Annotated in this window: 112 protein-coding genes, 2 tRNA genes and 2 other RNA genes (2 of these 116 cut by a window edge); 56 read left to right on the forward strand and 60 right to left on the reverse strand. The window is 57.8% G+C overall.

All coding sequences use genetic code 11. The features are described from left to right. Positions 1-396 carry the 3' portion of a histone-like nucleoid-structuring protein H-NS gene (gene hns, locus C9411_RS01835; protein ID WP_004932170.1) on the forward strand. The gene continues 12 nt to the left of window position 1, outside the view, so only the last 396 of its 408 coding nucleotides appear in the window; its start codon lies beyond the left edge, outside the window; the stop codon is at positions 394-396. A gap of 183 nt (positions 397-579) precedes the next feature. On the opposite strand, the gene C9411_RS01840 is transcribed toward hns, so the two are convergent. From C9411_RS01840 to rssA, 5 genes are all read right to left on the reverse strand, one after another. Continuing rightward, the gene (locus C9411_RS01840) at positions 580-1,590 is read right to left on the reverse strand and encodes an NAD-dependent epimerase (RefSeq protein ID WP_107226313.1); all 1,011 of its coding nucleotides are present in this window, start codon (positions 1,588-1,590) and stop codon (positions 580-582) included. 9 nt (positions 1,591-1,599) lie between these two features. After that, on the reverse strand, positions 1,600-2,943 hold the full coding sequence (locus C9411_RS01845) for a UDP-glucose/GDP-mannose dehydrogenase family protein (RefSeq protein WP_107226314.1): 1,344 nt from the start codon (positions 2,941-2,943) through the stop codon (positions 1,600-1,602). 40 nt (positions 2,944-2,983) lie between these two features. Then, positions 2,984-3,901, reverse strand: coding sequence for a UTP--glucose-1-phosphate uridylyltransferase GalU (galU, locus tag C9411_RS01850; protein WP_107226315.1), 918 nt, complete (start codon positions 3,899-3,901; stop codon positions 2,984-2,986). A 212-nt stretch (positions 3,902-4,113) separates the two neighbouring features. Further along, a complete protein-coding gene (gene rssB, locus C9411_RS01855; RefSeq protein ID WP_063990113.1) occupies positions 4,114-5,127 on the reverse strand; it encodes a two-component system response regulator RssB in 1,014 nt (337 codons plus the stop codon). Positions 5,128-5,230: 103 nt separating this feature from the next. Beyond that, positions 5,231-6,133: a patatin-like phospholipase RssA gene (rssA, locus tag C9411_RS01860; RefSeq protein WP_063990114.1), complete on the reverse strand. Its 903-nt coding sequence runs from the start codon at positions 6,131-6,133 to the stop codon at positions 5,231-5,233. Positions 6,134-6,251: 118 nt separating this feature from the next. Between rssA and C9411_RS01865 the strand changes: the two genes are divergently transcribed. From C9411_RS01865 to C9411_RS01905, 9 genes are all read left to right on the forward strand, one after another. Further along, positions 6,252-6,716, forward strand: a complete 465-nt coding sequence (locus C9411_RS01865; protein ID WP_063990115.1) for a YchJ family protein — start codon at positions 6,252-6,254, stop codon at positions 6,714-6,716. 68 nt (positions 6,717-6,784) lie between these two features. Next, a complete protein-coding gene (purU, locus tag C9411_RS01870; RefSeq protein ID WP_016927485.1) occupies positions 6,785-7,633 on the forward strand; it encodes a formyltetrahydrofolate deformylase in 849 nt (282 codons plus the stop codon). A 175-nt stretch (positions 7,634-7,808) separates the two neighbouring features. After that, positions 7,809-7,893: transfer RNA gene (locus C9411_RS01875), tRNA-Tyr, on the forward strand. A 188-nt stretch (positions 7,894-8,081) separates the two neighbouring features. Continuing rightward, positions 8,082-8,166: transfer RNA gene (locus C9411_RS01880), tRNA-Tyr, on the forward strand. A gap of 46 nt (positions 8,167-8,212) precedes the next feature. Next, a non-coding RNA gene (locus C9411_RS01885) (RtT sRNA) lies at positions 8,213-8,339 on the forward strand. A gap of 47 nt (positions 8,340-8,386) precedes the next feature. After that, positions 8,387-8,514: non-coding RNA, RtT sRNA (locus C9411_RS01890), on the forward strand. A gap of 210 nt (positions 8,515-8,724) precedes the next feature. Further along, positions 8,725-9,297, forward strand: coding sequence for a TIGR00730 family Rossman fold protein (locus C9411_RS01895; RefSeq protein ID WP_063990116.1), 573 nt, complete (start codon positions 8,725-8,727; stop codon positions 9,295-9,297). 101 nt (positions 9,298-9,398) lie between these two features. Further along, positions 9,399-10,205 carry an exodeoxyribonuclease III gene (xthA, locus tag C9411_RS01900; RefSeq protein ID WP_063990117.1) on the forward strand — a complete coding sequence of 269 codons (807 nt, stop codon included), beginning with the start codon at positions 9,399-9,401 and terminating at the stop codon, positions 10,203-10,205. Positions 10,206-10,249: 44 nt separating this feature from the next. Next, positions 10,250-10,651, forward strand: coding sequence for a pyrimidine (deoxy)nucleoside triphosphate diphosphatase (locus C9411_RS01905; protein ID WP_063990118.1), 402 nt, complete (start codon positions 10,250-10,252; stop codon positions 10,649-10,651). A gap of 21 nt (positions 10,652-10,672) precedes the next feature. Here C9411_RS01905 and C9411_RS01910 read toward each other — a convergent pair whose 3' ends face one another. The 5 genes from C9411_RS01910 to C9411_RS01930 form a co-directional block, all read right to left on the reverse strand. Then, positions 10,673-10,969: a YnjH family protein gene (locus tag C9411_RS01910; protein ID WP_107226316.1), complete on the reverse strand. Its 297-nt coding sequence runs from the start codon at positions 10,967-10,969 to the stop codon at positions 10,673-10,675. Next, on the reverse strand, positions 10,966-12,888 hold the full coding sequence (locus tag C9411_RS01915; protein WP_107226317.1) for a DNA topoisomerase III: 1,923 nt from the start codon (positions 12,886-12,888) through the stop codon (positions 10,966-10,968). Before C9411_RS01915 ends, C9411_RS01910 begins: the two co-directional genes overlap by 4 nt. Then, entirely contained in the window at positions 12,888-13,997 is a 1,110-nt protein-coding gene (gene mnmH / locus C9411_RS01920) for a tRNA 2-selenouridine(34) synthase MnmH (RefSeq protein ID WP_107226318.1), read from the reverse strand. Before mnmH ends, C9411_RS01915 begins: the two co-directional genes overlap by 1 nt. Before the next feature lie 8 nt (positions 13,998-14,005). After that, a complete protein-coding gene (gene selD, locus C9411_RS01925; protein WP_107226319.1) occupies positions 14,006-15,049 on the reverse strand; it encodes a selenide, water dikinase SelD in 1,044 nt (347 codons plus the stop codon). Positions 15,050-15,206: 157 nt separating this feature from the next. Beyond that, positions 15,207-15,758: an NAD(P)H nitroreductase gene (locus C9411_RS01930; RefSeq protein WP_004932204.1), complete on the reverse strand. Its 552-nt coding sequence runs from the start codon at positions 15,756-15,758 to the stop codon at positions 15,207-15,209. A gap of 160 nt (positions 15,759-15,918) precedes the next feature. Between C9411_RS01930 and sppA the strand changes: the two genes are divergently transcribed. From sppA to C9411_RS01950, 4 genes are all read left to right on the forward strand, one after another. After that, the gene (gene sppA / locus C9411_RS01935) at positions 15,919-17,775 is read left to right on the forward strand and encodes a signal peptide peptidase SppA (protein WP_107226320.1); all 1,857 of its coding nucleotides are present in this window, start codon (positions 15,919-15,921) and stop codon (positions 17,773-17,775) included. Positions 17,776-17,868: 93 nt separating this feature from the next. Then, positions 17,869-18,885 carry an asparaginase gene (gene ansA, locus C9411_RS01940; RefSeq protein ID WP_107226582.1) on the forward strand — a complete coding sequence of 339 codons (1,017 nt, stop codon included), beginning with the start codon at positions 17,869-17,871 and terminating at the stop codon, positions 18,883-18,885. 22 nt (positions 18,886-18,907) lie between these two features. After that, entirely contained in the window at positions 18,908-19,540 is a 633-nt protein-coding gene (gene pncA, locus C9411_RS01945; RefSeq protein WP_107226321.1) for a bifunctional nicotinamidase/pyrazinamidase, read from the forward strand. Positions 19,541-19,772: 232 nt separating this feature from the next. After that, positions 19,773-21,050: a glycoside hydrolase family 18 protein gene (locus tag C9411_RS01950; RefSeq protein ID WP_107226322.1), complete on the forward strand. Its 1,278-nt coding sequence runs from the start codon at positions 19,773-19,775 to the stop codon at positions 21,048-21,050. A gap of 42 nt (positions 21,051-21,092) precedes the next feature. On the opposite strand, the gene C9411_RS01955 is transcribed toward C9411_RS01950, so the two are convergent. Both C9411_RS01955 and msrB read right to left on the reverse strand, forming a co-directional pair. Then, on the reverse strand, positions 21,093-21,365 hold the full coding sequence (locus tag C9411_RS01955; RefSeq protein ID WP_033634809.1) for a YeaC family protein: 273 nt from the start codon (positions 21,363-21,365) through the stop codon (positions 21,093-21,095). 63 nt (positions 21,366-21,428) lie between these two features. Beyond that, positions 21,429-21,842, reverse strand: a complete 414-nt coding sequence (gene msrB / locus C9411_RS01960; protein WP_063990126.1) for a peptide-methionine (R)-S-oxide reductase MsrB — start codon at positions 21,840-21,842, stop codon at positions 21,429-21,431. Between the two features lie 348 nt (positions 21,843-22,190). On the opposite strand from msrB, the gene gapA reads away from it, so the two are divergent. Beyond that, a complete protein-coding gene (gene gapA, locus C9411_RS01970; RefSeq protein ID WP_004932222.1) occupies positions 22,191-23,186 on the forward strand; it encodes a glyceraldehyde-3-phosphate dehydrogenase in 996 nt (331 codons plus the stop codon). 83 nt (positions 23,187-23,269) lie between these two features. Beyond that, on the forward strand, positions 23,270-24,145 hold the full coding sequence (locus tag C9411_RS01975) for a D-hexose-6-phosphate mutarotase (RefSeq protein WP_107226323.1): 876 nt from the start codon (positions 23,270-23,272) through the stop codon (positions 24,143-24,145). 94 nt (positions 24,146-24,239) lie between these two features. On the opposite strand, the gene C9411_RS01980 is transcribed toward C9411_RS01975, so the two are convergent. Then, complete coding sequence (locus tag C9411_RS01980; RefSeq protein ID WP_063990128.1) at positions 24,240-25,004, reverse strand: MipA/OmpV family protein; 765 nt, start codon at positions 25,002-25,004, stop codon at positions 24,240-24,242. A gap of 426 nt (positions 25,005-25,430) precedes the next feature. On the opposite strand from C9411_RS01980, the gene yeaG reads away from it, so the two are divergent. The 3 genes from yeaG to C9411_RS02000 all read left to right on the forward strand — a co-directional run bounded on the left by yeaG (position 25,431) and on the right by C9411_RS02000 (position 29,334). Further along, positions 25,431-27,365, forward strand: coding sequence for a protein kinase YeaG (gene yeaG / locus C9411_RS01990; protein ID WP_025303096.1), 1,935 nt, complete (start codon positions 25,431-25,433; stop codon positions 27,363-27,365). Between the two features lie 132 nt (positions 27,366-27,497). Beyond that, complete coding sequence (locus C9411_RS01995; protein WP_004932234.1) at positions 27,498-28,766, forward strand: YeaH/YhbH family protein; 1,269 nt, start codon at positions 27,498-27,500, stop codon at positions 28,764-28,766. Between the two features lie 337 nt (positions 28,767-29,103). Beyond that, entirely contained in the window at positions 29,104-29,334 is a 231-nt protein-coding gene (locus tag C9411_RS02000; protein WP_004932237.1) for a hypothetical protein, read from the forward strand. Between the two features lie 211 nt (positions 29,335-29,545). Here the strand turns inward: C9411_RS02000 and C9411_RS02005 are convergent, their stop codons facing one another. Together C9411_RS02005 and C9411_RS25465 are read right to left on the reverse strand one after the other, a co-directional pair. After that, on the reverse strand, positions 29,546-30,235 hold the full coding sequence (locus C9411_RS02005; protein WP_033634814.1) for an alpha/beta hydrolase: 690 nt from the start codon (positions 30,233-30,235) through the stop codon (positions 29,546-29,548). A gap of 141 nt (positions 30,236-30,376) precedes the next feature. Continuing rightward, the gene (locus tag C9411_RS25465) at positions 30,377-30,763 is read right to left on the reverse strand and encodes a hypothetical protein (protein ID WP_130018094.1); all 387 of its coding nucleotides are present in this window, start codon (positions 30,761-30,763) and stop codon (positions 30,377-30,379) included. 302 nt (positions 30,764-31,065) lie between these two features. Here C9411_RS25465 and C9411_RS02010 point away from each other — a divergent pair, with 302 nt between their 5' ends. Next, positions 31,066-31,242: a GhoT/OrtT family toxin gene (locus C9411_RS02010; protein ID WP_025159799.1), complete on the forward strand. Its 177-nt coding sequence runs from the start codon at positions 31,066-31,068 to the stop codon at positions 31,240-31,242. Positions 31,243-31,516: 274 nt separating this feature from the next. Here the strand turns inward: C9411_RS02010 and C9411_RS02015 are convergent, their stop codons facing one another. After that, entirely contained in the window at positions 31,517-31,810 is a 294-nt protein-coding gene (locus C9411_RS02015) for a hypothetical protein (RefSeq protein WP_107226324.1), read from the reverse strand. Positions 31,811-32,035: 225 nt separating this feature from the next. On the opposite strand from C9411_RS02015, the gene C9411_RS02020 reads away from it, so the two are divergent. From C9411_RS02020 to C9411_RS02035, 3 genes are all read left to right on the forward strand, one after another. Next, positions 32,036-32,518 carry a hypothetical protein gene (locus C9411_RS02020; RefSeq protein ID WP_063990130.1) on the forward strand — a complete coding sequence of 161 codons (483 nt, stop codon included), beginning with the start codon at positions 32,036-32,038 and terminating at the stop codon, positions 32,516-32,518. Between the two features lie 306 nt (positions 32,519-32,824). Further along, a complete protein-coding gene (locus C9411_RS02030; protein ID WP_107226325.1) occupies positions 32,825-33,385 on the forward strand; it encodes a 3'-5' exonuclease in 561 nt (186 codons plus the stop codon). A 77-nt stretch (positions 33,386-33,462) separates the two neighbouring features. Continuing rightward, a complete protein-coding gene (locus tag C9411_RS02035; RefSeq protein ID WP_107226326.1) occupies positions 33,463-34,656 on the forward strand; it encodes a multidrug effflux MFS transporter in 1,194 nt (397 codons plus the stop codon). Between the two features lie 8 nt (positions 34,657-34,664). On the opposite strand, the gene dadX is transcribed toward C9411_RS02035, so the two are convergent. From dadX to C9411_RS25470, 3 genes are all read right to left on the reverse strand, one after another. Next, complete coding sequence (gene dadX / locus C9411_RS02040) at positions 34,665-35,738, reverse strand: catabolic alanine racemase DadX (RefSeq protein WP_063990134.1); 1,074 nt, start codon at positions 35,736-35,738, stop codon at positions 34,665-34,667. A gap of 76 nt (positions 35,739-35,814) precedes the next feature. Next, complete coding sequence (locus C9411_RS02045; protein WP_107226327.1) at positions 35,815-37,119, reverse strand: D-amino acid dehydrogenase; 1,305 nt, start codon at positions 37,117-37,119, stop codon at positions 35,815-35,817. A 193-nt stretch (positions 37,120-37,312) separates the two neighbouring features. Continuing rightward, positions 37,313-37,633 carry a hypothetical protein gene (locus C9411_RS25470; RefSeq protein ID WP_146158849.1) on the reverse strand — a complete coding sequence of 107 codons (321 nt, stop codon included), beginning with the start codon at positions 37,631-37,633 and terminating at the stop codon, positions 37,313-37,315. Between the two features lie 26 nt (positions 37,634-37,659). Between C9411_RS25470 and C9411_RS02050 the strand changes: the two genes are divergently transcribed. Beyond that, a complete protein-coding gene (locus C9411_RS02050) occupies positions 37,660-37,977 on the forward strand; it encodes an antibiotic biosynthesis monooxygenase (RefSeq protein WP_063990136.1) in 318 nt (105 codons plus the stop codon). Between the two features lie 47 nt (positions 37,978-38,024). Here the strand turns inward: C9411_RS02050 and zinT are convergent, their stop codons facing one another. After that, on the reverse strand, positions 38,025-38,675 hold the full coding sequence (gene zinT / locus C9411_RS02055; protein ID WP_063990137.1) for a metal-binding protein ZinT: 651 nt from the start codon (positions 38,673-38,675) through the stop codon (positions 38,025-38,027). Between the two features lie 296 nt (positions 38,676-38,971). Here zinT and C9411_RS02060 point away from each other — a divergent pair, with 296 nt between their 5' ends. Further along, positions 38,972-40,507: a SpoVR family protein gene (locus C9411_RS02060; protein ID WP_063990138.1), complete on the forward strand. Its 1,536-nt coding sequence runs from the start codon at positions 38,972-38,974 to the stop codon at positions 40,505-40,507. Between the two features lie 56 nt (positions 40,508-40,563). Here the strand turns inward: C9411_RS02060 and fadR are convergent, their stop codons facing one another. Continuing rightward, positions 40,564-41,283 (reverse strand): fatty acid metabolism transcriptional regulator FadR, encoded by a 720-nt coding sequence (fadR, locus tag C9411_RS02065; protein WP_025303107.1) that lies wholly within the window; start codon positions 41,281-41,283, stop codon positions 40,564-40,566. 243 nt (positions 41,284-41,526) lie between these two features. Here fadR and nhaB point away from each other — a divergent pair, with 243 nt between their 5' ends. Both nhaB and dsbB read left to right on the forward strand, forming a co-directional pair. Then, on the forward strand, positions 41,527-43,092 hold the full coding sequence (nhaB, locus tag C9411_RS02070) for a sodium/proton antiporter NhaB (protein WP_107226328.1): 1,566 nt from the start codon (positions 41,527-41,529) through the stop codon (positions 43,090-43,092). Between the two features lie 120 nt (positions 43,093-43,212). Continuing rightward, entirely contained in the window at positions 43,213-43,743 is a 531-nt protein-coding gene (dsbB, locus tag C9411_RS02075; protein WP_033643335.1) for a disulfide bond formation protein DsbB, read from the forward strand. 675 nt (positions 43,744-44,418) lie between these two features. On the opposite strand, the gene C9411_RS02080 is transcribed toward dsbB, so the two are convergent. The 4 genes from C9411_RS02080 to C9411_RS02095 all read right to left on the reverse strand — a co-directional run bounded on the left by C9411_RS02080 (position 44,419) and on the right by C9411_RS02095 (position 47,025). Then, positions 44,419-44,865: a YcgN family cysteine cluster protein gene (locus C9411_RS02080; protein WP_025159803.1), complete on the reverse strand. Its 447-nt coding sequence runs from the start codon at positions 44,863-44,865 to the stop codon at positions 44,419-44,421. Between the two features lie 121 nt (positions 44,866-44,986). Beyond that, complete coding sequence (locus C9411_RS02085) at positions 44,987-45,643, reverse strand: fumarylacetoacetate hydrolase family protein (RefSeq protein WP_063990140.1); 657 nt, start codon at positions 45,641-45,643, stop codon at positions 44,987-44,989. A 58-nt stretch (positions 45,644-45,701) separates the two neighbouring features. Beyond that, positions 45,702-46,724: a lytic transglycosylase domain-containing protein gene (locus C9411_RS02090; protein WP_107226329.1), complete on the reverse strand. Its 1,023-nt coding sequence runs from the start codon at positions 46,722-46,724 to the stop codon at positions 45,702-45,704. A gap of 28 nt (positions 46,725-46,752) precedes the next feature. Continuing rightward, complete coding sequence (locus tag C9411_RS02095) at positions 46,753-47,025, reverse strand: YcgL domain-containing protein (protein ID WP_033643340.1); 273 nt, start codon at positions 47,023-47,025, stop codon at positions 46,753-46,755. A 136-nt stretch (positions 47,026-47,161) separates the two neighbouring features. Here C9411_RS02095 and minC point away from each other — a divergent pair, with 136 nt between their 5' ends. From minC to minE, 3 genes are read left to right on the forward strand one after another with little or no spacing between them, the layout of a single operon-like run. After that, entirely contained in the window at positions 47,162-47,857 is a 696-nt protein-coding gene (gene minC / locus C9411_RS02100) for a septum site-determining protein MinC (protein WP_025303113.1), read from the forward strand. A gap of 25 nt (positions 47,858-47,882) precedes the next feature. Next, positions 47,883-48,695 (forward strand): septum site-determining protein MinD, encoded by an 813-nt coding sequence (gene minD / locus C9411_RS02105; RefSeq protein WP_016927452.1) that lies wholly within the window; start codon positions 47,883-47,885, stop codon positions 48,693-48,695. A gap of 3 nt (positions 48,696-48,698) precedes the next feature. Continuing rightward, positions 48,699-48,968: a cell division topological specificity factor MinE gene (minE, locus tag C9411_RS02110; protein WP_004932303.1), complete on the forward strand. Its 270-nt coding sequence runs from the start codon at positions 48,699-48,701 to the stop codon at positions 48,966-48,968. Between the two features lie 237 nt (positions 48,969-49,205). Here minE and rnd read toward each other — a convergent pair whose 3' ends face one another. The 5 genes from rnd to C9411_RS02135 form a co-directional block, all read right to left on the reverse strand. Beyond that, positions 49,206-50,327 carry a ribonuclease D gene (gene rnd / locus C9411_RS02115; RefSeq protein WP_063990142.1) on the reverse strand — a complete coding sequence of 374 codons (1,122 nt, stop codon included), beginning with the start codon at positions 50,325-50,327 and terminating at the stop codon, positions 49,206-49,208. A gap of 81 nt (positions 50,328-50,408) precedes the next feature. Then, entirely contained in the window at positions 50,409-52,097 is a 1,689-nt protein-coding gene (gene fadD / locus C9411_RS02120) for a long-chain-fatty-acid--CoA ligase FadD (RefSeq protein WP_063990143.1), read from the reverse strand. 209 nt (positions 52,098-52,306) lie between these two features. Beyond that, a complete protein-coding gene (locus C9411_RS02125) occupies positions 52,307-52,897 on the reverse strand; it encodes a Slp family lipoprotein (protein ID WP_063990358.1) in 591 nt (196 codons plus the stop codon). A gap of 100 nt (positions 52,898-52,997) precedes the next feature. After that, positions 52,998-53,699: a tRNA (adenosine(37)-N6)-threonylcarbamoyltransferase complex dimerization subunit type 1 TsaB gene (gene tsaB, locus C9411_RS02130; protein ID WP_063990144.1), complete on the reverse strand. Its 702-nt coding sequence runs from the start codon at positions 53,697-53,699 to the stop codon at positions 52,998-53,000. 79 nt (positions 53,700-53,778) lie between these two features. Next, entirely contained in the window at positions 53,779-55,695 is a 1,917-nt protein-coding gene (locus tag C9411_RS02135; RefSeq protein WP_063990145.1) for an ATP-dependent DNA helicase, read from the reverse strand. 133 nt (positions 55,696-55,828) lie between these two features. Here C9411_RS02135 and C9411_RS02140 point away from each other — a divergent pair, with 133 nt between their 5' ends. Then, positions 55,829-56,173 carry a RidA family protein gene (locus C9411_RS02140; RefSeq protein ID WP_033634838.1) on the forward strand — a complete coding sequence of 115 codons (345 nt, stop codon included), beginning with the start codon at positions 55,829-55,831 and terminating at the stop codon, positions 56,171-56,173. A gap of 62 nt (positions 56,174-56,235) precedes the next feature. On the opposite strand, the gene mdtI is transcribed toward C9411_RS02140, so the two are convergent. From mdtI to zwf, 4 genes are all read right to left on the reverse strand, one after another. Further along, a complete protein-coding gene (gene mdtI / locus C9411_RS02145) occupies positions 56,236-56,565 on the reverse strand; it encodes a multidrug/spermidine efflux SMR transporter subunit MdtI (RefSeq protein WP_046687242.1) in 330 nt (109 codons plus the stop codon). Next, positions 56,552-56,920 carry a multidrug/spermidine efflux SMR transporter subunit MdtJ gene (mdtJ, locus tag C9411_RS02150; RefSeq protein WP_004932327.1) on the reverse strand — a complete coding sequence of 123 codons (369 nt, stop codon included), beginning with the start codon at positions 56,918-56,920 and terminating at the stop codon, positions 56,552-56,554. The genes mdtI and mdtJ overlap by 14 nt, the downstream gene beginning before the upstream one ends. A 551-nt stretch (positions 56,921-57,471) precedes the next feature. Continuing rightward, the gene (locus C9411_RS02155; protein WP_063990146.1) at positions 57,472-58,113 is read right to left on the reverse strand and encodes a bifunctional 4-hydroxy-2-oxoglutarate aldolase/2-dehydro-3-deoxy-phosphogluconate aldolase; all 642 of its coding nucleotides are present in this window, start codon (positions 58,111-58,113) and stop codon (positions 57,472-57,474) included. A 154-nt stretch (positions 58,114-58,267) separates the two neighbouring features. Then, a complete protein-coding gene (zwf, locus tag C9411_RS02160) occupies positions 58,268-59,743 on the reverse strand; it encodes a glucose-6-phosphate dehydrogenase (RefSeq protein ID WP_063990147.1) in 1,476 nt (491 codons plus the stop codon). Between the two features lie 446 nt (positions 59,744-60,189). Between zwf and C9411_RS02165 the strand changes: the two genes are divergently transcribed. From C9411_RS02165 to C9411_RS02175, 3 genes are all read left to right on the forward strand, one after another. Continuing rightward, positions 60,190-61,062, forward strand: coding sequence for a MurR/RpiR family transcriptional regulator (locus C9411_RS02165; protein ID WP_016927443.1), 873 nt, complete (start codon positions 60,190-60,192; stop codon positions 61,060-61,062). Between the two features lie 190 nt (positions 61,063-61,252). Further along, positions 61,253-62,695, forward strand: a complete 1,443-nt coding sequence (gene pyk / locus C9411_RS02170; RefSeq protein ID WP_019452801.1) for a pyruvate kinase — start codon at positions 61,253-61,255, stop codon at positions 62,693-62,695. Positions 62,696-62,780: 85 nt separating this feature from the next. Next, on the forward strand, positions 62,781-63,662 hold the full coding sequence (locus C9411_RS02175) for a leucine-rich repeat domain-containing protein (protein WP_107226330.1): 882 nt from the start codon (positions 62,781-62,783) through the stop codon (positions 63,660-63,662). 49 nt (positions 63,663-63,711) lie between these two features. Here C9411_RS02175 and lpxM read toward each other — a convergent pair whose 3' ends face one another. The 3 genes from lpxM to znuA form a co-directional block, all read right to left on the reverse strand. Further along, positions 63,712-64,680, reverse strand: a complete 969-nt coding sequence (gene lpxM, locus C9411_RS02180) for a lauroyl-Kdo(2)-lipid IV(A) myristoyltransferase (RefSeq protein ID WP_015378127.1) — start codon at positions 64,678-64,680, stop codon at positions 63,712-63,714. Positions 64,681-64,830: 150 nt separating this feature from the next. Further along, positions 64,831-66,153 (reverse strand): murein DD-endopeptidase MepM, encoded by a 1,323-nt coding sequence (mepM, locus tag C9411_RS02185; RefSeq protein ID WP_028127477.1) that lies wholly within the window; start codon positions 66,151-66,153, stop codon positions 64,831-64,833. A gap of 21 nt (positions 66,154-66,174) precedes the next feature. Next, complete coding sequence (gene znuA, locus C9411_RS02190) at positions 66,175-67,119, reverse strand: zinc ABC transporter substrate-binding protein ZnuA (RefSeq protein WP_107226583.1); 945 nt, start codon at positions 67,117-67,119, stop codon at positions 66,175-66,177. Positions 67,120-67,197: 78 nt separating this feature from the next. On the opposite strand from znuA, the gene znuC reads away from it, so the two are divergent. Together znuC and znuB are read left to right on the forward strand one after the other, a co-directional pair. Further along, entirely contained in the window at positions 67,198-67,956 is a 759-nt protein-coding gene (gene znuC, locus C9411_RS02195; RefSeq protein WP_063990150.1) for a zinc ABC transporter ATP-binding protein ZnuC, read from the forward strand. Continuing rightward, on the forward strand, positions 67,953-68,738 hold the full coding sequence (znuB, locus tag C9411_RS02200) for a zinc ABC transporter permease subunit ZnuB (protein WP_063990151.1): 786 nt from the start codon (positions 67,953-67,955) through the stop codon (positions 68,736-68,738). The genes znuC and znuB overlap by 4 nt, the downstream gene beginning before the upstream one ends. A 59-nt stretch (positions 68,739-68,797) precedes the next feature. Here znuB and ruvB read toward each other — a convergent pair whose 3' ends face one another. From ruvB to C9411_RS02235, 7 genes are all read right to left on the reverse strand, one after another. After that, positions 68,798-69,802 carry a Holliday junction branch migration DNA helicase RuvB gene (gene ruvB / locus C9411_RS02205; RefSeq protein WP_063990152.1) on the reverse strand — a complete coding sequence of 335 codons (1,005 nt, stop codon included), beginning with the start codon at positions 69,800-69,802 and terminating at the stop codon, positions 68,798-68,800. Positions 69,803-69,821: 19 nt separating this feature from the next. After that, on the reverse strand, positions 69,822-70,436 hold the full coding sequence (ruvA, locus tag C9411_RS02210; protein ID WP_063990153.1) for a Holliday junction branch migration protein RuvA: 615 nt from the start codon (positions 70,434-70,436) through the stop codon (positions 69,822-69,824). Between the two features lie 112 nt (positions 70,437-70,548). Further along, positions 70,549-71,070, reverse strand: a complete 522-nt coding sequence (gene ruvC, locus C9411_RS02215; protein WP_004932367.1) for a crossover junction endodeoxyribonuclease RuvC — start codon at positions 71,068-71,070, stop codon at positions 70,549-70,551. A 57-nt stretch (positions 71,071-71,127) separates the two neighbouring features. After that, a complete protein-coding gene (locus C9411_RS02220; protein ID WP_033647638.1) occupies positions 71,128-71,871 on the reverse strand; it encodes a YebC/PmpR family DNA-binding transcriptional regulator in 744 nt (247 codons plus the stop codon). Positions 71,872-71,891: 20 nt separating this feature from the next. Next, on the reverse strand, positions 71,892-72,338 hold the full coding sequence (gene nudB, locus C9411_RS02225; RefSeq protein ID WP_019452808.1) for a dihydroneopterin triphosphate diphosphatase: 447 nt from the start codon (positions 72,336-72,338) through the stop codon (positions 71,892-71,894). Then, a complete protein-coding gene (gene aspS, locus C9411_RS02230) occupies positions 72,338-74,122 on the reverse strand; it encodes an aspartate--tRNA ligase (protein ID WP_063990154.1) in 1,785 nt (594 codons plus the stop codon). The genes nudB and aspS overlap by 1 nt, the downstream gene beginning before the upstream one ends. 74 nt (positions 74,123-74,196) lie before the next feature. After that, positions 74,197-74,427, reverse strand: coding sequence for a zinc ribbon domain-containing protein (locus C9411_RS02235; RefSeq protein WP_320204121.1), 231 nt, complete (start codon positions 74,425-74,427; stop codon positions 74,197-74,199). Between the two features lie 215 nt (positions 74,428-74,642). Here C9411_RS02235 and C9411_RS02240 point away from each other — a divergent pair, with 215 nt between their 5' ends. The 5 genes from C9411_RS02240 (at position 74,643) to cmoB (ending at position 78,403) form a co-directional block, all read left to right on the forward strand. Continuing rightward, positions 74,643-75,221, forward strand: a complete 579-nt coding sequence (locus C9411_RS02240) for a hydrolase (RefSeq protein WP_063990359.1) — start codon at positions 74,643-74,645, stop codon at positions 75,219-75,221. A gap of 53 nt (positions 75,222-75,274) precedes the next feature. Then, positions 75,275-76,090, forward strand: a complete 816-nt coding sequence (locus C9411_RS02245; RefSeq protein ID WP_107226584.1) for a DUF72 domain-containing protein — start codon at positions 75,275-75,277, stop codon at positions 76,088-76,090. A gap of 102 nt (positions 76,091-76,192) precedes the next feature. Further along, positions 76,193-76,588, forward strand: coding sequence for an MAPEG family protein (locus C9411_RS02250; RefSeq protein ID WP_004932387.1), 396 nt, complete (start codon positions 76,193-76,195; stop codon positions 76,586-76,588). A gap of 103 nt (positions 76,589-76,691) precedes the next feature. Continuing rightward, entirely contained in the window at positions 76,692-77,435 is a 744-nt protein-coding gene (gene cmoA, locus C9411_RS02255) for a carboxy-S-adenosyl-L-methionine synthase CmoA (RefSeq protein WP_063990156.1), read from the forward strand. Then, positions 77,432-78,403 (forward strand): tRNA 5-methoxyuridine(34)/uridine 5-oxyacetic acid(34) synthase CmoB, encoded by a 972-nt coding sequence (gene cmoB / locus C9411_RS02260; RefSeq protein ID WP_063990157.1) that lies wholly within the window; start codon positions 77,432-77,434, stop codon positions 78,401-78,403. The genes cmoA and cmoB overlap by 4 nt, the downstream gene beginning before the upstream one ends. A 37-nt stretch (positions 78,404-78,440) precedes the next feature. On the opposite strand, the gene C9411_RS02265 is transcribed toward cmoB, so the two are convergent. Together C9411_RS02265 and C9411_RS02270 are read right to left on the reverse strand one after the other, a co-directional pair. After that, complete coding sequence (locus tag C9411_RS02265; protein WP_233221860.1) at positions 78,441-80,543, reverse strand: FKBP-type peptidyl-prolyl cis-trans isomerase N-terminal domain-containing protein; 2,103 nt, start codon at positions 80,541-80,543, stop codon at positions 78,441-78,443. Next, a complete protein-coding gene (locus C9411_RS02270) occupies positions 80,540-80,944 on the reverse strand; it encodes a hypothetical protein (protein WP_063990159.1) in 405 nt (134 codons plus the stop codon). Before C9411_RS02270 ends, C9411_RS02265 begins: the two co-directional genes overlap by 4 nt. Before the next feature lie 436 nt (positions 80,945-81,380). Here C9411_RS02270 and C9411_RS02275 point away from each other — a divergent pair, with 436 nt between their 5' ends. Further along, positions 81,381-83,201, forward strand: a complete 1,821-nt coding sequence (locus C9411_RS02275; RefSeq protein WP_107226332.1) for an exopolysaccharide biosynthesis protein — start codon at positions 81,381-81,383, stop codon at positions 83,199-83,201. Between the two features lie 131 nt (positions 83,202-83,332). On the opposite strand, the gene cutC is transcribed toward C9411_RS02275, so the two are convergent. After that, a complete protein-coding gene (cutC, locus tag C9411_RS02280) occupies positions 83,333-84,091 on the reverse strand; it encodes a copper homeostasis protein CutC (RefSeq protein ID WP_063990161.1) in 759 nt (252 codons plus the stop codon). 101 nt (positions 84,092-84,192) lie between these two features. Between cutC and C9411_RS02285 the strand changes: the two genes are divergently transcribed. Next, positions 84,193-85,341 carry a MalY/PatB family protein gene (locus C9411_RS02285; RefSeq protein ID WP_107226333.1) on the forward strand — a complete coding sequence of 383 codons (1,149 nt, stop codon included), beginning with the start codon at positions 84,193-84,195 and terminating at the stop codon, positions 85,339-85,341. Here C9411_RS02285 and C9411_RS02290 read toward each other — a convergent pair. After that, entirely contained in the window at positions 85,338-85,904 is a 567-nt protein-coding gene (locus tag C9411_RS02290) for a VOC family protein (RefSeq protein ID WP_063990163.1), read from the reverse strand. The two genes, C9411_RS02285 and C9411_RS02290, sit on opposite strands and share 4 nt — an antisense overlap. A gap of 828 nt (positions 85,905-86,732) precedes the next feature. Between C9411_RS02290 and argS the strand changes: the two genes are divergently transcribed. After that, positions 86,733-88,463, forward strand: a complete 1,731-nt coding sequence (gene argS, locus C9411_RS02295) for an arginine--tRNA ligase (RefSeq protein WP_107226334.1) — start codon at positions 86,733-86,735, stop codon at positions 88,461-88,463. A 62-nt stretch (positions 88,464-88,525) separates the two neighbouring features. Here the strand turns inward: argS and murJ are convergent, their stop codons facing one another. From murJ to rimJ, 4 genes are all read right to left on the reverse strand, one after another. Further along, positions 88,526-90,061, reverse strand: a complete 1,536-nt coding sequence (gene murJ / locus C9411_RS02300; protein WP_063990165.1) for a murein biosynthesis integral membrane protein MurJ — start codon at positions 90,059-90,061, stop codon at positions 88,526-88,528. Between the two features lie 106 nt (positions 90,062-90,167). Next, entirely contained in the window at positions 90,168-91,088 is a 921-nt protein-coding gene (locus tag C9411_RS02305; protein WP_107226335.1) for a Gfo/Idh/MocA family protein, read from the reverse strand. Then, entirely contained in the window at positions 91,081-91,728 is a 648-nt protein-coding gene (locus C9411_RS02310) for a YceH family protein (protein ID WP_107226336.1), read from the reverse strand. The genes C9411_RS02305 and C9411_RS02310 overlap by 8 nt, the downstream gene beginning before the upstream one ends. Before the next feature lie 9 nt (positions 91,729-91,737). After that, positions 91,738-92,322, reverse strand: a complete 585-nt coding sequence (gene rimJ / locus C9411_RS02315; protein ID WP_107226585.1) for a ribosomal protein S5-alanine N-acetyltransferase — start codon at positions 92,320-92,322, stop codon at positions 91,738-91,740. A 345-nt stretch (positions 92,323-92,667) separates the two neighbouring features. On the opposite strand from rimJ, the gene mdtH reads away from it, so the two are divergent. The 5 genes from mdtH (at position 92,668) to C9411_RS02340 (ending at position 97,362) form a co-directional block, all read left to right on the forward strand. After that, positions 92,668-93,873: a multidrug efflux MFS transporter MdtH gene (gene mdtH, locus C9411_RS02320; protein ID WP_038877106.1), complete on the forward strand. Its 1,206-nt coding sequence runs from the start codon at positions 92,668-92,670 to the stop codon at positions 93,871-93,873. Positions 93,874-93,946: 73 nt separating this feature from the next. Further along, on the forward strand, positions 93,947-94,195 hold the full coding sequence (locus tag C9411_RS02325; protein WP_063990169.1) for a hypothetical protein: 249 nt from the start codon (positions 93,947-93,949) through the stop codon (positions 94,193-94,195). A gap of 127 nt (positions 94,196-94,322) precedes the next feature. Continuing rightward, positions 94,323-94,970, forward strand: a complete 648-nt coding sequence (grxB, locus tag C9411_RS02330; protein ID WP_063990170.1) for a glutaredoxin 2 — start codon at positions 94,323-94,325, stop codon at positions 94,968-94,970. Positions 94,971-95,005: 35 nt separating this feature from the next. Continuing rightward, the gene (locus C9411_RS02335; protein WP_063990171.1) at positions 95,006-96,646 is read left to right on the forward strand and encodes an AarF/ABC1/UbiB kinase family protein; all 1,641 of its coding nucleotides are present in this window, start codon (positions 95,006-95,008) and stop codon (positions 96,644-96,646) included. A 152-nt stretch (positions 96,647-96,798) separates the two neighbouring features. Beyond that, positions 96,799-97,362, forward strand: coding sequence for a lipoprotein (locus C9411_RS02340; protein ID WP_004927555.1), 564 nt, complete (start codon positions 96,799-96,801; stop codon positions 97,360-97,362). A gap of 56 nt (positions 97,363-97,418) precedes the next feature. Here the strand turns inward: C9411_RS02340 and yebF are convergent, their stop codons facing one another. From yebF to cspC, 5 genes are all read right to left on the reverse strand, one after another. Then, positions 97,419-97,778 carry a protein YebF gene (yebF, locus tag C9411_RS02345; protein ID WP_063990172.1) on the reverse strand — a complete coding sequence of 120 codons (360 nt, stop codon included), beginning with the start codon at positions 97,776-97,778 and terminating at the stop codon, positions 97,419-97,421. A 71-nt stretch (positions 97,779-97,849) separates the two neighbouring features. Next, on the reverse strand, positions 97,850-98,158 hold the full coding sequence (gene yqfB, locus C9411_RS02350; protein WP_004927562.1) for a N(4)-acetylcytidine aminohydrolase: 309 nt from the start codon (positions 98,156-98,158) through the stop codon (positions 97,850-97,852). A 39-nt stretch (positions 98,159-98,197) separates the two neighbouring features. Further along, on the reverse strand, positions 98,198-98,521 hold the full coding sequence (locus C9411_RS02355) for a YebG family protein (RefSeq protein WP_063990173.1): 324 nt from the start codon (positions 98,519-98,521) through the stop codon (positions 98,198-98,200). Between the two features lie 88 nt (positions 98,522-98,609). Next, positions 98,610-99,992, reverse strand: coding sequence for an ATP-dependent RNA helicase DbpA (dbpA, locus tag C9411_RS02360; RefSeq protein ID WP_107226337.1), 1,383 nt, complete (start codon positions 99,990-99,992; stop codon positions 98,610-98,612). 147 nt (positions 99,993-100,139) lie between these two features. After that, positions 100,140-100,349, reverse strand: a complete 210-nt coding sequence (gene cspC, locus C9411_RS02365) for a cold shock-like protein CspC (protein ID WP_004927572.1) — start codon at positions 100,347-100,349, stop codon at positions 100,140-100,142. A 246-nt stretch (positions 100,350-100,595) separates the two neighbouring features. Between cspC and purT the strand changes: the two genes are divergently transcribed. After that, positions 100,596-101,774: a formate-dependent phosphoribosylglycinamide formyltransferase gene (gene purT / locus C9411_RS02370; RefSeq protein WP_063990175.1), complete on the forward strand. Its 1,179-nt coding sequence runs from the start codon at positions 100,596-100,598 to the stop codon at positions 101,772-101,774. A gap of 34 nt (positions 101,775-101,808) precedes the next feature. On the opposite strand, the gene C9411_RS02375 is transcribed toward purT, so the two are convergent. Next, complete coding sequence (locus C9411_RS02375; RefSeq protein ID WP_063990176.1) at positions 101,809-102,054, reverse strand: YoaH family protein; 246 nt, start codon at positions 102,052-102,054, stop codon at positions 101,809-101,811. A 70-nt stretch (positions 102,055-102,124) separates the two neighbouring features. Next, positions 102,125-103,126 (reverse strand): glycosyltransferase, encoded by a 1,002-nt coding sequence (locus C9411_RS02380; protein ID WP_107226338.1) that lies wholly within the window; start codon positions 103,124-103,126, stop codon positions 102,125-102,127. Between the two features lie 525 nt (positions 103,127-103,651). On the opposite strand from C9411_RS02380, the gene pabB reads away from it, so the two are divergent. The 4 genes from pabB to C9411_RS02400 all read left to right on the forward strand — a co-directional run bounded on the left by pabB (position 103,652) and on the right by C9411_RS02400 (position 109,266). Beyond that, positions 103,652-105,025 (forward strand): aminodeoxychorismate synthase component 1, encoded by a 1,374-nt coding sequence (pabB, locus tag C9411_RS02385; protein ID WP_107226586.1) that lies wholly within the window; start codon positions 103,652-103,654, stop codon positions 105,023-105,025. Continuing rightward, positions 105,022-105,600, forward strand: a complete 579-nt coding sequence (locus tag C9411_RS02390; protein WP_063990178.1) for a CoA pyrophosphatase — start codon at positions 105,022-105,024, stop codon at positions 105,598-105,600. The genes pabB and C9411_RS02390 overlap by 4 nt, the downstream gene beginning before the upstream one ends. A 446-nt stretch (positions 105,601-106,046) precedes the next feature. Beyond that, positions 106,047-107,411: an L-serine ammonia-lyase gene (gene sdaA / locus C9411_RS02395; RefSeq protein WP_063990179.1), complete on the forward strand. Its 1,365-nt coding sequence runs from the start codon at positions 106,047-106,049 to the stop codon at positions 107,409-107,411. Between the two features lie 268 nt (positions 107,412-107,679). Beyond that, positions 107,680-109,266 carry an EAL domain-containing protein gene (locus tag C9411_RS02400; RefSeq protein WP_063990180.1) on the forward strand — a complete coding sequence of 529 codons (1,587 nt, stop codon included), beginning with the start codon at positions 107,680-107,682 and terminating at the stop codon, positions 109,264-109,266. 16 nt (positions 109,267-109,282) lie between these two features. On the opposite strand, the gene C9411_RS02405 is transcribed toward C9411_RS02400, so the two are convergent. Continuing rightward, complete coding sequence (locus C9411_RS02405) at positions 109,283-110,827, reverse strand: TerC family protein (RefSeq protein WP_063990181.1); 1,545 nt, start codon at positions 110,825-110,827, stop codon at positions 109,283-109,285. A gap of 562 nt (positions 110,828-111,389) precedes the next feature. Between C9411_RS02405 and manX the strand changes: the two genes are divergently transcribed. Both manX and C9411_RS02415 read left to right on the forward strand, forming a co-directional pair. Next, positions 111,390-112,349, forward strand: coding sequence for a PTS mannose transporter subunit IIAB (manX, locus tag C9411_RS02410; protein ID WP_107226339.1), 960 nt, complete (start codon positions 111,390-111,392; stop codon positions 112,347-112,349). Positions 112,350-112,405: 56 nt separating this feature from the next. Continuing rightward, positions 112,406-112,901, forward strand: the 5' portion of a protein-coding gene (locus C9411_RS02415; protein ID WP_033634888.1) for a PTS mannose/fructose/sorbose transporter subunit IIC. The gene runs 305 nt beyond the window's last position; only the first 496 of its 801 coding nucleotides appear in the window; the start codon lies at positions 112,406-112,408; the stop codon falls past the right edge of the window.

Raw genomic sequence — 112,901 nt, forward strand, 5'->3', positions numbered from 1 at the left:
TTAAAGATTTTGAACAACATCCGTACTCTGCGCGCCCAGGCAAGAGAATGCACACTGGAAACGCTGGAAGAAATGCTCGAGAAACTGGAAGTTGTTGTGAACGAACGTCGCGAAGAAGACAGCCAGGCTCAAGCAGAAATCGAAGAACGCACCCGTAAACTGCAGCAATACCGCGAAATGCTGATTGCTGACGGTATCGATCCGAATGAACTGCTGCAAACCATGGCTGCCAACAAGGCTGCCGGTAAAGCAAAACGTGCAGCACGTCCTGCTAAATACCAATATAAAGACGAAAACGGCGAGCTGAAAACCTGGACCGGCCAAGGCCGTACTCCTGCGGTGATTAAGAAAGCTATCGAAGAGCAAGGTAAATCTCTGGATGATTTCCTGCTGTAATAGCGATTCAGCCCGTATCTGAAAGGCTCCCTGCGGGGGGCCTTTTCATTTTAAAGCTTATAGCCGTGCTCCGCCTCATCCCTTTCCTTTTAGTAAATATCCTAATTCGCATTTTCCTCCTTGCATGAAGTTCCAGCGAAAAAAAGGGCCCTAAGGCCCCTTTATCGCATATACCTCGTTCAATTATTGAACCCGGTAGAATGCTTTATACCAATCAACAAAGCGCTTCACACCCTCTTCAACGCTGGTTTCCGGCTTAAAACCAATGTCACGATAAAGCTCTGCGGTATCCGCGCTGGTATCCATCACGTCGCCAGGTTGCATCGGCAGCATATTCTTGCGGGCAGTTACCCCCAAAGCCTGCTCCAACGCCGTGATATATTCCATCAGTTTAACGGGAGCGCTATTGCCGATATTATAAACATGATACGGCGCGGAACTGGTCGCCGGCGATCCCTGTTCAACGGTCCATGACGGATCTGCCTGCGGAATAACCGCCTGCAGCCGCACAATCGCCTCGGCGATATCATCGATGTAAGTAAAGTCACGGTGCATTTCACCGTGGTTATATACATCGATACTCTCCCCCGCCAATATGGCCTTGGTAAACTTGAACAGCGCCATATCCGGACGCCCCCAAGGACCATATACGGTAAAGAAGCGTAGCCCCGTCGTCGGGAGACCGTATAAATGCGAGTAGCTGTGTGACATCAATTCATTGGCTTTTTTGGTGGCCGCATACAGTGACACAGGGTGATCGACAGAATCTTCGGTAGCAAACGGCAGCTTGCGATTGAGGCCATAAACAGAGCTGGAGGAAGCGTAAAGTAAATGCTCGACCTTATTATGACGGCAGCCTTCCAGAACGTTCAAATGGCCGATCAGGTTGGCATCCGCATAAGCCAACGGGTTAACCAGCGAATAACGCACGCCAGCTTGAGCACCCAAATGAATGACTCGCTGGAACTGCTGCTCGGCAAACAATGCCGCCATACCTTCACGGTCAGCCAAATCCAGCTTGATAAAGCGGAATCCCGGCTTATCCGTCAGTCTGTCCAGACGGGCCATTTTCAGGCCCACGTCATAATAATCATTCAGGTTATCGATGCCGACAACCTGATGCCCGGCAGCCAATAAACGCTCTGCAACGTGATAACCAATAAACCCTGCGGCGCCTGTAACCAGGAATTTCATACCCACTCCTTAAATAACCGGTTTAATCGAGGCTCCGCGGCCAATCGCGTAGTAGGTAAAGCCGCGATTTTCCAAACGCTCAGGATCGTACAGGTTACGCCCATCAAAGATCACCGGCTGCTTCAACGCACTCTTGATCACGTCGAAGTCCGGCGCGCGGAAGTTCTGCCATTCGGTGCAGATCACCAGAGCATCGGCGCCATGCAGCGCAGCCTCTTTGGTCCCCATCAGCTTCAGATCGTCACGCTGGCCATAGATGCGCTGAACTTCGTTCATCGCTTCCGGATCGTAGGCTTGAACGGTGGCGCCGGCAGCCCACAGATGCTCCATCAGCACGCGGCTGGACGCTTCACGCATGTCATCGGTATTCGGCTTGAACGCCAGCCCCCACAGTGCGAAGGTTTTGCCCTTCAAATCGCTGCCGAAATAGTCTTTGATAAAGCTGTTCAGCTTGTCTTTCTGTTGATAGTTGACCTGCTCTACCGCCTGCAACAGCTTCGGTTGATAACCGATCTGCTCGGCCGTGCGGATCAAGGCCTGGACATCTTTCGGGAAGCAAGAACCACCGTAGCCGCAGCCAGGGTAGATGAAGTGATAACCGATGCGTGAATCGGAACCGATGCCCTGGCGCACTTTCTCGATGTCCGCGCCCAGCATTTCCGCCAGGTTGGACATTTCGTTCATAAAGCTGATTTTGGTCGCCAGCATGCAGTTGGCGGCATATTTGGTCAGCTCCGCGCTGCGGATATCCATCATGATCATACGATCGTGATTGCGGTTAAACGGCTCGTACAGTTCGCGAATCGGTTCGATCACCTCTTTATTATCGGTACCGATCACGATGCGCTCGGGGCGCATGCAGTCAGCCACCGCAGCGCCCTCCTTCAGGAATTCAGGGTTGGACACCACATCGAACGCCACGTTGCTGCCACGTTTCGCCAGCGTTTCCGCCATCACCTGACGCACCTTGTCAGCCGTACCGACCGGCACAGTAGATTTGTCGATCACCACTTTGCGATCGGTCATGTGCTCGGCGATGGTGCGCGCCACGGCGGTGACGTATTTCAGATCGGCGGAACCGTCCTCATCCGGTGGCGTGCCGACGGCGATAAACTGGATATTCCCGTGCGCCACGCCCGCTTTGGCATCGGTGGTGAAATGCAGGCGCCCAGCCTCATAGTTTTGCTGTACCAGCGGCGTCAGGCCCGGTTCAAAAATCGGGATATTGCCTTTTTTCAGGTTTTCGACTTTTCGCTCATCAACATCGATGCACATAACGTCATGGCCAACTTCAGCCAGCACGGCGGCCTGTACCAGCCCCACATAACCAATACCAAAAACTGTTACTTTCATGTGAAAATCCTAGTTTTTCAAATTAAGACGAAAGATCAAATTACTTTTTGTCAGCGGCAACAACCTGTTGCAGCCACTGAGAAAATTCTTTGCCCAAGCTGGCATGACGCATGCCGTACTCCACAAAAGCCTGCATGTACCCCAGTTTGTTACCGCAGTCATGGCTCACGCCTTTCAGGTGATACGCTTCCACCGTTTCCTGCTGCATCAACATTTCGATGCTGTCAGTCAGCTGAATTTCATCGCCGGCGCCAGGGGGCGTTTTGGCCAACAGCGGCCAAATATCGGCGGACAACACGTAACGACCGACAATCGCCAGGTTGGAAGGGGCTTTATCCGGCGACGGTTTCTCAACCACGCTGACCATCGGCGCGCTTTCGCCGGGTTGCAAAGCAACGCCCTTACAGTCGGCTACGCCGTAGTTTCCGACATCTTTATGTGGCACGGGTTCAACCATGATCTGACTGACGCCGGTGGCTTCGAAGCGCTGCAACATGTCGTGGAGGTTGTCTTTTTTCGGATCGGCGCTGTATTCGTCGAGGATCACGTCAGGAAGCACCACCGCGACCGGCTCATCACCCACAATTGGGTAGGCACACATGATAGCGTGCCCCAGGCCTTTGGCATTACCCTGGCGGACTTGCATCACGGTAACGCCTTTCGGGCAGATCGACTGCACTTCATCCAGCAATTGGCGCTTGACGCGTTTTTCCAGCATCGCTTCGAGTTCGAAACTGGTATCAAAATGGTTTTCGATCGAGTTCTTGGAGGAGTGGGTGACCAGCACAATCTCGTTAATCCCCGCCGCAATGCACTCATTAACGACGTATTGGATCAGCGGTTTATCAACCAGCGGCAGCATTTCTTTCGGAATGGCTTTGGTGGCCGGCAACATCCGCGTACCCAAGCCTGCAACCGGGATCACGGCTTTTCTGACTTTGCGATTTACAGCAGGCATTATTTCCTCTCTTGAAGCTAAAGCGCTCATTTTATGAGCTTGGGCTCAATATAAAAAACCTTCGGAGTATACCAGCTTATACGCGCCGAGCATTAGCCGGAACACAAATAGAAAACATTTAGGACTATTACCCGTTCGGATAATCCGGAGAATAAATAAACGGTTTAATTGCAGATAAGTGAATAGCTTAAGATCTCGCCGATCGCTGCCTGTTATTCAGCGCTGAGCATCAGTCGCAAGCGGCCACCGCTACCCCATACCTGACACTGCCAAGCGGTACAGCGCTGGCTGATCTGATTCATGTAGGTAGCCCCCAGCGTCCCCAGTGGTACGCCGTTGCTCAGCTGGATTTGATTGTCACCGGTATTGACGTTGGCATGCAGCCCGGCGGAAACCAGAATCAGGTTCTTATTTTCGGCATGATAATATCCCAACAGCAGCGGGAATTGGCCGTCTAATTTCCCCTGCCGCAATAATTGATTAACCTGCTTTAACAATGCCGACATTTGCGGCAGGCGATGCTGTTGATTAGCCAGATGGTCTTGCAGCAAGCCATTAAATAATGCGCGCAACAGCAATGCCGCCAATACGCCATTATCGCCGGCGCGCGTGACGTCCAGGCAATAGAATGCCAGGTCTTTTTCTGACAACGCGGCAATATCCAGCACCAGGCCGGGATTTTCACCGGTGGTTAACTGCCGATAGTTGATCCGGCAATGCGCAATGGTCTGCTGTACCGGCGGTTGCAGTTGTTTAAGCAGTTTGACGGCTTCGGAAGGGTTTTTGCTCAGCGCATCCCAATCCTGAAACAGCTCAACCTCTTCAATCGCCTGGGAGGTGAACATATTGGGGTATAAGCACGCCAGCACCGCTTCACGCAGGCGATTGAGATCGGTCAGCGGCTTGAGCAGCACATCCTGCACGCCCAAGCGCAACACCTTGGCGATGTCAGCCATTTTGTCGGTGGCCGAGATCACCAGCACCGGGATCTGTATCCCCTGCAAACGCAGGTGTTCAACGAATTCGATACCGCCCATTTCCGGCATCGCGAGATCGCACAGGATGAGATCCGGCTTGAAGTCGTCGACGGCACTCAACGCCTGTAAACCGTTGGTCGCCTCGCCGGTTTCAGCACCCAGCGAGGCCAAATAACCGACCAGCACTGAACGAAAAACCTGTTCGTCCTCAACGATCAAGATGCGCTTGTGAGTAAGTGGTAATGCCATCAGCCGAGCCTCGTCCCTTTCCATAGTGTAATAGTGGCTCAAAAAGGTCACTTATGCTCGTCTGAAACAGACTGACCACGCATTGCCAACCGAGAACCGAGAATTATCTATTTTTTATCAACGGCAACAACCGATCCAGTTGTTTTTCCACCGCCAGTAACCCTGCCTCGATCGCTTCATCGGCACGGTGGAAATCCAGCGTCGAGATTTGCGGGCAAAAAGGTTGGATCAACACATCCGGCGGATCGCTCGCCATGCGGTTGCGCTTCAGGCGATTTTCCAGCATTTGAATCGAGGTACCCATGATCTCCATCGCCGTCGGCGCCGTCGCCGGTTTGCGCTGCCGCATTCTGCCGATGCGCTCCCGCAAACGCCCGCGCCAGGTGGCGGCAGGCGCATCGTCCGGGTTTTCTTCCTCAATGCGTATCGAGAACAGATCCTGCTGCATCAGGTGCGCGTCATGCTGCAGATCGACCGCGATGACGATATCGGCGCCCATAGCGCGGCAGAGCGACACCGGCACCGGATTGACCACCGCGCCATCCACCAGCCAATAGCCGTCGGCCCATACCGGCGCCAACAGGCCAGGCATGCTGCAGGAAGCGCGTATCGCCTGATGAATATCGCCTTCGGTCAGCCACAGCTCGCGCCCGGTGCTGAGATTGGTCGTCACGGCGCCGAACTTCAACGCGCACTCGGCGATATCATTGATCTTCAACAGCTGTCCGACAGCGTTAAACACCCGTTCTCCGCGCAACAGGCCACCGCGCTGCCAGGAAAAATCCATCAGACGAATCACGTCCCAATAGCTGAACGACCGCACCCACTGCTCCATCGCCGGCAGGCGATGGCTGGCGAACGCCGCGCCCACCAACGCGCCGACAGAGCAGCCAGCAACGATATCGACCTCAATTCCCAGTTTCTTTAACGCATTGATCACGCCGATGTGCGCCCAGCCTTTGGCCGATCCCGCCCCCAGCGCCAGTCCGATCTTGATTTGCCGCATAGCGCCATCCTCTCGGTGAAAGGTATTCACTGCTTTCAGGGTAGATTGTCACTGACGAATATTGTTAGGTAACATATGCGCTAAATTCATTTTCTGCCTCGTGTTCTCAGGAGTTATTTTGCCCGAATCATGCCCATGCGGCAGCGGACTGGCGTATAACGCGTGCTGCGCCCCCTTTATCAGCGGCAATCAGCCGGCGCCGACGCCCGGCCAGCTGATGCGTTCACGCTTCACCGCCTACGTAAATCATAACGTCGACTATCTGATCGCCACCTGGCACCCCGACTGCGGCGCCGAAGCGTGGCGCAATGCAATCGTCGACAGCTTTAAAAATACCGAATGGCTGGGCCTGACGATCGTGGAAGAGAAAGCCGGTCATGAGCCGGATGAAGGCTTCGTCGAATTCATCGCCCGCTTTATCGATGGCGAAAGCGGCGAACCGCAGGCGATGCATGAGCGCTCGCGCTTCCTTCGTCGCGATCAACGTTGGTATTATATCGACGGCACCAAACCCCAGCCCGGCAGAAATGCGATTTGTCCCTGTGGCTCAGGGAAAAAATACAAGAAGTGCTGCGGGCGCTAGCCGGCCGGCGCTTCACGTTTACGCCTGCGAAGACAGGCCGTTCAGTATCAGACAGGATCCTCAAACCCATGCCACACCAAAATGTACAACGAAAAGTGTTACGCACCATCTGCCCGGACGCCAAAGGGCTGATCGCCAAGATCACCAACATCTGTTACAAGCACGAACTCAATATCGTTCAGAATAATGAGTTCGTCGATCACCGCACCGGGCGTTTCTTCATGCGCACCGAGCTGGAAGGCATTTTCAACGACAACACGCTGCTGGCCGATCTGGACAGCGCGCTGCCGGAAGGTTCGTTGCGTGAGCTGCACAGCACCGGGCGCCGTCGCATCGTGGTGCTGGTCACCAAAGAGGCCCACTGCCTGGGCGATCTGTTGATGAAAAGCGCCTATGGCGGCCTCGACGTTGAAATCGCCGCCGTGATCGGCAACCACGACACGCTGCAATCGCTGGTGGAGCGTTTCGATATTCCTTTCCATCTGGTGAGCCACGAAGGCTTGACGCGTGAACAGCATGACCGCGAAATGACGGCCAAGATCGATCAATATCAGCCGGATTACGTAGTGCTGGCCAAATATATGCGCGTGCTGACCCCGGCCTTCGTGCAACATTATCCGAATCAGGTGATCAACATTCACCATTCGTTCCTGCCGGCGTTTATCGGCGCGCGCCCTTATCACCAGGCCTACGAGCGCGGGGTAAAAATCATCGGCGCCACCGCCCACTACGTTAACGACAATCTCGACGAAGGCCCGATCATCATGCAGGACGTGATCCATGTCGATCACACCTATTCCGCCGAGGATATGATGCGCGCCGGCCGCGACGTGGAGAAAAATGTGCTCAGCCGCGCGCTGTATCAGGTGCTGGCGCAGCGCGTCTTCGTCTACGGCAACCGCACCGTTATTCTGTAATCGCTCAATAAATCGGTGCATTTCGTTCAGGGATGCACCGCCAAGAATAAAAAAACGGCAAACGATTCATTTTCTTCATTTCAATGCTTTACACATCCGCTTCATTTGGTATGATGCGCCCCGCTTACCGAGACAGCGCTCTCGCAAGCTAGGCCAGTTAAATAGCCATGTATATGGTGGGGTTCCCGAGCGGCCAAAGGGAGCAGACTGTAAATCTGCCGTCACTGACTTCGAAGGTTCGAATCCTTCCCCCACCACCATCTTCTCTTTGTTGATGAACTTGAAGCGAAAGCTGAAATATCATTTAACGCCGAGGGGAGGATGAGAAGCTTTGACAAAGTTCGAGCCGAGCGCAGCGAGACAACGCGCTTTAGCGCGGTAATCCTTAGAAGCACACAACTGGAATTTAGCCCATTCCTTAAAAAATCAGTAAATCCATGAATACCATGGTGGGGTTCCCGAGCGGCCAAAGGGAGCAGACTGTAAATCTGCCGTCACAGACTTCGAAGGTTCGAATCCTTCCCCCACCACCATCTCTTTATAGAAAATCCCAAACCGACTTAAAGCACATCGCATCCATATTGCTCCGCACTGGGGAGGATGAGAAGCTTCGACAAGGTTCGAGTCTCACGCAGTGAGACAACGCGCTTCAGCGCGGCCCGCAGGGTGAGTCGCACAGCGACGAATCATCCTTCCCCCACCACCCTCTCTTTATAGAAAATCCCAAACCGACTTAAAGTACATCGCATCCATAATGCTCCGTACCGGGGAAGGATGAGAAGCTTCGACCAAGGTTCGAGTCTCACGCAGTGAGACAACGCGCTTTAGCGCGGCCCGCAGGGTGAGTCGCACAGCGACGAATCATCCTTCCCCTACCACCCTCTCTTTATAGAAAATCCCAAACCGACTTAAAGTACATCCTTAAAACACATCGCATCCCTAATGCTCTCGTATCAATAAAACTCAATGTATCTCCCCTTATTCCCCGCTTTCACCTCGATGTTTTATTTCCTCACTCCCAGCCGTAACTTGAACTCCGGCCGACAATTCGCTATACCACTGGCTTCTTTAGTGCAGTAAGGAACAGGTGGATGCGAAACAATATTTGCGTTTTTTGTGGCGCCAGCGAAGGCGTCAATCCCGCTTATGCCGAGCAGGCTCGTCAACTGGGGCAGCTGCTGGCCGCACAGGGGCGCCGTTTAATCTACGGCGGCGGCAAAAAAGGATTGATGGGGATCGTGGCGGACGCGGTGTTGGCAGCGGGCGGTGAAGCTGTCGGCATTATCCCCGAGCGCCTGGTTGAAGCGGAAACGGCGCATCGCGGCCTGACTGAATTGGAAGTGGTGCCAGACATGCATACGCGTAAAGCCCGTATGGCGACGCTGGCGGACAGTTTTATCGCCCTGCCCGGCGGCATCGGCACGCTGGAAGAGCTGTTTGAAATCTGGACCTGGGGGCAGATCGGCTATCACAACAAACCGGTCGGCCTGCTGAACGTCAACGGATTCTACCGCCCGCTGAGCCAGTTCCTCGAGCACGTCGCCGATCAGGGCTTTATGCGCCACGACTATCTCGGTACCCTGCACATCAGTGAATCGGCACAAACGCTGCTGCAACAGTTTGACGACTATCAACCTAAAAGTTACGACCGCTGGGCGAAATAAACCCGCTGCGCAGTCAGCGGTCCCTCCGCTGTCTGCGTTACATTCCCCGCCAAACTCTGCTACTATCACAGCACATTTTTCTCGTGAAAACGGCACCGCTCATGAAGTTTGTCTCTTTTAATATCAATGGACTGCGCGCGCGTCCGCATCAGCTGGCGGCAATTATCGAACAGCACCAGCCCGACGTGATCGGTCTGCAGGAAACTAAAGTTCACGACGACATGTTCCCGCTGGAAGAAGTCAGCCAGCACGGCTATCACGTGTTCTATCACGGGCAAAAAGGCCATTACGGCGTTGCGCTGCTGACCAAAGCGGAGCCTCTGGCCGTGCGCCGCGGTTTCCCGACCGATGAAGAAGACGCGCAGCGTCGCATCATCATGGCCGATCTGGCTACGCCACAGGGCACGCTGACGGTGATCAACGGCTACTTCCCACAAGGTGAAAGCCGCGACCATCCGATCAAATTCCCGGCTAAAACGCGCTTTTATCAGGATCTGCAAAACTACCTGGAGCAACAACTGTCGGCAGAATCCCCAGTGTTGATCATGGGGGATATGAACATCAGCCCGAGCGATTATGACATTGGCATCGGCGAAGACAGCCGTAAACGCTGGCTGCGCACCGGCAAGTGTTCCTTCCTGCCGGAAGAGCGCGAATGGATGGACCGCCTGCTGAACTGGGGCCTGGTGGACACCTATCGCCACGCCAACCCGGGGCGCAACGACGAATTCTCGTGGTTCGACTACCGTTCCAAAGGGTTCGACGACAACCGCGGCCTGCGTATCGATCTGCTGCTGGCCAGCACCCCGCTGGCTTCGCGCTGCGTCGCCACCGGCATCGATTACCAAACCCGCGGTATGGAGAAACCTTCCGACCATGCGCCGGTCTGGGCGGAATTTACGCTGTAACCCCATCACCCCGGCGCTCGCCGGGGTTTTACTCTGTGAAGCCAATGAAAATTATCGACGTGGTAGCCGCTATTCTGGAACAAAATGGCCGCATTTTGCTGGCTCAGCGCGGCGCAGGCAGCGATCAAGCCGGTCTGTGGGAGTTTCCCGGCGGCAAAGTTGAAGCCGGCGAAAGCCAGCCAGAAGCGCTGGCGCGCGAGTTGGATGAGGAGTTGGGGATCTGCGTCCGTATCGGCGACTATGTGGGCAGCAATCAGTGGCAGCAAGGCGAACGCATCATCCGGCTGCACGCCTGGCGAGTCGCGGAGTTCTCCGGTGAATTGCAGCTGCATTGTCACTCGGCCCTGGTCTGGGTCACGCCGCAACAGGCGCAGGAATACGCCCTGGCGCCCGCCGACGTTCCACTGCTGGCGGACTATATCGCCGCGCAAGGCGATGCGCGCTAAGCGCGGCGATAGGTTACATCGTCACTTCTTCAATCGCACCCAAATCAAGGGGTTGGTGCCGATGGTGTTAGGCTCACGCACGCACTGCAGCACTTCCCCTTCCACTTTAAGCACCGCGCCCTCGGAATAGTTTTGATTCTGGTAGACGCAACAGCGGTTGCAGGGCTGCGCCGGCGGCGGGTTGACGCCGCTTTTGGCCGTGCCCCAAATCTCCGGCGAAACCGGTAACACCACGTCCACATCGCCGCGATTGGCGGCTGCCAGGCTGGAAAACATCAAGGCAGCGGCAGCCAATACCCCACTGAGTCCACGCTTCATTCACTCTTCTCCTGCGCCTTGCCGGCGCTTTTCCTGCGTTTTTTGCCTCCGCTGGAAGGCGGCGGCAATCCACGAAACGCCATGCTCGCCCGGCTCTGCTTGGCCTGATAAATCAGCTCTTGCAGCGTACCGACCAACGGCTGCATAAAATCCTGATAGCGGCAGGATTTCTCGCTGATTTGCGTCAGCGTGGCTTCCCAGTTGGCCGTCATATCAGGGCGCGCAGCTAGATCCGGCAGCGAGTGAATCAACGCGCGCCCGGTTTCGCTGGAGTGAATATAGCGTCCCTTCTTGTACAGAAACGCCCGTTTGAACAGCAATTCGATGATCCCCGCTCGCGTCGCTTCCGTTCCTAAACCATCGGTCGCTCGCAGGATTTTCTTTAACGCTTTATCTTGTACGAACCGCGCGATGCCGGTCATGGCCGACAACAGGCTGGCGTCAGTAAACGGCCGCGGGGGCTGCGTCTGGCGCTCCACCACTTCACCGCGCTCACACAGCAACTCATCGTCCTTAGCTACCACCGGCAACGGTGCGCCTTCATTTTCCTCGTCGCGTTCCTTGCTGCCCAGCAGCGTACGCCAACCGGCCTCCGCCAGGAAACGCGCCTTGGCGATGAATTTGCCGCCGGCGATATCCAGCTCGATCACGCATTTGCGGAACACCGCATCCGGACAAAACTGCATCAGGTACTGGCGCGCCACCAGCCCATACACGTTCCGTTCATCCTGCGTCAGATTAATCTTGCCGGCGCGGGCGGTGGGGATGATGGCATGGTGCGCATCGACCTTTTTATCGTCCCAGCAGCGGTTGCGGCGATCGCTGTCGATCACCGGCTGCGGGTACAGTTCAGGCTGGTGCACACTGATGGCGTTCAGCACCGCGTGGCGGCCGGCAAAATGCTCTTCAGGCAGATAGCGACAGTCGGAACGCGGATAGGTAATCAATTTGTGGGTTTCGTACAGCCGCTGGCAAACGTCCAACACCTGTTGGGCGCTGAGGTTATAACGCCGGGCCGCTTCGATTTGCAGCGTGGAGAGCGAAAACGGCAGCGGCGCGGTATCTGATTCCCGTTTATCGTTATAGGACGTGACCAGCGCCGGCTGGCCCTCGATGCGCTTGACCACGTGCTCCGCCAACGGCCGGTGCAGCAAACGCCCTTCTTCATCCTGATAAGGTTCGCAGGAGTCGCTGGGTTGCCATAGCGCTACAAAGCGTTCTTCTTTCGGCGTGACGATGTGTGCCTTGACCTCAAAGAAGTCTTTTGGCACGAAGTTTTCGATCTCTTCGTCGCGACGCACCACCAATCCGAGCACCGGCGTCTGCACCCTGCCCACCGACAGCACGCCGTCGTAACCGGCGTTGCGGCCCAGCAGCGTATAGGCACGGGTCATATTGATGCCGTACAGCCAGTCGGCGCGCGAACGCGCCAGCGCGGACACGCACAACGGGATAAAGTCCCGGTTGTCGCGCAGGCGCTCGACCGCACGCTCCACCGCCTGCGGGTTGAGATCGTTGATCAGACAGCGGCGCACGTTCTGGCGCTTCTCCGCCGTCAAATCCAGGTAGTCCAGCACCTCATCCACCAGCAGTTGCCCTTCGCGATCCGGGTCACCGGCGTGAACCACTTCATCGGCTTCGAGCAGCAGCTTTTTAATGGCGTTGAGCTGTTTGCTGACCGAAGGCCGCGGCTGCAAGCGCCATTTTTCGGGGATGATCGGCAGATCTGCCAACGACCAGCGCGCATAGCGGCTGTCATAGGCGTCAGGCTGAGCCTGCTCCAACAGGTGGCCGACGCACCAGGTCACCACGTCGTTGTTGCCACAGGCGATATAGCCGTCGCCGCGGCGATGCGGCTTGGGCAAGACGTCGGCAATGGCGCGCGCCAAACTCGGTTTCTCGGCTATGAACAGTCGCATTAATCACCGTTTTTCTGGCTGAACGTCATCAAGAATTCTCTTACTTCTGCATAGTTTCCACGGAAGACGATCCGTTGGGCTTTCTTTTCCAACTGATAGCAATACATCGGATCGTAGTACTGCTGCAACAGGGGCGCCAACCATTCGCGGTGCGCGTCGCCCTGGCCGTTGAGGCGCTGCGCCCGCAGCGCCGCCTCCAACCGCTGCGTCAGCTGCTGGAAGCGCTCCAGGCCCAAACGGCGGCGGATGGCGAACAGGCCGTGATGCAAATAGTCGTCGTACTGCCGCCAGCCTTCTTCCACGCCATAGGCCTGTTCGAACTGTTCGCGCATACCGTCGATATATTCGGCCTGCAGGCGTGCCAGGCGAATATCGAACGGATCGTCGATCACCGCCACCGGCGCCTGTTGCATGCCGTTGAACAACGGCAACGGCAGATTGTTGCTACCGATGATCCGCCCTTCGTCTTCCAGCACCCAACGGCGGCTGCCACCATGCTGTTTTTTCAGCAATAACACAGCCAGACGATTCTCAAAATCTATCTGCGAGCTCTGTCCCGCCAGCGTTCGGCCAAAAGATGAACCGCGATGGCGCGCTGCGCCTTCCAGATCGACGCCGTCGGCCAGTTCGTTGACCAGCAGCGTCTTGCCGCTGCCGGTATTGCCGCCCACGAGGGCCATCGGCAATGCCGCGCTTTGCGTTAGTACACCGAGCAGATAATGGCGCAGTGCCTTATAACCGCCAATGATACGCGGGTAATCCACGCCGGCCTCATGCAGCCATTGCTGCACCAGCTGCGAGCGCAGCCCGCCGCGGAAGCAGTAAATATAGCCTTCGGGCCGCTCTGCGCAGGCCGCCAGCCAGGCGGCGGTGCGCTGTTCGCGCAGCTTGCCGTTCACCAGGCTGTGGCCGAGCGCGATCGCTGCTTGCTGCCCATGCTGCTTATAGCAGGTGCCGACCGCCTGGCGTTCGCTGTCGACCATCAGCGGCAGGTTCAACGCCTGGGCGAAGGCGCCCTGTTGAAACTCGATCGGCGCGCGCACGTCAATCAGCGGCACGTCCTGCAGGAAAATGCGTGAGTAATCGTCGCTGTCCGGCCTTCCTTGCATGTTGGACACTACACGACCTCGATCAGCGGCTTACCGGCCGATGCCACATGCAGCTCCCCGATGGCGTTGAGCGTGATACCGTGCTGCCCGGCAATCGCCAGCACCTGCGCCTCCGACTCAGGCATTACCGCCAACAGCAAGCCGCCAGAGGTTTGCGGATCGCACAGCAGTTGGCGCTGCAAATCGCTCATCTCGCCTACCAGATGGCCATAGCTGTCAAAGTTGCGCCCGGTGCCGCCCGGCACACAGCCTGCGGCAATATACGCCTCGACGTCCGGCAGCTTCGGCACCCGATCGAACCAGACCGTCGCCTGCAGACCGGAGCCCTGGCACACCTCGCTCAGGTGGCCCAGCAGGCCAAAGCCGGTGATATCGGTCATCGCCGTGACGCCCGCCACCTCGGCAAAGTCGGCGCCCGGCTTGTTCAGGCGGCACATCACTTCCGTCGCCAGGCCCTGATGCTCAGGGCGCAGCTTGCTTTGCTTCTCGGCGGTCGTCAGCACGCCGATGCCCAGCGGCTTGGTCAGATAGAGTTTCGCCCCGGCCTGCGCGGCGCTGTTTTTCTTCACCCGCTCGGTATTGACCACGCCGGTGACCGCCAGGCCAAAAATAGGTTCCGGCGCATCGATGGAATGGCCGCCGGCCAGCGCGATCCCCGCCTGCTGGCAGGCGAAACGACCACCGTCGATCACCTGCTGCGCCACTTCCGGCGGCAGTTTGGCGATCGGCCAGCCGAGAATGGCGATCGCCATGATCGGTTTACCGCCCATGGCGTACACGTCGCTGATGGCGTTGGCGGCCGCAATGCGGCCGAAATCGAACGGATCGTCGACGATCGGCATGAAGAAGTCGGTGGTGCTGATGATGCCGACGCCGTTGCCGATGTCGTACACCGCCGCGTCGTCGCGGGTTTCATTGCCGACCAGCAGGCGCGGATCGACAAACTTTTCCCGCTCGCTGTGCAAGATGGTTTCGAGAACTTTCGGTGAGATTTTGCAGCCGCAGCCAGCGCCATGGCTGTACTGGGTTAAACGGATCGCTGGCGATGTCATAGTCCACTCCCTTCGGTAACGGCACTCAAGATAACATAGGGTAGCGCTTGCCGAGGGGATTGATAAGAGCGGGCCGCCGATAAGCGAGCGGCCTGCTCAGAAACCATGCAATTCTGCGGGGTTTGGCGCATTTTCGCCGCGCCCCATTGGAAAAAACTTAGAAATAGCTGACGAAAGGCGTGCTGTCCGGCGGCGTCACCTTGGTGGCGGCCTTCAGCTGCGGCGTCCCCAGATAAAGGAAGCCGACGATCTCGTCCTGCTCGCGGCAGCCGAAGGCTTCACGCACCAGCGCATGCTCGGTCCAGGCGCCGGTACGCCAGATGCCGTTAAAGCCCTGCGCCAACGCCGCCATTTGCATTGCCTGTACCGCGCAGCCGGCAGAAACCACCTGCTCCCAGCGCGGCACCTTGGTTTCTTCAGTGCAGTGCGCAATGACGGTAATGATCAGCGGTGCGCGGAACGGCGCCTTAGTGGCCTTTTCGATCGCCGCTTCGTCCAGTTGATCCTGCTTCGCCGCCGCCTGCAGCAGCTGGCTGAAGCGCTCAAGACCCTGATTTTCGATCATCACGAAACGCCACGGCTGCAGCGCGCCGTGATCGGGCGCACGCAGGCCCGCGTTGATGATATTTTGGCGTACTTCCCCCGCCGGCGCCGGTTCCGCCAGGCGCGAAGCCGAGCGGCGATTCAATAAAAGATCCAGAGCATCCATCGTAAACTCCTGATAACAATTTTCATTCCGGCCACGTTAACATAGCTAAACGACGAGTTACAGCCTCGGCGATAGCGTCTGAGTGCCACGATTTAAAGCTGACATTTACCCGGCCGCTCATTAGGATAGCGGAACATTCTCGACTCTTGTTGGAGAGCACATGCGCACATTGTGGCAAATTATTGCCGGCATTTTCCGGTGGACATGGCGTCTGCTGAATTTTATCAGGGAACTGATCCTTAACCTGTTCCTGGTCTTGCTGATCCTGGTTGGGGTCGGCATCTATCTGTCCTTCCAAAGTTCCTCCACCTCGACGGCCCCGGCGCGCGGTGCGCTGCTGGTCGATTTAAGCGGCGTGGTGGTCGATCAGCCTTCGGTAAACAACCGGGTGCGGCAATGGGGCCGCGAGCTGTTGGGTGCCTCCAGCAGCCGTCTGCAGGAAAACTCGCTGTTCGACGTGGTGGACAGCATCCGCAAGGCCAAAGACGACAAAAACATTACCGGCATGGTGTTGCAGCTGAATGACTTCGCCGGCGCCGATCAGCCGTCGCTCCGCTACATCGGCAAAGCGCTGCGCGAGTTCCGCGACAGCGGCAAACCGATCTTCGCCATCGGCGACAGCTACAACCAGACGCAATACTATCTGGCCAGCTACGCCAACAAGGTCTACCTGTCGCCGCAGGGCGCGGTCGATCTGCACGGTTTCGCCACCAACAACCTGTACTACAAGTCGTTGCTGGACATGCTCAAGGTCACCACCAATATCTTCCGCGTCGGCACCTATAAATCGGCGGTCGAACCGCTGATCCGCGACGATATGTCCCCGGCGGCACGCGAAGCGGACAGCCGTTGGATCGGCGGTCTGTGGCAGAACTACCTGGAGACCGTCGCGGCCAACCGCCAACTGACACCGCAGCAGCTGTTCCCGGGCGCCGCCGGCGTACTGAGCGGCCTGCAGGCGGCCGGTGGCGACACCGCTCGCTATGCGTTGGACAATAAGCTGGTGGACGAACTGGCGTCGCGCACCGCGATCGAAAATCAGCTGGTCAAGACCTTCGGCTGGGACAAACAGGCGAACGATTTCAACGCCATCAGCATCTACGACTATCAGCCGAAGCCGGACGCCAACCAGGGCGGCAAGATCGCCGTCGTCTTCGCCAACGGCGCCATCATGGACGGCCCGCAGACGCCGGGTAACGTCGGGGGGGATACCACCGCCGCCGAGCTGCGTCAGGCACGTCTGGATCCCGCCATCAAAGCCGTGGTGTTCCGCGTCAACAGCCCGGGCGGCAGCGTCAGCGCATCCGAAGTGATCCGCGCCGAACTGGCCGCCGTACGCGCCGCCGGCAAACCGGTGGTGGTCTCGATGGGCGGCATGGCCGCATCGGGCGGCTACTGGGTTTCAACGCCGGCCGACTACATCATCGCCAGCCCGAGCACCCTGACCGGTTCCATCGGCATTTTCGGCATCATCAATACCTACGAGAAAACCCTGGATACGCTGGGCGTGCACACCGACGGCGTGGCGACCTCGCCGCTGGCCGATATTGCGGTCACCAAGGCGTTGCCGCAGGAGTTCTCGCAGATGATGCAGCTGAATATCGAAAATGGGTATAAGAACTTCCTCGATCTGGTTGCCAAATCGCGCAAGATGACCCCGCAACAGGTTGACCAAATCGCCCAGGGCCACGTGTGGCTCGGCAGCGACGCCAAGGCCAACGGCCTGGTCGATCAATTGGGCGATTTCGACGACGCGGTGAAGAAAGCCGCCGAGCTGGCGAAGCTGCAGCAGTGGCAGCTCGACTGGTTCGTCGATACCCCAAGCCTGAGCGATATGGTGCTCAGCCAGTTCGGCGTGTCCATTCACGCCATGTTGCCGGCGGCAATTCAGGCCATGTTGCCCGCCCCGCTGGCTTCGGTCGCCAACGCGGTGAAAGAGCAGCCGGGCTTGTTCAATAACCTGAACGATCCGCAGAACCGTTATGCTATCTGTCTGACCTGCGGAGAAGTCCGCTAACAAATAATTCTGCAGCCCGGCCATCGCCGGGCTTTTTTTCTGCCGCTATGCCCCTATAATTCAGCCCATCTTATCTTTGTTAAAATCATGACCATGCAAAAGAAATCCATTTACGTCGCCTACACCGGCGGCACCATCGGCATGCAGCGTTCCGATCACGGCTATATCCCGGTTTCTGGCCACCTGCAGCGCCAGCTGGCGCTGATGCCCGAATTCCACCGCCCGGAAATGCCGGATTTCACCATTCACGAATACGCGCCACTGATTGACTCTTCGGACATGACGCCGGAAGACTGGCAGCACATCGCCGACGACATCAAGCAGAACTACGATCGCTACGACGGCTTCGTGATCCTGCACGGCACCGACACCATGGCGTTCACCGCGTCAGCGCTTTCCTTCATGCTGGAAAACCTGGCCAAACCGGTGATCGTCACAGGCTCGCAGATTCCGCTGGCGGAGCTGCGCTCCGATGGCCAGACCAACCTGCTCAACGCGCTGTATCTGGCGGCCAACCATCCGGTGAACGAAGTCAGCCTGTTCTTCAACAACAAACTATTCCGCGGCAACCGCACCACCAAAGCGCACGCCGACGGTTTCGACGCCTTCGCCTCCCCGAATCTGCCGCCGCTGCTGGAAGCCGGCATCCACATTCGCCGCCAGCACGGCATCGACAGCCCGACTTGCAACGGCGCGCTGCGGGTGCACGACATCACGCCGCAGCCGATCGGCGTGGTCACCATCTATCCGGGCATTTCCGGCGCGGTGGTGCGTAACTTCCTGCTGCAGCCGGTCAAGGCGCTGATCCTGCGCTCCTACGGCGTCGGTAATGCGCCGCAGAAAGCCGAGCTGATCGACGAGTTGCGTGCGGCCTCCGAACGCGGCATCGTGGTGGTCAACCTGACGCAGTGCATCTCCGGGCGCGTCAATATGGAAGGCTACGCCACCGGCAACGCATTGGCGCACGCCGGGGTGATCAGCGGTTTCGACATGACGGTGGAAGCCGCCCTGACCAAGCTGCACTACCTGCTGAGCCAGCCGCTGACGCCGGAACAAATCCGCGCCCTGATGCAGCAAGATCTGCGCGGCGAACTGAGCATCAACGGTTAACCTACTGAACTCTGGAGCGGCGATGAAAACGGCCCTGTTGTTGATCGATCTGCAAAACGATTTCTGCCCCGGCGGCGCGCTGGCGGTCACGGCGGGCGACGCCGTCATCCCGGTTGCCAATCAGGCGATCGCCGCCTGTTTGGCGCGTGGCGAGCCGATCGTGGCCAGCCAGGACTGGCATCCCGCCAATCACCGCAGCTTTGCGGTGAACTCTCATGCGCAGGTCGGTACCCTCGGCGAGCTGGAAGGCCTGCCGCAGGTATGGTGGCCGGTACACTGCGTGCAAGGGAGCCACGGCGCCGATTTTCACCCCCAGTTGCAGCGGCAACACATCAATGCCGTTTTTCGCAAAGGGCAGGAGACGGACATCGACAGCTACAGCGCGTTCTTCGATAACGGCCACCGTGCGCAGACCGAGCTGCACGGCTGGCTGCAATCGCAGGGCGTCCGGCGGCTGGCAATCATGGGCCTGGCGACTGACTACTGCGTGAAGTTCAGCGTGCTGGATGCGCTGGCTGCCGGCTATCCAACGCAGGTGATCGTCGACGGCTGCCGCGGCGTGAATCTGCAGCCAGGCGACAACGAGCGGGCGCTGCAGGACATGACGCGCGCCGGTGCGCAACTGGTTACCCTGTCACAATTTCTCGCCAACTAAATCCTCCAGGGCGCCACCGGCGCCCTCTCTGCGCGGCGGCGAAAATATCGACGCCGCTCACAATACCGCCCTTCTTCTTCCCCAACGGCTTGTGACCGGCAGGCGCTTTTGCTGTTATGGCTGCGACGCTTTTGGCGTCAATCGGTTATACGCATCCGGGGCCCGCTGAGCCCGGCTTTATTGTAACCGCCTATGGCGGTACGGTCGGCCTTGCCGACCCAAGGAGACAGACATGAAAATAACCCGAAAACTGCTGCCATTGCTGGCGGCGGTGCAGTTGGCTATGGCCGGCGCAGGCACGGCCCAGGCGGCTTATCTCTCCGTCGGCTACTTTAACGGCGGCGGAGACGTCACCGCCGGCCCCGGTGGCGACATCGACAAGCTGGACGTCACGCAAATCACCCACCTCAACTATTCGTTCGGCCTGATCTACAACGGCGAGAAAGACGAAACCAACGCGGCGCTGAAAGACCCCGCTCGCCGCCACCAGATCTACCTGTCGCCGAAAGTCACGGCCGATCTGCAACGGCTGCCGGTGCTGCGCAAACAGAACCCCGAGCTGAAAGTACTGCTGTCGGTCGGCGGCTGGGGCGCACGGGGCTTCTCCGCCGCCGCCGCTACCGAGGAAAACCGGGCGATATTCATTCGCTCCGCGCTGCAGGTGATCGCGAAGTATCGGCTGGATGGCATCGATCTGGACTGGGAATATCCGGTGAACGGCGCCTGGGGGCTGGTGGAAAGCCAACCGGCGGATCGCGACAACTTCACCCTGCTGCTGAAAGAGCTTCACCAGGCGCTGGGGCAAGGCAAGCTGTTAACCATCGCCGTCGGGGCCAACGTCAAAAGCCCGCAAGAATGGGTCGATGTGAAAAGCATTGCCCCTTACCTCGACTACATCAATCTGATGACTTACGACATGGCTTACGGCACACAGTACTTCAATGCCAACCTGTACGACTCAAAGCGTTGGCCAACCGTGGCGGCCGCCGACCGCTACAGCGCCGATTTCGTGGTAAAGAATTATCTGGCTGCCGGACTGAAACCGGCACAGATGAACCTGGGTATCGGTTTCTACGGCCGGGTACCGAAACGGGCGACCGAGGCGGGCATCGACTGGGACAAACCGGATGCCGCCAAGCATCCGGTGACGCAGCCTGACTTCAGCACGCGAGAAACCGCCCTGTTCAACGCGCTGGGGCTGGATCTCAGCAAAGACACTTACGTTAAATACCACGATATCGTCAGCAAATTGCTCAACGATCCGCAGCATCGTTTTCGCGAGCACTGGGATGACGACGCCAAGGTGCCTTACCTGACGCTGCAATCTGCCGAAGGCAAATCGCTGTTCGCTATCTCCTACGAGAACCCGCGTTCGGTGGCTCTCAAAGCCGAGTACATCAAAAACCAGGGATTGGGAGGGGCGATGTTCTGGGAGTACGGCGCAGACGACAACAACCGGCTGGCGCAGCAACTGGCGGAATCGCTGGGGATTAAGGGCGAAAAACGGTAAATCGACGGGGCGATGGCGGCATCGCCCCGCTTTAGGGCAGCCTTACTGCGGTTTGAGTTTGGCCAGCGGCTCGGCAACGAACTGCTGTTTCAGCTCTTGCTTGCTCTTCATCACGATTTGCCCGTCGGTGCCGATGCTCATGTGCTGCGGATCGACGTTGTTCATCGACTGCCACAGCATCACCGCCTGCAGGCTGTTTTCTTTCTGCTCCGGCGTCAGCGCCACGCCGTCCGGCCATTTGCCCAGCTCAACCGCCTGTACCAAACGCTGGTATATCTCGGGCGTCATCGCCGCAATCAGATCTTTCACGTCCATCAGAGCCCTTCTCGCTTACGGATGAATAATTAGCTGAATCGATTTTGTTGGTTAAATTACCACTTAGCCGGCCGTTTGGTCGCCATTTTCGCCATCGGTGAAACTCAGCGAGGCGGAGTTGACACAATAGCGGTCGCCGGTCGGCTGCGGGCCATCGGGGAAAACATGCCCCAGGTGCGCATCGCAGTGGCCGCAGCGGATTTCAATACGATGCATATTATGTGAATTATCATCAAGATAACGGATTGCATCGGCGGAAACCGGCTCATAAAAGCTCGGCCAGCCGCAGCCGGAATCGTATTTGGTTTCGGAGTAGAACAGCGGCTGGTTACAGCACAGGCAATGGTACACGCCTTCGCGTTTGTTGTGCAGCAATTTGCCGCTGAACGGCGCTTCGGTACCGCGCTGTTGCGTCACATAACGTTGGATTTCATTCAGTTCCGTGACCGGATGACCGGGGGTTGTCTCTTTAGCCATTTGTGCTTATCTCTGAATGTGGATAATGTCAACGAAAACAATGATTAATAATAACAAAAAATTAACACCGCTGCAGGGATTTTTGGCCTAAACTGTAGCCCATAAAGGCCACGTCACGATGATATGTGATAGCGATCACACATCTTGCGTATGCTGACTTTATACTTGGCGGCTTGTCCCCATATAACGGATGAGGCCGAGCGCAAATGGACTGTGCAATAAGCGTGCAAAACCACCCTTCCGGTTTGACTTGCCGCAAGAATTGACACGATTCCGCTTGACGCTGGGTAAGGTTTTTGTAATTTTACAACCAACCTTTTATTCACTAACAAATAGCTGGTGGAATATATGACTATCAAAGTAGGTATCAACGGTTTTGGCCGTATCGGTCGCATTGTTTTCCGTGCTGCTCAAGAGCGTTCTGACATCGAGATCGTTGCAATCAACGACCTGTTGGACGCGGAGTACATGGCCTACATGCTGAAGTATGACTCTACTCATGGCCGTTTCAACGGTACGGTAGAAGTTAAAGACGGCCACCTGGTTGTTAACGGCAAAACCATCCGTGTTACCGCAGAGAAAGACCCGGCTAACCTGAAGTGGAACGAAGTGGGTGTTGACGTGGTTGCTGAAGCGACCGGTATCTTCCTGACCGACGAAACCGCACGTAAACACATCACCGCTGGCGCTAAAAAAGTCGTTCTGACTGGCCCATCCAAAGATGCGACCCCAATGTTCGTGCGTGGCGCCAACTTTGATAAATATGCCGGCCAGGACATCGTGTCCAACGCCTCTTGCACCACCAACTGCCTGGCGCCACTGGCTAAAGTCATCAACGACAACTTCGGTATCGTTGAAGGCCTGATGACCACCGTTCACGCGACCACCGCCACGCAGAAAACCGTTGATGGCCCGTCCCACAAAGACTGGCGCGGCGGCCGCGGCGCATCCCAGAACATCATCCCTTCTTCTACCGGCGCAGCGAAAGCGGTTGGCGTTGTTCTGCCAGAGCTGAAAGGCAAACTGACCGGTATGGCATTCCGCGTACCGACGCCAAACGTATCCGTTGTTGACCTGACCGTGCGTCTGGAAAAAGCGGCGACCTACGAAGAAATCAAGAAAGCCATCAAAGATGCCGCTGAAGGTTCTATGAAAGGCGTTCTGGGCTACGTTGAAGACGACGTGGTGTCCACCGATTTCAACGGCGAAGTGCTGACTTCCGTGTTCGATGCCAAAGCCGGTATCGCACTGAACGACAACTTCGTGAAACTGGTTTCCTGGTACGACAACGAAACCGGTTATTCCAACAAGGTTCTGGATCTGATCGCTCACATCTCCAAGTAATGGCATGATGTTAAGCTGATAATGAGGGCGACATTTTTGTCGCCCTTTTTTATTTGTCTCTACGGCAAACAATAGGTCATGAAATGAACGAGAAAATTTTCACCCTGCCCGTTTCCGAACAGATTTCGCCTTACATCAGCCAGCGTCAACTCGATGAGCTGGGCGTGGTTGTGGTGTCGCACCCGAAAGTGCGCGCGGCCGTCGCGCTGCAAGGTGCCCATTTGCTGGCCTGGCAGCCCAGCGGTGAGCAACCGGTGATTTGGCTCAGCAGCAATACCCCCTTCGCCAAAGGCAAGGCCATCCGCGGCGGCGTGCCAATCTGCTGGCCGTGGTTCGGCCCGGTGGCGCAACCCTCCCACGGTTTTGCCCGCAACCAACCCTGGAGCCTGACGGCGCACGATGAAGATGACAACGGCGTCATCCTGACCTTTACGCTGAAAGACAATGAGCAGACCCGCAAACTGTGGCCGCACGCCTTCACGCTGATTGCCCGCTTCAAGCTGGGTGCGGAGTGCGAGATCGAACTGGAATCGCACGGCGATTATCAGGCCACCGCGGCGCTGCACAGCTACTTCCAGGTCGGCGATATCGATCGGGTCAGCGTGGCGGGCCTGGGCGAGCCTTATATCGACAAGGTGGCGGGCGGCGCAGAGGCGCGCCAGGCGGGCGAAGTGACCTTCATAGGCCAAACTGACCGCGTCTATACCCGCCCGGAAGCTTTCAGCCAGATCCGCGATCCGGCGCTCGCACGCACCATCGAGGTTCACCACCATCATATGAGCGACGTCATCGCGTGGAACCCCGGCGTGGAGCTTTCCTGCAGCATGGGGGATATGCCGAACGACGGTTACAAGACCATGGTCTGCATCGAGACTGGGCGTGTCAGCAAACCGCTGGTCGCCGCCGGCGAGCAACCTGCTCGTTTGGGTGTGACCTTCCGCAGCCGTAAGAAGGCCTGAGGAGCCGTGCGCGAAAGCGCACTGCAGATGTGCAAAAGGGGCGCCAGCGCCCCTTTTTGATGCACATCACGCACGATAATCGTGCAATGCGTGATTAGAAGGTGTAGCTCACACCCGTCATCAACAAACCGGTGTAGGATTTATCCACCATCGGGCTGTCTTTCACTTCATCCGACAACTTCACATAGCGGCCGACGAAGAAGGCGTTCCAGCTTTTGTTGATCTGGTAATTGGCGCTCAGCTCAAGATACGGTGCCCAGCTATCGCCTGGGGTGTAGCTGTCCAGGCCGCTGCGGCGCGATTCATTGGCGCTGACGCCGTAGTAATATTTGTTCTGGTTCTTGCTGTTCCACATCACGCCCACGCCCGGGACCAGCGTCAGCGCGTCCAGATCAAACTTGTACAGATAAGCCACATCGCCCACCAGCCCGTTGCTGTTGTTCAGCGTGTCGCCGGTGAAAGTGGTACGGATAGTGCCCCACTGGGCGTTGTGCGAATAGGCCAGGCCGGCCATCAGCGTGCCGCGACGCTTGTCGAGGCGCTTCATGCGGTCGTCGTCGCTGTCGCCCGGACGGTAGCCCCATGGCGTGTAGTAACCCATGATGCTCAGCTGGTTTTCTTGATCTTTCCACAGGTAGTAACCGGCGGTCAGAGTACGGAAGTAGAAGTCGTCACCTTCATAGTCGATGACGGGCACCGGATAAACGCGGTCCTGATAACCGCGATACGCGTCCGGGCTAACCAGCGCGGCAGCGCCAAGTGACCAGGTTCCCGCCTGAGCACTTTGCGCACAAACCATTGCGGAAGCGATAATTGCTAGCGTTTTGAGTTTTGAAATCTTCACTGGTTCTTTTTCCATAAATTACAGGGTTAATAGCCGCAATAGTTTATGTGAAAATTTAGTTGCGCGCCTAATCTTTACAATAGAAAACGACCAAGATCGAATAACTTATAGCGGAATTATGAATTAATCATGGCGGAACGATGACGTTTCATCCCGCAGGCCGCGCCAGACAAGGCATTTGGCTTACACAGTAATAACTGAGTCATTGATATGACTTAAAAAAAGCTTTTTCTGCGGCAGGAAATTTTCCGGCAAGCAAACTAAGCTTAAATCAGAAGGCGAATTTATCCTGGGCCCAGTGGCATACAGCGCAACTCGCGATAATAAGCGCACCAAGTTGGCATACGGGTTGCTGTACTCAGGCGTATTCTCATCTTCCGGGGGCCAGAACACTATCACACGCTCTCTTTAACCTGTGCTAATAACGAAAGGACGGGCATCATGAACATATTTGACCACTATCGCCAGCGCTACGAAGCTGCCAAGGACGAAGAGTTCACACTGCAGGAATTTCTTACCATTTGCCGGCAAGATCGCAGTGCCTATGCCAACGCGGCCGAACGTCTGCTGATGGCTATCGGTGAACCTGTGATGGTCGACACTGCGCTAGAGTCACGCCTGTCGCGCCTGTTCTCCAACCGCGTGATCGCACGCTATCCGGCCTTCGAAGAATTCTACGGCATGGAAGAGGCCATCGAACAGATCGTCTCTTACCTGAAACACGCCGCGCAGGGCCTGGAAGAGAAGAAACAGATCTTGTACCTGCTGGGCCCGGTGGGCGGCGGTAAATCCTCGCTGGCGGAACGTCTCAAGGCGTTGATGCAGCGCGTGCCCATCTACACCCTCAGCGCCAACGGCGAGCGCAGCCCGGTCAACGATCATCCGCTGTGCCTGTTCAACCCGCAGGAAGATGCCTCGATCCTGGAGAAAGAGTTCAACATCCCGAGTCGCTATCTCGGTACCATCATGTCACCGTGGGCGGCGAAGCGCCTGCATGAGTTCGGCGGCGACATCACCAAGTTTAAAGTCGTGAAAGTGCGCCCTTCCATCCTGGAGCAGATCGCCATCGCCAAAACCGAACCAGGCGATGAGAACAACCAGGACATCTCGGCGCTGGTCGGTAAAGTGGATATCCGCAAACTGGAAAACCACGCGCAGAACGATCCGGACGCCTACGGCTACTCCGGCGCCCTGTGCCGCGCCAACCAGGGGATTATGGAGTTCGTCGAGATGTTCAAAGCGCCGATCAAGGTGCTGCATCCGCTGCTGACCGCGACCCAGGAAGGCAACTACAACGGCACCGAAGGCATCTCCGCCCTGCCGTTCAGCGGCATTATTCTGGCGCATTCCAACGAATCCGAGTGGGTGACCTTCCGTAACAACAAGAACAACGAAGCGTTCCTCGACCGCGTGTACATCGTCAAGGTGCCTTATTGCCTGCGCGTATCAGAAGAGATCAAGATTTACGACAAGCTGCTGGATCACAGCGAGCTGACCCATGCGCCCTGCGCGCCGGGCACCCTTGAAACGCTGGCGCGGTTTAGCGTGCTGTCGCGGTTGAAAGAGCCGGAAAACTCGAGCATTTACTCGAAAATGCGCGTGTATGACGGCGAAAGCCTCAAGGATACCGATCCGAAAGCCAAGTCCTATCAGGAGTACCGCGACTACGCCGGGGTTGACGAAGGCATGAACGGCCTCTCCACCCGTTTCGCCTTTAAAATCCTCTCGCGGGTATTCAACTTCGATCACGCCGAGGTGGCGGCCAACCCGGTACACCTGTTCTATGTGCTGGAGCAGCAGATCGAACGCGAACAGTTCCCGCAGGATTTGGCCGAGAAATACCTGGAACACCTGAAAGGCTATCTGATCCCGAAATACGCCGAGTTTATCGGCAAAGAGATCCAGACCGCCTATCTGGAATCCTACTCGGAATACGGACAGAACATTTTTGACCGTTACGTGACCTACGCGGACTTCTGGATCCAGGATCAGGAGTATCGCGATCCCGACACCGGTCAGCTGTTCGACCGCGAGTCTTTGAACGCCGAACTGGAGAAAATTGAAAAACCGGCCGGTATCAGCAACCCGAAAGATTTCCGTAACGAAATCGTGAACTTCGTGCTGCGTGCCCGCGCCAACAATAACGGCCGCAATCCGAACTGGACCAGCTACGAGAAGCTGCGTACCGTGATCGAGAAAAAAATGTTCTCCAATACCGAAGAGCTGTTGCCGGTCATCTCGTTTAACGCCAAAACGTCGACGGACGAGCAGAAAAAACACGACGACTTCGTCGACCGCATGATGGAGAAAGGCTATACCCGCAAGCAGGTGCGCCTGCTGTGTGAATGGTATCTGCGGGTCAGAAAATCCTCATAACGCCTCAGGTAAGCGGCATTATCAGGGCCATGTCCACAGTCATGGACGTTGCAGCGCAGCCCACGGAGGGGCTGGCTCATTGCGCTGCCGCGACCGGGACATGAAGAGTTGGCAACGTCGTTTGGGGGAAGTATGGCCTATTTCATTGACCGACGGCTGAACGGCAAAAACAAGAGCATGGTGAACCGCCAGCGCTTCTTGCGCCGTTACAAGTCGCAAATCAAACAGTCGATTGCCGAAGCCATTAACAAGCGTTCGGTCACCGACGTGGACAGCGGGGAGTCGGTCTCCATCCCCACTGACGATATCAACGAACCGATGTTTCATCAGGGGCGCGGCGGCACTCGCCATCGCGTTCACCCAGGCAATGACCACTTCGTGCAGAACGATCGCGTTGAGCGGCCTCAGGGCGGCGCAGGCGGTGGCGGCGGCCAGGGCAACGCCAGCCAGGACGGTGAAGGCCAGGATGAATTCGTCTTCCAGATCTCCAAAGACGAATACCTCGATCTGTTGTTCGAGGATCTCGCCCTGCCCAACCTGAAAAAGAACCAATACAAGCAGTTGACCGAGTTCAAAACCCACCGCGCCGGCTATACCGCCAACGGCGTGCCGGCCAACATCAGCGTCGTGCGTTCGCTGCAGAATTCGCTGGCGCGGCGTACCGCCATGACCGCCGGTAAAAGACGTGCATTGCACGAGCTGGAAGATGCGCTGACCCAGTTGGAAAACACCGAACCCGTGCAATTGCTGGAAGAGGAGCGGCTGCGCAAGGAAATTGCCGAACTGCGCAAAAAAATCGAAAGCGTACCGTTTATCGATACCTTCGACCTGCGCTACAAAAACTATGAGCGCCGGCCGGAGCCCTCCAGCCAGGCGGTGATGTTCTGCCTGATGGACGTGTCCGGCTCGATGGACCAGGCGACCAAAGACATGGCCAAGCGTTTTTACATTCTGCTCTATTTGTTCCTGAGCCGAACCTACAAAAACGTTGAGGTAGTCTATATTCGCCATCACACCCAAGCGAAAGAGGTGGACGAACAGGAGTTCTTCTATTCGCAGGAAACCGGCGGCACCATCGTCTCCAGCGCGCTGAAGTTAATGAATGACGTGGTCGAAGAGCGTTATGACCCGGCGCAATGGAATATCTACGCCGCGCAAGCGTCGGACGGCGACAACTGGGCCGACGATTCACCGCTGTGTCATGAGCTGTTGGCGAAGAAGATCTTACCGATGGTACGTTATTACAGCTACATAGAAATCACTCGCCGCGCTCACCAAACGCTGTGGCGTGAATACGAGGATCTGCAGGCGAAATTCGACAACTTCGCCATGCAGCATATCCGCGAACCGGACGATATCTATCCGGTATTCCGCGAACTGTTCCGCAAGCAGACCGTGTGAATAACATCGCGTAAATGTCACCACAGCCGGAAAACGCCGTTTTCCGGCTGTTTCTTTTTCGCATTATATATTTACATCACGTATGTTTGATTTTTAAACAATAGCAACACAAATAATAAGTCAGATTCCCCAGAACGGTCCTCTCTATTATTTGTTCTTCTGAGGTTATTCCTAAACATTCGCCGCTACGCCCACACGGCTTGATAGGAATATTCCCATTCAGTTATCGTTACTCCATCGCTTAAGTCTCTTCCTAAGCGAAATTTGCCTCACTTTATTTTTCTATGGCTTCTCAGCCCGCTGCGGCGGGCATTTACCTGTCAGCAGGTTAGACATCATGATCGACTACACCCTCTATGGCCTCAACAAGCACGATGTTGATGAATACCATAAGCAAATATGCTGCCTGCTCGGCAAAAACGTGCTGCTGGTACTGACCGCCAACAAGCCGATAACCAAACAGAACCTGCTCGCCAGCCTTATCCAGGAGATAGAAAAACAGCCCGACGATTATTTTCAGCGGTTGCATCGTGCGGCAATAGAAATGATCGGCGTTAACGGGCGCTAAGGCGATATGCGTAAGGCAGACTATTGCCGCCCTTATTGCCGCCCTCGTGGTGTTAATGATGCTGTTAATCATTAATATCGATAGCGATATCAGCGCTTATCCCTAATGCGCTCCTATTACGCCGGCTCTTTAGTCCGCCGTAATAGGCAGCGAAGGGATAATCTGTCGCAGAATGCCCCCCTTTAGTCCGGCAAATCTTCCTGCCCCTGCTTTATTTCAAACCGGCCGCTTCGTCAATCAAACCCGCCACCTCATCGGCATGGGAAACCAGCGAGGCATGGCTGGCATTCAGCACCATGATTTTCTTGGCCTGCAGCCGCTGCGCCATTCGCCGCTGATTCTCCGGCGCTATCATGCGATCGTCGCTGGAAAGTTGATACCATGACGGTTTATGTTTCCATGCCGGTTCGCCGATGGTGTTACCGAAGGTATCGGCCAGCGGGGCCTTCTGCGCCACCGCCATCACCAGCGCCTCGTCGGGGGTAAGATCCTGGCAAAAACTCTCGTGAAACTTGTCGGCTTTGATCCACAGATAGCCGTCGCTGTCCGGCGCCAGATTCGCGACTGCCGCAGGAGGATGCGCTTGCGTAATGCCGCCGGGGCTTTCGCCGACATCCGGCGCAAAGGCGGCGATGTAGACCAGACCGACCACGTTAGGCTGGTTGCCCATTGCCGTGATCACGGCACCACCGTAAGAGTGCCCCACCAACAATACCGGTCCCGCTTGCTGTGCGACCATCTTGCGCGTGCGCTCAGCATCCTCAGCCAGCGATGTCAACGGCATTTCCACCGCATGAATCGCCGTATATCCCCTGCGCGACAACTCGAGGATGACCTTACTCCAGTGCGCCGCGCCGCCCCAGAATCCGTGTACCAGCACGATAGTGGGTTTTGTGCTCATTGCCGACTCCTTCACCTCATAGTAAAGCACCGCAGGCAGATGAACAGCCCCGATTAAGGAAAGTGCCTGGCTGCCTTCGACGCCACGTAGTCCCCATTTTATATAGTCAGCCCCATGGCGTTCAGCAATAGCTACGACGGGTTAACCGCCCCGATCCTCCGGCGTCGCCACGGCGTTATCGAAGCGGCTTACGCCGTAAGGCCAGAGAAAAAAAGGGATTAAAACTAGGATTTTTACCCATACCGATCTAAAATTTCGCGCAAAAACAAAGAGAAGTAAATTTAGCTCACCGGGAAAAGGAATGAAGTTGTGAAGGAAATGATCTCCATCGTTTTTATGGCATGCCTGCTGGCGCTGCTGTTTTCGTGGCTGTTCGTCTACGGTCTTAACATTCATTAAACCTGCGGCGGCAATAAATACCCCTCCCCGACTGGCAAGCAGCGCATCGGGACGATGCGCTAAAACCGGCCCCCAAAGCGCCAATGAAAGCGAAATCTGACGCCATCTCGCCTTAACCTTTCCGCCCACAGATACATCAATAATATTTACGGATAATAGTCCTATCCCCTTTCTGCATCCCTCGTCGACTTTTTCTGACCTGGCGCAGCCCACCCAAAGAGAGGGCTTGCCCGACGCAAAATGTTACCGGTAACTATGTTGTTGATTTCTTTTTGTAATAACCGGAAAGCCGTTAATAACCCTACGTTCTTTATAGAAATAAATTATGCATTCTTATGGATAAAGGTATGAATAAACGGCCTTTGGTCATTGATTATCACCCGCCAAGCTCCTAGAATTCGCGCGTAAAAATACAACTGGGATCGGGTTTCATGTCGTCGCTGTGGGTTGCAACGCAATACTGTTATTTTATTGGTCTGTTAGTTTCAATGGTTTTCACCTACCTGGTTAGCCGGGACACCGTCAAAATTCGCTGTATCAGCGCACTGACCATCGGGTTAACCTGGCCGCTGAGTCTGCCGGTCGTGTTGCTGTTTTCGCTGTTCTAATCCCCCCAACAGACCTCGCGGCGGGCTTGGGTTTTTAAACAGTCATGCTAATGAAAAGAGACTGACCACCGACGTCAGGGTTTTTGGCGTGGGATAAAAAAAGCCAGCGCAAGGCTGGCATGAAAATTGGAAGCAATGTGAGCAATGTCGTACCGGATCGGGGGGCACAGAAGGAGACAACCCTTTTCCCCTCACCGGTGCCGCGAATGATAATACGTCTCATTATTGAATGTAAAGTCATTTCCCTACGCAACTTCTCTCCTTTGGGAAAATATCAGCCGCGCGGCGCTCGCCAGCGCTGATACCCTCTCCCCGCTCCCCACACCAGCAGCCAGAGCAAAACATTCAACCCCAACCATAGCATCAGCAAATAAAAGAAAGTCTGATAACCGGGTATGCCCCGATCGGCCAAAAACGGGTTAAAGTGAAAAAATTTAACGATAGCGAACGGATTAAGATTGAAACGGTTGAACACGGCCGTCGTCAGTAACGGTGGCAACAGCGTGTAAAATGCCAGGCTGAACAGCAGCAGAATTTTTGTGCCTGAAGAGTTTTTATAATCTTTCATATCAATACATTACGTTTTTCATTATGGTGCAGAAACCGCCAGGCGCTCGCACGCCAATCGACCCCGCGAGCGCAAAAGAGTTCCAGGCTAACGCGGAAATAAAGCCGATCCTGCGTTTAATTGTCATTTAGCGCGCGGGTGATATATACCCTGTGGATTTTAAATTACGATGTCGCCGCGCCGTCTTCAACCACAGCGTTTGCATGGCATCATCAGGAGGCATTAATGAAACCGGACGCACTCTCCCTGCCGCCGAACCCGAAAAAGCTCAAAATCATCTACGGCTGGTATATTTATGTGATCTATATCCTGCTGGTTTTCAACATTTACATGGCGGTCTACAACGTCTGCGTACGGCATCCGATCGAGGCTCCGCTACTGTCGCTGTTTCACAGCCTGTTCCTCGCGCTGATGCTGCAACAGGTGCTCAAGAAGAACGTCGTTTTCGCCTGGATCTTGCTGAGCTATTTTATTCTGATGCGCCTGTATTACGCCAATGTGCTGCATGTCGAGTTCACGCTGGTGAGCCGCGGCCTGGTGCTGCTGATACTGACGCTGCTGCTTACCGGCGCCGTGGCCGTCGGGCAACTGGCCACGCCGCCGCAGCGGCATGACTGGCTGGCGCGGCTGGGCTGGCGGCAATGGGGGGCGCTCACGGCGCTGGCGGCCATCCTGACGCCGCTGATTACCACCGACTATCTGGGATAAACAGAGGGCTATTAAGGGATATGAGGTTCGGAAATGTCTACGATGCGGCATATTTTAGTGTAGTTACCCGCCTTCTCACAGATCTTGTCCGTGACGAACATGCTAAGGTAGCCCAGCAACAGCAAGTAGCCGACCATGCACAGAATAAAGATAAGCGTTCTCACCGATAGCGACCAACCTGACAAGAGTATCCCGAGCATCATAACCTGAATGAGGCGCTTTAAAAGGATTTCATGCGCGCATCGACCGCATCGGCGCACGTTCTGTAGTAACATTAAGCCACTACGCCCACCACCGGAAACGCCGATGCACCATCTGATGTTAGACATTGAAACCCTGGATATAAAACCCAGCGCCGTCATTCTGGTGGTTGCGGCGGTGTTTTTCGATCCCCGAACCGGGGAACTGGGCGCCGAATTCGAAGCCGCCGTCAGCTGCCAGAAAGACCAACCGGGCCGTACCATCAGCCTGGACACGGTCGCCTGGTGGGCGAAACAGTCCGATGAAGCGCGCAAACAGGCCTTCGGCGGCACCGAGAGCCTGAAGCGCGTGCTGAGCAGCCTTAGCCGCTTCATCCATATGAACAGCACTGACACGGTGAAAGTCTGGGGCAACGGCAAAGAGTTCGACTGCGCGATCCTCGAACACGCCTTCCAGCAGTTGAAAATGCCCTGCCCGTGGAAATTCTGGGATACCCAGGACGTGCGCACGGTGATCACGCTGGCGGAACTCCACGGCTTTAACCCGAAAAAGGCCCGCCCGTTCGAAGGTATGCCGCATCGGGCGCTGGATGATGCTCGCCACCAGGCCCGTTATGTGGCCGATACCGTCTCGGCGCTCTATTACCGCCAAAGGGCGCAGCGCTGACCCGCTTTGCCCCTTTTCATTTGCCGCCAGAGTCTCTACTCTAGCCCTCTTTGTCACTCGGACGTGCCTTTCCTGTTATGCAAAAGTTTCTGTTTATGCTTCTCAGCCTGGTGCTGCTCGGCCCATTAGGCATCGATCTTTATCTGCCGACCATTCCCGCCATTGCCGTCGGTTTGGGCAGCAGCGAAGCGCTGATCCAATCCACCATATCGCTGTTTATTCTGGTGCTCGGCCTCGGCCAGGTTATCGCCGGCCCGCTGGTGGATAACTATGGCCGCAAGCCGGTGGCGCTGGCCGGCATTATCCTCTACATGATCGGCGCCGCGATGGCGGCGCTGGCCACCAGTCCAACGGTTTTCATCGCTTCGCGTCTGCTGCAAGGCGTGGCGGTTTGCTGCACCGCCGTCGTCGCCTTCAGCGGCGTGCGCGATCGCCTGAACGGCGACGACGCCGCCCGCGCTTTCGGCTTTCTCAACGGCACGCTGAACATCATCCCGGCGCTGGCGCCGCTGCTCGGCGGCCTGCTCGCCGAAGCCTTCGGCTGGCGTGCCCCCTTCTGGTTCCTGGTCGGCTACGCGCTGCTGGTGTTGGTGCTCATCGCGCTGCGCCTGCCGGAAACCCGCCCTGCCGACACCGTGCCGGTCAAGGGGCTGCCGGTGCGCCAATACGCGCGCATCCTCAGCGAACGCCGTTTTCTCTCCTTTGCAGTGGTGAACTCTGGGGCGATGGGCATGGCGCTGACCTACGTTTCTCTGGCACCGAACGTGCTGATGGGCACCGCCGGCCTGACTCCGCTGCAATTCTCGCTGGTGTTCGGCGCCAACGGTTTCTGGATCATGCTGGTCAGCTTCTTCGCCAACCGCATCATCCACAAGGTCGGCCGTCCGGTTTGCCTGGCGACCGGCGGCATGTTGATGGGGCTGGGCTGTTTGGGCCTGCTGCTGGGCGTCATGCTGCTGCCCGCGGCGGCGCAAGCGCACTGGCTGGCGTATATGCTGCCGGTCGCCAGCGCCTGCGCCGGGTTGGCGTTCGTGATGGGCCCGGCTACCAGTTACGCGTTGGAACCGTACTCCAATGAGGCCGGCGTCGCGTCCGCGCTGGTCGGTTTCGTGCAGATGGCGGGCGGTGCCGCGTTGGGTCTGGTGGCAATGGCGTTGCCGCTGCAACCGAAGCTGTCGCTGGCGCTGGTGATGCTGGCAGGCTGCCTGCTGGCGCTGCACGCGCGGCGGCTCAGCAAGCAGATTAGAGGGCAGATAAAAAAAGTCGCCTGAGCCGCGGCTCAGGCTTCAATGGCGACCGGCACCCGCGCCGCTAACGCCGACAGCAGCTCATAGCCTAACGTTCCTGCCGCCGTGGCCACCTCGTCCACCGGCAGGCGTTTCCCCCACAGCTCCACTTCGGCGCCCAGGTCGACTTGCGGACAGGGCGTCAGATCCACCGCCAGCATATCCATCGATACCGTTCCCAGGGTGCGCGTCAGCACGCCGTCAACCCATACCGGCGTACCGGTCGGCGCATGACGCGGATAGCCGTCGGCGTAACCGCAGGCCACCACGCCGATGCGCTGCGCGCCGGCGGCGCTGTAACGGCCGCCGTACCCCACGCGATCGCCAGACTTCAGCTGCTGAATGCCAATGATCTCGCTGCTCAGCGTCATCGCCGGCTGCAGCCCCGTCGTCGCAACATCCTCCCAGCAACCGCTCGGCGAAGCGCCATACAGAATGATCCCAGGGCGGACCCAGCTACCGTGGGTCGAAGGGTGCCACAGCGTGGCGGCCGAGTTGGCCAGGCAGCGCGGCAACGGTATATCGGCTGCCGCCGCCTCGATAGTGGCCATCTGCTGGGTCACGCCTTCCGGGCCGTCGGCGGTGGCGAAATGGCTCATCAGCGTAAGCTCGCCGATATTGGCAACCGCCTGCGCCCTGTGCCACACCTCATGCAGCCGATCGGGTGCGAACCCTAACCGATTCATGCCGCTGTTCACTTTCAGATAGACATTGAGCGGCGCGTTCAGCGTGGCGTCGGCGATCGCCGCCAGTTGCCAGTCGCTGTGCACCGCCGTCGTCAGGCGATAACGGTCGAGCAACGCCAGATCCTGCGGCTGGAAAAAACCCTCCAGCAGTAGAATCGGCCCTTGCCAACCCGACTCGCGCAACAGCACCGCTTCGGCCAGATCCAGCATGGCGAAGCCGTCGGTTTGCGCCATGCTGCGCCAAACGTGTTTGATGCCGTGGCCATAGGCGTTGGCCTTGACCACCGCCCAGACTTTGGCGCCGGCGGCGAAACGGCGCACCACCTGCAGGTTATTTTCAATCGCGCCGAGATGCATCGTGGCGGTTATGGGACGGGGCATCGCTTCTCCTTGGGGCAGCGTACAGCGGCCACGCGCGCCTGCGCGTGGCCGGTAAAGTCTATGACAGCGTCGACGATTAACGTGCGGGATGCACGTCGTTCAGCGGAACCGCGTGTTGCTGGCGAAACCCGGCGCTGTAACGCGCCACCGCCAGATCATCGGAAGGGATCGCCGGCGTAATGCCGGACATCAGATCGGACAACAACTGCCCGGAACCGCAGGCCATCGTCCAGCCCAACGTGCCATGCCCGGTATTGAGATACAGATTCTTCAGCGAAGTGCGGCCGACAATTGGCGTGCCGTCCGGCGTCATCGGCCGCAGGCCGGTCCAGAACGTCGCCTCTTCCACTCTGCCACCGTTCGGGTAGAGATCGCGCACCACCATCTCCAGCGTTTCGCGCCGTTTTTGCTCCAGCTGCGTATTGAAACCGACGATCTCCGCCATGCCGCCAACGCGAATACGCTGGTCGAAGCGCGTGATGGCGATTTTATACGTCTCATCCAATACCGTAGAGAACGGCGCCGCCGCTTCGTCGGTGATAGGTATGGTCAACGAATAGCCTTTCAGCGGGTAAACCGGAATGGACACCAGGCCGCGTAGCAGCGCCGTGGAATACGAGCCGAACGCCACCACATAGCTGTCGGCCTTGAACACGTCCTCGCCACACTGCACGCCGGCGATCTTGTCGCCTTCCACCAGCAGACGATCGACGCTGCGGTTGAACAGGAAGGTTACGCCCGCCTGCTCTGCCATCTTCGCCAACTGTTGCGTAAACAGCTGGCAATCGCCGGTTTCGTCGTTCGGCAGCTGCAGGCCACCGGTCAGCTTGTGCGCCACCTGCGCCAGCGCCGGCTCGACGCTGCCGAGCTGGCTGGCCTCCAGCAGTTTGTAAGGCACACCGGCATCTTCCAATACCGCAATGTCTTTCGCTGCGTTTTCGAACTGTTGTTGGGTGCGAAACAGCTGCAGCGTGCCGCCCTGGCGACCTTCGTACTGGATGCCGGTTTCCTGACGCAGCGCCTTGATACAATCGCGGCTGTATTCCGCCAGGCGCACCATGCGGCCTTTGTTGGTCATGTAGTGTTCGGTGTTGCAGTTTTTCAGCATCTGCCACATCCAGTTCAACTGGAAGCTGCTGCCGTCGAGGCGGATCGCTAACGGCGCATGGCGCTGGAACATCCACTTGATGGCCTTCAGCGGCACGCCCGGTGCCGCCCAGGGTGCGGCATAACCCGGTGAAATCTGCCCGGCGTTCGCCGCGCTGGTTTCCAATGCAGGACCTGGCTGACGATCGATCACCGTCACCTCATGCCCCGCCTTCGCCAAATACCAGGCACTGGCTACGCCCACCACTCCACTACCTAAAATTACCACTCGCATCGCTGACTCCAGCCCAAGGCTTCACAAAGCATAATCTTCTGCTCACAGGAAATTAACTCAGTGAAAAAATCCGTCCAACAACTTCGTCATCAAACGTGACAATATTCACAATTAATTTATCGTCGATGGGGCGTGCATTTGCAATAGTCGCCCGAAAATAGCGATAAGATGCGGTTTAGAGGGGATTATGATGTCATACCGCCACTGAATTGATAGCAACGCTATCAATGACAGCACTCAAAAAAGGCGTAATAAGCAACATTGATTTAACAGAATATAAAAATACCAGCCACAGCATAGACAGAATAAAAACCCAATAAATTAAAAAATACCAACATAACAAACAAAGAGAGCCTCCTCCCTCCGCAGCAGAAAAATCGCGCAAAATTTCAGCTGCCGTTAACCTTATTTTCACTACTGGATTAAAACAGCCGAGCCCTGAGCCCCGCCCGTTTAAGTTGAACGCTGCAGCACGATATGAACGTTGAAGCCAGAAGCCGATCCTAAAGTTCATATTGTCGCTTTTCTGGAGAACCCTTTATGTTCATCGCCATCTACCAGTTCTCAGTCAAAACCGGACACGAACACGCCTTTCGCCTGGCCTGGCTTGAGTTGACCCAAGGGATCTATCTGCAGCGCGGCAGCCTTGGCTCGCGCCTGCATCGAGATATGAGCGGGAAGTTTATCGGCTATGCGCAGTGGCCAAGCCGAGCCGCATGGGAAAACGCCGGTGATATTCAGTTGGATGAACGCTACCGGCAAGCCCGGGAACGAATGCGTGCGACCCTGTTGGCGGATGAAACGCTATTTGAAATGGCAGTGACGGATGATTACCTGCAAATCAGAGCGTTTGACTGAGCACAAGCCCACATAAGCGGGCTTGTGGTGGACGGGAGGGAGCGGCATCAATGATGCAGCATCTCGTCCACGACTTCTTTGGTCTGCAGTTGGAATGGGTAGTAAGTCGGCCAGTTATCCATTTCTTTCAGCAACGCTTCCTGCGACGTGTTGCCCATAAAGATATGGAAATGCGCCGATTTGCGCGGGCCGATAATGTGATCGCTGAACTGCACGAATTTCGGCGCCAGGCTGCCGGCATCCTGGCATTCGAACAGATAACGCACGCCCTTCTTACCAGAGACATACGTCAGGATCTTATGCCCGGCGTACTTATACTGACAAGCGCTGGATTGGTCGCCGCGGTGAAACTCCATGACGCCGTTTTCAATGCCGATGGTATCCACATCGGTGGCGTACCCTTTGCGGTAATACGCCTTCACTTCTGCGAAGGTCTTGCTCTTATCCTGCGCCGCTTTCTTCTTGAACACCGGGTCGAGCTCCCCATTGAGCAGGTAAGGGTACACGGATTGCCACACGCCCTCCCAATCCGCCAGGTTGCGATCTTTGACGTCTTTATCGTCGAACACGCCCGCCTCGGCCTTTTTTTCCACTTCCGTCAGTGGTTTGCCATGTGAATGATGCCCGTGGGCAAAAGCCTGCCCGCTGATAAACAACGCGGCCAGCGCCACCGCCACTTTACCCAAATGCCTCGCCAAAATGCGCTCCTTGTCTGTTATTGAGAAAATTAAAAGTTATAATATAACATAACAATTTTCAATCCCTGTCGTACAACAGGCATGTGTTGCACGCCCTTGCCGCAGGGCTATACTCGGAGAAGACGCGCGGTGCTGTGCCGCCCTCTGCCGGGACGGGCGTCGAATTGACCGCCGTTCGCTCCTTTGCGTGCCGGCATTTTTATTTCACTGATTTGCAATGGTTAATTATGACTTGAACTATGCTTGTTACAGGGTCTGCCGTTCGAGCAAGACCCGTGAATAATGAGGGTGCGCTGATGACTACTTCAACACATGAAAAGGTTAAGGATGATAAACGTCTGAGCGATGGACCGGACTGGACGTTCGAACTGCTGCAGGTGTATTTGGAGCAGATCGACCGCGTCGCCAAGCATTACCGGCTCGACACCTACCCCCATCAGATCGAGGTGATCACCTCCGAGCAGATGATGGACGCCTATTCGAGCGTCGGCATGCCGATCAACTATACCCATTGGTCCTTCGGTAAGAAGTTCATCGAAACCGAACAGCGCTACAAACAGGGCCAGCAAGGGCTGGCGTATGAAATCGTCATCAACTCCAATCCCTGCATCGCCTACCTGATGGAGGAGAACACCATCACCATGCAGGCGCTGGTGATGGCGCACGCCTGCTATGGCCACAACTCGTTCTTCAAGAATAACTACCTGTTCCGCAGCTGGACCGACGCCAGCTCCATCGTCGATTATCTGCTGTTCGCCCGCCACTACATCAGCCAGTGCGAAGAACGCTACGGCGTCGATGAAGTGGAGCGGTTGCTGGACTCCTGCCACGCGCTGATGAGCTATGGGGTCGACAGGTACAAACGCCCGCAGAAGATCTCACTGGTGGAAGAGAAAGCGCGCCAGAAAAGCCGCGAAGAGTATCTGCAAAGCCAAGTGAACACGCTATGGAAGACCTTGCCGCGCGTCGAGCGCGAAGAGTCGCCGGAGCAGGCGCGTCGCTATCCGAGCGAACCGCAGGAAAATATCCTCTATTTTATCGAGAAGAATGCGCCGTTGCTGGAACCCTGGCAGCGTGAGGTGCTGCGCATCGTGCGCAAAGTCAGCCAGTATTTCTACCCGCAAAAACAGACTCAGGTGATGAACGAGGGTTGGGCCACCTTCTGGCACTATACCATCCTCAACCATTTGTACGACGAGGGCCGCGTGACCGAGCGGTTTATGCTGGAGTTTTTGCACAGTCACACCAACGTGGTGTATCAGCCGCCATACAACAGCCCGTACTATAACGGCATCAACCCTTATGCGCTGGGCTTCGCCATGTTCCAGGACATCAAGCGCATCTGCCAATCGCCGACCGAAGAAGACCGCTACTGGTTCCCGGACATCGCCGGCAAAGACTGGCTGGACACCTTGCACTTCGCCATGCGCGATTTCAAGGACGAGAGCTTTATCAGCCAGTTCCTGTCGCCCAAAGTGATGCGCGATTTCCGGTTGTTCACCGTGCTAGACGACGATCGCAACAACTATCTGGAGATTGCCGCGATCCATAACGAAGCCGGTTACCGGGCAATCCGCCAGGAACTGTCGGCACAATACAACCTGAGCAACCATGAGCCGAACATTCAGATCTGGAACGTGGATCTGCGCGGCGACCGCTCGCTGACGTTGCGCTACATCCCGCAGGAGCGCGCGCCGCTGGACAAGAGCCGCCGCGACGTGTTGAAGCACCTGCATCGCCTGTGGGGCTTCGACGTGATCCTCGAGCAGCAAAACGAAGACGGCAGCGTGGAGTTGCTCGACCGTTGCCCGCCGCGGCCGACGCCGCTGTAACTGCCACAACGAAAAAGGGCGCCGCATGGCGCCCTTTCTTATTTCATTACACGCGATCAGCGGCGCGCTTCGGTCAGATCGCTTGGCATAGTGCCCTGCATGCTCTGCCAAATCGCCCCGCTGTCTTTACCGTAGTTGCGCACGGTATCCATCACCTGGTCGTACAGCTTCTCATGGCACAGCGTGGACAGCTTGCTGTAGAAGGTCAGCGCCAGCTTGCGCGCTTCCGGGTTAGAGAAGTAGTAACGGCCCACGCGGGTGTACAGCCCTTTCAGACCGTTGAAAATCAGGCCGTAGATCGGGTTGCCGGAAGCGAACGCCAGGCCGCGGAAGATCTCATAATCGAGCAGGTTGAAAGCATCCGCCTGATCTTCTACCTCGGCGGCCTTCGCCAGCACTTCCTGGGCCTGTTCCGGATGATTGCGCACCGCGGCGCGAATAAAGATCGACGCGATATTGGTGCGCACGGACAACAGGTTATCGATCAACTGCGGGACGCTTTTGTGATCGAGACGGGCTACGGTCTCAAGAATATTGAGGCCGGACGTTTCCCAGAAATTGTTCACTTTGGTCGGTTTGCCATGTTGAATGGTCAACCAGCCATCGCGGGCCAGACGTTGCAACACTTCACGTAACGTGGTGCGCGTGACGCCAATCAACTCCGAAAGCTCACGCTCCGCGGGCAAAATAGAGCCAGGGGGGAAGCGATTATTCCAAATACTCTCAATAATGTACTCTTCCGCGAAACCGGCAGGACTCTGCGCCTTTATGACCATGTGTTTGACGTTCCGTTGCGACGATAAAATCAGTAAAAGTAATCAGCTCATCATACCAGATCGTGCTGACATGACATAGCGTGAGCGAAAAACAATAAACGAAAGTGTGCATAACGTGGCAAAAAACGAGCAAAAATACCGGTCGGAGGAATTTTCCCACCGTAAAACAAGCTCAGGTTGCGCACGCCCCCGCCGCATTGTTAGGGTACGTGCTACGACTGATTTAAGGATGCATAAAGGACAATGGAAACAACCCTGCGCAGCGCCCTGCTCAAAAATTTTCTGGGGCAATCTCCCGACTGGTACAAACTGACCATTCTCATTTTTCTGGCGATCAACCCCCTGGTGTTCTTTTTCGCCAGCCCGTTTATCGCGGGTTGGCTGCTGGTGGTCGAGTTCATCTTTACCCTGGCGATGGCTTTGAAATGCTACCCGCTGCTGCCGGGCGGCCTGCTGGCGCTGGAGGCTGTGGCCATCGGCATGACCAGCCCGGCGCAAGTTTCGCAGGAAATCGAACATAATCTGGAAGTGTTACTGCTGCTGATCTTTATGGTGGCCGGCATCTACTTTATGAAGCAGCTGCTGCTGTTCGTGTTCACCAAGCTGCTGCTCAATATCCGTTCGAAAACGCTGCTGTCGCTGGCGTTCTGCCTGGCCGCCGCCTTCCTTTCCGCCTTCCTCGATGCGCTGACGGTCGTGGCGGTAGTGATCAGCGTGGCCACCGGCTTTTATTCCATCTATCACAACGTGACCTCAAATCGCCCCGATGGCGACATCGGCGATGACAGCGATTTCGCCGGTGAAGAGCGTAAACAGACGCTGGAGCAATTCCGTGCCTTTCTGCGCAGCCTGCTGATGCACGCCGGCGTCGGCACCGCGCTCGGCGGGGTCATGACCATGGTGGGCGAGCCGCAAAACCTGATCATCGCCAAAAACGCAGGCTGGGGCTTTATCGATTTCTTCCTGCGTATGGCGCCGGTTACGCTGCCGGTGTTGGTGTGTGGCCTGCTGGTTTGTTGGCTGGTAGAACGTTTTCGCCTGTTTGGCTACGGCGCGCAATTGCCGGGAGCGGTGCGCGACGTGCTGAAAGAGTATGACCGCAAGGCCACCGCAGGCCGTAGCAAGCAAGAACGGCTCAAACTAGTGATGCAGGCGCTGATCGGCGTTTGGCTGGTGCTGGCGCTGGCCTTCCACCTGGCAGAAGTGGGGCTGATCGGCCTGTCGGTCATCGTCCTCGCCACCTCCCTGTGCGGCGTGAACGACGAGCACGCCATCGGCAAAGCGTTCCAGGAAGCGCTGCCGTTCACCGCCCTGCTGACGGTATTTTTCACCGTGGTCGCGGTGATCATCGAACAGCACCTGTTCAGCCCGGTGATCCAGTTTGTGCTGCGCGCCGACCCCGCTTCTCAGCTTTCGCTGTTCTACCTGTTCAACGGCCTGCTGTCGTCGGTTTCCGACAACGTGTTCGTCGGCACGGTTTACATCAACGAGGCGCGCACCGCGCTGGAAACCGGCGCTATCGGGCTGAAGCAGTTCGAGCTGCTGGCGGTCGCCATCAATACCGGCACTAACCTGCCTTCGGTCGCCACCCCTAACGGCCAGGCGGCGTTTCTGTTCCTGCTGACGTCGGCATTGGCGCCGCTGGTACGTCTGTCGTATGGACGCATGGTGTGGATGGCCCTGCCTTATACGGTGGTGCTGACGGTAGTTGGCCTGCTGTGCGTCCAGCTCACCCTGGAGCCGGCGACCGAGCTGTTGACGCAGTGGCATTGGCTGACGCTGCCGCCCATCGACGCCGTCGGCCACTGAGACGGCGCCGGCAGGGTGAACCGACTATTTTTACGCTGAATCCGGCCCAGGTGGCTGGCAGCGAGGGTGAATTGGTTTACACTGCCGGTTCAATTGCTTACTGCATGGAAGAATCTAGATATGTTGCAATTCTTTAACCGCTGTTCACAAGGACGCGGCGCCTGGCTGCTGATGGCCCTGACAGCGTTGGTGTTGGAACTGGTCGCGCTCTATTTCCAGCACGTTATGCTGCTGCAGCCGTGCGTGATGTGCATTTACGAGCGTTGCGCGCTGTTCGGCATCCTCGGTGCCTCGCTGGTGGGCGCCATCGCGCCGAAAACCCCGCTGCGCTATGTGGCGATCTTGCTGTGGATCTACAGCGCCTGGGAAGGCGTACAGCTGGCGTGGAAGCACACCATGATCCAGTTGCATCCTTCGCCGTTCAATACCTGTGACTTCTTCGTCAGCTTCCCTTCGTGGCTGCCGCTGGACAAATGGCTGCCTGCAGTGTTCCACGCTTCCGGCGACTGCTCCGTGCGCCAATGGCAATTCCTGACGCTGGAAATGCCACAGTGGCTGGTCGGCATCTTCGGTGCCTATCTGCTGGTGGCGCTGATTGTGCTGATCGCACAATTTGTTCGCCCACGACGCCGCGATCTGTTCGGCCGCTGATCGGCAGACAAACAAGGAACGGCGCCTTCCGGCGCCGTTTTTTTTAGGTATTGCTGTCACATTCCGAGATAAAGCCTTCTCAGGTATGTGTAAGGAAGTAAACGAGCACGATCAGCGCTCCAGCCACGGCAAACAGACGGATCATTTTCATTGTTATACTCTCGAACTTGCGGGAGAGCGGCCAAATTACCCAACTTGTCGTTTAAAAAGAAGCATCCCGGCTCGGTTAAGCGCGTAATTTACATAACATTAAACTTCTGCGGTGCCGGCGGGTAAAAACAGGCTGCGCCGGCACTGCCCTCCCAACCTTCAGGCATCAATAAATTACCGTTACTCATGAACGACGGCACCTTTGTCACATTCAGAGCACAATATTTTGGTGAAGTTTACCCATAAAATCCTTATAGTATCGGCAAAGTAAGTACTACCGATTTCCCTGGTGTTGTTGTGTGTCTTGCCCCTCATCTTTGCAGGGGCTTTTTTCTCCTATCCCCCATCACGCCCCCCTTACCATCCTTAAATAAATTGTTGGAATTTCCCTCTATCCGGCACCAAGTATCAACGCCATTCGTGCACTAATGATTAAAATCGTTAGCTCAATAACGCAGAGGGCGGCGTGTCTGAACACGCCGCCCTCTTGCATTAGAACCCGTCTTGCCCTGCAGGCGCCCGCCTTTATCTGGCCCAGTCCGGCTTGTTGAGGATATGGTCCTGCCAGTCCACCACTTCGCTCTCGCGCACCGCGATATGCCGCACCGTGATGCGCTCGCCGTGCATCGCCGCCTTGGAGCCACTCAGCAGCGGGTGCCAGGGGAACAGCGGTTTGCCTTCACCGATCAGGCGATAGGCGCAGGTCGGCGGCAACCAATCGAAGGTGGTGAGGTTCTCGCGCGTCAGTTTGATGCAGTCCTCTTCCAGCTCGAAGCGCCGCTCATAGTTACGGCATTGGCAGGATTTGATGTTGAGCTGGTTGCAGGCTACGTTGGTAAAATAAATCTCGTCGGTATCTTCGTCGATCAGCTTATTCAAACAGCATTGCCCGCACCCGTCGCACAGCGATTCCCACTCTTGTTCTGACATTTCCGCCAGCGTTTTCTGTTGCCAAAAAGCGAGTTGTGACATGTTAGCGTCCGGTTTCGGTAAATGGATAAGTCACCTGCGCACAGGTTCGAGGGGGGACTATATAGACATTTTAGCCACAAGATGCAAGCTTTGCCGCCGACGGCGCCGGCGGCAAGAGAGATCAGATCACGCGGGTGCTGAGCGTTTTGCCGTTCAGACTGATTTTCAGCATGTCGCCGGAGGTCATCGGGCCCACGCCCTGCGGCGTGCCGGTCAGGATGATGTCGCCGGCGCGCAGCGTGAAGAAACGGCTCATGTAGCTGATAAGCGGCAGGATCGGCGTGATCATGTCACGCGTATTGCCCTGCTGACGCAGTTGATCGTTGACGGTCAACGACAGCTCGGCGTTTTGCGGATCGCCGAATTCCGCCACCGGGATAAACCCCGACATCGGGCAGGAGCCGTCGAAAGCCTTGGCCTTTTCCCACGGCTGACCGGCTTTTTTAAAGCCCGCCTGCAGATCGCGCAGCGTCAGATCGAGCGCCACACCGTAGCCGGCTATCGCCCGCGCAACGCGGTCTTCGTTGGCCTGTTTCAACGGCGTGCCGATCAGCACCGCCAACTCCACCTCATGGTGCACCGAGCCGAACTCTTTGGGGATGGCCACCGGCTGGCGAATATCGCACAGCGCCGTTTCCGGTTTGATGAACACCACCGGCTCGACGGAAACCGCACTGCCCATTTCCTTGATATGATCGGCGTAGTTGCTGCCGACGCAGACCACCTTGTTCACCGGGAAATCGAGCAGCGAACCCTGCCAGTCTCTATGTTGATACATACCGCTTCTCCCAAACTGTAGAGGCTTGGCGCGCCAAGCCGATTATTGGTGTTCCGGATCAATGCCCGATCGCGTCCGCCATCATACCCACGGCGAGGGCGAAATAGTAAGAGCGATTCCAGTGCATGAGGGTGCGAAAATTATCATAGACCAGGAACGTCCGCCCCTGCAGATCATCCGGCGCAATGATCCAACCACGCTGAACGGCATGCGGCAACGCACGGCCATCCGCACGACGCACCCCGCGTTGTTGCCAGGCGTTGACGCTGCGCGCCTGCGCGTCTTTCAAGCCCAGCTCGGCCCGATTGAAACCGGCGGGCAGTTTAACCTCGCGCCCCCAGCCGATGCCGGGCTGCCAGCCTTCTTTGGACAAATAACTGGCCGTAGACGCGAAGACATCATCAATGTTGTTCCAGATATCGATGCGCCCGTCACCGTCGCCGTCCGCCGCGTAGCGCAAGAAGGAGCTCGGCATAAACTGGCACTGCCCCATCGCGCCGGCCCAGGAGCCATTCAGCGGCGTATCGCCGACGTGCCCCTGCTCAACTATCTGCAACGCCGCCATCAGCTCCTGGCTGAAAAAGGCCTCGCGGCGCCCTTCAAACGCCAGCGTCGCCAGCGCAGACACCACGTCTTCCCGCCCCTGAATCTTGCCGTAGGCGCTTTCCATGCCCCAAAGCGCGATGATATAGCGCCCCGGCACCCGGTAGCGCTCGCTGGCGCGCGTCCATTGCGCCTGGCGCTGCCAGTACAGTTCGCGCCCTTGGCGCACCTTGGCGGGCGACATCACACGCCGCAGGTAGTCATCCAGGGTGACCTTTTGCTCCGGCTGATTGCGATCGGCCTTGATCACCCGATCGACGAAATGGATTTGCGCAAAAGCGCGGTCAAGGGTGCTCTGGCTGATACCCTGCGCCCGCGCCCGGCGCTTGAGTTGCTCGACATACGCCGGGAACTGCGCCGGATCCCGGCCGCTCGCCGCCAGCGTCGCCTCCTGCGCCGCCTGCGGTGAGCCCGGCATCAGCACACCGCCCAACGCCAGCCAGGCGGCCAATACGGCTCTTCTCGCCGAACGTGTCATCGCGCCTCCCCTGGCCGTGGCGACTGTCTCAGGCCTTGTCGCCGGCCAGATGCTGATTGAGCAGGTTTTCGACCGGCGGCGGGAACTGCAGGTAATAGCCTTCGTCTTTCAACGCCTGCTTCACCTTTTCGATATCCGCCGAGGCCAATTTCTTGCGCTCATCGAGCGAAAGCATCATGGCGAATTGCGGCACGCCGAAACTTTTCATCAGCGCTTCCGGCACACGAGAGAAATCGTCTTTTTTTTCGACATAAAGATAAGTTTGATCGCGTTTCGGGCTTCTATAGATCACACAAAGCATTTTTTTAACTCTATTTAATTGAGGAAGCGTCTTGCCTGGATATAACTCTGACTATAACATGCTTATAGTACATCGGAATATCGCACCCCGAGTGGTATTCCGGGGATTTAAAGTTGCTGAGACTGAGTCAGGATAGATGTCACAATCGCCAATTGAGCTAAAAGGCAGCAGTTTTACCCTATCGGTTGTTCATTTGCATAATTCGCAGCCCGAGGTAATACGTCAGGCGTTACAGGAAAAAGTTGAGCAAGCGCCCGCTTTTCTGAAAAACGCCCCTGTTGTTATCAACGTCGCAACGCTGGAAGGCGATGCGAACTGGAAAGAACTTCAACAGGCTGTCGCGGCAGCAGGTCTGCGCGTTGTGGGTATCAGCGGTTGCAGAGATGAGCGTCAAAAGCGCGCGATAGCCCGTGCCGGGCTGCCGCTGCTGAGCGAAGGCAAAGGCCAGAAAATGGCGGCGCCGGAGCCTGCGCCTGCGCCCGTGGTGGCGGATAACGCCCCCGCCAAAACGCGCATCATCAGTACGCCTGTCCGTTCCGGCCAACAGATTTACGCCCGCAACTGCGATCTTATCGTGACCAGCAGCGTCAGCGCCGGCGCCGAATTGATTGCCGACGGCAATATTCATGTCTACGGCATGATGCGCGGTCGCGCACTGGCAGGCGCGTCAGGCGACACGCAATGTCAGATTTTTTGCACCCACCTGGCGGCTGAGCTAGTCTCTATCGCAGGGCAGTACTGGTTGAGCGACCAAATCCCGTCCGATTACGTCGGGCAGGCCGTACGACTCAGCCTGTTGGATAACGCTTTAACCATACAACCTTTAAATTAAGCCCTTTTGACAAGGAATCCATTTCATGGCACGCATTATTGTTGTTACATCGGGTAAAGGGGGCGTTGGCAAGACCACTTCGAGCGCGGCCATCGCTACCGGCCTGGCCCAGAAAGGCAAGAAAACCGTCGTGATCGATTTCGATATCGGTCTGCGTAATCTTGACCTGATCATGGGCTGCGAACGTCGGGTAGTGTATGATTTCGTGAACGTGATTCAGGGCGATGCCACGCTGAATCAGGCGTTGATCAAAGACAAACGCACTGAAAACCTCTATATCCTGCCTGCTTCGCAGACGCGCGACAAAGACGCGTTGACCCGCGAAGGCGTTGAAAAAATTCTCAACGATCTCGGCGAGATGGATTTTGACTTCGTGGTGTGCGATTCACCGGCCGGTATCGAAACCGGTGCGCTGATGGCGCTGTATTTCGCCGACGAAGCTATCATCACCACCAACCCGGAAGTGTCTTCGGTACGCGACTCCGACCGTATCCTGGGCATCCTCTCCTCCAAGTCACGCCGCGCCGAGAAAGGTGAATCGCCAATCAAGGAACACCTGCTGCTGACCCGTTACAACCCGGGCCGCGTCAGCCGTGGCGACATGCTGAGCATGGAAGACGTGCTGGAAATCCTGCGTATTCCACTGGTGGGTGTGATTCCGGAAGACCAGTCCGTGCTGCGCGCTTCCAACCAGGGTGAGCCTGTCATTCTGGATGCCGAGTCAGACGCCGGTAAGGCGTACGACGATACCGTTTGCCGCTTGTTGGGGGAAGAACGCCCATTCCGCTTCATTGAAGAAGAGAAGAAGGGTTTCCTGAAACGCCTTTTTGGGGGATAAACCATGGCCTTATTAGACTTCTTTCTGTCCCGCAAAAAACAGACAGCCAATATAGCCAAGGAACGGCTGCAGATTATCGTCGCAGAGCGTCGTCGCGGGGACAGTGAGCCCCCGTATCTGCCTGATCTGAAACGCGATATTCTGGCGGTTATTTGCAAATACATTCAGATCGATCCTGAAATGCTGCACGTGCAGTTCGAGCAGAAAGGGGACGACATTTCGGTACTTGAACTTAACGTGACATTACCGGAATCGGAAGAAGCAGCTAAATGATTGCGACGCATTAATTACCCCCTGTATATTTTATGCAGGGGGTAACTGTATGTGCATCCAGTTATTAAGCTTTATCGGCAGCAAAAAAGCCATTTTTTCCTTTGGGACTATTCCCAATTAACTTTGCCGCCGCCTCGTTTAAAGTAAATTCTGGCCAGATTTACCTTCAACGCATTATTTCCTGCCTATATTCACCCGAGCAGAGTTTCCCTACCCTGCCCTGGTGATAATCAGCGATTAATAATCTTTCAGGATGTCCTGCAACGGTGCCATTAATAAATCGCCGCGCCAGCCACTGATTAATTCAGGGCGATTTTCGCCGTCCTTCAGTTTCCAATGCCAGTTCAGCAATTGGTTAATTTGGCGACGGGATGCCAGCAGCTCGCTACTCAACCCACTTTGCTCACTGACGGTAGCGATCGCCGCCTTGATGTCTTTGAACACCTTCTTGTAACCCGGCTGATCGATAAGGTTGGCCAGCGGCGCCGGCAACTCGGATTCCTCCAGCGCTTCGGCTTCCGCCACCAGCGCCAACAGCGTTTTACCGTGATAACGGATCTCCGGCCCGCTCAGACCAAGCGAATCCAGTTCTCCCAGCGAAGACGGCATATAGCGCGCCACCTGCCACAGATTTTCCTCTCGCACCACGAAGTTCACCGCCAGATCGCGCTCGCGTGCCTGGCGCAGCCGCCATTCCGCCAACTTCTGCAGACAACCGAGCTGACGCGGGCGCAGCTGCCACGCGTTGTTGATTTCGCGGTAGGCCAATTCCGGCGCCAGCGTCTCGCTACGGCGCTGGCACAGCAGCAGGCACTCGTTATTGGCTGCCGCGGTCCAACCGGCCTCTTCGGTCTCCTGCACCAGCTGTTTGGCCATCGGCAGCAGATAGAACACGTCGGCGGCCGCGTACACGCACTGCCTTTCGGTCAGCGGACGCGCCAGCCAGTCGGTGCGCGACTCGCTCTTGTCCAGCTCAACCTTCATGTACTCCGCCACCAGCGTCGCGAAGCCACAGGAGAGCGGCCGGCCGGTAAAGGCCGCCAGGATCTGAGTATCGACCATCGGCGTCGGCAGCGTTTTAAAGGCGTTGAGAAACACTTCGAGATCTTCACTGCCGGCATGCAGGAACTTCACCACGGCGGTGTCGGCCAGCAAGTCGACAAACGGCTGCCATTCCTTGATCGGCAGAGGATCGATGAGGGAGAGTTGTTCACCGTCGTAGAGCTGGATCAGGCCCAGCTGCGGATAGTAGGTGCGCGTTCTGACAAACTCGGTGTCCAGCGCAATCTGAGCATGCTTTCTCGCCTGCTCGCAGACCTGCTGCAATCCGGCATCGGTAGTGATCAACTGATAATTCAAAACATCATTCTCTTGTAGGATTCAAACACAACAACGCCGGCATTCACCGGCGTTGTTGATAGTCAGGCGCGAAAGCCAGACCTAGGCGGCATCGGCCGGCTTCGGTGTTTTTAGCTCATCGCGCAGTTCTCGCCGCAAAATCTTGCCGACGTTCGACTTCGGCAGTTCATCGCGGAACTCAACAATTTTAGGCACTTTATACCCGGTCAGGTGGCGGCGGCAATGGGTCAACAGCTCTTCCTTGGTCAGCGAGGCGTCTTTCTTCACCACGCAGATCTTCACCGTTTCGCCGGAGGCCTCGCTGGGCACGCCGATCGCCGCACATTCCAGCACTTTCGGATGCTGGCTGACCACGTCCTCGATTTCGTTCGGGTAAACGTTGAAACCGGAGACCAGGATCATGTCTTTCTTACGGTCGACGATGCGCACAAACCCCTGCTCGTCTACGGTCACCACATCACCGGTCGCCAGCCAGCCGTCTTTCAGCACTTCGTCGGTAGCGTCCGGGCGCTGCCAATAGCCTAACATAACTTGCGGCCCTTTGACCCACAGTTCGCCCGGTTCGCCCGGCGGCACATCGTGACCGTTGTCGTCCACCAGCCGAATGTCCGTCGACGGCACCGGCAAACCGATACTGCCGCTGTAGTGTTTCAGATCGTAAGGGTTACCGGCCACCAGCGGCGCGCACTCCGTCAGGCCATAGCCTTCCAGCAGGTGTTTGCCGGTGGTTTTCTCCCACTTCTCGGCCACCGCTTTTTGCACCGACATGCCGCCGCCGACCGAGAAACGCAGCGTAGAAAAATCGAGTTTGTGGAACTCTTCGTTGTTCAGCAATGCGTTGAACAACGTATTCACCCCGCTCATGGCGGTGAACGGGTATTTGCCCAGTTCCTTCACCAGCCCTGGAATATCGCGCGGGTTGGTGATCAACAAATTGCGCCCGCCCAGATCGATAAACAGCAGGCAGTTCACCGTCAGCGCAAAAATGTGGTACAGCGGCAACGCCGTCACCACCAGTTCCTGCCCTTCGCGGAACAGCGGCGAATAGGCGGCCTTGGCCTGCTCGAGGTTGGCCTGCATGTTGCGGTGCGTCAGCATCGCGCCCTTCGCCACGCCGGTGGTACCGCCGGTGTATTGCAGGAAGGCTAAATCGGCATTAATGATGTCCGGTTTTACATATTGCAGGCGCCGGCCGCGCTGCAGCGCGCTGCGGAATGAAATGGCATCCGGTAGGTTGTATTTCGGTACCAGGCGCTTAACGTACTTGACCACGAAGTTGACCAGCGTGCCTTTGGCGGCAGAAAGCTGATCGCCCATGCGCGTCAGGATCACGTGCTTGACCTGGGTGTTGAACACCACTTTTTCCAACGTATGGGCAAAGTTGGAGACGATGACGATGGCGCTGGCGCCGCTGTCGTTCAACTGGTGCTCCAGCTCGCGCGGGGTGTACAGCGGGTTGACGTTGACCACCACCATACCGGCGCGCAGAATGCCGAACAGGGCGATAGGGTATTGCAACAGGTTAGGCATCATCAGCGCGACGCGGTCGCCCTTCTTCAGGCCCAGTTCATTTTGCAGGTAAGCCGCGAAAGCCCGGCTGCGTTCTTCCAGTTTGCGGAAGGTCATCACCTCGCCCATGTTGATAAAGGCGGGCTGATCGGCATAGCGCTGCACGGCATGCTCAAACATTTCAATCAACGACGAATAGCGATCGGCATCAATCTCTGCGGGCACATCTGCCGGATACCGTTTTAACCAGACCTTATCCAAGGTATTACTCCTGAAATCATTACTAATTATCATCGCAGCCCTCAAACTCGCAGCCTAACCATAACAATATTTTAACTCAGCGGACCAGTTCGGGTTTTAAACATTATTCAGGTTGCGATGTACGTCACTAATTGTCGGATATTCCTTATCCAAAAAAGCAAAAGGGCGGCCTGAGCCGCCCTGTCAAATTTGTTCACATCAAGCGTATGTTACTCGGTTACGATGGTTTGCACCTGTGCCGGGCCGGGGTTGTACCAACCATAGCCTGCGCCCCAACCGGGTCCCCACGGGCCACCGCGCCAGCCCCAGGGCCCCATCGGCGCCGGCGGCATCACTACCTGCTGCACCAGATGCCAACGTTTGAAACCGGTCACGTTCATCGTTACGAAACGATACGGCGTCATGCCGATCCGCCCTTCCTTCAGGCCGGTAATGGGGCCGACGACGGTCACCAACTGGCCTTTGAAATCGACCGGTTCGAGGAAGCCGTTCACCGTGGCCAGCAAGCGGCCGCGCGACGGTTCGCCCAATATCGGCCGCGCACCGCTGTCGAGCGGCACCGCCGCAATCTCCAGCACCGTGCGCCCTTGCTCGTTGGCGACGTTCACCACGGTGCCGCCGAAGCGGGCTTCCGCGCCGGTAAACAGGTTGGGCGCATTTTGTACCGAGGAAAGCTGAGTCACCGGTGAGGGGCTTGACCCCTTGATCGCATCAGGTACGGTGACGCACCCGGACAGAACCAGCGTGCCGCAGGCGACGGCCAGCAGCGACAGCTTTTTACTTGCAGTGCGGATTAACATGGTCGCAATCTCCTGAAATGCCTGTAACTTTGACCGCGTTTCATCGTTCAAGTTGCAGGCTTTCATCGCCCGGCATCAACAACAGCACAATACGCCGCGCTTACTCGCGGCCCGGCAGTTTTTTCCAGGTGACTTCATTGCGCAAATAGGTCGGCTCAGCGTTTTCTACCGCCACTGCCAACCCCTGTTGCCAGGCGTGCAGCGCCAGCGGCAGCATGTCTTGCGCTTGCGGCAACAGCATCTGCCCGTCACGCACGCTCAGCGTAGAACCCTTGACCAGATCGGGATAGGTTTGCCAGCCGGTGCCGACGTGGGCCCATTCGCCCTGCAGGCGCTGCGCACGCTCCAGCGCCTGCGCCGGCGACAGCACCGCCTCGCCTTCGCTTTCCAACCAGTTGCCGTCCACCTGGCGTTCGAACTGCCCCCAGTAGACCTCGCCCATGCGCGCATCGATCGCCGCCAGCACGCGCTCTGCACCGCTGACGCGCCAAGCGCCCTGCGCCATGGTTCGCAGCGTGGAAACGCCAATCATCGGCAGATCGGCGCCCAGCGCCAGGCCCTGAGCGATGCCGATGCCGATGCGCACCCCGGTAAAGCTGCCGGGGCCGCGACCGAAGGCCAGCGCATCGAGCTGGTTGAGCGCCAGACCGGATTCCGCCAGCACCTGCTGCACCATAGGTAAAATACGTTGCGTATGCTCGCGTGGGCACAGCTCAAACAGGGCGTGGATTTCGCCTTGATTCCAGACGGCGACGGAACAGGCTTCCGTCGCGGTATCGATCGCTAAAATTCGCGTGGACATGCCAACCTCTGGCGGGAATAAAACTGGGTTTTTCATACAGGGCGCGCATTGTAGCACAGCCCCGTAAGCCCTTCATCTTTCACGTGGCCGACGTATCGGCGGCCTGCAGGAAGGCGATGGCCTGCTTCAGATCGCGGGTGCGCGGCGTGGGCGGCAGGCTATTGAGGAACACCTCGCCGTAAGGCCGCATCACCAGACGATTATCGCAAATCACCAACACGCCGCGGTCGTCGGTATCGCGGATCAAGCGGCCGACGCCCTGTTTCAGGGTGATGACCGCATCCGGCAACTGCACATCATTGAACGGATCGCCGCCGCGCAGGCGGCAATCTTCAATGCGCGCCTTCAGCAACGGATCGTCCGGTGACGTAAACGGCAGTTTATCGATGATGACGCAGGACAGCGCATCGCCGCGCACGTCCACCCCTTCCCAGAAGCTGCTGGTCGCCACCAGCAGCGCGTTACCGGCGGCGACGAACTGCGCGAGCAGCTGCCCTTTGCTGGTTTCCCCTTGCAATAGCACCGGCAGCGTCATCGTGGCGCGGAACTCTTCCGCCAACTCTCGCATCATCTGGTGCGAGGTGCATAAGAAGAAGCAGCGGCCGTTGTTGGCTTCGATTAATGGCCGCAGCATGCGCGCCAGCTGGCGCGCCCCGCCGCGCTGGTTCGGCGAAGGCAAAAAGCGCGGCACGCACAGCAACGCCTGTTTGGCATAGTCGAACGGGCTCGGCAACAGCAGCGTTTTGGCCTTGGTCAGCCCCAGCCGTTCGGTGAAGTGGCCCAACTGATCGTTGACCGACAGCGTGGCCGAGGTAAAGATCCAACTGCCCGGCTTGTCGTCCAGCATTTCGCGGAACCGATCGGCCACCGTCAGCGGCGTCAGCGCCAGCACGAAGTGGCGCGAGTTGCATTCATACCAATAGCTGTAGCCCGGCTCCGTCACCGCCTTCAGCCGTTTGAGCCGCGCGCGGTACAGCGTGGCGCGCTCAAAGGCGGCATCCAACAGCGCCGAACGCCCCAGCGACAGCTTCATCACGTCATAACACAGCTCCAGCGCATCATCGAGCAGCAACAGAGCGCGCTGCACGTTGGGTTCGCCGAGCACGTCACGCAGATTGCCGCGAAAACCCGGTTCCCCCAGGTTCAGGCGAAAATCTTGCGTACTCAGGCTGAGACGGTCGGCGCTTTTTTGCAGTTGAGCGGAGTCGCGCACCTCGGTGCGGTAGGCGATGGTGATGTCCTTCGCCAGATCCAACAGTTGGCGGCTGGTGAGCTGCTGGCCGAAATACTGGCTGGCGATGTCGGGGATTTGGTGCGCCTCGTCGAAAATCATCACCTCGGCTTCCGGGATCAACTCAGCGAAACCGCCCTCTTTCACCACCATATCTGCCAGGAACAGGTGATGGTTCACCACCACCACATCCGCATCCATCGCACGGCGGCGCGCCTTGACCACGAAGCAATCCTGATACAGCGGGCAGTCGCTGCCCAGGCAGTTGTCATTGGTGCTGGTCACCAATGGCCAGACGAAGCTGTCTTCCGCCACTTCGCTGCAGGTGCTGATGTCGCCCTCTTTGGTCTGCGACGACCACTTGCGCAGCTGCACCAGATCGATCAGCGTCTGCCCCGCCAGCTCCCCGCCGGCCATCGACTGCTGCTCCAGCCGCTCGAGACACAAATAGTTGGAGCGCCCCTTCAGCAGCGCCAGCTTGCCTTTGTACTTCAACGCCTTGGCGACGGTGGGCAGATCGCGCGCATACAGCTGATCTTGCAGCGCTTTCGAACCGGTAGAGATGATCACTTTGCGATCGGCGCGCAGCGCCGGCGCCAGATAAGCGAAGGTTTTGCCGGTGCCGGTACCGGCTTCCACCACCAGCTCCTGCTTGAAATTGATCGCCTCGGTGACGGCTTGCGCCATCTGCCGTTGCGGCTCACGCGGTTTGAATCCCTTGATAGCCTGCGCCAAGGCGCCGTCTGTTGCAAAATCGTCTGTCACGCTGTCTCTCTGCCGGTGTCATTCAGCGGTGATTATGCCAAGCCTGCCGCCCGGCTACCACCCACTTTATCGCCGCGCTTTTTCATCGTCGGCTGTGCTACCCTTAGCGCGACTATGAAATGGAGATAAGCAAATGAATATCGAAAGAATTGATCCCGATCAGCGCTGGTCCGAAGCCGTAGTGCACAACGAGACCGTTTACTACACCAGCGTGCCGGAAAACCTGGATGACGACGCGACCGCGCAGACCGCCAACGCCCTCGCCGCCATCGACGTCCTGCTGGCGCGCGTCGGTTCGGATAAAAGCCGTATTCTGGATGCCACCATTTTCCTGGCCAACAGCGCCGACTTCGCCGCGATGAACGCCGCCTGGGACGCCTGGGTGGTCGCCGGCAGCGCGCCGGTGCGCTGCACCGTGCAGGCGCAGTTGATGAATCCGAAGTACAAGGTGGAAATCAAAATCATCGCCGCGCTGTAAGCCTGAGCGCAGACGAAAAAAAACCGCAGACGACGACGCCTGCGGTTTTTTATTGCCCGCTATCAGGACAGTTTGAGGATCACCATCCCCGTCAGCAGCAGCGCCAGGCCAATCCAGCCTTTGGCGTTCAGCCGCTGGCCGAACATGATCCAGCCTGCGGCGATGGTGGCGGCGATACCGAAACCGCCCCACAGTGCATAAGCGATCGACAGATCGATGCCCTTCACCGCCTGTGCCAGGGCGCTGAACGCGCCGAGCACCGACAGCAGCGACAACAGCCCCAGCCAAACTTTACGGAAGCCGTCCGACATCTTCAGGAAGATGTTGGCGATAATTTCCAGCACGATCGCCAGTCCCAGGAACCCAATGTGGTACAACTCAAACTGTTGCATGGTTGTCACCTCGCGGGCTGACCTGTTTTCGCTCTTTGCGGGTGCCGGATTTCACCAGCATGATGCCGGCGATCAGCGTCGCCAGGCCCAGCACCTTCAGCGCCGAGATCGGCTCGTCGAACCACAGCACGCTGAACAGGGTAATGAACAGAATGCCGATGCCTTCCCACAGCGCATAAGCTACGCCCAGCGCCACGCGTTTTACCGCCACCGACAGCAACACATAAGACGCGGTGATCATCACGTACATCACGATGTGCCCGATCATGCCGCCATTGACGCTGGCGTATTTCATCGACAAGGTGCCGATGATTTCGGTCATGATGGCCAAGCCTAAAAAGATCCAATAAATCATAATTTTTCTCCCAAACGGCGAATAACGCGCGCCAAGGCATATTTATCCCGATTTATCTCGTCGAACGGCCGCAGTGCGGCGCGCAAGACGCAGAGATCCCTGGGGATAAACTGACCCAAACGCAAAAAGAATGTTTGCCCGGCTGAACGGTAGCGTGAAGGCCTAAGCCCGCCACCCGCACCGGTTAAGAGAGAAAGACGCTATAGCTCGCTGCACCAGTGATGCTCACTGGCAAGGATCGCAGACAGGAAGAGTTGGCACGTAGAGGTTCTGAGGGTAGTTCCGTTAATAGTCATCATAATAGTTCTCTATTATCAGCCGCACACCGTGCGATTTGCCCAATATCCTCATAAAAGTAAAATTTTTGACTGAGATATTTTTACCACAGCCAAAATAAGAAAGCAAACTGCCGTTTTCATAAAAAGCGGAAAAAAATGGGTTAAAAATAAGAAAGTTAATCACGATAAAAATCAAAAAAGGCTCAACGAAGCGTTGAGCCTTGCGATATTCGCGGGTGCGCAAATAAGCGCCAACATCAGGCGCGGCGCGGGTTACAACGCGGCGCCGCTGACGGCGCTGCGCGCCAGTTCAGTGATGCGCGCATAGTCGCCGCTTTCGAGCGCATCCGCCGGCACCAGCCAGGAACCGCCGATACACAGCACGCTTTTCAGCGCCAGATAGTCGCGGTAGTTGTTCGGCGTAATGCCGCCGGTCGGGCAAAAACGCACCTGCGGGAACGGGCCGCCGATCGCTTGCAGTGCCTTCACGCCGCCGTTGGCTTCCGCCGGGAAGAATTTGAATTCGCGCAGGCCGTGATCCATACCCTGCATCAGCTCCGAAACGGTGCTGATGCCCGGGATCAGCGGGATTGGCCCCGCCGTCGCCGCCTGCAGCAAGGCTTCGGTCAGCCCCGGGCTGATGGCGAACTGCGCCCCCGCCTCGGTCACCTCCCGCAGCTGCTGCGGATTGATCACCGTACCGGCGCCGATAATGGCCTCCGGCACCTCTTTGGCGATAGCGCGGATAGCCTCCAGCCCGCAGGCGGTGCGCAGCGTCACCTCCAATACCCGCACGCCGCCGGCAACCAGCGCTTTCGCCAGCGGCACCGCCTGCTCCAGCTTGTTGATCACGATAACAGGCACCACCGGTCCCGCCGTCAGGATCTGCTCGGCGCTGGTTTTCCAGTTTTTCATCGTTATTTCTCCATTACTCGCGGTTAACAATGGCACGCCCCTGCCACAGGGCTCCGCGCAAATGCGCGGACGTCCGGCCGTACCGTAAGTGATGTGGCCCACGCGCAGATCGCAGGCAAAAAAAAGCCGGCAGACAGGCTGCCGGCATTGCGCATTACTCGAACTCGTTCCAGGAACGGCCGTCGCGGGTGATCATCGCCACCGAGGCCACCGGCCCCCAGGTGCCCGCCTGATAAGGCTTCGGTGCCTCGTTGTCGGCTTTCCATGCGTCCATGATGGAGTCGACCCACTTCCAGGCTTCTTCCACTTCATCGCGGCGCACGAACAGCGCCTGAATGCCGCGCATGGTCTCCAGCAGCAGGCGCTCGTAGGCGTCCGCCACGTGCTCCTGGTTGAAGGTTTCCGAGAAGCTCAGGTCCAGCTTGGTGGTCTGCAGACGGTGCTTGTGATCCAGCCCCGGCACCTTGTTCAGCACCTGAATTTCGATGCCTTCGTCCGGCTGCAGGCGGATGGTCAGCTTGTTCTGCGGCAGCTGCTGGTAAGAATCGCTGAACAGGTTAAGCGGCGGGTTTTTGAAGTACACCACCACTTCCGAGCATTTGGTCGGCAGGCGTTTACCGGTACGCAGGTAGAACGGCACCCCGGCCCACTGCCAGTTGTCGATATCCACGCGGATGGAGACGAAAGTTTCGGTGCTGCTGCTCTTGTTCGCCCCTTCCTCTTCCAGATAACCCGGCACTTTCTTGCCCTGGACGAAACCGGCGGTGTACTGACCGCGCACGGTGGTTTCCCGTACATTGGTCTGATTGATACGGCGCAGCGAACGCAGTACCTTCACCTTCTCGTCGCGGATACGGTCGGTGGTCAGATCCGCCGGCGGCGACATGGCGATCATGGTCAGGATCTGCAGCAGGTGGTTCTGGATCATGTCACGCATCTGGCCGGCCTGGTCGAAGTAACCCCAGCGTCCTTCGATGCCCACCTCTTCCGCCACGGTGATCTGCACCGAATCGATGGTGCGGTTATCCCAGTTGGAGGCGAACAGCGAGTTGGCGAAACGCAGCGCCAACAGGTTCAGCACCGTCTCTTTGCCGAGATAGTGGTCGATACGGTAAACCTGGGATTCGTTGAAGTACTCCGCCACCTGATCGTTTATCACGCGGGAAGACGCCAGATCGGTGCCCAGCGGTTTTTCCATCACCACGCGTGCCGGCTCATGGTTCAGCTTGGCTTCGCCCAACCCTTTGCAGATGGCGCCGAAGGTGCTTGGCGGCATGGCGAAGTAGTTGATGGTGGTGCGGTGTTTCTGATCCAGCATTTTACCCAGTTTGGTAAAGTTCTTGCTGTCGTTGACGTCCAGATTGCAGAAGTCCAGGCGCGCGCTCAGCGTGGCCCAGAGTTCGTCATCCAGTTTTTCCTTCATGAAGGTGCCAAGCGCTTCCTTGACCACTTCGGTATAAGCTTTTTTATCCCACTCCGCGCGGCCAACGCCGATGATCCGCGTATCCGGGTGGATGTGTCCGGCTTTCTCTAACTGGTACAGGGAAGGCAGCAGCTTACGGCGCGCCAAATCACCTTTCGCGCCGAAAATAACCAGGTCACACGCCTGGGCTGTAGAGGTTACCGCCATGTTCATCTCCTCGTTGCAGGATATTTGTAATTTTCTTACATTACTAATGTACTCTGTTTGACTACGGCCAGCAAACCCGGTGCAAAAGCAGGAAAAAGACCTCAAGATTCCAGTGGTAGCGCCAATGCGCGCCAGCGCCCTCACAGCGGGCAAAACTGTAACTTTTCGTCTTTTTTGACGCTCTGTTACCATTATGAAAGTTAGACACAGGTCATATTCTGGTGAAAAAAGCCTGCATACGCCCTGTCGAGACTGCCAACGGTTACCAGCACGTAGTATATTTTCACTAAACCGGCATTGATTTCTCCTTTGTTTGAAATCGACATACCCTATCGATTCCAGGTTACAGCCGCTCGTTTGGCGTCAGCTTGCACGGCGAACACGGGCGAAATTCGACGCTGTTGCTTGAAAGCCACAGGGATAAAACCATGAGTGACTCTCGTTATATGAATACGCTGGACAAAATCCAGAGCCATCTGGAACGCCTGAGCAAATCTGAAAGGAAAGTCGCCGAGGTGATCCTGGCCTCCCCACAGACCGCCATTCACTCCAGCATTGCCACGCTGGCCCGCATGGCAGACGTCAGCGAACCCACCGTCAACCGTTTTTGCCGCCGCCTTGATACCAAAGGCTTTCCCGACTTCAAACTGCATCTCGCCCAAAGCCTGGCTAACGGCACGCCCTACGTAAACCGTAACGTAGAGGAAGACGACAGCGTCGATTCCTATACCAGCAAGATCTTCGAATCGGTCATGGCCAGCCTGGATACAGTAAAGGCAAATTTGGATATTGCCGCAATCAATCGTGCGGTTGACCTGCTCACCCAGGCAAAAAAGATCTCTTTCTTCGGCCTCGGCGCCTCCGCGGCGGTGGCGCACGACGCGATGAACAAATTTTTCCGCTTCAATATCCCGGTGGTCTACTTCGATGACATCGTCATGCAGCGCATGAGCTGCATGAACTCCGGCGAAGGCGACGTGGTGGTGTTGATCTCACACACCGGCCGCACCAAAAATCTGGTGGAGATGGCCCACCTGGCGCGAGAAAACGACGCCACGGTACTGGCTATCACCTCCCGCGACACCCCGCTCGCCCAAGCGGCGACTCTCGCTTTGCTGCTCGACGTGCCCGAAGACACCGACGTTTACATGCCGATGGTGTCGCGGATCGCGCAATTAACGCTCATTGACGTGCTCGCCACCGGATTTACCTTGCGCCGAGGGGCTAAATTCAGAGATAACTTGAAGCGGGTCAAAGAAGCGCTCAAAGAATCGCGCTTTGATAAAGGGGTGGTCATTCCCAACAGTTTTGACTCGTGACCTGACGAAGAAAAAAATCGCCGTTCAACAGACATTTGAATGACGGCATCAGAGGCTGTACCCTGTTAATATGCTCATGCGGGTAACCCGGGTGAAATATCAGTGTTGTAAAATTACATTTCACGCCTGGTTTCGTTATCCGACGTTATCGCAACACCAATATTTGCTTCACCAGTCAACGGAGTAATACATGTCCAGACGGCTCAGAAGAACCAAAATCGTTACCACCCTGGGTCCGGCTACAGACCGCGACAATAATCTGGAAAAGATCATTGCCGCCGGCGCCAACGTAGTTCGGCTTAACTTCTCCCACGGCAGCCCGGAAGATCACCAGGCTCGCGCTGACAAAGTGCGCGAAATCGCCGCCAAGCTGGGACGTCACGTCGCTATCCTCGGCGATCTGCAAGGGCCGAAAATCCGCGTTTCCACCTTCAAGGAAGGCAAAATCTTCCTCAACGTGGGCGATAAATTCCTGCTGGACGCCAACCTGTCAAAAGGCGAAGGCGATAAAGAAAAAGTCGGTATCGACTACAAAGGCCTGCCTGCCGACGTGGTGCCGGGCGATGTCCTGCTGCTAGACGACGGCCGCGTTCAGTTGAAAGTGCTCGAAGTTCAGGGCATGAAAGTGTTTACCGAAGTCACCGTCGGCGGCCCGCTGTCCAACAACAAGGGCATCAACAAGCTCGGCGGCGGCCTGTCGGCCGAAGCGCTGACCGAGAAAGACAAGGCAGACATCGTGACCGCCGCCAAGATTGGCGTCGACTACCTGGCGGTCTCCTTCCCGCGTACCGGTGAAGACCTGAACTATGCTCGCCGCCTGGCGCGCGACGCCGGCTGCAACGCCAAGATCGTGTCCAAGGTTGAGCGCGCCGAAGCGGTCTGCAGCGACGAAGCGATGGACGACATTATTCTGGCCTCCGACGTGGTGATGGTTGCTCGTGGCGACCTCGGCGTCGAAATCGGCGATCCGGAACTGGTCGGCATTCAGAAGAAACTGATCCGCCGCGCCCGCACCCTGAACCGCGCGGTGATCACCGCGACCCAGATGATGGAGTCGATGATCACCAACCCGATGCCGACCCGCGCCGAAGTCATGGACGTGGCCAACGCCGTGCTGGACGGCACCGACGCCGTTATGCTGTCGGCGGAAACCGCCGCCGGCCAATACCCGGCGGAAACCGTGGCGGCGATGGCGCGCGTTTGTCTGGGCGCCGAGAAGATCCCAAGCATCAACGTCTCCAAGCACCGCCTGGACGTACAGTTCGACAACATCGAAGAGGCGATCGCCATGTCTTCGATGTATGCCGCCAACCACCTGAAAGGCGTTACCGCACTGATCGCCATGACCGAATCCGGCCGCACCGCGCTGATGATGTCGCGCATCAGCTCCGGCCTGCCGATCTTCGCCATGTCGCGCCATGAGCACACGCTGAACCTGACCGCGCTGTATCGCGGCGTGACGCCGGTGTATTTCGACAGCCACAAAGACGGCGTGATCGCCGCCAATGAAGCCGTCAATCGCCTGCGCGACAAAGGCTTCCTGGTCTCCGGCGATCTGGTGATCGTCACCCAGGGCGACGTGATGGAAACCGTCGGCACCACCAATACCAGCCGTATCCTGCGCGTCGAGTAATTCACGCCGCAGACGAAATGCCGGCCGGCTCTCGCAGGCCGGCATTTTTTTTGCCCTGACACCGCCATAAACGACGGAGAACGCCATGCTCCACCAACACAATCCCGCAGCGAGCGGTGATGAGCTCGATCTCGACGGCCACGGCCTGACGCAGCTCGACGAGTCGCCGTTAGCCGGCCATGCGCTGCGCAAGATTAGCCTGTACAACAATCAGCTGACGGTCTTCCCCGCCTCGATCTTCCGGCACCGAAATCTGCGGGTCCTGAATATCTCCTGCAATCAGCTCGGCCACCTGCCGCCGGAGATTGGCCAGTTGCAACAGCTCGAGATGTTCGACTTTGGCCACAATCGCGCAAGCGAACTCCCCGAAGAACTGGGGCAGCTGCATCGGCTGAAATACCTCTATCTGAGCGATAACGGCTTTAGCGAGCTGCCGCGCTCGCTGGCGCAGCTGCAGCAGTTGGTTTACCTCAACGCGACCGACAACCATTTAACCGCTTTGCCACAGGCAATACCGGGGCTTGCGGCATTGCAGGAGCTGCGTTTATACAACAACCGCATCAGCAGCCTGCCCATCGAAATCGGGCAACTGCGCGCGCTACGCGAACTGCATATCATGAAAAATGCCCTGACCTCGCTGCCGGCGGAAATGGCTCAGCTCGGTGAGCTGGAGATACTCGACGCGGCTAACAATGCCATCGCCGAGCTGCCGCAGACCTTCTGTCGGTTGCCGCGGTTGAGCGAGCTGAACCTGCGTTTCAATCAGCTAACGCGCCTGCCAGAAAATATCGGTGAGCTGACGACGCTGAGAAGTCTGGATCTGCGCGCCAACCTCCTGAGCGACCTGCCGGAAAGCCTCGGCGAACTGAGCCGCCTGCGCAAGCTGGACCTGCGCTGGAATGATTTCACCCGCACGCCTAAAGTCGTCGACATCCTGCGGGCTCGCGGCTGTATGGTGCACATCTGAAGAGACGCCGGCCGGGTTGTGGCCCAGCCGGCGTTAGCGTTAGACAGGATTAACGATACAGATCGTCGCGCGAGTAAGGTTCAATCTCCCCCTCTTTACGCGTCTTCAGCAGTTTGAGGATCCAGGTGTACTGTTCCGGGTTCGGGCCCACCAGATTTTCCACCTCTTCGTTCATGCGGCGGGCAATGCGCGGATCGTCGGCTTCGGCCAGATCGTCCATCGGCTCGCGAATATAAATATCCAGCATGCTGGTTTTGCCGTCGTACACCGGGAACAAAGGCACGATCGCCGCACGACACACCTTCATCAACCGACCTACCGCCGGCAGCGTCGCCTTATAGGTCGCGAAGAAATCGACGAACTCGCTGTGCTCGGCGCCGTGATCCTGATCGGGCAGATAGTAGCCCCAATACCCCTGCCGCACCGAACTGATAAACGGTTTGATACCGTCGTTGCGCGCGTGCATGCGGCCGCCGAATTTACGACGTACGGCGTTCCAGAGGTAGTCGATCAGCTGATTGCGCTGATTGTGGAACATCGCGGCCATCGGTTGGCCGCGCGCGGCCATCAACATCGCTGGCACATCGACAGCCCAGCCGTGAGGCACCAGGAAAATCACGTTGCGCCCTTCCGCCCGGATCTTGTCCAACACCTCTTCACCGTGCCAACGCACGCGCTTGAGCACTTTCTCGGGCTTGGTGCAGGCCAGTTCCGCCATCAGCACCATCGACTGCGGCGCGCAGGCGAACATCTGGTCGATGATGTGCTCGCGTTCGCTTTCCGGCAGCTCCGGCAGGCAATACAGCAAATTGATGCGGGCACGACGTCGCGCGCCCTTCGCCAGCTTGCCGGCCAGTTTGCCGACCGCACCCAGCACCGGATCGCGCAGGCGCGCAGGCACCAGCGAAATACCGGCCATCAGGCCGGTTCCCAACCACACGCCCCAGTAGCGCGGATATAAAAAGGCTTTTTGAAACTGCGGAATGAACTCTACGTTCGATTTCTTCTCGTTTTGCATGCACATGCTCTTCGCTTAGCGATTCGGCTAATCATAATTGCCATCACCGATTTTGCAATTAACAACCGCGAACCACCCAGATAAAACAGCATCGGCCCGCAATCAGGCCGATGAAATTAACGGCGCCGGAGCGCCGGAAAAAGGGGGACGTTAATCCAACTGCAGTTGAGGAACCACTTCCTTCACCTGTGCCAGATAATCGCTGCGGTCTTTGCCGCCCAACCCTTCGGAACGCGGCAGCTTGGCCGTCAGCGGGTTCACCGCCTGTTGGCCGGTCCACAGTTCAAAGTGCAGGTGTGGCCCGGTGGAACGGCCGGTGTTGCCGGAGAGCGCAATGCGATCGCCGCGTTTCACCTTCTGGCCCGGTTTCACCAGCAGTTTTTTCAGGTGCATATAACGTGTGGTGTACTGGCGACCGTGGCGGATCGCCACATAGTTGCCCGCCGCGCCGCTGCGCTTGGCGATCACCACCTCACCGTCGCCGACCGCCAGCACCGGCGTGCCGACAGGCATGGCGAAATCGACGCCCTTGTGCGGCGCCACGCGGCCGGTCACCGGGTTCACGCGGCGCGGGTTGAAGTTGGAGGAGATGCGGAACTGTTTCATGGTCGGGAAACGCATGAAGCCACGCGCCAGGCCAGAGCCCTGACGATCGTAGAATTTGCCGTCTTCGGCGCGGATCGCATAGTAATCTTTGCCGCCGGTGCGCAGACGCACGCCCAGCAGCTGGCTTTGCGATTTCTTACCGTCGAAATGTTCGCGCGACATCAGTACGGAGAACTGGTCGCCTTTGCGCAGCTTGCGGAAATCGAGCTGCCACTGCAGCGCCTTGATCACCGCATTGATTTCGTTTCGGCTCAGCCCGGCGTCGCCGGCGCTGCTGACGAAACTGCCGTTGACCCGGCCGCTGATCACGTTGTTGCGCCATTCACCCTGCTGTGCCTCTTTCGACTCTTTGAAGCTATTGCCGACGCGGTCATAGGTGCGGGTTTCGCGGCGAGAAACTTCCCAGGTCAACTGCTGCAGATCGCCCGCATCATTGACGGTCCACGACAGCTGTTGGCCGATCTTCAGATTACGCAGATCGCGGTTTTGCGAAGCCAGCAAGGTGACATCCGACATATCAATGCCGTACTGCGTCAGAATGCTGCCGAGGGTGTCGCCGGTGGAAACCACATATTCATGCACGCCATCGTCGCCGGCATCTTTCTGATCCAGCTCATCCTGCGGGATTTCGTCATCAGGGGTGGGTTGGTCGGCATCAATCGGCTCACTGGCTTCGGGGAGCAATGACCGCATCTGGCTGGATTCTAACTCGACGCTCTTGGCGATGGGATTGTGTTCTGGGTGGTAAACAAAAGGCCGCCAAACAGCGACGGCCAATGTGACGACTGTCAGCGACCCCAGCATGACGCGGTGGGGCCGTGGCAGGTTGTTATACGCCAGAGCGATAGTTCGGACTATCTGCTGCACTCGATATTATCCTCATAAGCTTTACTTCAGGCAGCTCACGTACTGGTTTGACAGCTGAGTCAGGAATTTCCCATAGCTGTCCTTCCCCAGCGCGATGCCGATGCCCAGCGGGTCCAGCGTTCCGGAACGCACTTTGGTACCCTTGGCAACGGCATTGATTACGGCCGGCCTGAATTGTGGCTCAGCAAAAACGCATACCGCTTTCTGCTCAACCAACTGTGTTCGAATTTGGTGTAGGCGCTGTGCTCCAGGCTGAATTTCGGGATTGACGGTGAAATGGCCCAGCGGACTCAAACCGTAGTGTTTCTCAAAGTAGCCGTAAGCATCATGAAAAACAAAATAACCCTTACCTTGCACAGGCGTAAGCATGTTACCAACATTTTTGTCAGTTTGCGTCAGCAGATTCTCGAACTGGCGCAGGTTTGCGTCTAATTTGTCCTTATTTTGCGGCATAAGTTCCAACAATCTGTCGTGAATCGCGATCGCGGTCACTTTTGCTATCTCCGGCGACAGCCAAACGTGCATATTGTACTCGCCGTGATGATGCCCATGATCGTCATCGGCATGGTTATGCGCTTCGCCTGCATGTTCATGATCGTCGTCATCTTCGCCTTTCATCAGCAACGGCTTCACCGCAGGCAGTTCGCTGATGGCCAGCTTGCGGGTTGCCGAGATCGGCACCAGCGCCTTGTTCAGGAACGCTTCCATGTCCGGCCCGACCCACAGCACCAGGTCCGCAGAGCGCAAACGCTGAATATCGGAAGGACGCAGCGCAAAATCGTGCGGCGAAGCGCCGTCCGGCAGCAACACCTCGGTCGGCGTCACGCCGTCGGCGATCGCCGATGCGATAAAGCCTAACGGACGAATCGAGGTCACCACCGCAGCGGAAGCGCTGCTCAGCGGGCCGGCCATCAACAGTGCGCTGGCCAACAGCGTGCGCTGCAACCATTTATTTTTCGTTGCCATCATCAGTAATCCCATCGTTTTCATCAACAAGGCGTGATATTATAACATTCGCTTCGTTCTGCAACCTGTAATCTCGAGATGTCTACACTGATAACGCTAAAAAATATCTCCGTCGCCTTCGGCAGCCGCAAGGTGCTGTCGAACATTTCCCTCAGCCTGCAACCCGGCCGTATTCTCACGCTGCTGGGCCCGAACGGCGCGGGCAAGTCTACGCTGGTGCGCGTGGTGCTGGGATTGGTCAAACCGACTGCCGGCACGCTGGAGCGTGAGCCCGATCTGCGCATTGGCTACGTGCCGCAAAAGCTGCACCTCGACGCCACCCTGCCGCTGACCGTCAACCGCTTTATGCGTCTCAAGCCCGGCGTAAAGAAAGCCGACATTCTGCCGGCGCTCAAGCGCGTGCACGCCGCCCACCTGCTCGACCAGCCGATGCAAAAGCTCTCCGGGGGCGAAAACCAACGCGTGCTCCTGGCGCGAGCGCTGCTGAACAAACCGCAGTTGCTGGTGCTGGACGAACCCACGCAGGGAGTGGACGTCAACGGCCAGCTGGCGCTGTACGATCTCATCGATCAGCTGCGTAAAGAGCTGGGCTGCGCCGTGCTGATGGTGTCGCACGATCTGCATCTGGTGATGGCGAAAACCGACGAGGTCTTGTGCCTCAATCAGCACATCTGCTGCTCCGGGGCACCGGAGGTGGTATCGATGCATCCCGAATTTATCGCCATGTTCGGCAACCGCGGCGCAGAGCAACTGGCGGTGTATCGCCACCATCACAACCACCGCCACGACCTGCAGGGAAGAATTGTTTTGAAGAAAACCGGGAGCCGCGAAGCATGATTGAACTGTTACTTCCCGGCTGGCTGGCCGGCGTGTTGTTGGCTGGTGCCGCCGGGCCACTGGGTTCCTTCGTAGTCTGGCGCCGCATGTCCTACTTTGGCGATACCCTGGCGCATGCCTCGTTGCTCGGCGTCGCCTTTGGCCTGCTGCTGGACATCAATCCCTTCTATGCGGTGATCGCCATTACGCTGCTGCTGGCCCTGGCCCTGGTGTGGCTGGAACGCCGCCCGCAGCTTTCAGTGGATACCCTGCTCGGCATTCTGGCCCACAGCGCCCTGTCGCTGGGCCTGGTAGTGGTGGCGTTGATGTCTAACGTGCGGGTCGATCTGATGGCCTACCTGTTCGGCGATCTGCTGTCGGTCACGCTGAGCGATATCGTGATGATCGCCGGCGGCGTCGCCGTGGTGCTGCTGGTGCTGTGGTGGCAGTGGCGCGATCTGCTGTCGATGACCATCAGCCCGGAGCTGGCGCACGTCGACGGCGTTAACCTGGTGCGCGCACGCACCGTGTTGATGCTGGTTACCGCGTTGACCATCGGTCTGGCGATGAAATTCGTCGGCGCGCTGATCATCACCTCGCTGCTGATCATTCCGGCAGCCACCGCTCGCCGCTTCGCGCGCACGCCGGAACAAATGGCCGGCGTCGCAGTGCTGCTCGGCATGGTAGCCGTCACCGGCGGCCTGGCCTTCTCGGCGTTTTACGATACGCCGGCCGGCCCTTCGGTGGTGCTCTGCGCCGCCGTGCTGTTCGTGCTGAGCTTGTTCAAAAAACAGCAGGCTTAATTAACGCCGGGATATGACAAGGGCCGCATCTGCGGCCCTTTTTATGGCGGATTGAAGCCTTACCCTTCTCGCTCGAGCCCAAAGTGCCGGTAGGCGTGCTGCGTCGCCAGACGGCCGCGCGGCGTGCGCTGGATAAAGCCCTGCTGGATCAGGAACGGCTCAATCACGTCTTCGATAGTCTCACGCTCTTCGCCGATCGCCGCCGCCAGGTTGTCCAGTCCGACCGGGCCGCCGGTAAACTTGTCGATAATCGCTAACAGCAGCTTGCGATCCATATAGTCGAAACCTTCGGCATCGACGTTGAGCATATCGAGCGCCTGCGCCGCCACCGAACCGCTGATCACGCCGTTGGCGCGCACCTCGGCAAAGTCGCGCACCCGGCGCAACAGGCGGTTAGCGATACGCGGCGTCCCCCGCGCGCGGCGGGCCACTTCATGGGCACCCTCGTCGGACAGCTCCAGCCCCAGACAGCCGGCACTGCGCGAGACGATGTGCTGCAGATCCGCCACCTGATAAAACTCCAGCCGCTGAACAATGCCGAAGCGATCGCGCAGCGGCGAGGTCAGCGAGCCGGCGCGGGTGGTAGCGCCCACCAAGGTAAACGGCGGCAGATCGAGCTTAATCGAACGCGCCGCCGGCCCTTCGCCGATCATGATATCCAGCTGATAGTCTTCCATCGCCGGATACAGCACTTCTTCCACCACCGGTGACAAACGGTGGATTTCGTCAATGAACAACACGTCGTGCGGTTCAAGGTTGGTCAGCATCGCCGCCAAATCGCCCGCCTTCTCCAGCACCGGGCCGGAGGTGGTGCGCAGATTCACGCCCATTTCGTTGGCCACGATGTTGGCCAGGGTGGTTTTCCCCAGGCCCGGCGGGCCGAAGATCAGCAGATGGTCGAGCGCGTCGCCGCGCTGCTTGGCCGCCTGGATGAAGATCTCCATCTGCTCGCGTACGTGCGGCTGGCCAACGTATTCGGTCAACAGCTTGGGACGAATGGCGCGATCGAGGACTTCTTCCTCGTTGATCGGTTCGGCGGAGATCAGACGATCGGCTTCAATCATTATCTACCTCTTAGCGGCCTTACAAAGCAGCGCGCAGCGCGTCGCGGATCAGCGTCTCGCAGTCGGCGCCCGGTTTGGCAATTTTGCTGATCATGCGGCTGGCTTCCTGCGGCTTATAGCCCAGCGCCACCAGCGCCGAAACAGCTTCGGCTTCGGCGTCCGCTTCAGGCGCTTTGGCGGCGGCGGACGGCAGACTGATCTCGCTGCTGCTGTTGAACAGGTCGCCGTTCAGCCCTTTGAAGCGGTCTTTCATCTCCACCACCAGGCGCTCGGCAGTTTTCTTGCCTACGCCCGGCAGCTTGACCAGTGCAGTGATCTCTTCACGCTCCACCGCGCTGACGAACTGCTGCGCGGACATGCCGGACAGGATCGCCAGCGCCAGTTTTGGCCCGACGCCGTTGACCTTGATCAGCTCGCGGAACAGCGCACGCTCCTGCTTGTCGTTAAAACCGTACAGCAGCTGCGCGTCTTCACGCACCACGAAGTGGGTAAACACGATAGCCTCTTGCCCCAGTTCCGGCAGCTCGTAAAAGCAGGTCATCGGCATGTGTACCTCATAGCCCACGCCGTTCGCCTCCAGTAACACCAGCGGCGGCTGCTTTTCCAGAATATTTCCTCTGAGACGACCTATCATTTACCCTCCTGCAGAATGACCGGGCATGGCGCCCTGCCATGCCGTTGCTGGTAAAGCTTATAACATAAAAAAGGCTGGATGAATATCCAGCCTGAGCAATCATCGCTTTGCGTCAGCGCAAACGCCCGCGCGCCAGGTTCAGCCGCCCTTCGCTCATCCGCAGCACGTTCTGGCTGAGGTGGCAGTGGGTGATGGCGATGGCCAGGGCATCGGCGGCGTCCGCCTGCGGGTTGGCCGAGAGTTTGAGCAGCGAGCGCACCATGTGCTGTACCTGCGCCTTTTCGGCCGCGCCGGTGCCGACCACGGTCTGTTTGACCTGCCGCGCCGCATACTCGAACACTTCCAGATTCTGATTCACCGCCGCCACGATCGCGACGCCGCGCGCCTGACCGAGCTTGAGCGCCGAATCCGGGTTCTTGGCCATAAACACCTGTTCGATGGCGAAGAAGTCGGGCTGAAACTGGGTGATGATCTCACTGACGCCGGCGTAAATCAGCTTCAGCCGCGTCGGCATGTCGTCCACCACCGTGCGGATGCAGCCGCTGGCGATATAGCTCAACTGACGCCCCTGCTGACGGATAAGGCCATAGCCGGTGACGCGTGAGCCGGGATCGATACCGAGTATGATCGCCATATCTACATCCACCTTGCATGCACGGCGCCGCCGAACGGCGGCGCCCGTTTTACCGGATTACAGCGTCGCCGCCACTTCGTCGGAGATTTCACCGTTATGGTAAACTTCCTGCACGTCGTCGCAGTCTTCCAGCATATCGATCAGGCGCAACAGCTTAGGCGCGGTTTCCGCATCCATGTCAGCCTTGGTCGATGGGATCATCGATACTTCCGCCGCTTCGGCTTCGAAGCCCGCCGCGGTCAGCGCGTCTTTCACCGCGCCCAGACTTTCCCAGGCGGTGAACACGTCGATGGCGCCATCGTCATAGGTCACGATGTCTTCCGCACCGGCTTCCAGCGCCGCTTCCATCACGGTGTCTTCATCCAGGCCCGGTGCGTAGGTGATCACGCCTTTCTTGGTGAACAGGTAAGCCACGGAACCGTCGGTGCCGAGGTTGCCGCCGCATTTGGTGAAGGCGTGGCGCACTTCCGCCACGGTGCGGTTGCGGTTGTCGCTCAGGCATTCGATCATGACGGCGGTGCCACCAGGGCCGTAACCTTCATAGATGATGGTTTCCATATTGGTATCATCATCACCGCCCACGCCGCGCGCGATGGCACGGTTCATGGTGTCGCGCGTCATGTTGTTCGACAGCGCCTTGTCCATCGCCGCGCGCAGACGCGGGTTGGAATCCGGATCGCCGCCGCCCAGCTTGGCGGCCGTGACCAGCTCACGAATAATCTTGGTGAAAATTTTACCGCGCTTGGCGTCCTGCGCCGCTTTACGGTGCTTTGTGTTGGCCCACTTACTATGACCTGCCATAAAAAAATCTCCGAAAAAAACTACTGGACTGAATTGATCACGAACTCTTCAATCGCCTGCTGATTGCTCCATGACTTGGTCAACTTCACGGCCTCGGCCGCCTCAAGCCATTGGTAAGCGTGATGCTCGGTAATCACCGGATCGCGCTCCTCGGGCAACGCCAGGCAGAACCAGTGCTCTTTATTGCGCGTGGTTCCCGGCGCATAGCGATGTCGCAAATGGACAAAGAGTTCAAACTCCACGCAGCGCTGGCAATCGAACAACGGCAGGTGCTCTGCTTCGATATCGATACCGACTTCTTCCATGACTTCACGCTGCGCGGCATGCGGCGGCGACTCATCCTGTTCCAGGCTGCCGGTGACCGACTGCCAGAACTCGGTATCGTCGCGCCGCTGTAACATCAGCACCCGACCACTGGATTTCGCGTAAATCACTACCAGGATAGATTCAGGGCGCTTGTAACTCATCACTCGCTCTCTTGTTCCGCACCGGCTTTCTTTACCACGCTGATCGCCAGCTCCTGCAGCGACGCCGGGTTGGCGAAGCTCGGTGCGTCGGTCATCAGACAGGCCGCCGCGGTGGTTTTCGGGAAGGCGATGACGTCGCGGATGTTGTCGGTGCCGGTCAGCAGCATCACCAGACGATCCAGGCCGAAAGCCAGGCCGGCATGCGGCGGCGTACCGTACTTCAACGCGTCCAGCAGGAAGCCGAACTTCTCGCGCTGTTCGTGTTCGTTAATGCCCAGAATGCTGAATACCGTCTGCTGCATTTCGCTGCGGTGAATACGCACCGAACCGCCGCCCACTTCGTAACCGTTGATCACCATGTCATAGGCATTGGCGATGGCGTTGACCGGCGCTGCCGCCAGCTCTTCCGGGCTCATGTCGCGCGGCGAGGTGAACGGGTGGTGCATGGCCGCCAGGCCACCCTCTTCGTCTTCTTCGAACATCGGGAAGTCAACCACCCACAGCGGTGCCCAGCTGTCGAGTTGCGTCAGCGCCAGATCGCGACCCAGCTTCAGACGCAGCGCGCCCATCGCATCGGTGACAATCTTGAAGCTGTCAGCGCCAAAGAACAGGATATCGCCGGTCTGCGCATCGGTGCGCGTCAGGATGCTTTCCAACACGTCCGCGCTGAGGAATTTGGCGATCGGGCTCTGCACGCCTTCCATGCCGGCGGCGCGGTCGTTGACCTTCAGCCACGCCAGGCCTTTGGCGCCGTAGATGTTGACGAAAGCGCCGTACTCGTCGATCTGCTTGCGGGTCAGCTGTGCGCCGCCCGGTACGCGGATCGCCGCCACGCGGCCTTTGGCGTCGTTGGCCGGGCCGGAGAACACTTTAAACTCGACGTCCTTGACCAGGTCAGCCACGTCCACCAGCTCCAGCGGGTTACGCAGGTCCGGCTTATCGGAGCCAAAGCGACGCATCGCTTCGGCGAAGGTCATGACCGGGAAATCGCCCAGATCCACGCCCTTCACGTCCAGCCACAGCTCGCGCGCCAGCTTCTCCATCACTTCACGTACCTGATCGGCGGTCATGAAAGAGGTTTCGACGTCGATCTGGGTGAATTCAGGCTGACGGTCCGCACGCAGGTCTTCGTCACGGAAGCATTTGACGATCTGGTAGTAACGATCGAAGCCGGACATCATCAGCAGCTGTTTGAACAGCTGCGGGGACTGCGGCAGCGCGTAGAATTTGCCCTTGTGCACGCGGCTCGGCACCAGGTAATCGCGGGCACCTTCCGGCGTCGCCTTGGTCAGCATCGGCGTTTCGATATCGAGGAAGCCGTGGCTGTCCATAAAGCGGCGCACGAAGCTGGTGATTTTGGCGCGGGTCTTCAGACGCTCGGCCATTTCCGGGCGACGCAGATCCAGGTAGCGGTATTTCAGGCGCGCTTCTTCGCTGTTGACCTGGTTGGAGTCCAGCGGCAGCGGCTCGGAGCGGTTGATGATCTCCAGCGCGTGGGCGAATACTTCCACTTCGCCGGTGGCCATATCTTTATTGATCTGGCTGTCCGGACGCGCACGCACGGTGCCGACGATCTGGATGCAGAACTCATTGCGCAGGTCGTAGGCCTTGTCGAACGCCACTTTCTGGTCCGGATCGAAGAACACCTGCACGATGCCTTCGCGGTCGCGCATATCAATAAAGATCAGGCCGCCGAGATCGCGACGACGATTGACCCAACCACACAGAGTGACTTCCTGGCCCACGTGGGACAGATTCAACTGCCCGCAATATTCAGTACGCATACGCTATCCTTTTACACAGCCGATGCCGCGCCGGGCTACTGTGCCCCTGTCGCGCGGCTGTTATCTGATAAATTCTACTTGTTACCCGGTTTAAAATCCGTCGCATACCAGCCGGTGCCCTTAAGCTGGAAACCGGAGGACGAGATCAACTTGGTCAACGCGGGCTGCCCACACGCCGGGCAGTCTGCCAGCGGCGCATCGGAAAATTTTTGCAATTTCTCTAACCGATGGTTGCAAGCACCACATGCATATTCATAAATCGGCATAGGTCGTTGGATTAAAGAGTGTTGAAAAAAGGGAGTCATTATAAAGGAAATTCATCCGCCCGATAAGTGCGAACACAGCATTGTTACTGCACTAAATGGCGCGTTTTTGCTCGAATCAACACATCGGTTAACAAATTTCCCATTAACCTGCGACAGTTTTTTCACGTAGCCTGATTCTCCTCCGGTTTTGCGCCGTACGCTGCTCGCCTGGCGAACCGAACAGTTTTTATCCACTTCGCAACGAGATGAAATCCATGCTGAAACTTGACGCCCAAACCACCGCTCTGGTGCTGATCGATTTGCAAAACGGCATTCTGCCCTACGCCGGCGGCCCGCACAGCGCCGACCAGGTGGTGGCGAACGCCGCCCTGCTGGCCGCCCGTTTTCGCCTGCTGGGCGCGCCGGTGCTGCTGGTGCGCGTCGGCTGGTCCGACTCCTTCGCCGAAGCGCTGAAACAGCCGGTGGACAAACCGGCTCCCGCGCCCGCCGGCGGCTTGCCGGCCAGTTGGTGGGAGTTCCCCGCACCGCTGGCGGTCAATGACAGCGATATTCGGGTGACTAAGCGCCAATGGGGCGCCTTCTACGGCACCGATCTGGATTTACAGCTGCGCCGCCGCGGCATCAAATCCGTGGTGCTGGGCGGCATCTCCACCAATATCGGCGTGGAATCCACCGCCCGCGCCGCCTGGGAACACGGCTATGAGCTGGTGATCGCCGAGGACGTCTGCAGCGCACAGAACGCGGAAATGCATCGTTTCGCGTTCGAACACATCTTCCCGCGTTTGGCGCGGGTGCGCGACACCGGCGAAATTCTTGCCGCGCTCGACCGGTAACGTTAAGTTGTAGCCTGATAAGCCAAGGATAAGTAAAGGAAGACGACGCCGTGATCTACATCGGACTGCCACAGTGGCAACATTCAGCCTGGAACCGTATCGGGCTGCGTGACTTGGCGGATTACAGCCGCTACTTCAACTGCGTGGAAGGCAACACCACCTTCTACGCGCTACCGAAGCTGGAAATCGTGCAACGCTGGCGCGACATGACCGGTGACGATTTTCGCTTCTGCTTCAAATTCCCGTCGGACATCAGCCACAAGGCCGCCCTGCGCAACTGTGCCGCCGAACTGCAGGCGTTTTACCACTGCCTGAGCCCTGTGCATCAGCGCATCGGCCAACTGTGGCTGCAGCTGCCCGCCGCCTTCGGCCCAGACGAGCTGCCGCGCATGTGGCAGTTTTTCGAAAACCTGCCGAAGGAATTCACCTACGGCGTAGAAGTGCGTCACCCGGCGTTTTTCGCCAAGGGCGAGGCAGAGCGCGCGCTGAATCAAGGGTTGCATCAGCGCGGCATCAATCGGGTGATCCTCGACAGCCGCCCGGTGCATCACGCCGCCCCCAACACCGCCGCCGTGCGCGATGCGCAGCAGAAAAAACCGAAGCTGCCGGTACACGCTCTGGTCACCGCCGGCCAACCGCTGGTGCGCTTTATCGGCGGCGACCAGTTGGCCGATAACCTGCGCTGGTTCGACGCCTGGCAGCAAAAACTGCCGCTGTGGCAGCAGCAGCATCAGCCCTATCTGTTTATTCATACGCCGGACAACGGCGATTCGCCCCAACAGGCGCAAAAAATTTGGCAGCAGCTGCGCCTGGCGATCCCCGATTTGCCTGCGCCACCTGACTGGCCAGAGCAAGATGCACTGTTTTGACCTATTAATCTGACCAATAACATCAAATATTTCCCCGCGACAGTGAATACAATGACGGCTATGATGCTGGCTGCCAGTTTTGGTTAGGGAACGGAGTTAAAAATGGTAAGCGCGCTTTATGTGGTGCTCGGCGCATTGTTGTTGATCAAACTCTCTTATGACGTCGTCAGATTAAGGATGCAGTACCGCGTAGCCTACGGTGACGGCGGTTTTTACGAATTGCAGACTGCCATCCGCGTGCATGGCAACGCCGTTGAATACATTCCTATCGCTGCCGTATTGCTGGTGATCATGGAAATGAACGGCGCGGAAATCTGGATGATTCACCTTTGCGGCCTGATGCTGATGGCCGGGCGACTGGTGCATTACTATGGTTTGCGCAACCGCGAGGTTCGCTGGCGCCGTTCAGGCATGGCCGCGACCTACATTTCTTTGTTGTTGATGGTTCTGGCAAATATCTTCTATCTGCCTTGGGATCTGATTTTCAGCCTGCATTGATCCCGTTTTTATCATCAGGCGGCCGCGCCGCCTGCTTCCGCTCCGCTTTTTTACGCTTTTCTGTTAGACTACGCAGCTTCGAATTCTGAACTGATTTGCCGCTATGCCAAACCGCGATACCCTTTTCTCCGCCCCCATCGCCAAATTGGGCGACTGGACCTTCGACGAACGCGTTGCCGAAGTGTTCCCCGACATGATCCAACGCTCCGTTCCCGGCTATTCCAACATCATCTCGATGATCGGCATGCTGGCCGAACGCTTTGTGCAACCCGACAGCCGGGTGTATGACCTGGGCTGCTCACTGGGCGCGGCGACGCTGTCGATGCGGCGGAATATCAAGGTGCCCGGCTGCGATATCGTCGCCGTCGACAATTCGCCGGCGATGGTGGAACGTTGCCGCCGCCATATCGATGCCTTCCGCGCCGAGACGCCGGTTGACGTCATCGAAGCCGACATTCGCGATATCGACATCGAGAACGCCTCGATGGTGGTGCTGAACTTTACGCTGCAGTTCCTCGAACCGGCCGACCGCCTGCGCCTGCTGGAGAAAATCTATCGCGGCCTGCGTCCGGGCGGCGCGCTGGTGCTGTCGGAGAAATTCAGCTTTGAAGACGCCGAAGTCGGCGAGCTGCTGTTCAACATGCATCACGATTTCAAACGCGCCAACGGGTACAGCGAGTTGGAGATCAGCCAAAAACGCAGCATGCTGGAAAACGTGATGCTCACCGACTCGGTGGAAGCGCACAAGACACGTCTGCATCAAGCCGGGTTCGAGCATGCCGAAGTGTGGTTCCAATGCTTCAACTTCGGTTCGCTGATCGCCCTGAAAGCGGGGGATGCGCAATGATCGAGTTCGGTGATTTCTACCAGCGCATCGCCAAAAGCCCCCTCAGCCATTGGCTGGACACCCTGCCTGCACAGTTGAGCGCCTGGCAACGCGAATCGCTGCACGGTAAATTCAAACAGTGGTTCAACTCGGTCGAGCATTTGCCGACGCTGACTCCCACCCGTCTCGAGCTGCTGCACGGCGTGCGCGCCGAGATGGAACCGGACCTGTCGCCGGGCCAGCTTGAAGGCATCGAGAAAATGCTGCGCACCCTGATGCCGTGGCGTAAAGGGCCGTTCTCGCTGTATGGCATTGATATCGATACCGAATGGCATTCCGACTGGAAGTGGGATCGCGTGCTGCCACACATTTCTCCGTTGGCCGGCCGCACCATTCTCGACGTCGGCTGCGGCAGCGGTTATCACCTGTGGCGCATGATCGGCGCCGGCGCACACTTCGCCGTCGGCATCGATCCGATGCAACTGTTCCTGTGCCAATTTGAAGCCGTGCGCAAACTGTTGGGCGGCGATCAGCGTGCCCACCTGCTGCCGCTCGGCATCGAGCAATTGCCGGAGTTGGCAGCGTTCGACACCGTGTTCTCGATGGGGGTGCTGTATCACCGCCGCTCGCCGCTCGATCATCTGTATCAGCTGAAAAATCAGCTGGTGACTGAAGGTGAACTGGTGTTGGAAACGCTGGTGGTGGAAGGCGATCGCCACCAGGTGCTGGTGCCGGGCGATCGTTATGCGCAGATGCGCAACGTGTATTTCATCCCTTCCGCCGAGGCGCTGAAATGCTGGCTGGAGAAGTGCGGCTTCGTCGACGTGAAGATCGCCGACCTGTGCGTCACCAGCCTCGACGAGCAGCGCCGCACCGACTGGATGACCAGCGAGTCGCTGGCCGAATTCCTTGATCCGAACGATCGCAGCAAAACGATCGAAGGCTATCCGGCGCCGCTGCGCGCCGTGCTTACCGCCAGAAAACCCTAGCGCTCGCTAATTCGGGCCGGCCTGCGCCGGCCCGACCTTACCCGTTACTGACATCGACAATCCGCAGCTCATACACCATTGTCGCATTCGGCGGGATCTGCGGCGCATAGCCCGTTTCACCGTACGCCAACGCCGGCGGCACCACCATCGTCAGCGAACCGTGGTTTTTCAGATGGCCGATCGCCTCGCGGAACAACGGCGGATAGGCGGAGAGCGGCTGTGACATCACCTTCCCACTGCGATCCATATCCTGAATCACGCTGCCGTCGGTTAAACTCTCTTTCACCACGATGTCTACCCGCGCGTTTTCCTTAATGGCTTCATCACCCGCATAATCGATGCGATACCAAAAACCGGCAGGCGACTTCTGCGTGCCCTTCTTCTTTTTAAACTCGGCGACGAACGCCTCGCCCTTGCCGGTCTGCGTCTTTGCCACCTGGTTTCTGGCATCGTTCACCGCTTTTTCCGACTCCGCCAGCGCGCGGGTCAACTGTGCATCGCTCAACTGGTAATGGCCGTTAAAGGTATCGATCACGCCCGCCAGCAGCACGGTTTTATCGGGATTGATGCCCCAATTTTTACGCTCCGCCAGCATTGTTTGAATATCGCGCCCCAAAGCAACACCGGCAGCATAGCTCTGCTGCGCCGGCTGTTTCTTGAGCGCCTGCGCATCCGGCAGCCATTTGGCCCGCGATCTCAGCCCGCTCAGCTCGTCTTGCAAAGCTTGCTGCGCTTGATTGGCGTCCACCAGCTCCGTTGCAGTTTTTTTCGCCTGCTCCGTCGTTTTCGCCAGTTGCAGTGTTGATTTATCGCTTTCCGCCATCGCCATTGCCAGCCGCTGCTCCAATGCCTTCGCCTGCTCGGTTTGCGTCTTGTTTTTTTCCTGTAACTGCGCCAGCTGTTGCTGAAGTTCGCCCGTCGCCTTGGCGGCTTCAGCCTTTTGCTGTTCCAGCGCAATCTTCAGGTTGTTCTCTTGCCGCTCGGCCTGTTGGCGTTGGTCCTCCTGCTCTTTCTGCCGCTGCGCCAGCTGCTGCTGAAGCTCGCCCATCATCTTGGCGGCTTCGGCCTTTTGCTGTTCCAGCGCAATCTTCAGGTTTTTCTCTTGCCGCTCGGCCTGTTGGCGTTGGTCATCCTGCTCTTTCTGCCGCTGCGCCAGCTGCTGTTGAAGCTCGCCCGTCGCCTTGGCGGCTTCAGCCTTTTGCTGCGCCAGCGCGGCCTTCAGGTTTTTCTCTTGCCGCTCGGCCTGTTGGCGTTGGTCATCCTGCTCTTTCTGCCGCTGCGCCAGCTGCTGTTGAAGCTCGCCCATCGCCTTGGCAGCTTCGGCCTTTTGCCGCGCCAGCGCGGCCTTCAGGCTTTTCTCTTGCTGCCCACACTGCTGCCGTTGGCCCTCCTGCTCCTTTTGCAGCTGCGCCAGCTGCTGCTGCAGTTCGCCCGTCAACCTGGCAGCCTCGGCCTTCTGCTGTTCCAGCTCAGCGGCGGCTGTTTTTTTTCCCTGCTCATAACGCTGGCGCGCTGTATCGTTGGCAGTCTGCTCTGCCGCCAGTTTCTCCTGCCAGACCTGTTGCCGAGCGTTATCAGGCTGTTTAGGCAGCGCCGCCAGCCGTTGTTCCAGCAAGGCAATGCGCCGATCGCGCTCCTCGGTTTGCTGCTTTTGCCGCGCTAACGCCGCCTGCGCTTCGGCGATCTGCGCCTGAGCCTTGCGCTCCTGCGGGGTCAGGTTTAGCGCCTGCCGAACGCCGCTGGCGAAGTCGCTCAACGCGCTCAAATCAGGCGCCGGTGCCGGTTTATCGGCAGCGGCCAGGGACGACGCAACCCGCAACGCGGTCAGCTCCTGCTGCAGTGATTGAATAGCGGTTTGCTGTTGCTCCAATCGAGCCTCTTTCTCGCGCAGCGTCTTTTGCAACTGCGCCAGTTGCTTTCTCTGCGGGCTCGTTTCACGAGTTTGAACCGGCCGGGACGCCGGCTTTTGGGTTTCTTGGGATGGGGTCACCACGGTATCCGCCGCCAGTGCGTCCTGCCGCTGGTAACGCTCGGCAAACTGCAATAATGCCGGCACATCGTCATCCGCCACGGCCACCGCTGGCGCAAACGCCAGCGGTATCATCAGGCTCAGTAAGGCCTTTCTCGCACGGGGGGTCATTGGGCGCGTTCTCCGCGCTCAGCCAGGCCGGTCATCATGGCAGAACTGATGTCTGCGCAGAGGCGGCTGGTGCGATAACGATATAGAGCGTCGACGGTTTCCTGCGTGCCCGTGTTGACCCGTTGGCGTACCCCGGCATACTGCGCTGCGCCGCCCATCAAGGTATCGAATTCACGTTTGAATTTTTGGTATTTTTCGTTATCCATGCCGCGCATGGCATCCAACTCACGCTGGCACTGCTGTATACGCTCGGCCTCACGCTGCCGTTTGTCTTGTTCCGCAATGTCCTCTGCGCTGGGCGGCTTACTTAATGTAGAAACGGGCCGCTTGGCGGTCTGGCAGCCGGTCAGGGCCAACGTCAGTAAAAGCGCCGCGGTCAAACAGTGTGCCGTTCGGGTCATTATCGTTATCTCCTTGTTTAGTCCGCCATCAACGTGCCCTGCGGCTGCGCCGACGGCTCTCCTCAATTGATGCTGTGATGTTCCAGCCATATGGCCGGCGATGAACAGGTAAAAATACAGACGCGGTGATGAGCGGCAGAACGCAAATCATTCACCGTGACAATACATACCAAAAAATCATTTAATATTATGATATTTAAAAGATTTTAACTCACAAAGTTATCAGCAGGGCATGACGAGCGCAAGAAGAGATGAGGGGCTGACCGAGAAACAGCGTATGAACTGGGACAGCGTCTTTACAAGGTACTGACCCAATTCGTGATCCAAATACCGCGGCCTGACCTTGATGATGTATCACTGCTGAGTAAACCTCATCGGCTTTTTCAAACGTCCAGTCTGATTGAGAATCATGTTGCCAACTAACAGGAGAGATATCATGAGCAATATGATTAGTGTGCGTAACATCAGTGAATTGCGTAATCTGACACCCGCTACAGACGATCAGATCGTCTTTCTAGTTTCTCACACCCCCGGACGTTTCGCCGGTGGCGGCGAATTCTATTATGAGAAAACGGATACAACCAGTACGGACAATAACGGTACCGTAGTGGTTACGGCGGGTGGTGCCCGCTGGAAACGGCTGGACAATAAGCTTACCTTCGATCACTTCGGCGCCGATCCCAATGGTACGTTCGCCTCTGACGCAGCAATCAGCGCCACATTAAACTATGTCGCAAGTCTAAAAAATAAAGTGGTCTATGCTTCTGAAAACGCTCAATACCTACTGACCAGTGCTCAACCCATCAGCGTCGCTAGCGGCATTACGGTGAAAGGAACTCGCTGCGGCATCGCTCAAGGCCCCGCAAGCCTAACAAGCAATGGTCCTAATCGAGCTGGCCTTTCGGACGATAGCGGTTTCATCATCAAAAAGCCGGCAGGTACGGTTTGTTTCGCCTGCGATAAGAACGTTGTCTTTGATGGTTGGTCGTTCCTCTATCCGGATCAAAAATATACTGCCACCCAGCCGGAGGGATTTGTTCAATACGGTGCCACCATTACTGCAGCCGGCGCTCTGTCAGTAGCCAACTGCCGTTATGTAGGCGCCTATGACTTTGTTGAAGCTCGAGGAGAAGCCAACAACTTTGAGAATATCTACGGTTGGGCAGTCCGCTGCGACTACAGGATTTATGAAAGCAGGGACATCAACAGATTTACCAATGTTCACGTCAATGCCAACGTCGTGCGTCCGACAGAAAATGCGGTTTCTGCTTCTATCGCCGTGGCCGGTTCTTGTGCTTTCAATCTCGATCGCCACGACAATACGTTTATGGTGAATGTGTTCTCTTATGGCAAGAAGACCTTTATCAAAACCACAACGCAAGGAACCTCCTATTTAGGCGGTCTCAGCCTAAGCAATTTCATGGCAGACAGAAATGGAACCGGAATTGATATCGACTCGGATTCCTCCGCCAATATTCAAATCGCCAACGGTTCTTATATTAATGACTATGGTGATGCCGTTGGGGGGTTCCTGGTATTAAGAAAAACTACTGGCCAATCAAATATCACCCCGGTGCAAATCAGCAATGTTAACTTCGCTACCGCCAATGGACCGAAGGGCTCACTCTCTCCTCAGGCTATTCGCTTCGAAGCGAACGCTGGGTATCAACTCTCATTCAGCAACACCGTCATGCCAATGTGGACAAACGGCAGCCTGAACAATGACGCTGGTTACAACATTCTCAGAGGTACACTGAGCATTGCGCAACGTAGCTATCAACTACATGCGGCTCCGCTAAATTATTTAACCAACAGCAATCTGATCGCCACCGGTGCTGACAATCAGCCTACAGGCTGGTTTATTGATGGGAAACTGGCGGTAGACAGGAATCTTCTGACGGCCACTGGCGACAACCCGGCTTACAAAGGTTTGGGTCAACGTATTCATCGGAGCATGGGACTGAGGACATTCTGGGCGATCGCATCCTCTATCGGCGATCAATCTACCGCGCAAGCATCGACTGGCATTTGGGCTCGCTCGTTCAACGATAACTATACTGACACTGTCGAGAGCAATGAGGCTATTCCCTGGATACGCATCGGCAACCTCTACTACGCACGTTTTGTTATGAACAACAATCGCACTATCCACGATATTCTGGTCAATCCCGGCAATGGCAATAATACGGTACGCATTTTAAGCTGCGGCATTACCCCGGGCGAAGTCTTCAACCTCTCGCCTGATGCACTGCAATAATCACCAGCGAAATAAAAAAAGCCCCGGCAAAACGCCGGGGCCTGGTACTTGCGTGATCGCCGAGGGCTCAGTGACACGCAAAGGGGTCTTACGGCCCGGAAACCGGTTGTCAAACGCGGTTAGCTGCGTGTTTATGCGCTTTGCGCCAGGGGATCAACCAAGGCCAGCGCGTTTTTCATCGCCTCCACCATTTCGCCATCCACGCAATAATGGCTAAATTCGTCAAACTCGTTATCGGAGCACATGGTGACGCCCGCCTTGCGATAACGCATGGTCGACGGCACCAGATGGCCGGAAGAGCTGTGCAGTTCATGCAGGCCGATATCGACAAACTTGTGCAGATTACTGAGGCGCACGCCGGCACCCGCCATGATCACCGGGCCCTGACTGGCCTGGCGCAAATCGCGCAGCAACGGCAGGCCCAGTTCAGCGCTCTGCTGTTGGCCGGAGGTCAGAATGCGCGCCACGCCCAGCTCGGTCAGTTGCTCCAACGCTACCATCGGATTCTGGCACATGTCGAACGCGCGATGGAACGTCACCGCCATGCCTTCGCACAGCGTCATCACTTCACGCATGCGCGGCAGATCGATATGCCCTTCTTCGTCCAGCATGCCGACGACTACGCCGGGGAACCCCATCTCGCGGATCTGGCGGAGATCCTGTTTGATCACCTCGAAATCCACCGCGCCGTAGCAGAAATCGCCACCGCGAGGACGAACAATCGGATGCACCGGGATCGCAACCCGCTCGCGCGCCAGACGCAGCGTGCCATAGCTCGGCGTCAATCCCCCCTCGCTCTGGCTGGCGCACAACTCGATGCGATCGGCGCCTGCCCGTTCGGCCGTCAGCGCACAGTCGACGCTAAAGCAACAAACTTCCAGTTTTATCATTGTCACCCCCAGATAACGGCCAACATACGGCGGCAATTGTTCATTTCTTCATTTCTCACGTAGGCTCATGCATAGGCATAAACCGGCTCAGGGTTGTAACTATGGCATTCAATTTTGATCAATGGGTAGACCGCAGTCACAGTGACAGCGTTAAGTGGGATAAATATCGCGGCAGCGACATCATCCCGCTTTGGGTCGCCGACAGCGATTTCACCTCACCGCCGGCGGTGATCGAAGCCTTGCAGCGCCGCGTAGCACACGGCGTATTCGGCTACAGCCACCCATCCCCTGATCTTATTGAGGTTTTTACCCGCCGCATGGTAGAGCGCTACGGCTGGCACATCAAGCCTGAATGGATCATTTTCCTGCCTGGCCTGGTGTGCGGCCTGACCCTGTGCGTGCGTGCCTGCACCGAAGAACATCAGAGCACGCTGGCCCCCTCGCTCATTTATCCGCCGTTTCGCAAGGCGGCCAAATTCGCCGGGCGTGAACACCTTGCGGTGCCGCTAACGGTGGCCGACCAACGTTGGGGGCTGGATTTTTCCTCGATGCCTGATCGGCTCAACGGCAGCGAGAAACTCCTGTTGCTGTGCAACCCGCAGAACCCCGGTGGCACCGTTTATCGCCGGGACGAACTGTTACAGCACCATCAGTTCGCTCGCGAGCACGATTTAATCGTCTGTTCCGATGAAATCCACTGCGAGCTGCTGCTTGAACCCGGCGTGCGGCATATCCCTTTCGCCACCCTGAATGACGATGCAGCCCAACGCAGCGTGACGCTGATGTCCCCGTCAAAGACGTTTAATCTCGCCGGACTGGGCGCGTCAATGGCGATCGTCCCCAACGAAGCGCTGCGACAAAGGCTGAAACGCGCGCGCAGCGGTATCGTGCCGGAGGTCAATCTGTTGGCGCTGGTGGCGGCGCAGGCGGCTTATCAATACGGGCAACCCTGGCTGGATGAGCAGCTGATTTACCTGCGCGCCAATCGCGATCGGCTGGCAGAGCGTATCAACGCCATGCCGGGATTGACGTTGCTGCCTATCGAGGCCACCTACCTGGCCTGGATAGACTGCAGCGCGTTGCCGGTAGATAACCCGCATCAGTTCTTCGAACGTGCGGGCGTTGGGCTAAGCGCCGGTTTGGACTTTGGCGATCGGCGCTTTGTGCGGCTTAACTTTGGTTGCCGATGGGCCCTGCTCGATGAAGCGCTCGATCGCATGGCGCGAGCCTGTGCGGCACTGCGTGGCTAACCTTGTTCGCTGGCGACGATGTCTCGAATGGAATAAGGATGAAACTTGATCGTCACCGTTCCGTCGGTGATGGCCAGCGTCGGGTTCGGCAGCCGTTCGCCCTCGCCCTTTGGCGAGCTTTGCTTCAGCTTGATCCCCGGTGCCAGCAACGCTTCATCGGCGAGGTGGCTCAACGCCCGGGCGTGCAGCGTCTGCGGATCGCCACTGAGCACTAATTCAACGTGTTCCCAACCTTCGTGCGGATAGCGCTTCTCCCCGGGATACGGCAATTCGATGCAGTCTATCCGCCACGGCCCTACGGCCAGCGGCTGAGACAAATCGAACAGACAGATAGGTCGCCCGTTGATCATCGATTCGGACAGCAGTGTCCCGCACTGCATCAGCCCCTGGCGCCAGCGTTCGGCGGTGGCATTCTGGTGACAGCGCAGGGAGATGTGATCGGCGCTAAACGCGGCCAGATCAAGCCGTAATTTGGCGGCAAATTGATGCAACGCCTGCTCAAAACGCGGCAGGTCGAGCTTCAGATCGTCAAGCTCGGCAATGGCCTGCAAGGGAGTGGTCATAGAAACCTCAAAACAACGGAGCGCAAAGTTAAACGCCGTAATTTACACGCTGGCGGCAGCGCTCGCCACCGTTGCGAGGTTTTTCGGCGGCCGTTCAGAATGATTTTTGGTTGCGGACAGGCAGAATAAAAAACCAGATTTTTATTAAGATGACAGCTTATTAAATCAACGAAAAAATAAAAAATAAGATTTTTCGCATGCCATTATACCTTTTTTTCATGACGCTATGATTTAAGTTATTTTGCACAAAACCATTCGCGATTCACGGGTTAAACCGATTGAATCTTTTCACTTAATCACACTTTACTCACTTATCAAAGTCACAAAAAGGAAACAATCAACCCATTGTAAACAAAGATAATAAAATTCAATAATTAATGAAAAACTAAGGATTATCTTAATTTAGCCCCGGGCAATTGATTCATCAAGACAACTCGGCTACTTTGGAGGAAATTTCAATTCGAGATGATCATTATGTTATTGCTGACGATATCCTTGGTGTTGATAATTATCGCCGTATACGCCATCTACCGTCATTTCAAATCACGCCGCACCAACACGCTGGATGCCGGTCGCCGCAATAAAAAGCGCTAGTTTCGCCACTCTCCCCTTCGTACATTCTGTTCAGGCCATTCTGCGTTCACTTTCCGGTAATCAACGCGCCGCCTCCGACAACTGTTTCATCGCAGCGGCCGCGCCAACTGCTGACGGGCTCCGTCAGATCGGTTACAATTGCAGGCTGTTTTGTGGAGGCCGCCCATCGCGCCCGCCACCGTTGAATCCCGCAGGGGCTGGCTTCAGCCCCTCGTTCGTCATTAAGGTAACCCGGTGAATATTCAGGTTCTTCTTTCAGATAAAGTCAGCCAGGCGCTGATCGCCGCTGGCGCGCCAGCCGATTGCGAAGCGCAGGTCCGCCCTTCCGCCAAGGCGCAGTTTGGTGATTACCAGGCCAACGGCGTGATGTCCGTCGCCAAAAAGCTGGGCATGCCGCCCCGTCAGTTGGCGGAAAAAGTGGTGCAACTGCTGGATCTCGGCGACGTCGCCGGCAAAGTGGAAATCGCCGGTCCCGGCTTTATCAACATTTTCCTGAACAGCGACTGGGTCGCCCGCCAGGCCGATCAGGTGCTGAACGCACCGAAGCTGGGCATTGCGCCGGTTGAGCCGCAAACCATCGTTATCGACTACTCCGCGCCGAACGTGGCGAAAGAGATGCACGTCGGCCACCTGCGCTCCACCATCATCGGCGACGCCGCGGCGCGTACCCAGGCGTTTCTGGGCCATAAAGTGATCCGCGCCAACCACGTCGGCGACTGGGGCACCCAGTTCGGCATGCTGATTGCCTACCTGGAAAAAATGCAGAACGAAAACGCCAGCGATATGGGCCTGTCCGATCTCGAGCAGTTTTACCGCGAAGCCAAGAAACATTACGACGAAGACGCCGAGTTCGCCGAGCGCGCGCGCGCGTACGTCGTGAAGCTGCAGGGCGGCGATCAGTACTGCCTGAAAATGTGGCGTAAGCTGGTCGATATCACCATGGCGCAAAACCAGCTGACCTATAACCGCCTGAACGTCACGCTGACCGAAGACGACGTGATGGGCGAAAGCCTGTATAACGCGATGCTGCCGGGCATCGTCGCCGATCTGAAAACCAAGGGGCTGGCGGTGGAAAGCGAAGGCGCCACCGTGGTGTTCCTCGACGAATACAAGAACAAGGACGGCGACCCGATGGGCGTCATCATCCAGAAAAAGGATGGCGGCTACCTCTACACCACCACCGACATCGCCTGCGCCAAGTATCGCTACGAAACCCTGGGTGCCAATCGCGTCCTGTATTACATCGACTCCCGTCAGCATCAGCACCTGATGCAGGCCTGGACCATCGTGCGCAAGGCCGGTTACGTGCCGGAGTCCGTCTCGCTGGAACACCACATGTTCGGCATGATGCTGGGCAAAGACGGTAAGCCGTTCAAAACCCGCTCGGGAGGTACGGTGAAGCTCTCCGATCTGCTGGATGAGGCCATCGAACGCGCCGAACAGCTGATCGCCGGCAAAAACCCGGACATGCCGCAAGACGAAATGAAGACCGTGGCCCGCGTGGTCGGCATCGGCGCGGTGAAATACGCCGATCTGTCGAAAAGCCGCACCACCGACTATGTTTTCGACTGGGATAACATGTTGGCCTTCGAAGGCAATACCGCGCCTTACATGCAATACGCCTATACCCGTGTGGCATCGGTATTCAAACGCGCCGGGATCGACGAAAGCAGCCTGACGCTGCCGCTGACGCTGACCGAAGAGCGTGAAATTGCGCTGGCCACCCGCCTGCTGCAGTTCGAAGAGGTGCTCACCACCGTCGCGCGTGAAGGCACACCTCACGTCATGTGCAGCTACCTGTACGATCTGGCCGGCTTGTTCTCCGGTTTCTACGAGCACTGCCAGATCCTGAACGCCGACAGCGAAGAAGCGCGTCAGAGCCGCCTGAAGCTGGCGCTGCTGACCTCGAAAACGCTGAAAACCGGTCTGGATACGCTGGGCATCGAAACCGTCGAACGTATGTAAGCCGCACCGCGCAGAAAGTAAAAAGGTCGCCCAGGCGACCTTTTTTTGTTCTTGCCTTCGGCTCAGGCGACGCGGCGCGCAAAATCGCGCGGGCGGAAGCCCAACCCGGCCAGCACGCCAAAGTACGCCACCACACCGGCCACGACCACCGCCGCCAAGCGCAGCAAACGTTCCAGCATATTGCCCTGATCCCAGGCCGGCATCAGCCACATCGCGCCAATCAACACTGCCGACATCACCAGCACGGCGATCACCAGCTTGGTGAGGAACAACGCCCAACCCGGCTGTGGCTGGAAGATCTTCTGCTTGCGCAGCTGCCAATACAGCAGCGCGGCGTTCAGGCAGGCCGCCAAACCGATCGACAGCGCCAGGCCGGCATGCTTCAGCGGACCAATAAACGCCAGGTTCATCACCTGCGTCATGATCAGCGTGATGATGGCGATCTTGACCGGCGTTTTGATGTCCTGCCGTGAATAGAAGCCCGGCGCCAGCACTTTAACCACGATCAGCCCCATCAGCCCTACCGAGTAAGCCACCAGCGCGCGTTGCGTCATCGCCGCGTCAAAGGCGCTGAACTTGCCGTACTGGAACAGCGAAACGGTCAACGGCTTGGCCAAAATGCCCAGCGCAATGGCGCTCGGCAACGCCAGCAAGAAGCACAGGCGCAGCCCCCAATCCATCAGGCGCGAATACTCGTCGTGGTTGCCGCTCGAGAAGCTTTTGGCCAGCGACGGCAGCAGGATGGTGCCCAAGGCCACGCCCAGCACGCCGGAAGGAAACTCCATCAGGCGGTCGGCGTAGTACATCCAAGACACCGAGCCGGACACCAGGAACGACGCGAAAATGGTGTTGATGATCAGCGAGATTTGGCTGACCGACACCCCGAGGATCGCCGGCCCCATCTGGCGCATCACGCGCCAAACCCCGGCATCGCCCAGCTTGAGGCGCGGCAATACCAGCATGCCTATCTTGCGCAGGTGCGGCAGCTGATACCCCAGCTGCAGCACGCCGCCCACCACCACCGCCCAGGCCAACGCCAGCACCGGCGGGTGGAAATACGGGGCGGCAAACAGCGCGAAGCCGATCATGCTGACGTTAAGCAACGTGGGCGCAAAGGCCGGGATCGAGAAGCGGTTCCAGGTATTGAGGATCGCCCCCACCAGTGACGCCAGTGAGATCAACAGAATATAGGGGAATGTGATGCGCAGCAGCGCCGACGTCAGAGCAAACTTGTCGGGCGTATCGGTAAAGCCCGGCGCAGTAATGTAAATCACCCAGGGCGCGGCCAGCATGCCCAGCACCGTCACCACCGCCAGCACCAGCGTCAACAGCCCGGAGACATAGGCGATAAAGGTGCGCGTCGCCTCTTCACCCTGTTGGCTCTTGTACTCGGCCAGGATCGGCACGAAGGCCTGCGAAAATGCCCCTTCGGCAAAGATACGGCGTAACAGATTAGGGAGTTTGAACGCCACGAAAAAGGCGTCCGTTGCCATGCCGGCCCCGAACACGCGCGCGACGATCGCATCACGGGCAAAGCCCAACACCCGCGAAAACATCGTCATCGAGCTGACGGCAGCCAAGGATTTGAGTAGGTTCATGTGGTTGTCTGATAGGTACCGTAAATATCAACGCCTGCAACAGCAGGCGTCAGTGAAACAATCGGCTCAGTTTACGCATCCGGAAAAGAATAGCTACCGCCATATGTTACATAGAGTTATCCCGCAGCAGACGCTCGACCACCCGCTGGGCAAGCAGCGCCTGTTCGCCGCCGGTTTCCGGCGCGCTCTGATTGGCAACGGCATTAAGGAAATGCCGCACCGCACCGTCGAAGCCGCGTTGCACCAGCGTGCTTTGCCAGCCCGGCACCGGCTGTTCCAACTCGCCCTGCGCATCTTCACGCAGCCAGTGGCGCATATCGGTCAACTGATACAGCGCGCCGTCGGTCACCGCCAGCACGCTTTCGCGCTGGCTGCCGCCGCGGCGATGCATGCTGGTCGTCACCTGCGTGCCCCCGCAGGCGAAGTGGTGCTCGGCGTACAGCATTTCGCCTGCGGCGTTGGCGCACAAGCTGCCGCTCAGCAGTTGTTCGCTTCCGCCCGCCAGCCACAGCGCAGTGTCCACCACGTGCAGGTAATCATCCAACAGGGTAAAACGCAGATCGTGCGGGCCGACGCTGTCCGCCCGATGTTTATCCATGCGAATGGAGGCCGGCTGATTCATTTGCTGTTTGAGCTGCCGGTAAAGCGGCGCGAAACGGCGGTTGAACCCCACCATCAGCGTTTTGCCTCGCCGCTCGGCCAACTCAAGCAACTGCTCGCCCTGCTCCAGCGTTTCCGCCAGCGGTTTATCGACGTAAACGTGCACGCCGCGGTTCAGCAGCTCGCCGATTACCGAGAAATGGCTGGCGGTGCTGCTGTGAACAAAGACCGCGTCACACTGTTCGGCCAGGCTGTCCAGACGGGAGAAACAGGCCATGCGATAGCTGTCGCACAGCGGTTGCGCTTTTTGCTGATTGGGCGAAAAACCGCCCACCAGCGTCCAATCCGCCGCCTGGCCGAGTATTGGCAGGTAAGCCTTCTGCGCAATACTGCCCAATCCCACCACGCCCACACGCAATTTAGTCATTCGCATCCCTCACCAACAAGTGTTGCAACTGCCGTTTTAGCTCCGCTACTTCGCTTTCCAATGCGCTAACCCTGGCGCTCAGTTCGCCGTCGTCCTCAGGTTCGAACGCCGCCGGCGGCGCTTCATCAATCTGGCCGCTGAACAGATGCATGAACCGGCTTTCACGCTTGCCCGGTTCACGCGCCAGGCGCACCACGAACGGACCATCTTCGCGCGTGGCCAACTGCTGCAGCACCTGTTCGACCTCGCTGACATCGTTGAACTCGTGCATCCGGTTGGTGCGGGTGCGCAGCTCGCCCGGCGTTTGCGCGCCGCGCAGCAATAAGGTGGCGATCACCGCCAGTTCGGCGGGCGAAAGTTTCAGTTGGCCGAACTCGGAGTTGCAAAACCGCTGTTCGTACTTCACCACCCGGTTGCCAAACCCGCTGAGGGTGCGCAGGAAATGTTTGCGCAGCAACAGATCGAGCAGTTGCTGCACCTCGCTTTCGCTCAGATCCATCACCGGCTCGCGGTTGGTTTTTTGATTGCATGCCAGGGTAATGGCGTTAAGCGAAAGTGGGTATTGGTCCGGGGTCGTGACCTGTTTTTCCAACAGGCAGCCGATGACCCGCGCCTCTCTGGCGTTCAATTCATATTTCATCGTTTGGCCTCAACGTGGGGGTAGCCACTCTTTATTGGTGTATGCCGTCAAAACGTGGTCTTGCCACTGGCCGTCGATCAGCAGGTAATCCTTGGCGTAACCTTCGCGTTCGAATCCCAGACGCGTCAGCAGTGCGCCGCTGCGCTGGTTGTGCGGCATATAGTTGGCCATGATGCGGTGCATGCGCTGTTGGCGTAGCATATAGCGCATGGCGGACTGCAGGGCTTCGAACATCAGCCCTTGCCCCTGCCATTTCTCCCCCAGCGAATAGCCGAGGAAACAGGCATGAAACGAACCGCGCAGCACGTTGCTGAAGTTCGCCACGCCGCGCACTTCCTGTTCTTCCGGATCGAGCAGAATAAAATAGTAGGCGCTGCCCTGCTTTTGCATTTCGGTGATCATGCCCAGGCGCGCCTGCCAGCCGGAAGGATAACAATGGCTTTCGTCGCGCACCGGCTCCCAGGGTTTGAGAAAGGTCCGGTTCTCGGCATAATAGTCCGCCAGGCGATGGGCATCCCGTTCATGCACTAAACGGACCACCATCCGGTCGGTAGTAAGACGTACTTTTGGCGATGCAGAGCGATAGCCGAACATCATTTCCCCCGCAGTCAAAACGGTTCGATAAGAAGTATTTATTAGGAAGCCGAGCGGATCATTATCCTGTGCCGATCTTTTGCCATGGTTTTATTTTGCCAATAGCACCGCAGAACTGCACTTCCCTGCATTCAATATAACCGTAGCCCGCCCCCGAGGTAAAATACCGGCCGCTCAGTAAATCGCCGAATACGCGTTTTACGGCGTTTTTCCGCCAATTTTGCTGCTTAGGTAACACCTTGACGATAAAAAAATATTATCTATGCCGCCCCTGTCGCCGTACGGGAATTGGGTAGAGAATGGAACGGCTGTCTCTCCTTCTTTCTTGATTGCTCATGGTGAAGCATGTCTCTGGTGTCGCAAGCGCGCAGCTTGGGTAAATATTTTCTGTTGCTCGATAACCTGCTGGTGGTTTTAGGCTTCTTTGTCGTTTTTCCGCTTATTTCGATCCGCTTTGTCGATCAATTAGGATGGGCGGCGCTGATCGTCGGCATCGCACTGGGTTTGCGCCAGCTGTTGCAACAAGGGCTCGGCATCTTTGGCGGCGCCATCGCCGATCGCTTCGGCGCCAAGCCGATGATCGTCACCGGCATGCTGCTGCGCGCCGCCGGTTTCGCCACCATGGCGATGGCCGATGAACCCTGGATCCTGTGGTTCTCTTGTGCCCTGTCCGCACTCGGCGGCACGTTATTCGATCCGCCGCGCACCGCTTTGGTGATCAAGCTGACCCGCCCGCACGAACGCGGCCGTTTTTTCTCGCTGCTGATGATGCAGGATAGTGCCGGAGCGGTAGTCGGCGCGCTGATCGGCAGTTGGCTGCTGCAGTACGATTTCCACTTTGTCTGCTGGGTTGGGGCGGCGATCTTCGTGCTGGCCGCCGGCTGGAACGCCTGGCTACTGCCGGCTTACCGCATCTCTACCGTGCGCATACCGATGAAGGAAGGCATGTTGCGGGTCCTGCGCGATCGCCGCTTCCTCACCTATGTCCTGACGCTGACCGGTTATTACATGTTAGCGGTACAGGTGATGCTGATGATGCCGATCGTGGTCAACGAAATCGCCGGTTCACCGGCGGCGGTGAAATGGATGTATGCGATTGAAGCGGCGCTGTCGTTGTCGCTGCTCTATCCGTTGGCGCGTTGGGGAGAAAAACACTTCCGGCTTGAGCAGCGCCTGATGGCGGGCCTGTTGCTGATGACGCTCAGCCTGCTGCCGATCGGTCTCGCCACCAGTTTGCAGGGCGTGTTCACGCTGATCTGTTGCTTCTATCTGGGATCGATCATCGCCGAACCGGCGCGCGAAACGCTGAGCGCTTCGCTAGCCGATCCGCGTGCGCGCGGCAGCTATATGGGCTTTAGTCGCCTGGGTCTGGCGCTGGGCGGCGCGTTGGGTTATACCGGCGGCGGTTGGATGTACGATACCGGGCGGACGATGAACATGCCGGAGCTACCCTGGTTACTGCTGGGGGCAGTGGGCTTCGCTACGTTGCTGGCGCTGTACTGGCAGTTCAGCCCGCGGCGCAGTGCGTCGATGCTGCTTCCCGGCGGTTAACGCCATAGAAATCCGGCCGAATCGGCAACAGCTGCTATCCTGTTAGTAAAAACACCCACAGGAGCCCGTCGGCATGAGCGAAGAAGCAAAATTACCGCAACTACTCGAACATATGATACTGAACTTGCGCATGATTTATGCGCGTTCCACCCTGGTGGAAAAGGCACTGGCCCATATCCTCGCCAGCGACGTCGGCCTGAAAAACGATATTATCAAACAGCTGCAGGTCGTCACCGCCACCAACGAACGTGACAGAATCGACCTCGAAGAAGCTCGCAATCACCTGATCGATGTGCTCAACTCAGTACCGGCCAAGAAATAACGCCCCCTAGCCCGCGCCGGCGCGCGGGCAATATCGCAATAACGCACCATCCAACACACGCACGTCAAGACAGCCTCGATAAGCTGTGGTAACTATTGCTGTTAAAACCTGACAACCCGGAGCAAGCATGAAACTGTTCATTTACGATCATTGCCCATTCTGCGTTAAAGCCCGCATGATTTTTGGCCTGAAACGTCTGCCGATTCGCCTGGTCACATTGCTCAACGACGATGAGGCGACCCCGTTCAACCTGATCGGCCAAAAAATGGTGCCTATCCTGGTCAAAGACAACGGCGATGCGATGCCGGAAAGCCTGGATATCGTGCGCTATGTCGACAACCTTGACGGCAAGCCGGTGCTGACCGGCCGCATCAACCCGGCCATTGCCGAGTGGCTGCAGCGGGTCGGCGGTTACAGCGCAAAATTGCTGTTGCCGCGTATTGCGCATGCCGATTTCGAAGAGTTTGCCACCGCCAGCGCCCGCCGTTACTTTATCGATAAAAAGCAGGCGTCTATCGGCGATTTTGCCGAGCATCTCGCCAACAGTGCCGATCTGATCGCCGAACTGGAAGCCGACCTGCAAACGCTGTCGCCGCTGATCGCCTCCGCCGACGCGGTGAACGGCGAACTGTCCGAGGACGATATCCACCTGTTCCCGCTGCTGCGCTCATTGTCGATCGTCGCCGGCGTTGCGCTGCCGGATAACGTGGAGGCCTACCGCAACCGTATGGCACAGCGCAGCGAGGTGCCGTTGCTGCTGGATATGGAACAATAACGTTCAAGAATGACAAATAAGGATATGGCGTACTGATGTTGAAAATGGTGCTCGCCACCGCTCGCGATCGGGCGCGGCTGAAGGAAATTACCTCCGTTCTGATTCGTTATGGCCTGCAAGACGTTCTGCGTCTGCTGGGCTTGGGGGCTTTGCTGCGCGGCGCCCGCGCTGAATCCGCCCAACAGGACGCACAAACCCTGCCTGAGCGGCTGCGCGAAGCGCTCGAGGCGCTGGGCCCTACCTTCGTCAAATTCGGTCAGATCCTGGCCACGCGTTCCGACCTGCTGGATCCGGCCTGGACCGACGAACTGGATCGCCTGCACAGCCAGGCAGCGGTGTTGCCATGGGAAACGCTGGCGCCGCAGATCGTTGCCGACCTGGGCGGCGAGCCCGAGCGGCTGTTCGCAGAATTCGATCGTACGCCGCTGGCGGCGGCGTCGATGGCGCAAATCTACCGCGCACGCCTGCGCAGCGGCGAACAGGTCGTGGTCAAAGTGCTGCGGCCCGGCCTGGCGAAAACCATCCACGCCGATCTGCGGCTGCTGGCCTCGCTGGCGGAAACCGTGGAGCAGCAGAGCCCCGCGCTGGCGCGCTATCGGCCGCGGCAGATGGTCAGAGCGCTGGCGACGGCGCTCAATCATGAACTGGATTTGACCCACGAAGGGCATAACTGCGACCGCGTCGCCGGGATGTTTGCGCGTCAACCTGACGTCGTCGTGCCGAAAATCTATTGGCAATGGTCTTCCCCACGCCTGCTAGTGCAGGAATACTTGCCCGGCACCGCGCCGGAAAACCCTCAGCAGCTGGCGGCAGCGGGCTTTGACGGACCGCTGCTGGCGCAACGCGGCGCCCGCGCCTTTATGAGCATGGTGCTGGAACATCGGCTGTATCACGCCGACCCACATCCCGGCAACGTCATGGCGCTGAGCGGTGACCGCGTCGGCTTTATCGACTTCGGCATGGTGGGCCAGCTGTCCGAGCGGCGACGCAATCAGTTGCTCCTGCTGCTGCAGGCCATCGCCGATCGTCAGTCCGAAGGTATCGTCAACACGCTGATCGCCTGGTCGGACAGCGAACCGCTGGATCTGATGGATCTGGAGCTGGCGGCGCAAAACTTTCTCGACAAACAGGCCGCTGCCACCCTGACGTTGGGCAAGGCCCTGACCGATCTGCTGGTGATGGCACGTGAACACCAGCTGGCGCTGCCGCCCGATCTGGTGTTGCTGTTCAAGGCGTTAATCACCGCCGACGGCGTGCTGCACCGATTGGATCCGGCCTTCGACATCGTCGCCACGCTCAAACCGATGCTGCAACACACGGTGCTGCAACGCTATGCCCCCGCTGCCGTGCGCCAGCGGTTATTGGCCTTAGGCGGGGAAGCGCTCGACGCCGGAGAAGAGCTGCCGCAAACCCTGCGGCTATTGGTTCGCCGCCTAAAACGCGGGCAGCTCAATGCCGATATCAACGTCAGTAATCTTGGCCAGTTGAGCAAAGCGCTGGAACGCGCCGCCGTCACCCTGGCTATCGCCATCGTCACCGCCGCTTTTGCCCTGGGGCTGGCGCCTTATCTGATGCATTCGTCGCTGCGGCTGTGGGGCATTCCGCTGTTCCCGCTGTTGGGGAGCGCGGCCTGCCTGGCCGGCGTGGTGCTCTTGGCGCTGCGATTGCGGCGCTGACGCTTTCGGCGTTATCCGATAGGTGTCGCCCGCTTTTGCGCGCACTATCCTCAGCACATCGCCTTCTGCCGTTTTCACGCACAGGTGGAACGTTTATAATGATTAATCAATTATCTGCAGCACTTTTCGCCAGCAGTCGCAATGAGGCATTAATGAAGAAGATCCTGATGGGCGCAGCCGCCCTGCTGTTCGCCGGCGTATTGGCCGGTTGCAATCAACTGACCCAGTACACTCTGAGCGAGCAGGAAGTGAATGATTACCTGCAAAAGCACAACGACTATCAGAAGCAGATCGGCGTGCCCGGCCTGGTGGACGCCAACATCGTGCTGACGCAGCTGCAAAGCCAGATCGGCCGCAGCGAGCCGGGTAAAGTCACCCTTTCCGGCGACGCCAAGGTCAACATCACGTCGATTCTCGGCCCGCAGGCGGCGGATCTGAAACTGACGCTGAAAGCGCAGCCGGTGTACGACCGTGCACAGGGCGCCATTTACCTGAAAGACATGGAACTGACCGATTACAGCGTGCAGCCGGAAAAAATGCAGACGGTGATGAAAGCGCTGACGCCATATCTGAACCAGTCGCTGAAGTCTTATTTCGACCAAAAGCCGGCTTATGTGCTGAATCCTGACAACAGCAAAACCGAAGCGCTGGCGAAAAAACTGGCGAAGGGATTGGAAGTGAAACCGGGTGAGTTGGTGATACCGTTTAGCGACTGACCGCGTCTTGATGCATCAAGCCCGCCGCCAGGCGGGCTTTTTATTGCGGAAAACGATTACTGCGGCGCGCTGTAGGCGATCTCGCCCGTGTTGCAGTTGAGCGTCACATTGTAGGTTTTATCCACTTTGGTGCCACGCACCGTCAGCGGCACCTGCCATACCTGATCCTTGCCGGTGATGGCATCCGGGCTGACCCAGGCGATCGGGGTAGCGGTGCCCAGCAGTTTTTTGTCCGCCTCCCAGCGCGTAATGCGGTTCTGCAAGAAATCACGCTTGACCTGGGCGGCAATATCCGCCGGCTGCAGACCGGCACACTGCCCCACCTTGGCGGTGCGTTGCTCTTGATCCTGCGCCCACACCGCAGTCGATGCTCCCATCATGGCCAACAAGGCGATAGCCAAACCCGTTTTTTTCATCTCTCCTCCCGTTGTGATTAGCGCTATCCGGGCGCCCATCCCTGGCTCACAACAGGGTTTCGGCAACGGGTTTACCGTTTGACAAACTCGATGACAAACAGCGCATCCAAGCCCGGATAGATTTCCTTGATCACCTGCTTCAGTTCGCCGAGCGACATGTTCTCCTGCTGTGCGTGGCGTTCGGTCAGCGCATCCAGACGCACCGGCGTTACCGACAGCACTTCGATAAAGCAGAAAAATACGCCGTCTTCATTGCGGCTTACGCGCAATACCTCGCCCGGTTCGAAGTGCGATTCACTGGCATCCCGAATGGTGATGGTTTTACGCCCGGCCAGAATGTCTTGCTCAAAGCGGCTGAAGAAAGTTATTTCACGGCTCATTTTAGATCCTTTTTCATCACAACACCGCAACATAAGTCATTATGCCGCTTGCTTTTCTGACGCAGATCCCTCTTTTGAGTTAGAGACCGTTTTTTTGGCTTTGTTTTCCGCCGGTTTTTTAGCGGTTTCCGCCGGCGATGCGCCGCGCAGAATCAGACCCAGCGCATCCTTATTCTCTGCCAGGAAGAAACTCAGCCCTTCGCGCTGTTCGTCGTCCAGGTTCAGCGGCGCCTGTTGCAGCCACTCTCCGAGGTTATCCGCCAAATCCAGCATTTTGTCGTAGGCGTCGGCTTCTTTCTTGCTCGCGAAAGTCATTTTTTCCTCACCGTTTCTCACCACCACATATTTAACTTCAACCGCCATGCGTGCGTCCTCAAATACTCAAATTACTGTAAATATATACAGTATAAATAGATAATGGCGGGAAGGCAAACCGCCGCCCGCCTTCGGCTTATTTCAGCAGCCGCACCTTGCAGCTCTTGCCTTTGATTTTGCCCTGTTGCAGCTGTTGCAGCGCCTTGCGCGCGCTGGCTTTACGGATCGCGACGTAGGCGTGCACCGGGAACATGTCGATCTTGCCCACTTCCGCCGCCGTCAGCCCGGCATCGCCGGTCAGCGCACCAAGGATATCGCCGGGGCGGATCTTCGCCTTGCGGCCGCCGTCGATGCACAGCGTTACCATCTCCGCCTCCAGCGAGCCGTTGGCCGCCCCGCTCAGCTCGGACACCGGTGCCCAATCGACGGCCATCTGCAGGTAGTCTTCAATCGCATGCGCCCGCGCCATTTCCTGCGGCGTGCACAGGCTGATCGCCAGCCCGCTCAAGCCGGCGCGCCCGGTACGACCGATACGGTGCACATGCACTTCGGGATCGAACGCCAGTTCGTAGTTAACCACCAGCTCCAGTTCTTTGATGTCCAGCCCGCGAGCGGCGACATCGGTCGCCACCAGCACCCGGCAACTGCGGTTGGCGAAGCGCACCAACACCTGGTCGCGATCGCGCTGCTCCAGATCGCCATGCAGCGCCAGTGCGCTGATGCCGCGGGCCTCCAGGGCCTCAAGCACCGTTTGACAATCGCGTTTGGTATTGCAGAACACTACGCAGGACGCGGGTTGATGATAACGAATGGCCGACACCAGCAGCGCCGGGCGCTGATCGCGCGTGGTTTCATAGAAGCGTTGTTCGATGGCGGTCTGCGCTTCGTCATCGTCCACTTCGACGCTCAGCGGCTGGCGCTGAACGCGATCGCTGATGCGTTCGATGCCTGTCGGGTAGGTGGCGGAAAACAGCAGCGTCTGACGCTGCGGCGGCGTATAGCTGATCACATCGTCGATGTCGTCAGCGAAGCCCATGTCCAGCATGCGGTCGGCCTCATCCAGCACCAGCACCTTCAGCTCGTCCAGCAGCAGCGTTTTCTTGCGCAGATGCTCCTGAATGCGTCCCGGTGTCCCCACCACGATGTGTGGCGCGTGCACCAGCGAATCGAGCTGTGGCCCCATCGGTTGACCGCCGCACAGCGTCAGGATTTTGATGTTTTGCGTGAAACGCGCCAGGCGACGCAGCTCTTTGCTCACCTGATCGGCCAACTCACGGGTGGGACAGAGCACCAGCGCCTGCGTGGCGACCTGAGCGACGACGATATTATTCAGCAGACCAATGCCGAATGCCGCCGTTTTACCGCTGCCGGTTTTCGCCTTTGCGCGCACGTCTCTCCCTTGCAGGATGGCGGGCAACGCGGCGGCCTGTACCGGCGTCATTTTGGCGTACCCCAGTTCGTTGAGGTTGGCCAACTGTTCGGCTGGCAGCGGCAGGGAAGAAAAAGAAACTGTGCTCACGGCGATAACTCTTATATGACGAATGGAATGGCGGCGCGCCCGCAGGTTGGCGCCGAATCAGCGCTAAATGATAACAGAGATGGGCGGCGTTACGGGGTGCGAGCATAAAAAAACCCGCCGGCGGCGGGTTTCTCGGCGGCTCAGTCGTTAAATAGCAACGACGTTGGCGGCGGCAGGGCCACGTTGGCTGTCCTGGATGGAGAACTCAACCTGCTGGCCTTCAGCCAGGGTCTTGAAACCATCGCTAACGATAGCGGAAAAATGAACGAAAACGTCTTTAGAACCGTCGGCAGGCGTGATGAAGCCGAAGCCTTTGCTTTCGTTGAACCATTTTACGTGACCGGTGATCTTGCTCATTTGTGTTTCCTTTACTTGATAAACCTGCCTTGACGGCACGAGACGCGAAAACCTTGCTATATGTAGGCCTTCTTTCGCCGTCGCTTATTAACGCACAATCGTCCATACAGGGCAAATATTTCTGCTTGTCATAAAAACAGTAAGTTAGCAACAAACTTGGCGCGGCGGCTGTGAACGCAATCGTTTTCGTATATACTGCCCGCCGATCATCAATCCGCTTACTTTCACCGATCCAGGTACGAAACTATGTTAACGATTGGAACCGCCCTGCGCCCTTCCGCCACCCGCGTTATGTTGCTCGGCTCCGGGGAGCTGGGTAAAGAAGTCGCCATTGAATGCCAGCGCCTCGGCCTGGAAGTGATCGCCGTCGATCGCTACCCCGACGCCCCCGCCATGCATGTGGCGCACCGCAGCCACGTCATCAATATGCTGGACGGAGACGCGCTGAAAGCCGTTATCGAACAAGAGCGGCCGGACTATATCGTTCCCGAAATCGAAGCGATCGCTACCGCCATGCTGGTCGAACTTGAACGCCAGGGTCACCGCGTAGTGCCCTGCGCCGAAGCCACGCGCCTGACCATGAACCGTGAAGGCATCCGCCGTCTGGCGGCGGAAGAACTTGGCCTGCCCACCTCCAGCTACCGCTTTGCCGACAGCGAGGCGACTTTCCGGCAGGCGGTCGAGCACATCGGCTACCCGTGCATCGTCAAACCGGTGATGAGTTCTTCCGGCAAAGGACAAAGCCTGATCCGCACGCCTGAGCAGCTGCAAAGCGCCTGGGATTACGCCCAACAGGGCGGCCGCGCCGGCGGCGGCCGGGTGATCGTCGAAGGGCTGGTAAGATTCGATTTTGAAATTACGTTGCTGACCATCAGCGCCGTGGACGGCGTGCATTTCTGCGAGCCGATCGGCCATCGTCAGGAGGATGGGGACTACCGCGAATCCTGGCAGCCGCAGCGCATGTCAGCCGCGGCGTTGAGCCGTGCTCAGGCTATCGCGGAGAAGGTGGTGAAAGCCCTGGGCGGTTTCGGCCTGTTCGGCGTGGAGCTGTTCGTCTGTGGCGACGAAGTGATCTTCAGCGAGGTGTCACCGCGCCCGCACGATACCGGCATGGTCACGTTGATCTCACAGGATCTGTCCGAGTTCGCTCTGCACGTTCGCGCCTTTCTCGGGTTGCCGATTGGCGCCATCCGCCAGTTCGGCCCTTCCGCTTCGGCGGTGATCCTGCCACAGCTTACCAGCAGCGATGTGCGCTTCAGCGGCCTGGAAAACGCGCTGCGCGGGCACAACCAGCTGCGCCTGTTCGGCAAACCGGAGATCGCCGGGCAGCGTCGCCTGGGCGTAGCACTGGCGACGGCGAGCACGACGGAACAGGCGGTGGAGCAAGCAAAACAAGCCGCCGCCGCCGTGGCGGTCAACGGCTGATACTCACGGGGCCGCTTACGCGGCCCCGATAACGTCAATAGTCTTCGTCATCTTCAGCATCGTCATCCCGCGACGCCTCCGGTGCGGCCTCATGCTGCTCGTCTTCATCATCCTCATCGAACAGTACCGCAACCTGAGCGCCCTGATGCTTCTCGCGAATTTCCTGCGCAACGCGAGCAATGGCTTCACCGCTGCTCATGCCCTGCTCCATCAGTTGATGGATACGATCCGCCGCTTCCTGCTGCTCCGCGTGACTCAGTAATGGCATACCTGCATGCATGTGTCGTTCTCTCCGGCAAAAGGGAGAAGGAGTATACGCGCTAACGCGGCGGATCCCAACGTCTTGTGCCTCAGACCGGTTGCGAACAGCCGCTATCGCTGCGCCACTGCTTCAGCCGATGCCGCCACAGCATGACATGCCACCCCTGTTTCAGGCCGCGCGCATTAGCGAACATCGCTCTGTCGATGCCGCGCTGATAGAACTCTTCGGTGATTTGACTCTGGGCAGCCGGATCCGGTTCACGACGAATGCTGTGGCAAATGCCCAGCGCTTCGCGGGTGATTTGCCAATGGAAAGCCGGGCGAATGGCGACAGTGCCCGCATAGCGCCGGTTGAGCCGCTCCAACATTTCGACGATTTTCATATAGTGGCGTTGATAATCTACGTTCGCCTGGCCGGTGCGACGACGGTTGCTGATCGATTTGTCGTGTACCCGTTGGCGGTACAGCGGCGTACTTAAATATTTGACCCGTTGGGCATTAAACATGACTTCCGTCGTCCAGGGAATATCCTGATGATGTAACCCCGGCTCGAAATAAAGCCGATGCTGGCGAATAAAGTCAAGGCGATATATTGCCAGCCATACAACGTGAATAAACTTTCGCGATTTCAGCGCACGTTCAAACCACTGTACGCCGGTGATAACGTCGGTGGTCTGTAAGCGACCCTGTGGAAAAATCGGCTGCAATTCGTCTTGGCTGGTGAAATAGCGCTCGCCATTACATTGCATTACGTCTAATTGGTGGTGCTCCGCCTGTTCCAGCAGCGTAGAATACATGTCCGGCGCCAGCAAATCGTCGGCATCGGGAAACGCCACGTATTTACCCCGGGCAACGGCGAGCCCGGCATTACGCGCGTTAGAAACGCCGGCGTTAGCCTGATCGATCACACGAATATGCGGATGCACCGCCGCGTAACGGTGCGCTATTTCCCCCGAACCATCGGTGGAACCATCGTTGACGATGATCACCTCCAACCGTTGCTCGCGCTGGGCCAGCAGCGAAGCCAGGAAAGGCTCCAATAACTCCCCCGCATTGTGCATCGGGACGATCACGCTCAGCATTAACGACATAGGCAGCTCTTCAATGATAATGTAACAAAATAATAATTTTATTTTTCTAAAAGACTCATTCGGTTCGGCGCACGCTTGAAATAGGCGTGAAACCTCTAAATTGCCGCAGTGGCAATGGGGCCGAACTTGGCTTTCTTTTTCAAACCAGCGCCAGAAAAGCGCTGAGTAATTAATCCATTAATTCCAAAGGGCGGCGACGCTGGCTAAAATCAGGCAACGCCACGCCGCTCCCGCATCTAATAACAAGCAGAAATAATAAATTTATGAAATCAACGAATCTTTTTTATATCTCTCGGGTCTTGCGCCCTCGATAAATAGGCTTCCAGTGCATTTGACGTTAAATTTTTAACATATCGAAGTATAATCAATGGCGCAAAAAATGCCTTATTTCAGGTTTATTGAACTGCCGTTTATGTGAACTGTGCTTCATGTCGCGCATGGCAAAACATGCATGACGTGACCGTCTATGGCACACTAGCTGCCAGATATCTATCGCCGTCCTCACAGCCAGGTTTATTGACGTTCATGAGCGTAACCGCCCCAAACATAAAATCTTTGCCCTACAGCCGCGGTGCCCTGATGAAGCTCTTCGCCCCGCTTTCAGCCCACCCGTGGGCGATGCTGCTGCATTCGGGCTTCGCCGACCATTCGCATAACCGCTTCGACATCCTGGTCGCGCAGCCGCGCGTTACGCTCACCACTCAGGGTGCCAGCACGAAAATCGAAAGTGACGGCGTCACTATTCAATCGCAGGAAGATCCGTTCTCCCTGCTGCAGCAACAATTGTCGGCGCAAGGCTGGCAGCCGGCGTTTAACCCGGATCTGCCGTTTCAGGGCGGAGCCCTGGGGCTGTTCGGCTACGATCTCGGGCGCCGGGTGGAAACCTTGCCGCAGTTGGCCGAAGCCGACCTCGCTTTGCCGGACATGGCGGTCGGCATTTATGACTGGGCAGCGATCGCCGACCACCATTTGCAGATCCTGACGCTGATCAGCTATGGCGACGTAGAACAGCGCTGGCGTTGGCTCAATAGCCAAACCGCGCCGACGGAACGCCCTTTCACGCTGCTGAGCGGCTGGCGCGCCAATATGAGCCGGCGGCAATACGGCGAGAAATTCCAACGTATTCAGCGCTACCTGCGCAGCGGCGACTGTTACCAAATTAATCTGGCGCAACGGTTCTCCGCCAACTATCAGGGAGATGAATGGGAGGCATTCTGTCGATTGAGCGCCTGCAACCGCGCGCCGTTCTCGGCCTTCCTGCGCCTGCCGCACAACAGCGTACTGAGCGTCTCTCCCGAGCGCTTCCTCTGGCTGGAGCAGCAGCGTATCCAAACCCGCCCGATTAAGGGCACGCTGCCGCGGCTGGCGGACACGGAACAGGACGCCGCGCAGGCTCGCCGTTTGGCCGATTCACCCAAGGATCGCGCTGAAAACCTGATGATCGTCGATCTGCTGCGCAACGATATCGGCCGCGTCGCCCAACCTGGCAGCGTACGGGTGCCGGAACTGTTTGCCGTGGAACCGTTTCCCGCCGTGCATCACCTGGTGAGCACCATCACAGCGACCCTGCCGACGCATACCTCGGCGGCCGAACTGCTGCGCGCCTGCTTCCCCGGTGGGTCGATCACCGGCGCGCCCAAGGTGCGAGCGATGGAAATCATCGAAGAGCTGGAGCCGCAGCGCCGCAATGCCTATTGCGGCAGCATCGGTTACCTGAGCGCCTGCGGCACGATGGACACCAATATCACCATCCGCACGCTCGTCACCGAAAACGGCCGTATCCACTGCTCCGCTGGCGGCGGCATCGTGGCGGACAGCCAGGAGCAGGCGGAATACCAGGAAACCTTCGACAAGGTTGGTCGTATTTTGCCGCAGCTTGGGGAGTATGCCCTGTCGTGATCCCATCGAACTCACCGGCCTCACTGCACGCCTTTATCAGCCGTTTTCAACTGCAGCTGCCGCAGGCGGCGCAGATCTCGCACAATGTGCGCCCGGCGGCGGTGCTGATCCCAATCGTCTGCCGCGCCGAGCCGACGCTGCTGTTGACCCGGCGCGCCGACTCGCTGCGCAAACATGCCGGCCAGGTGGCCTTCCCCGGCGGTAAAACCGATGCCGAAGACGGATCGGCGATCGTCACGGCGCTGCGAGAAGCGCAGGAAGAAGTGGCGATACCGCCGCACGCGGTGACCGTCCTCGGCCAAATGGCGCCGCTCGACAGCAGCACCGGATTTCAGGTCACGCCAATCGTCGGCCTCATCTCGCCGGACGTGCAGTTCCACGCCAATGAGGGCGAAGTGGCGGACGTGTTCGAGATGCCCCTGCGGGAAGCGCTGACCCTGTCGCGTTACTACCCGCTGGATATTCATCGCGCCGGCCATACGCACCGCATTTACCTCTCCTGGTATCACAGCCAATTTATCTGGGGGCTGACCGCCGCCATCATTCGCCGCCTGGCGCAGCAGGTCAGTATTTAACCCGTATTGCGTGATCTGACTCGCAATCTGGCATGGCCGTCGGCGTCCACTGCAGGTAAAGCGATCGAAATCACTTCATTTGATCGCTTTTTCAACTACCGTTCCGGTTGAATGGTTTTAAAAAAACTGTAAACCCTCTCTTAAACCTTACGAAATACCTGTAAAATACCACCGTCCGAGATAAACCACTGTAGAAACAGGGATTAAGCCGGCGGCGTTCAGCACGGAAGGCTGGCGCGATTACCGTTAATGGAGCTTGGGCGAAAGCGGATACCCCGCTTAAGGGTTCGCCCCGGGTAATCAGTAAAAAAAGCGACACCACGGATTATTTAATTTCATGCGAAAAAGGCAGCCGAACCCGCACGGCCCTTTTACAATATCGCTGTTCCCTGCGCGGTTTTTAACCGCTGCAGCCATAACAATACGTCTCTTTAAGGAGTTTTAGCGTGATTAGCGTTTTCGACATGTTTAAGATCGGCATCGGCCCGTCCAGCTCTCATACGGTTGGACCGATGAAAGCCGGCAAACAGTTTGTCGACGATCTGGTAAATAAAGGCCTGATGCCTTCTATCACGCGTGTTGCCGTAGACGTTTACGGCTCACTCTCATTGACCGGTAAAGGTCACCATACCGATATCGCCATCATTCTCGGCCTGGCCGGCAACATGCCGGACACCGTCGATATCGATAGCATTCCGGGTTTTATTCGCGATGTAGAACAACGTCAACGCCTGATGCTGGCCAACGGCCTGCATGAAGTCGATTTCCCACGCGACGGCGGCATGGTCTTCCGCAGCGACAACCTGCCGCTGCACGAAAACGGCATGCAGATCCACGCCTTCGTCGGCGATAAAGAAGTGTACAGCAAGACCTATTACTCTATCGGCGGCGGTTTTATCGTCGACGAGGAGAACTTCGGTAAGGACGCCGAGCAAGAGCTGCAAATGCCCTATCCGTTCAACTCCGCGCGCGAAATGCTCGATCACTGCCGCGAGACCGGGCTGTCGCTGTCCGGCATGGTGATGCAGAACGAACTGGCGCTGCACAGCAAGCAAGAGATCGAGACCTACTTCGGCAACGTCTGGCAAACCATGCGCGCCTGTATCGATCGCGGTCTGAACACCGAAGGCGTGCTCCCGGGGCCGCTGCGCGTACCGCGCCGTGCCTCCGCGTTGCGCCGCATGCTGGTGGCGTCGGACAAACTGTCCAACGATCCGATGAACGTGATCGACTGGGTCAATATGTTCGCGCTGGCGGTTAACGAAGAGAACGCCGCCGGTGGCCGCGTGGTCACCGCACCGACCAACGGTGCCTGCGGCATCGTCCCTGCGGTGCTGGCTTACTACGATCACTTCATCGAGTCCGTTAGCCCGGATATCTACATCCGTTACTTTATGGCGGCAGGCGCCATCGGCGCGTTGTACAAGATGAACGCTTCCATTTCCGGCGCCGAAGTCGGCTGTCAGGGCGAAGTCGGCGTGGCCTGCTCCATGGCGGCAGCCGGCCTGGCCGAACTGCTGGGCGGCAGCCCTGAGCAGGTATGCGTGGCGGCGGAAATCGGCATGGAACACAACCTGGGGCTGACCTGCGACCCGGTCGCGGGCCAGGTACAGGTGCCGTGCATCGAGCGCAACGCCATCGCCTCGGTCAAGGCGATCAACGCCGCCCGCATGGCGCTGCGCCGCACCAGCGAACCGCGCGTTTCGCTGGATAAGGTGATCGAGACCATGTACGAAACCGGCAAAGACATGAACGCCAAGTACCGGGAAACGTCACGCGGTGGCCTGGCAATCAAGGTGCAATGCGACTGACAGACAACCCCGCCGCCCGGCGGGGTTTTTTATGGATAATCAATTCATTGCCCCTCTTTAGTGACAATGTCACCAGAAAATATCCTGCATTTTTCTCATCGATCCGACGGTTAACCTGCAAATTGGCCTTCTGTTTTACCAAACTGAAATAATTTACTGAGTTACCATCAATCTTGTATAACCTCAGGCTAGAATTAGCCGAGCGCAACTTAAGGAGCTATGGCCTGACTGTGACTCGGAGCTGGATTACCGAACAAGGATTTACCGGATGTTGATGACCCACCTCGCCGCGTCCCGATATCGTTACTACCGTTGGCTGCTGGCCGGAGCGGTGGGCGCGGCTATTCTGTTGGTATCGCTGTATACCCGTTACTATCAAGAGGTCAAAAGCATCGAGCTGAGCCAACAGACATTGGCCACCCGAACCGTCGGCAAGCTCAACCAGTTGCTGACGCCGGCGCAGCTGCAGGCGGAACGCAGCATGGACATGCTGAACCAACCCTGCGAGAACGTCTCATCGACCCTGCGCTTTCGCGCCGCGCAAAATCAGGCGTTGCGCGCCATGCTGCTGGTAAAAAACGGCATTATTTACTGCTCCAGCCTATTTGGCGCCCGTCATTATCAGCTGGCCGCGGTGATGCCCACCTTCGTCAACAGCGACGCCAGGCTGGCGCTGCGCCCCTCGCTGGCGGTCAGCAAAGGTCTGCCCACGCTGGTGATGTGGACGCCATCCCCCCGCGATAACACCAGCGGCGTGCTGCACGTATTCAATATCGAGCTGCTGTCCAACTTTTTACTCGAGCCGCAGGAGCCTTACGTTCAGCGCGTGGTGCTGAACGTAGCCGACAGCAGCCTGGAATACGGCCGACGCGAAATCCTGAGCCGGGACACCCTGACCAACGATCTGCGCTACACCGCCGGCTCTGCGCTGTATCCGTTCTCGATTTCTCTGTTCGGCCCGCAGATCGGCATGCTGGCACTTTCCGCACTGCCGCGCCATATTCCGCTGGCGCTGCTGATCAGTCTGTTGGCGGCCTATGTGGTCTATCTGCTCACCGCCAACCGCATGAGCCTGTCTTACCACATCGGCCATGCCATCACTCATCGCGAGTTCCGCGTCTACTGCCAGCCGATCATCCACAGCGACACCGGGCGCTGCGCCGGCGTCGAGATGCTGCTGCGTTGGAAAAAGAAGCGACAAGGATGGATCTCGCCTGACGTGTTTATTCCGTTGGCCGAGCAGCATGACCTCATCATTCCGCTCACCCGCTATTTGATGAACACCGTGGCGGAAAATCTGCAGCTGTTCCCGCCACGACCGTCGTTCTACATCAGCATTAACGTCGCCGCCGAGCATTTTAAAACGCTCAACATCATCGACGATATCCGCCAGATTTGGCTGCCGGCGCACCCGATGCCCTCGCTGATGCTGGAGCTGACCGAACGCACCGCGCTGTCGGCGATCCAGTATGACCAGATTCGCACGCTGAAAGACATGGGGATCATGCTGGCCATTGACGATTTCGGCACCGGCCACAGCTCGCTGAGCTACCTGAAAAACCTCAGCCCGGACGTGTTGAAGATCGATCGCGGGTTTACCGCCGCCATCGGCACCGACGCGGTCAACGCCACGGTGACCGACACCATCATTACGCTGGCGCAGCGGCTGAAGCTGAAACTGGTGGCAGAGGGGGTGGAAACGGAGGAACAGGCCGACTATCTGCGCGCACGCGAGGTCAATGCCCTGCAGGGGTATTATTTCGCCAAGCCGATGCCGATCCACGTTTTCCCGCTGTGGTTGCAGCAGTACGAATCGCGCGTCAGGAAAGCGGAAGAGGATCCGCCGGAGGCCTGAGCCCCCGGCGGGAGGGTTACGAATGCGTCGGTTCGTCGAAGACGACGCGGGTGACACGCACCAACTCGATGCGATAGTCGGAGACATCGACGATATCGAAACGCAGGTGGTTCAGTTCGATGGTGTCCCCCACCACCGGCATCTGGCCATAGTGAGCCAACAGCAGCCCCGCCAGGGTAGCGTAATCGGCGGTGGGGCTGACCAGGTCATCGCAGGCCAGCGCCTGTTCCAGCGAGTGCAGATCGGTTCCGCCCTTCACCAGCCAGCCGTCGCCTTCCGCCACGATGTCCGGCGTTTCATCCTCGTCCGGGAACTCACCGGCAATCGCTTCCAGCACGTCCAGCGGCGTCACCAGCCCCTGCACGACGCCGAACTCGTTGGTGACCACCACCAAACGTCCTTTGGCGCGGCGCAGCACCGCCAGCAGCTTGATGACGTCCATGGTTTCCGGCACCACGATCGGCGGCGTACGGGCGGCGAACTCGGCGATATCCTCCCCTTGCTCCAGCGCCACCAGCAGATCCTTGGCGCGTACCACGCCGACGATCTCATCCACCGAGTCGCGACACACCGGGAACAGGCTGTGCGGCGTATCCAGCAGCTGTGCGCGCACCTCCTCTCGGGAGCGCTCGCAGTCGACCCAGGAGATGTCGGTGCGCGGTGTCATCACGCTGCGCAATGAGCGCGAGGCCAGTGTCAACACGCCGCTGATCATATAACGCTCTTCCGCCGCGAAGGTTTCGTCCCTTGGCAAGGCGACCTCATCGTCCGTCTGCTGCGCACGTTGCTGCCCCATCAGGCGCATGATCGCTTCCGCAGTGCGCTCGCGCATCGGGCGGCGCGCTTGATGCTTGATGAAGTTGCGGCGCGCGATCTGGTTGAACAATTCAATCAGGATCGAGAAGCCGATCGCGGCGTACAGATAGCCTTTAGGAATGTGCAAGCCGAAGCCTTCGGCGATCAGGCTCAAACCGATCATCAACAGGAAGCTCAGGCACAGCACCACGATGGTCGGATGCGCGTTGACGAAGTTGGTCAACGGCTTCGACGCCAACAGCATCACCGCCATCGCGATCACCACCGCCGCCATCATCACCGGCAGATCGTTCACCATACCCACGGCGGTAATCACCGCATCGAGCGAGAACACGGCGTCAAGGATCACGATCTGCACCACCACCGCCCAGAACTTGGCGTAACCGCGATTGGCGCCGTCCTGGTGCGTCTGCCCTTCCAGTCGTTCATGCAGCTCCATGGTGGCCTTGAACAGCAGGAACACCCCGCCGAACAGCAGGATCAAATCGCGGCCGGAGAAGCTGAAATCGCCGACGCTGAACAGCGGCGTGGTCAGGGTCACCATCCAGGAGATAACAGACAGCAGGCCCAAACGCATCAGCAATGCCAGCGACAGGCCAATGATGCGCGCCTTATCGCGCTGCTTCGGCGGCAGTTTGTCGGCCAGAATGGCAATGAACACCAGGTTGTCGATGCCCAGCACGATTTCCAGCACCACCAGCGTAAGCAACCCCGCCCAAATAGAGGGGTCCATTAAAAATTCCATATCAGACTCCAGCGAAAAGTGGGAATGCGCGCACGCCGCGCAGACGTGACGATGCCGCCGCTGCGTGGGCGCAGTCGACACTAGCAAAGTGACGGAATGGGGTTACCGGGAGATGGCCGAAGGGCCGAACAGCATATGCAACGCCAGCAGGTGGCGGATGAAACCTGGAAAAACAGTAACTTCGGTGACAGTCCATAGGGAGGGCTGAGGCCCTTCACTCCTTAGTGATGAAAGAAGAAATTACTGTATCAGGATTTTTCTGGGGGACAAAGCGGCTTTTTCAACGGCGGTTTAGCATGTCGCTACGTCATATCATCTGCGACAGCTAAGATTTCTCCGAGCATTCAATAGCAGAGCAGCGTCACAAAAAATATTTTTTCACTCACTAAAATAAATCTCGCGTTCGTGAAGCATCACGCACAGGCACTTGAAACTGCGTGAGAAATGTTAGGCGTGCGTTTCTTTTTTTCTACCATAATGTATCTGAACCGCGGAAGTGACTGCCAAGACGGCGCGGAGAAACGACACAAACCGCGTCTGGAGTTCAACGAGGAGGTAGCGAGTGGCAATAGCTATTATCATCGGCACACACGGGGCTGCAGCGGAACAACTGCTGAAAACGGCGGAGATGCTATTGGGCGAGCAGGACAACGTCGCCTTTATAGACTTCGTTCCCGGTGAGAATGCCGAAACGTTAATCGTCAAGTACAACGAAAAAATCAGTGGGTTGGATACCAGCGGCGGCGTGCTGTTCCTGGTGGATACCTGGGGCGGCAGCCCGTTCAACGCCGCCAGCCGCATTGCGGTCGACAAAGAAAACTATGAGGTCGTCACCGGGGTCAACATCCCGATGCTGGTGGAAACCTTCATGGCGCGGGACGACAACCCCGCTTTCGATGAACTGGTGGCGCTGGCGTTGGAAACCGGCCGAGAAGGCGTGAAAGCGCTGAAAAAACCGCAGGAAGAACCCGCAAAACCCGCAGCACCCATCGCCAAAGCCGCTGCCCCTCAGGCGCCGCTGGGGCCGAACGACCACATGAAAATCGGCCTGGCGCGCATCGATGACCGTTTGATTCACGGCCAGGTCGCCACCCGCTGGACCAAAGAAACCAACGTCAGCCGCATTATCGTCGTCAGCGATGAAGTCGCCGCCGACCATGTGCGCAAAACCCTGCTGACCCAGGTCGCCCCGCCGGGCGTCACCGCTCACGTGGTGGACGTGGCGAAGGCCATCCGCGTCTGGAACAACCCGAAATACGCCAACGACCGCGTGATGCTGCTGTTTACCAACCCGACCGACGTCTTGCGCCTGGTGGAAGGCGGCGTGGATATTCAATCCGTCAATATCGGCGGCATGGCGTTCCGTCAGGGGAAAACCCAGGTGAACAACGCCGTTTCCGTCGATGAAAAAGATATCGAAGCGTTTAAGAAACTGAACGATCGCGGTATCGAGCTGGAGGTGCGTAAGGTCTCGTCCGACAGCCGGCTAAAAATGATGGACCTGATTAACAAACTCAATTAGTGGCGCCAGCCGCTGATTATTTTACTCAGAGCTTTTTTGGTCATAGGAGAAGTGCAATGGAGATCACCACTCTTCAGATTGTGCTGATATTTATCGTTGCCTGTATCGCCGGGATGGGTTCCGTCCTCGACGAGTTCCAATTCCACCGTCCGCTGGTCGCCTGTACCCTGATCGGCTTCATTCTCGGCGATATGAAAACCGGCATCATTATCGGCGGTACGCTGGAAATGATCGCCCTGGGCTGGATGAACATCGGTGCGGCAGTCGCGCCGGATGCCGCCCTGGCGTCCATCATCTCGACCATTCTGGTCATCGCCGGCGGGCAAAGCGTCGGCGCCGGTATCGCCCTGGCCATTCCGCTGGCGGCGGCCGGTCAGGTGTTGACCATCATCGTGCGTACCCTCACCGTGGCCTTCCAGCACGCGGCGGATAGCGCGGCGGAGCGCGGCAGCCTGCGCGCCATCACCTGGATCCACATCGGCGCCCTGCTGCTGCAGGCGATGCGCATCGCCATCCCGGCGGTCATCGTCGCCATCTCGGTTGGCACCGCCG

The organism is Serratia sp. Nf2 (assembly GCF_003028435.1).
GTDB classification, from domain to species: Bacteria; Pseudomonadota; Gammaproteobacteria; order Enterobacterales; family Enterobacteriaceae; genus Serratia; species Serratia marcescens_L.

Coding starts and splice junctions, on each gene's coding strand:
- znuA (WP_107226583.1), bottom strand. CDS start 67,119: ATGGCAACGAAAAATAAATGGTTGCAGCGCACGCTGTTGGCCAGCGCA.
- nhaB (WP_107226328.1), top strand. CDS start 41,527: ATGGAAACAACCCTGCGCAGCGCCCTGCTCAAAAATTTTCTGGGGCAA.
- C9411_RS01955 (WP_033634809.1), bottom strand. CDS start 21,365: ATGGACGTGAAAGATCTGATTGCGGCGATGACGCCCGAGATATACCAG.
- C9411_RS02125 (WP_063990358.1), bottom strand. CDS start 52,897: ATGTTAATCCGCACTGCAAGTAAAAAGCTGTCGCTGCTGGCCGTCGCC.
- purU (WP_016927485.1), top strand. CDS start 6,785: ATGCCACACCAAAATGTACAACGAAAAGTGTTACGCACCATCTGCCCG.
- C9411_RS02310 (WP_107226336.1), bottom strand. CDS start 91,728: ATGAAATATGAATTGAACGCCAGAGAGGCGCGGGTCATCGGCTGCCTG.
- C9411_RS02400 (WP_063990180.1), top strand. CDS start 107,680: ATGTTGATGACCCACCTCGCCGCGTCCCGATATCGTTACTACCGTTGG.
- C9411_RS02140 (WP_033634838.1), top strand. CDS start 55,829: ATGAATATCGAAAGAATTGATCCCGATCAGCGCTGGTCCGAAGCCGTA.
- ruvA (WP_063990153.1), bottom strand. CDS start 70,436: ATGATAGGTCGTCTCAGAGGAAATATTCTGGAAAAGCAGCCGCCGCTG.
- C9411_RS02095 (WP_033643340.1), bottom strand. CDS start 47,025: ATGCTTTGTGTGATCTATAGAAGCCCGAAACGCGATCAAACTTATCTT.
- pabB (WP_107226586.1), top strand. CDS start 103,652: ATGAGCGTAACCGCCCCAAACATAAAATCTTTGCCCTACAGCCGCGGT.
- sppA (WP_107226320.1), top strand. CDS start 15,919: ATGCGCACATTGTGGCAAATTATTGCCGGCATTTTCCGGTGGACATGG.
- mdtI (WP_046687242.1), bottom strand. CDS start 56,565: ATGCAACAGTTTGAGTTGTACCACATTGGGTTCCTGGGACTGGCGATC.
- C9411_RS02380 (WP_107226338.1), bottom strand. CDS start 103,126: ATGTCGTTAATGCTGAGCGTGATCGTCCCGATGCACAATGCGGGGGAG.
- C9411_RS02165 (WP_016927443.1), top strand. CDS start 60,190: ATGAATACGCTGGACAAAATCCAGAGCCATCTGGAACGCCTGAGCAAA.
- murJ (WP_063990165.1), bottom strand. CDS start 90,061: ATGAACCTACTCAAATCCTTGGCTGCCGTCAGCTCGATGACGATGTTT.
- C9411_RS02335 (WP_063990171.1), top strand. CDS start 95,006: ATGTTGAAAATGGTGCTCGCCACCGCTCGCGATCGGGCGCGGCTGAAG.
- cutC (WP_063990161.1), bottom strand. CDS start 84,091: ATGATAAAACTGGAAGTTTGTTGCTTTAGCGTCGACTGTGCGCTGACG.
- C9411_RS02010 (WP_025159799.1), top strand. CDS start 31,066: ATGTCGTCGCTGTGGGTTGCAACGCAATACTGTTATTTTATTGGTCTG.
- minD (WP_016927452.1), top strand. CDS start 47,883: ATGGCACGCATTATTGTTGTTACATCGGGTAAAGGGGGCGTTGGCAAG.
- C9411_RS02045 (WP_107226327.1), bottom strand. CDS start 37,119: ATGCGAGTGGTAATTTTAGGTAGTGGAGTGGTGGGCGTAGCCAGTGCC.
- C9411_RS01910 (WP_107226316.1), bottom strand. CDS start 10,969: ATGAAGCGTGGACTCAGTGGGGTATTGGCTGCCGCTGCCTTGATGTTT.
- C9411_RS02050 (WP_063990136.1), top strand. CDS start 37,660: ATGTTCATCGCCATCTACCAGTTCTCAGTCAAAACCGGACACGAACAC.
- C9411_RS01845 (WP_107226314.1), bottom strand. CDS start 2,943: ATGAAAGTAACAGTTTTTGGTATTGGTTATGTGGGGCTGGTACAGGCC.
- grxB (WP_063990170.1), top strand. CDS start 94,323: ATGAAACTGTTCATTTACGATCATTGCCCATTCTGCGTTAAAGCCCGC.
- C9411_RS02235 (WP_320204121.1), bottom strand. CDS start 74,427: ATGACTCCCTTTTTTCAACACTCTTTAATCCAACGACCTATGCCGATT.
- C9411_RS02275 (WP_107226332.1), top strand. CDS start 81,381: ATGAGCAATATGATTAGTGTGCGTAACATCAGTGAATTGCGTAATCTG.
- C9411_RS02250 (WP_004932387.1), top strand. CDS start 76,193: ATGGTAAGCGCGCTTTATGTGGTGCTCGGCGCATTGTTGTTGATCAAA.
- rimJ (WP_107226585.1), bottom strand. CDS start 92,322: ATGTTCGGCTATCGCTCTGCATCGCCAAAAGTACGTCTTACTACCGAC.
- pncA (WP_107226321.1), top strand. CDS start 18,908: ATGAAAACGGCCCTGTTGTTGATCGATCTGCAAAACGATTTCTGCCCC.
- ruvC (WP_004932367.1), bottom strand. CDS start 71,070: ATGGCGATCATACTCGGTATCGATCCCGGCTCACGCGTCACCGGCTAT.
- C9411_RS01950 (WP_107226322.1), top strand. CDS start 19,773: ATGAAAATAACCCGAAAACTGCTGCCATTGCTGGCGGCGGTGCAGTTG.
- cmoA (WP_063990156.1), top strand. CDS start 76,692: ATGCCAAACCGCGATACCCTTTTCTCCGCCCCCATCGCCAAATTGGGC.
- C9411_RS02175 (WP_107226330.1), top strand. CDS start 62,781: ATGCTCCACCAACACAATCCCGCAGCGAGCGGTGATGAGCTCGATCTC.
- C9411_RS01980 (WP_063990128.1), bottom strand. CDS start 25,004: ATGGAAAAAGAACCAGTGAAGATTTCAAAACTCAAAACGCTAGCAATT.
- C9411_RS02270 (WP_063990159.1), bottom strand. CDS start 80,944: ATGACCCGAACGGCACACTGTTTGACCGCGGCGCTTTTACTGACGTTG.
- gapA (WP_004932222.1), top strand. CDS start 22,191: ATGACTATCAAAGTAGGTATCAACGGTTTTGGCCGTATCGGTCGCATT.
- C9411_RS02035 (WP_107226326.1), top strand. CDS start 33,463: ATGCAAAAGTTTCTGTTTATGCTTCTCAGCCTGGTGCTGCTCGGCCCA.
- C9411_RS01840 (WP_107226313.1), bottom strand. CDS start 1,590: ATGAAATTCCTGGTTACAGGCGCCGCAGGGTTTATTGGTTATCACGTT.
- lpxM (WP_015378127.1), bottom strand. CDS start 64,680: ATGCAAAACGAGAAGAAATCGAACGTAGAGTTCATTCCGCAGTTTCAA.
- ruvB (WP_063990152.1), bottom strand. CDS start 69,802: ATGATTGAAGCCGATCGTCTGATCTCCGCCGAACCGATCAACGAGGAA.
- dsbB (WP_033643335.1), top strand. CDS start 43,213: ATGTTGCAATTCTTTAACCGCTGTTCACAAGGACGCGGCGCCTGGCTG.
- purT (WP_063990175.1), top strand. CDS start 100,596: ATGTTAACGATTGGAACCGCCCTGCGCCCTTCCGCCACCCGCGTTATG.
- C9411_RS01930 (WP_004932204.1), bottom strand. CDS start 15,758: ATGGATGCTCTGGATCTTTTATTGAATCGCCGCTCGGCTTCGCGCCTG.
- C9411_RS01995 (WP_004932234.1), top strand. CDS start 27,498: ATGGCCTATTTCATTGACCGACGGCTGAACGGCAAAAACAAGAGCATG.
- C9411_RS02080 (WP_025159803.1), bottom strand. CDS start 44,865: ATGTCACAACTCGCTTTTTGGCAACAGAAAACGCTGGCGGAAATGTCA.
- xthA (WP_063990117.1), top strand. CDS start 9,399: ATGAAGTTTGTCTCTTTTAATATCAATGGACTGCGCGCGCGTCCGCAT.
- ansA (WP_107226582.1), top strand. CDS start 17,869: ATGCAAAAGAAATCCATTTACGTCGCCTACACCGGCGGCACCATCGGC.
- mdtJ (WP_004932327.1), bottom strand. CDS start 56,920: ATGATTTATTGGATCTTTTTAGGCTTGGCCATCATGACCGAAATCATC.
- minC (WP_025303113.1), top strand. CDS start 47,162: ATGTCACAATCGCCAATTGAGCTAAAAGGCAGCAGTTTTACCCTATCG.
- cmoB (WP_063990157.1), top strand. CDS start 77,432: ATGATCGAGTTCGGTGATTTCTACCAGCGCATCGCCAAAAGCCCCCTC.
- C9411_RS02305 (WP_107226335.1), bottom strand. CDS start 91,088: ATGACTAAATTGCGTGTGGGCGTGGTGGGATTGGGCAGTATTGCGCAG.
- yqfB (WP_004927562.1), bottom strand. CDS start 98,158: ATGAGCCGTGAAATAACTTTCTTCAGCCGCTTTGAGCAAGACATTCTG.
- C9411_RS02285 (WP_107226333.1), top strand. CDS start 84,193: ATGGCATTCAATTTTGATCAATGGGTAGACCGCAGTCACAGTGACAGC.
- rssA (WP_063990114.1), bottom strand. CDS start 6,133: ATGCGGCAAATCAAGATCGGACTGGCGCTGGGGGCGGGATCGGCCAAA.
- galU (WP_107226315.1), bottom strand. CDS start 3,901: ATGCCTGCTGTAAATCGCAAAGTCAGAAAAGCCGTGATCCCGGTTGCA.
- C9411_RS02375 (WP_063990176.1), bottom strand. CDS start 102,054: ATGCATGCAGGTATGCCATTACTGAGTCACGCGGAGCAGCAGGAAGCG.
- C9411_RS01895 (WP_063990116.1), top strand. CDS start 8,725: ATGCGAAACAATATTTGCGTTTTTTGTGGCGCCAGCGAAGGCGTCAAT.
- selD (WP_107226319.1), bottom strand. CDS start 15,049: ATGACATCGCCAGCGATCCGTTTAACCCAGTACAGCCATGGCGCTGGC.
- C9411_RS02015 (WP_107226324.1), bottom strand. CDS start 31,810: ATGAAAGATTATAAAAACTCTTCAGGCACAAAAATTCTGCTGCTGTTC.
- C9411_RS02085 (WP_063990140.1), bottom strand. CDS start 45,643: ATGTATCAACATAGAGACTGGCAGGGTTCGCTGCTCGATTTCCCGGTG.
- C9411_RS02355 (WP_063990173.1), bottom strand. CDS start 98,521: ATGGCGGTTGAAGTTAAATATGTGGTGGTGAGAAACGGTGAGGAAAAA.
- minE (WP_004932303.1), top strand. CDS start 48,699: ATGGCCTTATTAGACTTCTTTCTGTCCCGCAAAAAACAGACAGCCAAT.
- C9411_RS02090 (WP_107226329.1), bottom strand. CDS start 46,724: ATGACACGTTCGGCGAGAAGAGCCGTATTGGCCGCCTGGCTGGCGTTG.
- C9411_RS25470 (WP_146158849.1), bottom strand. CDS start 37,633: ATGAACTTTAGGATCGGCTTCTGGCTTCAACGTTCATATCGTGCTGCA.
- mdtH (WP_038877106.1), top strand. CDS start 92,668: ATGTCTCTGGTGTCGCAAGCGCGCAGCTTGGGTAAATATTTTCTGTTG.
- tsaB (WP_063990144.1), bottom strand. CDS start 53,699: ATGTCCACGCGAATTTTAGCGATCGATACCGCGACGGAAGCCTGTTCC.
- znuC (WP_063990150.1), top strand. CDS start 67,198: ATGTCTACACTGATAACGCTAAAAAATATCTCCGTCGCCTTCGGCAGC.
- C9411_RS02265 (WP_233221860.1), bottom strand. CDS start 80,543: ATGACCCCCCGTGCGAGAAAGGCCTTACTGAGCCTGATGATACCGCTG.
- mnmH (WP_107226318.1), bottom strand. CDS start 13,997: ATGCAAGGAAGGCCGGACAGCGACGATTACTCACGCATTTTCCTGCAG.
- C9411_RS02290 (WP_063990163.1), bottom strand. CDS start 85,904: ATGACCACTCCCTTGCAGGCCATTGCCGAGCTTGACGATCTGAAGCTC.
- C9411_RS02020 (WP_063990130.1), top strand. CDS start 32,036: ATGAAACCGGACGCACTCTCCCTGCCGCCGAACCCGAAAAAGCTCAAA.
- C9411_RS02005 (WP_033634814.1), bottom strand. CDS start 30,235: ATGAGCACAAAACCCACTATCGTGCTGGTACACGGATTCTGGGGCGGC.
- cspC (WP_004927572.1), bottom strand. CDS start 100,349: ATGAGCAAGATCACCGGTCACGTAAAATGGTTCAACGAAAGCAAAGGC.
- znuB (WP_063990151.1), top strand. CDS start 67,953: ATGATTGAACTGTTACTTCCCGGCTGGCTGGCCGGCGTGTTGTTGGCT.
- rssB (WP_063990113.1), bottom strand. CDS start 5,127: ATGGCATTACCACTTACTCACAAGCGCATCTTGATCGTTGAGGACGAA.
- C9411_RS02340 (WP_004927555.1), top strand. CDS start 96,799: ATGAAGAAGATCCTGATGGGCGCAGCCGCCCTGCTGTTCGCCGGCGTA.
- C9411_RS02060 (WP_063990138.1), top strand. CDS start 38,972: ATGACTACTTCAACACATGAAAAGGTTAAGGATGATAAACGTCTGAGC.
- C9411_RS02000 (WP_004932237.1), top strand. CDS start 29,104: ATGATCGACTACACCCTCTATGGCCTCAACAAGCACGATGTTGATGAA.
- aspS (WP_063990154.1), bottom strand. CDS start 74,122: ATGCGTACTGAATATTGCGGGCAGTTGAATCTGTCCCACGTGGGCCAG.
- pyk (WP_019452801.1), top strand. CDS start 61,253: ATGTCCAGACGGCTCAGAAGAACCAAAATCGTTACCACCCTGGGTCCG.
- zwf (WP_063990147.1), bottom strand. CDS start 59,743: ATGGCGGTAACCTCTACAGCCCAGGCGTGTGACCTGGTTATTTTCGGC.
- msrB (WP_063990126.1), bottom strand. CDS start 21,842: ATGGCTAAAGAGACAACCCCCGGTCATCCGGTCACGGAACTGAATGAA.
- C9411_RS01975 (WP_107226323.1), top strand. CDS start 23,270: ATGAACGAGAAAATTTTCACCCTGCCCGTTTCCGAACAGATTTCGCCT.
- C9411_RS02240 (WP_063990359.1), top strand. CDS start 74,643: ATGCTGAAACTTGACGCCCAAACCACCGCTCTGGTGCTGATCGATTTG.
- C9411_RS01915 (WP_107226317.1), bottom strand. CDS start 12,888: ATGCGACTGTTCATAGCCGAGAAACCGAGTTTGGCGCGCGCCATTGCC.
- C9411_RS02030 (WP_107226325.1), top strand. CDS start 32,825: ATGCACCATCTGATGTTAGACATTGAAACCCTGGATATAAAACCCAGC.
- dadX (WP_063990134.1), bottom strand. CDS start 35,738: ATGCCCCGTCCCATAACCGCCACGATGCATCTCGGCGCGATTGAAAAT.
- C9411_RS02220 (WP_033647638.1), bottom strand. CDS start 71,871: ATGGCAGGTCATAGTAAGTGGGCCAACACAAAGCACCGTAAAGCGGCG.
- yebF (WP_063990172.1), bottom strand. CDS start 97,778: ATGAAAAAAACGGGTTTGGCTATCGCCTTGTTGGCCATGATGGGAGCA.
- C9411_RS01905 (WP_063990118.1), top strand. CDS start 10,250: ATGAAAATTATCGACGTGGTAGCCGCTATTCTGGAACAAAATGGCCGC.
- yeaG (WP_025303096.1), top strand. CDS start 25,431: ATGAACATATTTGACCACTATCGCCAGCGCTACGAAGCTGCCAAGGAC.
- nudB (WP_019452808.1), bottom strand. CDS start 72,338: ATGAGTTACAAGCGCCCTGAATCTATCCTGGTAGTGATTTACGCGAAA.
- C9411_RS02405 (WP_063990181.1), bottom strand. CDS start 110,827: ATGGAATTTTTAATGGACCCCTCTATTTGGGCGGGGTTGCTTACGCTG.
- C9411_RS02325 (WP_063990169.1), top strand. CDS start 93,947: ATGAGCGAAGAAGCAAAATTACCGCAACTACTCGAACATATGATACTG.
- fadR (WP_025303107.1), bottom strand. CDS start 41,283: ATGGTCATAAAGGCGCAGAGTCCTGCCGGTTTCGCGGAAGAGTACATT.
- C9411_RS02155 (WP_063990146.1), bottom strand. CDS start 58,113: ATGAAAAACTGGAAAACCAGCGCCGAGCAGATCCTGACGGCGGGACCG.